We start from the raw sequence: 115,343 nt of genomic DNA, 5'->3' as shown, positions 1-115,343 counted from the left end.
CAATATGCGAGCGCGGAAATAGCGGAAAAAGTAGATTTTTATGGCGCATTTTTGCAGCCGGAGTATTCTTTTGATCATACCTCTCTTACTTTATATGCCCTAAATAAGCACGTAGAGAAGTTATTGCCTATTGTAAAAAGCGTTCTAACAGAAAGTATTTTCCCCGAAAGTGAGCTAAATACTTATGTTCGTAACAACAAACAAAATCTTTCTGTATCATTAAAGAAAAACGACTTTGTTGCAAGAAGAGTTTTTAACAAAACTATTTTCGACAGCAATCGATATGCATATTCCCCCGAAATAGAAGACTATGATCGATTAGAGCGTTCGGATATTTTGAAGCTCTATCAGCACCAGATAAATGCAGGTAATTGCACGATATTTATATCGGGCAGAGTGACAAACCAAGTCCATCAAACTGTTAGAAAGATTTTCGGAGATCAATGGGATGCCCGCCCGCTTGATCAAACGCAACAGCGCATGGTGGACAAGGGCTCGCAAAAGGGAAATCTCATACTTATTGAACGACCGGATGCCTTACAATCAGCTATTCGAGTAGGCTACCAAACCATCAACCGAAAGCATCCTGACTTTTCTTCACTTCAGCTATTAAACACGATTTTAGGAGGTTATTTCGGGTCACGATTGATGTCCAATATTCGCGAAGAAAAAGGTTTTACGTATGGCATCGGATCAGGCATCGCATCTTTAAAATATGGGGCTTTTTTTACCATAGCAACTGAAGTTGGCGTAGAGGTAACCAATGCAACACTGGTAGAAATCGAAAAAGAAATCGATCGTTTGCGAAATGAGCCAATACCGATAGAAGAGCTAAACTTAGTAAAAAATTACGTGAATGGTGCTTTTCTTGGCTCACTGGAAAACGTTTTCTCTCATGTAGATAAATTTAAAAACGTACACTTCGTTGGATTGGATTTAACATACTATAATCGCCACTTACAGATTGTAAAAAGTAGTACACCCGAAACCATTATGAATACTGCTAACAAATATCTTGATTATAATAATATGATCAAGGTAGTAGTTGGCAAAATGGTTGGTTAATCCGAAATAAACACATTCATAAAGGCAGTCTCCGATAGGGGTCTTCGTCAAGAACCGGAGACTGCTTCTTTTTTAGAATATAAAATTAGTACTCAAGAAATTAGAATCTTGATGATTTACAATTTCATTGATGAGTTCTTTATTCTTGTCATTCATTTTGGTGGCTACCAATGATCGAATAGAGAAGGAACGCAAAGCGTCTACAACAGACAAGGTGCCCTCTGCACTATCTTTCCTACCAGTGAAGGGGAATTTGTCAGGTCCCCTTTGGCACTGGCTATTGATGTTCACTCTGCTAACGAGATTTACGAATGGATCAATCAACGATGCAATCTCCTGCGCATGATTACTAAAAATACTTACCTGCATACCGTGGGGAGAATCAATCTGATATTTAATTGGCTCCTCAATCGAGTCATAGGGAATTACCGGAATAACGGGGCCAAATTGTTCTTCGCGATACAATTTCATTTTTTCATTTACAGGATAAACCACTGCGGGGTAAACAAAAGAAGCTAGACTAGCTCCGCCATTTTCGTTAACGACCTTTGCACCGTGTAGGAGAGCATCATCGATGCACTCTTTTAAATATTCCGGTTTACCTGGCTCCGGTAAGGGGGTTAAGCTAACACCCGGAACCCAAGGCATACCGAATTTCAATTTTGCAATGGCTTCCCCTAACTTAATAAGAAAATCATCCACAATGTCCTTATGAACAAAAACGATCTTAATAGCGGTGCACCGCTGTCCATTAAATGATAAAGCGCCCAATACAGTTTCATTAACAGCAAGCGAAATATCGGCATTTTTAGTAACGATTGCCGCATTTTTGGCATCTAAGCTAAGTACAGCCCGCAAGCGATTAATCTTTGGATGGCGTTTTTTAAGGTCATTTGCTACTTTACTTGAACCTATAAAAGCTAACACATTTATTTTGCCTGTTTGCATCAGGCCCGGTGTAATCGTTGCTCCTCGTCCATAGATCGTATTAACTACACCCTTTGGAAAAGACTCCTGAAAAGCCTTCAATAAAGGATAATGCAATAATGTACCGTGTTTCGGTGGTTTAAAAAGCAATGTATTTCCCATAATAATCGCCGGGATCAGCGTTGTGAATGTTTCATTTAATGGATAGTTAAATGGCCCCATGCATAAAACTACACCAATGGGCGACCGTCTTATCTGTGCTACGACGCCTTCTTCGATCTCAAATCGGGATGACTGACGGTCTATATCTTTTAGTGCATCAATCGTAGCGTTTATATAATCAACTGTCCGGTCAAATTCTTTCGCCGCGTCCGTATGAGATTTCCCAATCTCCCACATAATCAGCTTAACTACCAACGAGCGTTGCTCGTTCATTTTGAAAACAAATTTTTGTAGACATTTAATCCGATTGTCAATACTCATAGTAGGCCATTCGCCACGACCGTTGTCATAGGCGTTTACAGCGGCATCCAGTGCTTCCAAGGCTTCCTTGTCGGTACAAATAGGATAGGTGCCAATAAATTTACGCTGCAAAGTTCCTTGCGCGTCGGGTACACATATGGGCGAGTACACTTCGCTGACGGGACCTGTCCAGCTACGCATCTCCCCATCACAGAGATATTCTCGCTGATGGAGTTCTTCATGAATGGCAAACTCTTCCGGTATTTCGCTTTCCGGTACAAATAGAGATTTCAATTGATCGTTAAAGTTCATTTCTTTTGTTTGAATGATTGTAAAACAGTCGATATTAAGCTGTGGCAACTTATCATCGCCTTCTGTTTGGATTTGGTGAAAATAGATAATTTATTAATATTTTCACAACAAAAACACATATTAATAAACAGTTAAATAATTTTTAAGGCTTTATTTTAACAAACAAAAAAGGACTGAAAATCTAATACTAAATCCTTTTTCGTTTTAGCAGCTGCTTTAACCAACAAATAAGGAAACAGTTCACTACTTCTTTCTCACTAAGCAAACGAGTTAATCGTATGCAGGATAGAACGGAACGAAGTCCATTTTTCAAGGCTTTTTGCCAAACATCTTTGTCAGGAGATCGAAAAGTTCGGGATGGTGATCTCTGAATTTAGTTGGCTTTTCGAAGAAATATTCCGATACAACAGCCAAAAATTCTGCTTCATTTGTTAGCGCATAAGGATCAATATCGGAACGACCCGCTTTAATCCGATGCATTTCAGCATGCATCATTTTTATCCAGGGAATCACGTAGGGGCGTGCCAAAAGAAGCTCAGGGATTCCGTCGACACTTCCATCTCGCTTATCGATCAGATGAACAAACTCGTGAATTGCTGTATTACTCCCATTGCTATTTTCCGAAAATCCGTGATGTAAGGCACTTTTCGATAATATCATTTGGCCATTCATAAAACCTTCGCCTACCATACCCAACGTGTTTCGGCGTGCACCAACAAATTGAAAGTCACTGTTAAACGTATCAGGATATAAGACAATGTTACTAAGGTTTTTATAGCGCCAACCGCGAAAATTAAAAATTGGGATAACAGCGCTCGAGGCAATCAAGACCCGGTCCAGCTCATTCACCTCTGTACCAACACCTTCAATGTGCACGTCTCTTAAAAAAATGGTAATCTCGTTAAGAAAGCGCTCTTGGTCCGCGTCATTAAGGTCCCTATAAAAGGATACGTATTGTTCTAATATCCCGTTATAAGTTTCGGTCAAGCCTTCCTGCGCCCCCTTTCTCCCGGCTCGTTTCCTCTTTGACCAGATAAACAATAACACGATCGAAATCGTTATTCCAAAAAAGAGGTATGATAAGATTTCCATATTATTTTTAAAGTAAACTAAAATACAATTTGCTAAACAAAAGACAATCAATCATCTAATAAAAAAAGACGAAATTTAAGCGTAGATACCCTAATTTAGCGGTTCCAAAAGCAATCTTAATGAAGATCATTATAACAGAAAAGCCGTCTGTAGCACGTGATCTGGCAAAGGTATTTGGAGCTACGACGAAAAGAGACGGATATATAGAAGGCAAAGGATACTCCTTTACCTGGGCCTTTGGTCATTTACTGCAATTAGCCCCACCGCAAGAATATGGATATATAGGATGGAAAGTAAAAAATCTGCCGATGCTTCCGCAAAAACTAAAGCTGAGTGTTCGAAAAATCAGAACGAACGAAGGTATGATTGAGGATCCATCTGTACGCAAGCAGCTCAATACCATAAAAGCTCTTTTTGATATAGCGACGGAGATTATTGTAGCAACGGATGCCGGTAGGGAAGGAGAGCTTATCTTTAGATACATTTATCATTATCTCCATTGTCAAAAGCCGTTTAGGCGACTTTGGATCTCCTCACAGACTGATGCAGCCATTAAAGATGGGTTTAGGAACCTTAAACCCGGCAAGGATTATGATACCTTGTTTTATTCAGCTCATTGCCGCTCTGAATCTGATTGGCTCGTAGGGATGAATGCGACCCAAGCCCTGAGTATATCAGCCGGATCTAAAACCGTGTTATCTTTGGGTCGGGTGCAGACTCCCACCTTGGCAATGATTTGCGCTCGATACCTGGAGAACAAGAACTTTATCCCTCAGACTTATTTTCAGGTCATCATTTCCTTGCAAAAGGACGGGCAGAACTTCAAAGCCGTTTCCAAAAAAAACTATTATAAAAGGGAAGAGGCAGAAGAAGTTCTTAATGCCGTCAAAAGTGTAGCAGATGGATTTGCTACAGGGGGGGATATCAGCAAAGTCGAAACAAAAACAAAAAAGGAGCAACCTCCATTGCTGCACGACCTCAGTAGCTTACAGCAAGAAGCGAACAAAAAGAAAGGATACACCGCTGATGAAACGCTGGCAATTCTACAACGCCTATATGAGGAAAAATTAATAACATACCCTCGTACAGGTAGTCAATATATAGGTGATGATGTTTTTGAAACCATTCCGCAACTCATCGAAAAGCAACAACAGCATCCTTTTTTTTCGAAACAAGCTATAGTTTTGGCCAATAACAAACTCAACAAAAGAAGTGTCAATGCCAAGAAAGTGACAGATCACCATGCTATTTTACCGACGGGAGAACCGGCACGAAACCTGTCACCTGATAAGCAGGTACTATATGACATGATTATCGGAAGGATGTTAGAGGCTTTTCATGAGGTCTGTGTGAAGGACCTCACTAAGATTACCATTGAATCAGGTTCAACATTCATCGCAAATGGTACCGTAATTCGATCTGCGGGCTGGCGCGCCGTATACAATGAACCGGAAGAGAATGATCAAGATCAACCGGAGAACAACACCATACCGAAAGTAAGTGAAGGCGAAAGCTTGGCTATTATAGAAAAAAGCATCGCTGAAAAACAAACCAAGCCTAAACCACTTTATACCGAGGCAAGCTTATTGAAAGCAATGGAAACGGCAGGTAAGGAAATTGAGGACGAAGAACTGCGATATGCAATGAAAGGAAGTGGGCTAGGGACTCCGGCAACGCGCGCATCAATCATCGAAACCTTGATAAAGCGTTCTTATATTACAAGAAAGAAAAAGAACTTACTGCCATCGGAAACCGGGCTTGCTGTATACGACATAGTGAAAGATAAACTAATTGCACAAGCGGAGCTAACAGGTCAATGGGAAAAGCGATTGGAAGAAATACGCTCCGGAGCGTCCGTCAAGGCATTTAAAGAAGAAATTAAGCAGTACACGAGAAAAATCACGGAAGAGCTATTAATAGCAGGAAAAGAACTTGAGCTTTTGTTGGAAGATCAGGGATAAAATGTATTATCAGCGATTGTCAAAAATTGCGCAATCGCTGACAGTCGATCATGATGAACAAGTTATTTATCCTTATCTAATTTATCCTTTAACTTCCATCTTTTTAGTAATACCATTGTCGAATGCTTTTTCAAATGATATTTTTCGGGTTCTCCTATTAGAAAACCAAAAGCTTTCATGGAAGGAATAGCGTCAAATAAAACTTTAATAACCGCCGTTAACGGCAGTGCCAGTATTAAACCCGCTAGTCCGAACAACATTCCCCCAAGCAAAATAGCAATTACCGCCATTAGCGGATTAATACTCACTTTACTACCGACAATATTCGGTGTAATAACGTTGCCTTCCAAGAATTGCACAACTTGAAACCAAGCGACAACGCCAATGGCATACCAATAACTATCCTTCGTGGCAAGTGCAAACACTGCAGGTAGTATAGACCCAATGGCAATACCAATATAAGGCAGTAACATCAGTAGAGATGCTAAGGTGCCAAAGAACCAAGCATATTCCACTCCCATCAACAGTAATCCAACCGTATTCAAAACGGCAACAATAGCCATTACCGTAATCAAACCAAGCAAATAGCTTTGAACAACACTATAAATACGATTAAGGGTTTCGTGAACTTTATCTTGAGATGTACTGCGGAAGGCATGAAAGAAAAATTCGCGAAAAAAATCCCGGTAATAAAGAAGGAAAAAAGAAAAAAGTGGCACAATCACAAGACCTGCTAAAATACCGCCCACAGAGCCAAAAGCAGCTGAAAGATAGGTGCCTGCGTTCGATAAAGCCCGATTAGACAACTCCTTTACCTTTGCGGTCAGCTCCCCCGGCTCAACACCGAATTTAACAGTTATCCATTGTTGGATGGTATTAAATATGGTCAAGAATTTACTTTGAAGATCTGTTCCGTTATGGCCAATCACGATTACCTGATGTACAATAAACCAGATGAGTCCGGCTATAACTAATATCGCTAATATAACAGAAAGAATTGCTGAAAGTGCTCTATGAACATTGAACCTTTCGAGGAACCTGGTTACGGGATAAAGCGAAATAGCAATTAGAATAGAAAACATGAGAGGGACAAGCACGCTTTGTAAAAAGTAGAGAACTGCAATGATGAGTACTAATGACAATAAGCTTGAAGCCAACTCAAAAGAATAAGGTCTTTTTTCCGGAGAAGGGGAATTTAACATGTGAATAAATGAATCTTTAATAAATCCATCACTTAACAATAGCTTAGCATAATTGTTTTCGTTGTGCTGTATTTGGTGAAAATTGAGATTATTTCCCGCTGCAGAAGAAACGATGAATATTTCAAATTTGGCACAAATTAAGCTTAACTTCGCAGCTCTTGTAAAATTAATAGGCAAATAGCTCGTTAAAATGCGTGACATGGCAGAATGGCTAACTATCTTTAAAGAACAGTTAATACAAACACCACTGATACAATGGTTTGGAGTCCTTTTCGGAATAGCGGAGGTGTTACTGGCACGGTACAACAAAGTAGCTCTGTATCCCTGCGGCATTATCAGTATTCTCATTACGATGTTTGTTTTGTACGAAGCGGGCCTATATGCGGAAATTTTACTAAATGCCTACTACCTCGTAATGAGCATATATGGATGGTATTACTGGCTTAGAAAAGGAAGTAGTGAAAAGGTGCCCATTACGACCTGCTCAACAAGTGATTGGCTGGTCGTTGCTGGTTTTCTTTTGCTGGGAACGCCTTTTCTATATAAGATTCTCATCCATTTCACGGATTCTACCGTCCCACTGTGGGATACTTGGGTAAGTGTAACGGCTTGGGCCGGGATGTGGTTATTGGCAAAAAGAAAAATTGAAAATTGGTTGCTACTGAATATAAGCAACGCTTTTGCGATCCCGCTTTATATTCATAAAGATCTTTTGCTTTATGCGATATTAACGTTGATACTTTTCATTGTCGCCATTTTTGGTTATTTCGCATGGAAAAAGAAGATTTACCGACAGCTTAATGTATAAATGATAAATCAATGAAACTTCTTCAAGAATTAAAAAAAATAGCTGCAGAATTGCGTCAAGAAAGCTTAGAAGCCGAATTACAAGGTAGTTTAACAACTAAACAATTAGCAGTTATATACGAAAATAAGCTTTTTAATCTCTTTGTACCCAAAGCTTACGGCGGGCTGGACCTCTCCCTAACAGAAGCCCTTCAAATAGAACGGTTGTTGGCCGAAATAGATGGAAGCCTAGGCTGGACGGTGACGCTCTGCAGCGGAGCCAACATGTTTGTCGGCTTTTTAAATCAGGACATCGCACACCCCTTATTCAGCAACAAAAAAGTGTGTTTCGGTGGCAGCGGACGAGTAGGTGGCCATGCTGAAATAATGGAAGAGGGTTATTTAGTATCCGGTAAATGGCAATATGCCACCGGGGCTGCACATAATACTGTTTTCACGGCAAATTGTGAAATTTACCAAAATGGAGAACCATTACTGGATGCGGCAAAGAAACCGGTAATAAAATCCTTTTTCTTTTTACAGGATGAAGTCACCATTTTGCACGACTGGAATGCCATGGGCTTGAAAGCAACAGCGAGTCATAGTTTTGAGGTAAATAATCTAAAAGTAGAAAAGAGGAGGGCTTTCAAAATAGACCCCCAAGGTGCAATATTAAAGGCTCCGATTTATCGTTATCCGTTTCAACAGTTCGCAGAAGCTACATTATGCGTTAACACCCTCGGTATGACCTGTAGGTTTCTCGATTTATGCCACGAAATCTTTGATGAAAAGTACAGTGACGTACGGGATAATTACCATGGGAAAATGAAGTTACCCGATCAATATTTGTCAAATGCCAAACTGGAAATGAATAACTTACAACGCCAACTTTATGAATTAGTTGAAAAATCCTGGATGCAATTGAATACAACGAATGCTATCGACTTAGCTCTACTCGAACAAATCAGTAAACATACTCGTTTGTTGGTAAAGACCGCGCAGCAATGGGTAGCCAAACTATATCCCTATTGTGGTATGAAAGCAGCTAGCCCCACCGAAGAGATTAATCGTATGTGGAGAGACTTGTTCACTGCCAGTCAACACAGTCTGTTTACATCGCCTATCATCGATGAAATTGACTAGTAATAAATTGGTCGACAGCAATATATAGCAAGGTTAAACATCGCATAAAATAAAAAAAGTTGTACATTTTCCGTAGAATCGGATCCTATACAACTTTTGGTGCCGCCAACTTAAGTTAGCTACCATTCTATTTCTTTATTCTTCTATGGTTGTGGCGTCAGGTGCATTTTTCTTAACGGAACTGATACCATTATCACGACCGGAACTCGTTTCATACATCTCGCTGGTACCAATAATTTGTCCGTTTTTTGCCTTCAAGTTGAAAAAGAATTTTCCATTGCTAGATTCTTTGCTATCGTACCGCTCATCTAACTTTGCGTTTTCTTTCACGGACGATATACCATTATTACAAGCTGATTTGGTTGTATACTGTTCGCTTGATAAAATCACCTGACCATTATCTGCTTTTAAATTAAAATAAAATTGGCCGTTTTTAGCTGTTTTAATAACAAATTTTCCCATAACAATAAGTTTAATACCTAAACAAACATAATAATTAAGTTATTTAATAACAATGGTTTTATCCATTTTATTTCTTTTAAAGTAACAAATGATCGTATGGCATGTACGGATTGGTTTATCCGATCTATTTTCTTTTTAACACAAGGGCTAGCCCCGCTATCACCAACATTACACCTAGGCCGGTATATGCATCAATTGGTTCGTTGGCAAGCAACCAGGCAATAAAAAAACCGGATATTGGGCACAAAAAGAGCCAAAAAGAGGCTTTAACGGCATCTTGCCTAATCAAGTAAAGCCAAATTTGAACAGCACCAATCGAAACAACAAATGCTAACCAGCTCACCGCGCTCCAAAATGTTATATTATAAGTATTTAGGGACCGATCGTAATAGAAGAGCATGAAGGGTACAAGCAGTAAACCGCCTAATATCGTTTGCCAACCATTTATAGTAAGTATATTTAGTTTCTGCCAGTTCTTCTTAGCGAAGTAAATAGACCCCAACGAGTAAGATAACATGCTCAGTAGAAGCAAAAACAAACCGATAGGGGACGCATAGCTCTTCATTAATAAAGGATAGGCGGCAACAACAATACCGATGAGGCACAAGCTTAAGCTGAACAATATTTTGGCGGTGATTCGTTGTTTATAAACCAACGCGGAAATCACACTCACAAAAACTGGACTTGTTGCGGGAAAAAGTGATCCAAGACCTGCGGACACGTGCTGCATAGCAAGGACATACAATCCCAAATAAACGCCAATATTGAGAATACCGTAGGCAAACAGCTGTTTCCATTCATTCCCATGAGGTAAACGATGTTTCAGCATAATATGAGAAATAAAAATCATAATGCCGCCGGCCAGACAAAATCGAGTAATCGCTAGAACAAAAGGTTGTGAAACCTGTAATCCCCATTTCGTAGCTATGGACGCAGACGACCATAAAACTGCGAATACTAGGCCCGCCAGTATATATTGTAATTGCTTTATATACATGTGTTTGTCATCGCTTAGTTAGGTATCCCGCTCGAACAATACGGAAAAGGATCCTATTCATTTTCAATAATTTTTAATAGCTTTGTTCGTAGTTGATCAATAGCGATGGCAATATTAAAGAAAATAAGTGTTATCTATTTCTTTATTTGGATGATAATTCCACAAGATGCTTTGCTATTTGTGACCTCGTTTCCTGCACACTACGCTCATCATTTAGAAGATCATGGAAAAATATCACTTTTAGAATTTCTGAAAGAGCACAGTCAGGGAGTTGAAAAGCATGATGCTTCAGATGATGAAGAAGACACAAATTTCCCCTGTGATCATCACCATAATGAAAGTTGTGGTTATTCCCTACATAACTTTAAAATTCTTCCGGCAACGAATGATTGGTTACCGTATATACCCTTACAAACTTGTCCGGCAATCCCTTTAACAGTTTACTTCTCAAATGAACAGGTATCAAGTATCTGGCAGCCTCCAAAAAGCACATTAGTCTTTAACAGGATGTTGTGTAATACTTAGAAACTATGTGTTTAGTGATGGTAATTCTTCAATAATTACCTTTTTTGCTATTGACGCATAACAGATTACACCTTCCATAAAAATGTCATTCACGGGAAAGTCTTATAATCCGCCCGTGAACAATCGTTAGTCATATTGGAATAATTTGTATAGATACCGTTACGGTATGCTATACATTACGTGTAACTTATGTTGAATAAAATCATTTTTTTTTGTATAAAAAACAAGCTGATTGTAGGTATATTTACCTTTGCACTCATTGTTTGGGGGGTATGGTCTGCAACTAAACTTCCTATTGATGCGTTACCTGACATTACCAATAATCAGGTGCAAATAATTACCAGTGCTCCCAGTCTGGCAGCTCAGGAAATCGAACGATTAGTTACTTTTCCAATTGAGCTATCCGTTGCCACCATTCCGCAGATGATCGAAATAAGAAGTATTAGTCGTTTCGGTCTTTCAGTGATTACGGTAGTATTCAAAGAGAAAGTAGATATTTATTGGGCAAGGCAACAGATTGCCGAGCGTATAAAAGAAGCTCAAAGCCAAATTCCACCAGGTATCGGCGAACCGAAATTGGGACCTATCACTACTGGTTTAGGGGAAATTTACCAATATATCATCCATCCCCGACCAGGTGCTGAAAAACGATATTCACCTACTGATCTTCGAACAATGCAAGATTGGATAGTAGCGCGGCAACTGTATGGAACTCCCGGTGTAGCCGAGGTTAATAGCTTCGGCGGAATATTAAAGCAGTACGAAGTTGCAGTTCGTCCGGATAGATTGCAGGCTTATAACATTACAATTGCCGAAGTATTCACCGCCTTACAAAACAATAATGAGAATACAGGCGGGGCATATATCGATAAAAAGCCCAATGCTTATTATATCCGTTCACTCGGCTTGGCGCGGAGTTTAACCGATATTGGAAACATTGTGATCAAAAAAGATAGTAAGGGTGTTCCAATTTTAATTAAAGATATCTCCAGTCCACAATTTGGTGGCGCCATACGATATGGCGCTTTAACCTATAATGGAGAAAGGGAGGCAGTGGGAGGTGTGGTTATGATGTTAAAGGGCTCTAATAGTGCAGAGGTCGTAAAGCTGGTTAAGGAAAAGATGCGGACGATACAAAAGTCGCTTCCCAAAGATATTGTAATCGAACCTTATCTAGACCGAACAAATCTAGTGAATCGCGCCATTGATACCGTCAAAAGTAACCTAATAGAAGGTGCCTTGATCGTTATTTTGGTTCTTGTCCTGTTTCTCGGTAACCTTCGTGCCGGCCTTATCGTCGCATCTGCTATTCCACTTTCCATGCTTTTTGCATTCTCAATGATGAACATCTTCGGTGTCAGTGCCAATCTGATGAGTTTAGGTGCTATCGATTTTGGCTTGATCGTAGACGGAGCAGTTATTATCGTAGAAGCCACAATGCATCACCTTGGCCTACGAAAATCTGCCTTCAGATTAAACCAAGAAGAAATGGACGATCATGTATTTGATTCAGCTGTAAAAATCCGATCGAGTGCTGCTTTTGGCGAAATCATTATTTTAATGGTATACATCCCTATTCTAGCATTAACGGGTATTGAAGGGAAAATGTTCAAACCAATGGCGCAGACTGTTAGTTTTGCGATCATTGGTGCTCTCATACTTTCCATGACCTATGTCCCGATGATGTGCGCGCTTTTTCTTTCTAAAAAACCAATACAAAAAAAGACTTTTTCCGATCGTTTAATGTATAAATTACAACGGTTTTATACTCCTTTATTAAAAAAAGCATTAAGAGCACCCTATTGGATTCTATCATTTACCTTGTTGCTTTTTGGAGGAAGTGCATACCTATTCTCAAGAATGGGAGCAGAATTCATTCCGCAACTAAAAGAAGGTGACTTTGCTTTTCAGTGTGTACTTCCACAAGGTGCGTCACTTTCACAGAGTATCGAAACGTCGATGAAGGCCGCTAAAATTCTCAAAACTTTCGATGAAGTAAAAATGGTGGTTGGAAAAACGGGTTCTGCTGAAGTTCCAACCGATCCAATGCCACCTGAAGCAACCGATCTCATGGTTATTCTAAAGAATCAATCAGAATGGAAAAGCGACCGTAGTTATGAGCAGCTTGCTACCGATATGGAGGCGGCGTTAAAATTACTACCAGGCGTGTATATCGAAGCCAATCAGCCCATACAAATGCGCTTTAACGAGTTAATGACGGGTATCCGGCAAGATGTGGCAATCAAAATTTTTGGCGAGAACTTAGATTCGCTTGCGACTTATGCTGATAAGGTGACAACTTCAATCGCCACCGTTCGCGGAGCTTCCGGTGTATTACCCGAGCCCATCAGTGGATTACCGCAAATTACAGTAACCTATAATTATGACCAACTTGCAAACTACGGTACAACCATCAAAGCACTAAACACAGCACTAAATACGGCTTTCGCCGGTGCAATTGCCGGTGTAATTTATGAAAATGAAAGGCGGTTTGATTTAGTTTTACGCTTAGATAGTACTGTTAAAAACAATATTGACGATGTTCGTAATTTGCTCGTGCCGATTTCAAATGGTGAACAAGTTGCACTTTCTCAGCTGGCAAATATCGAGTTTAAAGATGGCCCCGCGCAAATTAGTCGCGACGATGCAAAAAGACGTATAGTAGTCGGTTTCAATACTGTAGGTCGTGACGTCCAAAGTGTTGTTGACGACATCAAAAATAAAATTGATGAAGAAGTAAAATTACCGGATGGTTACTTTTATACCTTTGGAGGTCAGTTTGAGAATCTGCAAGAAGCAAAATCGAGACTACTCATCGCAGTACCCCTAGCTTTGTTGCTAATTTTCGTTTTACTGTTCTTTACATTCCGCTCGACGAAAGAATCCGTATTAATATTTACCGCCATCCCGATGTCGGCTATAGGTGGAATAATCGCTCTAAAGCTTCGTGATATGCCATTTAGCATTTCAGCCGGCGTCGGCTTTATTGCTTTGTTCGGCGTAGCCGTATTGAATGGTATCGTATTGATTAGTACATTCAATCAGTTGAAAAAAGCAGGACAGGGAAACATCCTACGCCGTATTCTTGAAGGATCACTCTCCAGGCTGAGACCTGTATTGATGACAGCAACAGCGGCGTCCCTCGGGTTTCTACCTATGGCTATATCCACCGGTTCCGGAGCTGAAGTTCAGAAGCCATTGGCCACCGTTGTCATAGGAGGTTTAGTAACTGCGACACTCCTTACCTTATTTGTTTTGCCGATACTTTATTTTCTTTTCTACTCTTTCAAACTTAGGAGTCCTAAACGCTTGATCCGAATGATTTCCTTAGCGCTAGTACTGCTTACCGGACCTTCCCTTATCGTTTCCGCTCAAAATCAACAAGACATGATCCAAGGCAGAATTAGCTTAGACGAAGCCATAAACATGGCCTTGAAAAACAATCCTGGACTTAAAGAAGCTGATGTAAATCGGCTTAGACAGAAAGCTTTGGAAAAAAGCGCTTTTGATCCGGCCAACATAGATATTTCGGCAGCGCAATCTCCTTTAGAAGGCGCCAGTCCGGACAACAACATAGGTATTGGTCAAACATTCAGCTTCCCAACGGTATACGGTGCTAAAAGACAACTGTTAGAAGAACAAACCACATTAGCGGCAACAAGTCTAACAGTAAGTAAGAACGACCTTATACGTGACGTGCGTATCGCTTTTGCTAATCTCGTTTATGCCAATCAATCACTCAAGCTCCGGACAAAACAGGATAGCATCTTGAATGAATTTCTCAAAATCGCCGAACTGCGTTATAATACAGGAGAAACTTCGAAGACCGAGTTACTGATTGCATCCAATCGTTATCGACAGCTTCAATTACAACAGCAACAGGCAGGCGCTGCTAAAATAGCTGCTTTGCAGGAGTTGATGCGTTTACTTAATGTATCCGAACCATACGATATAAAAGAGCAAGAAGATTATAAATTAAGTATTTTATCAACAACAGATAGTGTCGCACTTAAAAACAACCCGCTGCTATCTTTTGCTAATCAACAAATCCGCGTAGCGGAAGAATCGGTCAAGGTACAGAAATCGGCTTTTTTACCGGATATCACTGTTGGCTATCAACAGCAACTCATTCTTCAGGGATGGAATCCGGAAGGAATAAACAAATCATACGGACAAAGAACTAAAATAGCTGGTGTTTCTCTAGGGGTCGCAGTACCTCTATTTAATTTAGCCGCACAAAAAGCGAAAGTAAAAGCTTCTCTACTGGCAACCAAAGCTGCTGAATACGCATATGAGCAGACCTTCAATAATTTAAAAACGACTTTTATGCAACAATTAAGTTATTACCGACCGTTACAGGCTGCCCTTATATTTTATGAAGATAGTGGACTGCAAGAAGCGGACGAATTGATCGCCTCTTCGAGATTAGGATATAGAAAAGGTGAGATTGACTACGTAGCTTATACACAAAGTATAGAACAAGCTTTTAATACCCACCTCCAATACCTTGAAACACTTAATCGGTATAATCAGGTGGTAGCCACTATAAATTATCTAACAGGGAAATAACCATACCAGCATAGCTCAAAAAAACAAAAAATGAAAAGAATAAAATTATGGGGATGCGTTTGTGCCATCCTGTTGAATTTATCCTGTCAGTCAAATCGCTCAAATAAAGCATCAACCAATTCTTTCCGCACCGAAACGGCAGAAAACACCGCAAAAGAGGCTAAAACGTTCGGCCTGCTCAGTATTCGCGAAGATCAACTCAAGGCCATCGATGCTACCTTAGGTTATATTGAAAAAAAGGATCTAAAAAACGGCTTGCAAGCTGTGGGTTTTGTTCGGGTACACAATCAAGATAAAGCCTCCATATCGTCGTTATATGGAGGAAAAATACAATCCTTATATATTTCTCCCGGCTCTGTTGTAAAGAAAGGACAACTAATCGCTACGCTGCTTAATCCGGAAATTATCGTATTGCAAGAGGAGTATCTGACATTAAAAAACAGCATCGAGCTTACAAAGATCGAATTAAATAGACAAGAGGAACTCATGAGAGGAAATGCCGGTGCATTAAAGAATTACCAAAACATAAAAGCGCAGCTTGCCCAACAACAAATCCGACTCGCATCTATCCGGAAACAGCTAAGTTTGGCCGGCATAGATGCCCCGAAACTAAGCGTAGAAAACATAAGAGAAAGCCTATCGGTAACAGCTCCAATGGCCGGCACTGTTGCCAGTGTTGAAATGGGGCTTGGTGCCAGTGCTGATGCAGGGATGATTATTGCACGCATTGTTAATAATGAGGAAGTAGATCTCGATCTGTATGTTTATGAGAAAGATTTGGAGAAAGTAAAAATAGGGCAGGAAATCACATTCAGCCTTTCAAATAATCCCAACAAAGAGGGCAAAGCAATTGTCGATAAAGTAGGAAGTTCTTTCGAAGGAGAAAATAAAGCGGTTGCGGTGCATGCACGAATAGTAGGCAATCGGGATGGGTTCATAGACGGAATGGGTGTAAATGCGATACTAAGCATCGGAAATACCACGGTTAACGCGATTGCTAATGACGGAATTGCTCAGAAAGAGGGTAACAGTTATATATTTTACGTTAACGAAGAAAAGATCAACACAGACAAAGAAAAAGAATATCTCTTCAAACGTATTCGAATAAAAAAGGGTGCAAGCTCGCTCGGCTACACCGAAATTATCCCAATCGATGTATTACCTGACAGTGTTAAAGTCGCCACATCCGGCGCGGTATTCATTCAAGCCAAAATGGACGGCGGCAATCAGCATGGTCATTAACAATGATTATGAACAAGGGCATCTAATTTTTTTATTTATTAATTTTATTATTATGAAAGAACAGCATAAAGAGCAGCACAATACCGGTTTTTTTTCCAATATGGAGCTCGTATTTGCGCTGCTTTCGGGGCTCGCTTTGGGCATCGGCTATTTACTATCAATAAACAACGAAACATTCATGGCATTGGCAGCCTCTATTTTGGCCTATTTTTTCGGCGGGTTTTTCACATTAAAAGAAGCAATCAAAACCATAGCGAAAGGAGCTTTCGAGATTGATTTTCTCATGTTTGCCGCAGCAGTTGGAGCAGCTATATTAGGAAAATGGTCAGAAGGCGGCCTGTTACTTTTTCTATTCAGTCTTGGTCATGCTTTAGAACACTATGCACTCGGTAAAGCACGTAAATCGATACAAGCATTGACGGATTTAGCCCCGCCGACCGCCCTGTTACTGCAAGCAGGCAAGGAAGTGGAGATCAAAATAGAAGAATTGCAATTAGGGGATACTATACGTATAAAACCGAATAGCAAAGTTCCGGCAGACGGGGTTGTCGTAAGAGGTGAGGGGACTGTTAACCAGGCACCAATTACAGGTGAAAGTATTCCGGTAGATAAAATGGCCATTGATGACCCTACGAGAGATTATTCCAAAGTTAAGAAGATAGATCAAAAAAACCGGGTGTTTGCGGGCACTATCAACGGAAACCGAGTGCTAGAGGTCCAGGTAATAAAAGAGGCGAAAGATTCGACCATTGCACGATTAATACATATGGTTAATGAAGTAGAAGAACAAAAGTCGCCTACCCAATTATTGACCGATAAATTTCAGCGATATTTTGTTCCGGCCGTTCTTTTATTAGTGATCCTACTATGTTTCGCGTTTTTAATTGTTGATGAAACATTCAACGAAAGTTTTTATCGGGCCATATCAGTTTTGGTAGCGGCGAGCCCATGCGCCTTAGCTATTTCTACACCGAGTGCTGTATTAAGTGGTGTAGCCCGTGCAGCTAAAGGAGGAGTTTTGATCAAAGGAGGTAGGCCACTTGAAGATTTGGGTATATTAGATGCCGTAGCTTTCGATAAAACAGGGACTTTGACAGAAGGCAAGCCAAAGTTAGCTGAACTAATCATATTCGACGGAGTTGATAAGCAAGAATTTTATTCCACAGTTCTAGCTGTCGAACAGCAAAGCGATCACCCTTTAGCTCAGGCAATCGTTAACGGCATTAATGAAATCGTTGAACCTAATAGGATAAGTGAGGCTATCGATATAGAAAGTGTTACGGGTAAAGGCGTGAAAGGTACGATCGACAACAGCTTAGTTTTGATAGGGAATAAGGCTCTTTTCTCAAGTGATGACGGGAATCTTCCACAAGATTATAAAGAACAAGTGGAGACATTAGAAGCAGGAGGAAAAACGGTGATGTTAGTTAAAAAAGGAAAAGATTTTCTCGGAATTATTTCTGTAATGGACAAACCCCGAGTAGGCGCAAAAGAAACACTCACAGCGCTCCGAAAGCTTGGCATTCGACGAATGATCATGTTAACGGGCGATAATCAACAGGTTGCAAATTCTATTGCAAAGGAGATCGGATTAACGGACGCGTTCGGTGATTTAATGCCTGAAGATAAGGTAAGAGCCGTTAAACAACTCACAGACAAAGAAGGCAAGGTAGCCATGGTGGGCGACGGGGTGAACGATGCCCCCGCCATGGTAAAAAGTACGGTTGGAATCGCAATGGGAGCGGCGGGTTCGGACGTTGCACTGGAGACAGCAGATATAGCCTTGATGGCGGACAAGTTAGAAAACCTGCCTTTTGCGATCGGCCTAAGCCGTAAGTCGAAAGCAATTATTCGTCAGAATTTGTGGATAAGCTTAGGAGTAGTCGTGCTTCTCATTCCGCTAACTATGTTCGAGCTTGCCTCCATTGGCCCGGCTATTTTCGCTCATGAAGGCTCTACCTTGGTGGTCGTTCTTAATGCGTTGAGATTATTGGCTTATAAAAATTAAAACAGGGGGAACGTCTATAAGTTGCATTTTCGTCGCGCATTGAATGGAATGATTTGAAACGCTAGAATCGGGATGATAATGAAGCAATACGCCTAGACGTTCCTCTTATCCAAACCAACCGTAATAAAACAAGCCAACCACGACAGCAATACCAAAGCTTAGTAATGTACCTATTAACACATATTCAGTCAGTCTTCTGTCATCACCTTGCTTCAAGTCGCCAAATCTGAAAATTGATTTAGCGGCCAATAAAAAACCAACCGCGTCGAACTTTCCTACGATAATGAAGACAAAAATCAATAATCGCTCCAAATAACCAATCCACTTCCCCGCATTCTGCAATGAACTGTCAACCCTTCCGTCCTCTTGAGGTGTCCATTTAGAAATAGCCGTTTTAATAAGTATTGAACATGGTTTTGTGAGAAATAGCAGGGAAAGGTATAGGACCAGTTTTTCCGCATCGAACAGCTTGTCCAAAGAGGGTATCTCCACACTTTCAGCCATTATAACGGCCGCAGCAATAATTGAAACATGAAAGATCTGGTCAACAATTAGCGCCTCCACCTGCCATTTCTTTTGTTGAAAATATAGTTTCGCCAAATCGATTAAATAATGTGTCAATCCAATGAAAACAGCATAAGGCCAAAATTGGATATCCCAAGCCATTAACCATGCCAAACCGATATGAAGCAAACAATGGTAGTAGAGGTAAGGGGATTTTACTTTCTTATGTTCTTTTGACTTTACGCCTTTATCACTTTGTATAAAGAAGTCGCCTATCAAGTGGGCCAATAACAACCTTAAAAACAGCTCCATTATAAGTTATTAAATTGATTTCAGTCTTTTTTCAAACAATTCAATGAGATCCCTAATTTCCGCAAGATAAGCACGATTAAACCGTTCACTTACCGACGACTGGCTTATTCCCAAAATTTCACCCAATTCCTTTTGTGATAAGGTCGGATGATCAAAAACCGTTTGTACCAACATAGCCGAATTTGGTGTCCAATTGTCGATGAAGGTAAGGGCAAGCCTGAAAAACAAATTGAAATCTTCATTAAAAGTATTGTTCCCGGTTCGAATGGCCAAAGTTTGTTTATTTTTTTTAAGTAATTCAAATTGTTCGCCCGAGAAAAGGTAGGCGTCACCATATGATTCGGTGACACGCTCTCCTGTAAAGCTTTTCGCTCCAACACCTATTGATATTCGAGCGTCTAAGTCCTTTACGGTCTTTAAGCTCGCTTTTAAGTACAAAGCGCTATGCAAGGCATTTACTGGATTTGATAGTTCCAGCTGAAAACTATCGCCTCTAAAGATTTCCCAGTCTGTATCACTTTCAGTCACCTTGGAAAGACTTTCCTTTAACAGATCATTCCATTCTCTCGCAGATTTCGCCTTTCTTGAATTGATTATATCTCCTGTTAGTACCGCTATCATAAGCAGCAATATCGGACAAAAATCCGATATTAAAAAATATCGGCTAAATAATCTATAAAAATCGTTAAAACCTATATTTTTACATGATAAAACTATATAAAATGAAGACTTTCAAAATCTTATTTTTATTTTCTGCAGCACTTATAGTATGCGCCTGTAATAAAATATCGTTAACAAAGGAAGAGGCGTACAAGCTCATTGAGCAGCATAGAAAATATCCGCAGATTCAGAGCTATCAAATTTATACGAAAGATGCCGAAGACGGACGTCGAGTGTTAGATGCCGGTTTGGAAAAAGATGGATTGGTACAGGCAGAACGCAATCATAAAACAGGAGAGAATCAAAAGGCTATTATTCGTTTTACTGACAAAGCAAGTGAGCTCTTATTGCCTCCCGATAAAGGGCAGTTAAGCTCTGTCCAGAAGGTAAAAATCGCAGAGGAGGTACTTGATTCGGTTGTGTCGGTACAAGTCAGCGAACAACAAAAAACCGCCCTTGTTACCTTTACAACCAAGTATATAAATGTTAATCCCTTTTCAAAGTTAGATAAGAAAGACTATAGCCAAATAAAAAAGCATGAAGCTAAACTGAGCCTAACCAAGGATGGTTGGACTGTGCAATGATTACCGGATTAGCTACAATTATTAACTATTAAGATATTGTTAAACAAAAGATCAATAGAATTAAAAAAGAATGGCGACAAAGGGCATATCAGAAGACAACATTTTATAAATATGAAAAAAACAATAGAATTATGAAACACTTCTAGACTTTCTCAGTATATTTGCAATCCTATGTCTAGGCCATCCGGCCGCTTTTTTTAATAATAACAAAGGCCTCCAATCTCCCTGGAGGCCTTTTTACTTATAAAGAAACAAGAAAAAAACTATTTTATTAAATCTCTTATAACAGCTGAGGCAGCCGCCGCTCCAAATGTTGCCGGTATGTAAGACATCGTGCCGTAAGCAGATTTTTTATAGTTACTTCCATCTGTATAGATCAGTGAGTTCTTATCAGGAAGCTCAGAAGAAAAAACGACTTTAACCCCTTTGTAAATTTTGTGTTTCTTAAGTTTTTTACGAATATGTTGCGCCAATGGACAATTGTAAGTCTGTGAAATATCAACCACTTCCAATTTGGTGGGATCTACTTTACCACCGGCTCCCATTGAACTGACAAAACGGATTCGTTTTGCATAGGCTTGCCTAATAAAAGAAAGTTTGGGTGTTATACTATCTATAGCATCTACCGCATAATCCGGATTCATATTAATTAGGGATTCGATGCGTTCAGGGCTCATAAAATCGTTGATGACATGCAATTTCAATTCGGGGTTAATGGCGTACAAGCGTTCAGCCATTAATGTCGCTTTTGATTGCCCATGCGTTGTTGCTAATGCGGGTAGTTGTCTATTTCTATTGCTCGGATCCACCACATCGCCGTCGATTATGGTCATTTCTCCTACACCTCCTCTACATAAAAATTCGGCGGCAAACGAACCGACACCACCTAAGCCCAGTACCATTACATGGCTATTAATTAATTTATTCAAATTTTCCTTACCTATCAGAACTTCCGTTCTCGACAACCAAGCTGTTTCTTGCATGTATTTTATATATTAAATTTTGTCTTTTTAACACGGGCATAGTTCTCGTGAAGTTGTACGGCCAATGCCTCAACCGGCATACCTAGCACTACCGATGCTTTGTTGTAAACCGTTTCTATTTCTAATTCGGCATCATCTGTTTCCAGAAAGAGTTGAGTGAGCGGACATGCTTTTAGCGATTCAAGATGTTGATCTCTAATTAGAGAACGGCCAAATGACAAATAATATCCTTTCTCTATCAAAGTACGAGCAACAGTTATGCCCCTGTTAAAACCATGAAAAATGACAGGCACTTTGCTGTTAACTTTTTGCAGGCACTGAACAACTTCGCCAAAAGCCTTTACGCAATGAATTAGTAGGGGTTTATCAATCCGATTCGCAAGCTTTATTTGTTCAAAGAAAGCCTTTTCCTGAAGAAGCCATTCGGTCTCGCACCGTTTATCCAAACCACATTCACCGATTGCGAAAACCGTTTCATGTGCAGCATAGTTTGCTAGCTCATCCAGTTGACCTTTAAAAGAGGTATCGGTCACAAACCAAGGATGGATACCAATCGAACACGGATTGAAATCAAGACATCGGTTGTAGTTATCTCCAAGATTAATAACACTTACAACCCCTTCTGTTTGTTTATTATGGGTATGAATGTTTATAAACTTTCGCAAAAGATTTACCTAAACAAAATGATTTTTATTTTTACAGCGCTTTTTCCTCACGATCAGTTAGCTCAGTGGAAGACGCTAATGCATCTCCTGCAACTACGTTGAGCGAAGCGAGAACCTCTTGCTCTCTTGCTACGACAGCCTTGAAAGCCGATAGAAATTTAGAGGGAAGGGGCGTGGTTTCTCTAAAGTTTTGCTTTAGTGCATCCACTTGTTTTCCATTCTTCCAAAAACGGTAGCAGACATGTGGACCGGTAGCCAATCCCGTGCTTCCCACGTAGCCGATAACTTGACCTTGTCGAACACGTTGACCGGAACGAACCGCCCGTTTGCTCATGTGTAAATACTGCGTAGTGTAAGTTCCATTATGTTTTATTTTCACATAATTACCATTGAATTTAGAGAAGGCCGACTCGGTAACCACACCATTACCGGTAGCAATGATGGGTGTGCCTCTCGGAGCAGCATAATCGGTTCCCAAATGCGCCTTCCAAATTTTCTGTACAGGGTGCAACCGCCGCTTTGTATACCGCGAGGTTATCCGGCTAAATTTCAGGGGGGCTTTCAAAAAAGCCCTTCTTACGCTATTACCTTCTTCATCATAATACTCTCCTTTAGTTGTACTGTCTGTCTGAAAATAAAATGCCGACAATTCTTTCCCTTTATGTGAAAACACCGCAGACACAATATGACCTGCATCTACAGGCCGATCATCTACATATCGCCTTTCATATTGGATTTTAAACCAATCATTCTCACCAATCGCATAAAAATCGATCGCCCATCCATAAATTTCCGCTAACTTGATAGCTAGTTGTGGATCTGCACCGTTCCGCTGCAGCGCTTCATAAAGCGAATGATTGATATCACTCGCCACGGTTTCCAACCTGACAGCAACATCCTTCTTACCAGCATACACATTTAACGTATCCCGGAGATCATATACAATATAATCTATCGGATTCGGTTGATAAATAAAGTAGGCTGCTTTTTGTGGGTTATTTTTATACGTAAAGATCGTATATGGATTTCCGGCTGAAATTTTACGTACATTGAATATAGCTCTTGATTTATCAGCAAGTTTGCTGATCGTAACAGGGTCAACCTGATAAGCCGATAGAATATTGGACAGGAATTGATTTCTCTCAACCTTATTATTATGAACATCGAAGGAATCGACGGCTAGATTGAATTGCTTTGGAAGTGGAACCGGAATCTTCTCTTGGGCATTTACTGCTTTGGTGGGTGATTCTTCTGATGTTCTATTTATTTCGAATCCAGAAAAGAATACAATACCTGATCCTAAAACAAGTATTAAAACTACCAGGATCTTAATGGTATACTTATTGAATTTCATATAGTCGGGTTTGGGCGATTTACTGTTATGTATCAAAATTTGTGTACTAAAATCTAAATAATGTATTAGAATAACAAAAAAAGAACAATTTTATTGTGTAATACGCTGAAATATTATGGATAGACTGATTTACTCTTCTTCAGGTACGGAAAAGTGGTATACATATTGGTAACTATTACGTGATTAAAACCATCTCGGGAAAATTTAAAATGCAATATTTCATTAACCATTAACCCATATCACCATGGAGATTACAACTACTACCATACATCAGCTTAAATGGGATTTTCCGGATACCAACGAATTCCATGCCGTTATTAGCAATGGAAAAATTACGACACTTCACTTTCAAGACATTGGAGATCTCACCGATAGTGATCTCTGTTCTACGAATGAAAAATATTTAAGAAACATTTGCAAAGCACTGAAAGAGCTTTTTCAACATTTAGATTCCGTACGAGCCGTAGGAAATGTAGAAACCAAAGAAGAGGAGAAACAAGAAGGTACTCATTTGAACCCCATTAAACCTCAAATAAAATCATTTGCATTAGAAAAAGACCAGGCAGACGATCGTGATTATGAAGGAAAATACGTTTAGTTAAACAATAATATATTTAGCAATTCGTTTTTAATATTAACACGGGGGAGAAGTAAGAGACTTTTCGCCCGTGAGCGAGCCATCTCGAGGATAAAGAAAAACGTGAGTTTTGCAAGGGTTTTGTAAAACTCACGGATGCTCTATGTAAAAAATCTTAGTTTTATAATTGATTAGTTGAACAAATGTAACGTTTAAAACGTAAAACCAAAAAAATATTTGAAAATTAAGTAAGTAAACACTCACCTTCGGTAAAACAATTGTTTCACTCCAAGCCATACTTCATCTTTATCAGTCTCGCAATTTCATCTATGTTCTCCATATCCCCGGTAGCTTCTTTTTTCCACAGTGTATCAATCAACAATAAAAGAAATTGCGTTTCAAGTGCGGGATTCTCCATTCCCAACTCGGTAAACGCTTTATTAACAACCGTATCAACAGGTTTCATAAATAATATATGCTGTTGCTTCGAAAATTCATGATGAGAAAGCCTTTCTTGCAATTTCCAGAAAAGTGGCTCTTCACTTACTAATTTTTTGGGAAGGTCAATCATATAACGCAAAAAAGATTTGGGATCATGATAGGTTAACATTCCCTTATTCTGGACTAGTACCCTGCGATAACCCGATTTAATAAGGTGGAATAACAATTTATCTTTATTCTCAAAATGTTTAAATATAAGCGCCTCTGAAACATTGGCTTCTTTGGCAATCAATTTAGTCGATGTGTCTGCATAGCCTTTAACTGAAAACAGCAGAAGTGCAGCTTCCATTATTTTTTCTCTTCTATTGGCTCCCTGTTTCTTCATAGAGCAATTCTAATGCTTGCATGTTCAGATTATTTGCAAAGATATTATTCTTTGCAAATATTTATCCGATCGCATCGATTTCAACAAGTGTTTAAAAAGGGAAGGTGATCTAAGTCATTAAAATATTGAAAAATTAGCGGTAACTTTAACGTAAAGTTGCTTTAGTTAACTTAAAAAATAAAGATTATGAAAATTTTAGTGCCAACTGATTTTTCCATTAATTCCCTTGCCGGTATTCATTTTGCCATACATTTGGCAAATCAAACGGACGCTGAAATTCATTTACAGTTTATATATGTGAATCATTTAGCCAAAGTATTCGCTGTCAAGGAAGATCCTGTTGTTCAAACTTCTCTCACTGAGGATAAGGAACAGTCAGCATATCAGGTAAAACTAGAGGAGTTCGTTTTAGGTATATATAACGAAATGGGAATCCAGCCAAAGCGCTTTTCTGTAGAAGTAATCAGAGGCGTTAGAGCAGACAGTGCCTTGTTAAATTACTGCGCAAAAACTTCGGGTATCGATTATATATGCATGAGCACGAAGGGAGCGGACAAGATAGACCGGCTTTTCGGAACAAATACCGGCAATTTGGTAACGAAATCTGATGTCCCCGTAATTGTTGTACCGCTAGACTATGCAATTCAACCTTTTACCAAGATCGTATATGCATCAGATCTGCAAGATTTTGATGCGGAGATTGAAAGGGTTGTTAATTTTTCTTCCGCACTTAAAACCCCTATTGAAGTACTACATTTTGTTCCGGATCTGGCTCTTATACCGGACAAGTATAATCAACAGGAAGTTGAAAAAAAATACAACTATGGCATTACGTTCCATTTTGAGAAAACGAATCCGGTTCATACGCTGTTAAAAAACCTAAGAGATCAGCTGGTGCGCATGAAACCTTCCATTTTAGTCTTATTTACAAAAAGACACAGGTCCTTCTTTCACAAGTTGTTTCTGTCCGACTTAGCAGAAGATTTAGCCTTTCATGCGGTTGTACCGATGCTTGTTATAAATAAAACGTAGCCTTGTATAGAGCTGGCAAATATTAAGGCAGTGTAATTCAAATAATAACAAAGGATAAGCCTTCTGAATATTTTATTGTCATTTTTTTGCCTATTGCGATAAAAAGATGTTAATTTGGAAACCACTAAGCACCGCTTATTGGTTCCAATAAAATTCAGCTTAAAAAAATGGCATTTAGCTACAAGAGGATTATTGTCAAGATAGGGTCGAATGTGCTAACAAAAGAAAATGGGTTACCGGATTATTCCCGTATTCAGCATCTCGTCGAACAATTAGTCTATTTAAAGAAAAAGGGTATTGAATTGATCGTCGTGTCGTCCGGTGCTGTTGCATCAGGCAGAAGCTTACTTCCCTCGGTAAAAGAAGCTAAACATGCCGTTGCTATAAGACAGGTATTATCTTCCATCGGACAGGTAAAACTTATCAACACCTACTCGCAACTGTTTAACGAACACGAGATGCTATGCGCGCAAGTTTTGGTTACAAAGGAAGATTTTCGTGATCGGGTACATTACTTAAACATGAAAAACTGTTTCCATTCTCTATTACAGAATGATGTAATTCCCATCGTTAATGAAAACGATGTGATTTCGGTAACGGAGCTGATGTTTACGGATAATGATGAATTAGCAGGCCTAATCGCATCTATGTTAAACGCAAATGCGCTGATTATACTATCTAATATAGATGGGATATATAATGGTGACCCCAAACTTCCCGATACGCATATTATAGAAAAGGTTAAACAAAATGAATATAATTTTTCCGCTATTATCAAAGCCGAGAAGTCTACTTTTGGGAGAGGTGGCATGATTACAAAAGCCTCTATTGCGGGTAAAGTTGCAAAACTGGGAATTGCGGTACATATTGCAAACGGCAAACGCGACAATGTGTTAAAAGATCTATTATTTGAAGATTTGGTGCATACACATTTTTTACCGGAAAAACACAAATCCGAACGGAAGAAATGGATTGCACATGCGGAAGGCGCCGCATCGGGTACGGTTCAACTGAACACCGGCGCCAAAGAGGTACTGACTTCCGGTAAAGTTAGCAGCCTTTTGCCTATTGGCATAACTGCTGTATCCGGTGAATTCAAGAAAGGTGATGTTATCAAGATACTCGACGAACACCAGCAAACTATTGGCTGGGGAATTGCTCAATATGGTGCCGACAAAGCGCGTGAACGGATGGGTGTAAAAAATCAAAAACCACTTGTTCATTACGATTACCTGTACTCTGTTTATTAGTTTAATTTTTATCAGTTACCCATTTTAGCGGTAACCTACAAAGGCAAGACAAAATACTATAAACGATGAATTACTTGCAATACTTTCAGCATGCGAAAGACGCACAACAAGAAATGCTGCGTCTATCAAATGAAACGATCGACGTAATACTGACTGATCTTGCGAATGAGATTAGAAATAAGACTTCTTTTTTATTGGAAGAAAACCAGAAGGACCTTAATAGGATGCCGACTGATGATCCGAAATATGACCGATTGCTGTTAAGTGAACACCGAATATCAACAATCGCATCCGATATAGAGCATGTTGCTCATCTTAAAAATCCAATTGGGGGCATCCTTGAAAGTCGCACGCTTCCTAATAAGCTTCATATTGAAAAAGTAAGGGTTCCACTGGGTGTTATAAGCGTCATTTACGAAGCTCGTCCAAATGTAACGCTTGATGTATTCGCTCTCTGCTTTAAAACAGGCAATGTGACGCTATTAAAAGGGGGCAGCGACGCAGCATTTTCTAATACGGCTATTGTTAAAATCATACAAACTGTGCTTGAGAGGCACAATATATCGCCAAAGGTAGTAACTTTATTGCCTGCCGAACGCGAAGCAACAGAGGCTTTACTACAAGCTGTGGGTTATGTAGACGTACTTATTCCTCGTGGTAGCCAGCAGTTAATAAACTATGTGCGTACCGCGAGTAAGATCCCCGTTATTGAGACAGGCGCAGGCATTGTCCACACTTATTTTGATGTATCTGCGGACGTGGAAAAAGGAAAAGCTATTATTCATAATGCCAAAACTCGCCGTGTCAGTGTTTGTAATTCGCTTGACTGCCTGCTTGTACATAAAGAACGATTAGCTGATTTAGCTTTACTAACGGAGCCTTTATCACATAAAGAAGTTGAGCTCTTCGCCGACGAAGAAAGTTACAGACAGCTTGAAAGTCATTACCCTCAACATTTACTTCGTCAAGCGGAAGAAAGCCATTTCGGAACCGAATTCCTTTCGCTTAAACTGGCCATAAAAGTGGTAAAAGACATTGACGATGCACTTACACATATAGCGCAATACAGCTCTAAACATAGCGAAGCCATTATCGCTGAAAACCCTGAAACAATCGCTCGATTTTTACATACCGTGGATGCTGCCGCGGTATATGCAAATGTTTCTACCGCATTTACAGACGGTGCTCAGTTCGGTCTAGGTGCTGAAATAGGTATCAGCACCCAAAAGTTGCACGCGAGAGGCCCCATGGGCTTGGAGGAACTGACCTCTTACAAGTGGATAGTTAGGGGCGATGGGCAAATAAGAGAATAGCTTAAGATTAGCTATCAAAATACTGATTAGTCGTCGTAGCTATTCGCAATGTCGTGCATTTTATCTAAGTTTGTCCTGTTATTTGGTTTTCAATCTAGATTAGATTGAAATGAAAAAGGGAATTTGGTGCAAATCCAAAACTGTCCCGCAGCTGTAAGTTCATTAAACTATGTTTCATTGGCCACTGTACAGGATGTATGGGAAGGCGAAACAATTGAGAACAAGTCAGAATACCTGCCGAATAATAAAAAATCTAGGCTTTCGTGGATTGAAGCATCAGATTAAACTTTACCCTGTATTATACTTATAAACAAGGAGTTATTCTGCCGCTTCTTTTACTACCTTAACGGATCAAGCTATGTTAAAACGAATCGTTATACGTAAAAGAACTCTTTTTTTCGGCCTTTGTACCGCATGCTTAACACAGGCCTGCTCAAAGAGCGATACCGAACCAACTGATACCGGGCCGATCAAATATGTAACAGAACTCTTTGACTACCAACCGGCACCCGGACAATTTATCAGTCAATCATTAGATAATGAAAACGGCGCGCGAAGCATTCTGAGAGGCAATCAAGGAATCGTTTCTTTGGGCGCTTTTGGGGGATACATTGTTCTGGGGTTCGACCACCCGGTGATTAACGTACCTGATAAAGCAGATATCGCCGTTTATGGTAATTCCATGGACAACTTTGCAGAACCGGGAGTTGTCTGGCTCATGAGAGACGAAAACGGTAATGGGATTCCGGATGATACTTGGTATGAAATCCAAGGAAGTGAATTTGGGAAACCTGGATACGTGCGTGATTATATGGTTACTTATTTTAAGCCTGCTACAGATACTTCCGATATTCTGTGGAAAGATAGCTCAGGAAATGAAGGAAAAATAAAAAGGAATAATACACATCGCCAACTCTATTTCCCGAGTTGGATTGATCAGGACTCCTATTCATTGCAGGGCTCTTTACTCCCTAGCACTAATATTGATCAAACAAACCCCGACTTTATTACGAGCGCGCCATTTGTTTATGGCTATGCAGACAATAGGTATAATGGAGATGAGATAGACATCGCCGATGCAATAGACGAAAAAGGGGTAAAGGTAAATCTTCCTTCTATTAATTTTATCAAGATACAAACCGGTATTTTGGCAGATCTTGGAAGGCTAGGGGAGCTATCCACTGAAATAACGGCTGTAGAAGATCTTAATATCCCTTGATAACACTTGAATAATTATTCACTATACCCTTCTTTTTGGCTTGTCCTTTTTACGCTTTTTCTTACGCGAAATGTAAGTGCGCAAACAAACAAAATGGACACCGTTTCCATTTATGGCACAAAAAACAACCTCACCATTCAATCGGCGGTTCCTGTCCAGATTTTAACTTCTAACGAACTGAAAGGATTAAATAGTTTATCGGTAGCAGATGCCACACGCTTCCTTTCCGGAGTCCAGCTAAAGGACTATGGAGGAGTGGGGGGACTAAAAACTATCAATGTCAGAAGCATGGGGTCCAGTCATACACAAGTACTCTTAGATGGTATTGCTGTAGGCAATATGCAAAACGGACAAGTTGACCTCGGAAAATATTCGCTTGAAAACATAGAACAAATTAGCCTTTACAATGGCGACCGCCAAGCTTTACTACAACCGGCCAAAAGTTTTGCCTCGGCTTCTTATATGTATTTACAAAGTAAAACACCTCAATTTAAAGAAGGCAAAGATTATAATCTAACCGCAGGTTTAAAGCATGGCTCTTTTGACCTAATCAATCCTTCTTTATTAGTTGAAAGAAAAATCAACGAAAATTTAAATGCTACTATCAGCACCGAATATACTCAGGCGAGCGGAAAATATAAATTCCGATTGCAAGACCCAAACTATGATACCGTGGCTTACCGAGAAAACGCCGATATCAAAGCTTTTAGAGCAGAATCAATCATCAATGGAAAATGGTTATCCGGTGATTGGCGTAATCATGTATACATCTATTCATCTGATAGGGGACTTCCCGACGCAATTATTGCCAATCGATTAAAACCCACAAGTCCGGAGAAAGGACAGCGTCAAAAAGATCGCAATATTTTTTTTCAAAGTTCCTATCGAAAAGAACTCAACCGGTATTCGTTTTTGGTAAATGCTAAATACGCAAATGATTATACGTATTATTTAAACCCCAATATCATTAAGATCGAAGGACCGCTGGAGAATAATTTCAGGCAACAGGAAATCTTTTTATCGTTCGCTAATCAATATAAAGTGACCCGACAATGGGGCCTGTCATTAAGTGCGGACTGGCAATGGAATAAATTAAACGCGAACTTAGACGATTTTGCCTATCCTACGCGATATACTACGCTCTTAGCATTAGCGTCGCAATATAAAGTAGATCGGGTTACCTTTCAATCGAGTTTGTTGGCAACCTTGGTACAAGATCATGCAAAACATGATGCGGGCGCAGGAGTTAAACGCAGGCTGAGCCCCACTTTTTCTATATCCTGGCAGCCCTTTACTTATCAGGATTTCCGAATAAGGGCGTTTTATAAGAACATTTTCCGAATGCCTACCTTCAATGACCTATATTATACTGATATTGGAAACACTTCATTGAGGCCCGAAAATGCCAACCAATTCAATGTAGGTGCAACTTATGGGAAGTCTTTGGCAAAGGCACTGAAATATTTCAGTATACAGGCAGATGTATACTATAACACGATTAACGACAAAATAATTGCCTCCCCGGCCAATAATCAATTCCGTTGGATAATGTATAACTTAGATCGCGTAGAAACAAAGGGTGTCGATGTCCTGGCAAAAGTGGTTTATCAGCCCTTTAAAAAGGCCAATATTACCATGGGATTGAATTATACGTTCGAAGAGGCATTGGATATGACAGAAAATCAGGAAAATCACCAAGCCTTTAATCGCGGACAGCAGATTCCGTATATCCCGAAGCATAGCGGTTCATTAATAGTACAAATGGACTATCGAAGCTTTCGTTTAAATTATAGCTTTCTTTATACCGGTGAGCGGTACAGTCAGGCAGCTAATCGTACAGACAATTACTTGCAACCTTGGTACACACATGACATTTCAATCGGAAAAGAGGATCTTACCTTTACAGGAAAGGTAAAGCTGAATTTGATGCTGGAAATGAATAACTTTCTCAATCAACCCTACGAGGTTGTTAAAAATTTCCCTATGCCGGGAAGAAATTTCCGTATAAGAATATCATTTAAATATTAAGCATGCGCAATACAGTTACAATATTTTATATTTTCATTGCGATACTCGGTTTTGGGCTTTTGAGTACTTGCAGAAAGGATACAATCCCTTCAGCAGAGGAAACCTTTCGTTTTAGTAGGGGCCTATATTTACTGAACGAGGGTAATATGTCGATGAACAAAGCGTCTCTCGACTTTTATGATTTCACTACCGGAACCTATGAGAGAAATGTATATCAGCGAGCTAATCCATCCGTTGTCTTGGGTTTGGGCGATGTCGGTAATGATATACAACTGTACGGAGGCAAACTATACATAGCTGTAAACGCATCCAATAAAATAGAAGTGCTAGATGCGTTTACTGCCAAACGTATTAAGTCGATTGATCTTATTAACTGCCGCTATATAACAGCCGCACAGGGGAAAGTCTATGTCAGCTCGTATAACGCATCCATATCCTTAAGCCCTAATTCTCCGAACGGAACGGTAGTTGAAATCGATACCATGTCGCTAAACATTTTGAGAGAAGTTTCAGTAGGTCGGCAACCGGAAGGGCTTGCTGTTTCTAACAACAAGCTTTATGTCGCCAATTCAGGCGGATACAATCCGAATACCTATGAGCGAACGTTGTCCGTTATTGATCTGCCAACCTTCAAAGAGCTAAAGAGAATTGATGTTGCCATAAACCTACAACAAGTAAAAGTAGATCAACACGGCAAAATCTACGTAACGTCCAGGGGAGATTATAAAGGCAAGCACTCTAATCTTTTTTTCATCGATCCTTACACGGATCGTATAATAGAACAATTGGATAAACCCGTAAGTAATTTTTGGATTGACGACGAAAAAATATATACCTATGCTACCGAATGGGATAGCGACGCACAAAAGAACACGATTCTTTTTAATTCATTTTTGATTAACGACTTGAATAACGGTTTTCCTTATATAGATACTGACATAGCCGGCCGCATCACCATCCCGTATGGCATCGCCGTTGATGCTAATACTAAAAACGTTTATCTAACGGACGCAAAAAACTATGTTAGTCCAGGAACATTGTATGAGTTCAACGCAACAGGTAGATTATTAAGGTCTTTTGAAACAGGTGATATCCCCGCCCATATGGCTTTTTTGGGGAATTAATCGATCGTATCACTGCGATAGCAAGTACTTTGGGGTGAAAAATCAGAGGTGGATTAATCCTTTGTGTTTAAATATTGTCAAAATTAGCAGAAACACAAAATTATTGCTCGTAAGTAAAAGTTTATTAATAAACATCTATCTTAATTTAATAGCTTTGCTTACATTAAATTTTCTTTGTTATGAACAAGAAGGGTATATTTCAGCTACTTTGCATGACATTCTTGTCATTTGCAGTAGCAAACGCTCAGGAAATAGAATCGGCAGATCAAAACCCAAACTTCAATAGAAGTCTTCAACGCTATGCGAGGCTAAGTGATTCGTTACTTCATTACCAGGGAGCGACCATTCAACAAACTTACAAGGCGTATGATTGGTACCAGGCAAGAGAAGAGCGAAGAGCCTTACGACGAGAAAGAAGGCATTTAGAGCGAATGGCCAATCCCTACTATAATGATTGGTATTATCCTTCCATTGGATTTGGTTATTACGGCTATAACAATTGGGGTTGGTCGCCATATGTGGGTTTAGGATTCAACACCAGAGGCTTTTGGTATTAACACTTTTAACTTAAAAAATAAAAAATTAAAATGAAACTTAAGCACTTTTTATTTTCCGCCGCTATAACGGCTGCTTCTTTCACTATATTTTCCTGTGCACGCCAAGTCACTCGTGTAAGTCCCGAAGAAACCATAGATATCAGCGGAAATTGGAATAATACGGATTCGAGGATGGTAGCTGACGAAATGACAAAAACGATTCTTGGAGCGGATTGGTTAGCTGATCATCTAGAAAAGCATGCCGGGAAAAAACCAGTAGTAATTGTAGGTATGATGCAAAATAAAAGCCATGAGCATATTGATGCTGAAACCTTTGTAAAAGATGTAGAAAGAGCTTTTATACAAACACAACGGGTACGCTTAGTTCAGGGAGGGAAGAAGCGCGAAGAGCTAAGAGCAGAAAAGGCCGATCAGCAGGAAAACGCTTCGCTTTCTACCATGAAGAAGTTTGGATTGGAAAATGGTGCTGACTATATACTTCAAGGCTCGATCAACTCTATAGTCGATTCACATAAAAGGCAAAAAGTTGTTTATTATCAGGTAGATTTGGAATTGACCGATATCCAAACAAATGAAGTTGTCTGGATTGGAGATAAAAAAATTGCTAAATACGTTAAAAACTAGTAGTTGAATCATCGTTGCAGTATGAAGAAATATTCTAAACAAATACCAATATCATTAATGGGTTTATTTTTGATGGTATTTGTTTATGGCTGTGCAAGTTATAACGAGCGAGTCGCATCATACTACAAAAAAATCGCAGAAGGTGATTACCTGGCAGCAGAAAAAGATCTCGAAAGGAACTCTTTATTAAAGAAACCCCGTAACAAATTGCTGTACTTAATGGAACTTGGCCGTGTTAGTCAATTAAATGGCAATTACGAGGCTAGTAACCGTTATTTTAACGAAGCAGACAGGTTGCTGGAAATCGGTTTAGGGAACACCCGAGATGCGATAGTTGGAACACTGGTAAATCCAATGACGCAAAACTATAAGGGCGAAGACTTTGAAAAGTTTATGATTCATTATTACAAGGCACTCAATTATATATACCTGAATAATACTGAGGAAGCCATTGTAGAGGCCAGACGCATTAGTTTACAAACGCAGGCGCAAGCAGATAAATACAACGATAAGGCCAATAGATATTCTCAGGACGCTTTCTCCCTTATGTTACAAGGGCTTATTTATGAACGTGACCGGGATGTTAATAATGCCTTTATCGCTTATCGAAATGCGGTAGAAGTGTATCTTAAACAAAAGGACACGATCTATTACGATACCCCCATCCCAACCGGTTTAAAATATGATGTAATGCGAATGGCCTACCTTAATGGTTTCGAATCGGAGCTTCAACGTTTTGAGAAAATTTTCAATATGCCTTACAAACATTACCAAGCAGGTGCGGGAGGAGAACTCGTCTTATTCTGGGAAAACGGCTTGGCACCCATTAAGCAACAAGAGGATTTAGTGTTTTCTTTGGTTAAAGGAAGTAATGGTGATTTTGTATTTACCAATGCAGCGGGAACGATTCTTATTCCAATTGATCATGATGTGTACCGTAATAACAGTACCAGTTTGAACGATGTACATAGTGTGCGGGTGGCCTTTCCTAAATATGTCTCAAAACCAGCTTATTTTACGGACGCTTCGATTAACGTTGACAGTAACCATTTTTATTTTGAAAAAGCGGAAGATATCAACGCATTAGCTGTAGAAACATTAAAACAACGTTTTGGCAAAGAAATGGGAAAAACACTTACCCGTTTAGCCGTAAAAAAAGGTGCCGAGTACGCATTAAAGGAAAGCGCAAAAGGTTCCGGAAAAAACGGAAAAGACAATGCATTACTGGAAGGATTAGGTTTCGGCGTTCAATTATACAGTCTACTTTCTGAAAAAGCTGACACACGAAATTGGCAATCCCTCCCGAACCAAATACTTTACACCAGGGTTCCACTAAAATTAGGAGAAAACAAAATCGCCCTCCAACTGAAGAGCAAAGACGGCAATTCCCATACCGATACCCTTACTGTAAAGGGCAACGGCAACTTGCAGTTTTTAAGCTATCCAACGCTACGTTAATTAGCTGAATCAAGCTTAACTTACCACTCACTGGTTTCATGAAACACAACATCGGGATACTCACGCATTGTTGAATCAATATCCCACTTGGAGTTTGAAAGGTACACGGGTCTATTTTCCTTATCAAAAGCAATACGATTGGCCTGAGACCGCATGAGCTTTTCCATCTGATTTTGATCATTGGATGTTATCCAACTTGCTTTTGTGAAACTGATTGCCCTAAAATTACATGACGCACCATACTCATGAAGTAAGCGAAATTTAATCACTTCAAACTGAAGCTCACCCACCGTACCAACAAACTTTCTGCTTCCCAGATTTTGCGTAAAAAGCTGCGCCACACCCTCATCCACAAGCTGCGTAATTCCTTTTTCCAATTGCTTCGTTTTCATCGGGTCCATGTTTTCCAGCTCTTTAAAAATTTCCGGAGAAAAGCTTGGAATACCCAAATACTTTAACGTTTCGCCCTCAGTCAATGTATCGCCAATTTTAAAGTTACCGGCATCATATAATCCGATTACGTCACCGGGCCAAGCTTCTTCAACCAAACTCTTGGCATCGGCCATAAAGCTTGTAGGGGACGCAAATTTTAATTTTTTATTGGATCGGATATGTTGATAAAATTTATTACGTTCGAATTTTCCGGAGCATACGCGACAAAAAGCAATACGATCCCGATGGTTTGGGTCTAAATTGGCATGTATTTTAAACACAAAGCCTGTAAATTTTTCTTCGTTGGGCTGCACGGTCCTTTTATCTGTCTCTCGCGCTTGCGGCTCCGGTGCTATTTCTACAAACGTGTCCAATAACTCTTCAATACCGAAGTTATTGATTGCACTTCCGAAAAAGACAGGAGCCAAATAACCTGATCGATAAAGCGTCAAATCAAAAGGTTCATACACGCCTTCTACTAACTCAACCTCATCGCGTAATTTTCTCGCGGCTTTATCCCCCAGTTGTCGCTCAAGTTCAATACTCGACAGATCTTCAACTTCGATAAAGTCGTCAGCGATATTCATTTTATTTTCAGCGCTGAACAATTTTAGCTGTTTTTTGTAAAGATGATAAACACCCGCAAAGGTACTACCAATTCCAATGGGCCAACTAAGTGGGCGGGTAGAAATGTTTAGCTCCTTTTCGATTTCTTCCAATAGGTCGAAAGGGTCCTTGCCTTCACGATCCATTTTATTGATAAAAACCATTACAGGGATATGCCGCATTCTACAAACACTCATTAGCTTCCGTGTTTGTTCTTCAACTCCTTTAACACAATCAATCACCAAAATGACCGAATCAACCGCAGTGAGCGTTCGGTAGGTATCTTCTGCAAAGTCTTTATGACCGGGCGTGTCCAGTATATTTATTTTTCGGTCTTTGTAATTAAACCCCATCACTGAGGTGGCAACCGAGATACCCCGTTGTTTTTCAATTTCCATAAAGTCAGAGGTTGCTGTTTTCTCCGCTTTATTTCTTTTGACCGTGCCAGCTTTCTGTATAGCTCCTCCAAACAACAATAGTTTTTCAGTCAACGTCGTTTTACCAGCATCCGGGTGACTAATGATCCCAAAGATTCTTCGTTTATTTATCTCTATTTGCAAGTTGCTCATCGTTAACAGCGAAATTTAAAGGGGGCAAAGGTAAGGAATATATCGGTAAATATAGCGTTGGATTTTAGCAATACGCAATAGTAATGGATCTCCGAAACTTCCAGTTCAGCACAAAATTACTTTGTATTTACAAAAAGACCGACATTATACGTATAGATTTGAAAAAAAATCGTACTTTTGCCTGGCAAATAGTAACCCCTATACATATTTGCCATGCAATTAGATCCAGAAAAATTTGTAGCTGAAGGTCTCACCTACGACGATGTATTATTAATTCCTGCTTACTCCGAAGTATTGCCCCGTGATGTGGATACAAGTACGCAGCTAACGAAAAAGATCAGACTAAATATTCCTTTGATTTCTGCGGCCATGGATACGGTTACTGAGGCAGAACTAGCAATCGCTCTTGCCCAAGCAGGCGGTATCGGTATATTACATAAGAATATGACCAAGGAGGCACAAGCTCATGAGGTGCGTAAAGTAAAGCGATCGGAAAGCGGAATGATCCAAGATCCGGTAACTTTGAATGAAGCAGCGCTTGTTAAAGATGCTTTTACCATCATGAAAGATAATAAAATAGGAGGGATACCGGTCGTTGATGGCGAGAAAAAATTGGTCGGGATTGTTACAAATCGCGATCTACGTTTCCAAAAAGATATGGAAAGACCCATTAGCGAGTTAATGACCAAAGACAATCTAGTAGTAGCCCCCATAGGTACTAACCTTGTTAAAGCGGAAGAGATACTCCAAAACTATAAAATAGAAAAATTACCGGTGGTGGATGGCGAAGGGAAGCTTGTCGGCCTGATTACCTTCAAGGATATTCAGAAATTTAAACATTATCCAAACGCCGCGAAGGATGAGCATGGCCGCCTACTTGTCGGCGCAGCCGTTGGTGTTGCGGCAGATAATTTGGAACGCGTAGCCGAACTTGTTAAAGCCGGTGTAGATGTGATTACCGTAGACACCGCCCATGGTCACTCCAAAGGAGTGATAGATATGGTAAAAAGTGTCAAAAAATTATATCCCGATCTACAAGTAATAGCAGGCAACATAGCCACGGCTGAAGCAGCGATCGCTTTAGCTGATGCAGGCGCCGATGCCGTCAAAGTTGGCATTGGCCCGGGGTCTATCTGTACCACGCGTATTGTTGCGGGCGTTGGTGTACCTCAACTATATGCAGTTTTTGAATGTGCCAAAGCACTTAGAGGACGGAACATCCCGGTAATAGCAGACGGCGGAATCAAGCAAACGGGCGACATCGTAAAGGCAATTGCTGCAGGAGCAAGCACCATCATGGCCGGATCCTTATTTGCCGGGGTAGAAGAGTCTCCGGGAGAAACCATTATCTATGAAGGCCGAAAATTTAAGTCGTATAGAGGAATGGGATCAGTCGATGCGATGGCAAAAGGCTCAAAGGATAGATATTTTCAAGACGAAACAGATGTGGTCACTAAACTGGTTCCCGAAGGAATTGTCGGTCGGGTTCCTTATAAAGGCACCCTTGCAGAGATTGTTTATCAATATATCGGTGGGTTACGAGCCGGCATGCACTACTGCGGCGCTGCAACCATCGAACAGCTACAAGGTGCAAAATTTGTAAAAATAAGTGCTGCCAGTATGCGCGAAAGTCATCCACATGATATAACGATCACAAAGGAGGCTCCGAATTACAATAGCAGACAATAATAAAAAACGATTTAGCAATAAATAATGACCTGAGGCGTCTACCTGCCTCAGGTTTTTTATTGCCAGCCACTTTATATAACCAAATTGTTAATAAAAAATCCGCAGTGTAGAAACACCCCCTTAGTGTATTTTGTACAAGCTGATTATCAACAAGTTCTGCTAAAACCTTCATTATTAACAATAAATCCAACGCTTTTGTCGTTTCAATAAAGTTCAAATAAATTTTACAAGCATTTTGGTTTTTTTAAAAATTCGACTACATTTAGTAAATTTTAGCTGAAACATTTCTACCATAAAGTAGGGAAGGTGTTAAATAAAATAACCAGTAAAGCTAACAGAGACTGTTTAAAACCAACAATTTAAATGATAAGAATTAAATATTTTATTAACGCAACCAGAATCTTATACTAACCCACCTTATGAACACTATTACTCGTGCAAAATTGTCATTCATGATGTTTCTGGAATTTTTTATCTGGGGAGCATGGTTCGTGACCTTAGGAACATTTCTAAATATTAACTTAAATGCATCTGGACTGGAAAGCGCCAATGTCTTTTCCACACAATCTTTTGGTGCCATCATTGCACCTTTTATTATTGGTTTAATTGCCGACCGCTACTTTAATGCTGAACGGATTCTCGGTGTACTTCATTTAATCGGTGCCTTTTTGATGTACCAAATGTATAGTGCCCCTGATGTCAGTGTATTTTATCCCTACGTACTGGCGTATATGATCGGCTATATGCCTACCTTGGCGTTGGTAAACTCCGTTTCGTTCCGCCAAATGCAAAATCCTGAAAAAGAATTCTCTTCTATTCGTGTTTGGGGTACAATTGGTTGGATCATTGCAGGCCTAGTTATCAGCTATGTATTCCATTGGGACTCGGGTGATAATTTAAAAGCAGGCGCCTTGAAAAACACCTTTTTAATGGCCGGAATAGCGTCTTTAGTTTTGGGGCTATATAGTTTTATCCTTCCTAAAACTCCTCCGGTTGCACGCGAAGCAGGTGAAAAAAGCAGTATCTCGGAGATTTTAGGTTTAGACGCACTAAAACTCCTCAACAAAAAAGACTTTCTGATATTTTTTATTTCGGCTATTCTTATTTGTATTCCCCTGGCCTTCTATTACCAGAATGCGAATCCATTCCTATCAGATATTGGTTTACCAAATCCAACCGGTAAAATGGCTATTGGCCAGATATCGGAAGCATTCTTCCTACTGCTTCTTCCAGTTTTTTTTAGCCGTTTTGGATTTAAAAAAACCATTTTGTTCGGAATGCTGGCGTGGGCGATAAGGTATGCTTTATTTGCATATGGCAACGCTAATGAACTTTCGTTCATGCTTATTATCGGTATTGCACTTCATGGAATATGTTACGACTTTTTCTTTGTTTCCGGTCAAATTTATACCGATGCTCGCGCAGGCGAAAAGTATAAATCATCCGCTCAAGGACTGGTTACATTAGCAACCTATGGAGTGGGAATGCTTATCGGTTTTTGGGTGGCAGGCTTTGTCACAGAACATTATAAAGCAGCAGCGGTGGATAATTTATGGCAACATGTCTGGATCGTACCGGCATCGATAGCCGCTATAATATTTGTATTATTTGCACTTTTCTTTAAAGAAAAGAAAGAGATCCATGCAATCAGTGAATAACTTATTAAAATAAACATGGACTTACCAGGCAAAGAAATAGCACATTACTAACGAATACTAAAACGACAAATAAACTAAATCAATTATGGCAGATAATGTATATGATGCGATAGTAATCGGATCAGGTATCAGCGGAGGCTGGGCAGCCAAAGAATTAACAGAGAAAGGGCTCAAAACAATTATGTTGGAGCGCGGCAGGAACATCGAACACATAAAGGATTACGAAAGCCCCAATAAGAACCCTTGGGATTTCCCTCACCGCGGTGGCAGAACGCAAAAAATGATTGAAGATTATCCGGTATTGAAGAGGGATTATCCCCTCAACGAAACGAATTTAAATTATTGGGTAAACGAAAAAGAAAGCCCGTACGTTGAGATAAAACGATTCGACTGGTATAGGGGTTATCACGTAGGTGGACGCTCATTAATGTGGGGCCGCCAAAGCTATCGTTGGAGCGATCTTGATTTCGAAGCGAATTTGAAAGATGGAATAGCGGTCGACTGGCCAATAAGATATAAGGATATTGCGCCGTGGTATAGCTATGCCGAAAAATTTGCGGGTATCAGTGGAAATCGGGATGGATTGGCCGTATTGCCTGATGGTGACTTTATGCCGCCGATGGAAATGAACGTGGTAGAAAAGGATGTTGCCGCACGGATTAAACAGCATTTTGGTGGAAAAAGACATTTTATTATTGGTCGTACAGCGAATATCACGGTTCCGCACAATGGACGCGTAAATTGCCAATACCAGAATAAATGTTGGTTAGGATGTAATTTTGGCGCTTATTTCAGCACGCAGTCCGCAACGTTACCAGCCGCTGTAAAAACAGGTAATTTAACGGTTAGACCTTGGTCAATTGTAACTAAAATCATCTATGATAAAGATACTAAAAAGGCCAAAGGTGTAGAGGTGCTGGATGCGCAGAACAATCAGACATACGAATATTTTGCTAAGATCATCTTTGTAAATGCGTCCGCACTAAATTCTGCTTGGGTATTAATGAACTCAGCAACAGATGTTTGGGAAGGCGGGCTTGGAAGCAGCAGCGGTGAATTGGGACATAATGTGATGGACCACCATTTAGGTGTTGGAGCTAGTGGAAGAGTCGAAGGCTTCGAAGATAAATATTATTTTGGGCGCAGAGCAAATGGTTTATACATCCCTCGCTTCCAAAACGTCGATGGTGATAAGAGAGATTACTTACGAGGATTTGGCTATCAAGGTGGTGCCAGTAGACAAGGGTGGAGTAGGAATGTCGCTGAAATGAATATTGGTGCTGACTTCAAAGATGAATTATGTGAACCTGGATCATGGACAATTGGTTTCGGTGGATTCGGTGAAATATTACCTTATCATGAAAACAAAATCACGTTGGATAAGGAGAAAAAAGATAAGTGGGGTCTTCCTGTACTGGCGTTCGACGTAGAAATTAAAGAGAATGAACTAAAAATGCGTAAGGACATGGCCGAAGAGGCAAAAGCAATGCTGGAAGCCGTTGGTGTAAAGGATGTCTTTACCTACGATCGCGAGTATGGTTTCGGTCAGGGAATCCATGAAATGGGAACAGCACGCATGGGTAGAGATCCTAAAACTTCCGTATTGAACGGAAATAATCAAGTATGGGATGCTCCTAACGTTTTTGTAACAGATGGTGCTTGTATGACCTCTGCGGCTTGCGTGAATCCTTCGCTTACGTATATGGCTTTAACTGCACGTGCCGCTGACTTTGCTGTGAAGGAGTTGAAAAAGGGAAATATTTAACAACCAATTTATTTAATCATGTCTGATACTAATAAAAATAACAAATCACAAACAAATGAATCCAGAAGGAGCTTTATAAAAGCCGGTGCTTTAGCAGCGGCTGGATTTATGATTGTTCCTAGACACGTTTTAGGAGGATCCGGTTTTATTGCGCCAAGCGATAAACTACAGGTTGCAGGTATTGGTGTAGGTGGTAAAGGATCAAGTGATATCAATGCTTTTTTTGAGAGCGGAAAAGCGGATATCGCCTTTTTATGTGACGTAGATGATAGAAGAGCTGCAGGGTCTGTAAAAAAATTCCCGAAGGCAAAATACTACAAAGATTATAGGGAAATGCTTGACAAAGAGCATAAGCATATAGACGCTGTTTCTGTATCAACTCCCGATCATAATCATGCTATTCAGGCACTCGCAGCCATGCAGTTGGGAAAACACGTATATGTTCAAAAACCGTTAACTCATGATGTTTGGGAAGCGCGCGTATTAACCGATGCTGCAAAGAAATATAAGGTAGTAACTCAAATGGGTAATCAAGGAGCCTCAAATGACGGCCCAAGGCAAGCCCGCGAATGGTATGAGGCCGGAATTATCGGTGATGTGCATACGGTATACTGCTGGACAGACAGACCGGTATGGCCTTCTGGAATTCAGTGGCCTACACAAAAGGCTGAAATTCCTAAAGAATTAAATTGGGATCTTTGGTTAGGCACCGCACCTCAAAAGGATTATGTGGATAAATTGGTTCCATTTAACTGGCGTGGATGGTGGGATTACGGAACCGGTGCATTGGGAGACATGGGCTGTCACTTACTAGAGCTACCATTCAGCGTATTGGGTCTTAGTTATGTACAAGATGTTCAGGCAAGTGTAGGTACCGTATATGTAGATGAATTTAAACGAGGGTATTTCCCTGAGAGTTGTCCTCCTTCAAGTCATGCTACGCTTACCTTCCCGAAAGGCACTAGAACCAACGGGCCCGTAACATTACATTGGATGGACGGGGGTATTCAACCGGAAAGACCCGAGGAGCTGGAACCTAATGAGATTTATGGCGATGGTGGAAACGGAATTCTATTGATCGGTACCAAAGGAAAAATTCTAGCCGACACTTACGGAAAAAATGCACGTCTTCTTCCAACGTCAAAAACAGCAACTGTCAATGTACCAAAGAAGTACGATCGTGTTGTCGGTCAAGAGGGAGGACATTATGCGCAATGGGTGGAGTCTTGTATCGCCGGGTACGGAAAGAAACCGGTGAGCTCACCCTTTGAAATTGCCGGACCACTTACCGAGGCTTTGCTAATGGCTAATTTAGCAATTAGAGGTGCCGACTTGCGCATCAATAATCAATATCCGGGCCGCAACATTAAATTGGTTTGGGATAACAATGCGATGAAGGTGACGAACTTTGACGAAGTGAATCAATTCGTTAAACGAAACTACCGTTCAGGCTGGGATGTAAAATACACAATATAAAAACCGTTAAATAAACTAAAGATATGAATAGAAGAGAAGCCTTGACCCGAGTAGCTTGGATAATGGGAGGCACTGTAATCGGTGCTAATCTCTTTCTTGAGGGCTGTACTCGCCCTGCATCGAAAGATGTAGAAAGCTTATTCAAAGAGGATCAAATAGACTATTTAGGTGATATTGCCGAAACCATTTTACCTAAAACATCCAGCCCGGGTGCAAAAGAGGCGGGCGTGGGTGCATTTATACCAGTAATGGTGCGCGACTGCTACACCAAAGAAGATCAAAAAGTATTTCTAGAAGGATTGGGAAAACTGGAAGATGCTTCAAAAGCTAAATACAGTAAGAAATTCCAGGAATTATCTAAAGAAGAACGCACCAGCTTGCTGACCGAAATTGATAAGGAAGCAAAAGAATACGGGAAGAACAAAAAAGAGGGGGATGCTAACCACTACTTTAGCATGATTAAGCAACTTACCTTACTGGGTTTCTTTACCTCTGAATTAGGAGCTACCAAAGCCCTAAGATATGTTAAAATACCAGGTCGTTACGATGGTAATTTACCTTATAAAAAGGGAGATAAGGCCTGGGCAACCTAGAATTAGTAAGCGCGAAAATAGAGAGCAACCCTCAACAGGTTGCTCTTTTTTATGTCGTACCGTTGGAGAATACTTTTTACTGGAGTAAATAATAATGCCTTATGGATACCAAATCACCCGTCCTATTTAGATTCAAGCAATTTCATGTAGAACAAACCAATGCTACCATGAAAATAAATACGGATGGCGTATTGTTAGGAGCCTTGGCTGACCATCCGTCACCCAACCGGATATTGGATATCGGATCAGGTACGGGAGTGATAGCAATGATGATGGCACAGCGGTTTCCACATGCTATAATTGACGCCGTTGAAAAAGATGAATTAGCAGCACAGTTATCGGATAAAAACTTTAAGAATTCTATTTTTTTCAATCGAATTCGAGCGCATTGTACGCTTTTTCAAGAGTTTGCCCCACCAGCGTTATACGACTTGATTGTTAGTAATCCACCCTTTTTTTTGAACGCACTTCAAAATCCTGATAAGCGAAAGTCCATTGCTAGACACACAGATGCATCCTTTTATCGCGAATTGATACAAAAAGCTTGGAGTTGGCTCAATGATGGCGGACAGTTACAACTTGTCCTCCCACCAGTCATCAGCACTAGTGTCCGGGAATATGCGGATAAGTTAACAGATTTTCATCCTGCTAAAGCAATCCATATAAAGTCATTTGAAAGCGAAGACGCCTTCAGACAAATTATATGTCTAAGAAAGGGGGAGCGAATGCAACCCAATGAAGATACGATCTTTACAATATATAAAGAAAGGGGTATATACTCCAACGCTTATAAAGAACTTTTGAAACCTTTTTTTGTTAATTTTTAATGCGTTAAACTTAGATACAGGGCCAATGAAAGAAGTTATATTAGTTAATGAGCAGGATGAAGCAGTCGGTAAAATGGAAAAGCTGGAAGCGCATCAAAAGGGTTTATTACATCGAGCCTTTAGCATTTTTGTTTTTAATACCGCAGGCGAACTGCTTTTACAAAGAAGGGCTTTGAATAAATATCATAGCGGGGGCTTATGGACAAATACTTGCTGTAGCCATCCTTTACCAAATGAAGATACACTTATCGCCGCTCAAAACAGATTACAAGAGGAGATGGGATTTCAAACGACACTGAGACCCCTCTTTTCCTTTTTATATAAAACGTCTTTTCACAATGGCTTAGTTGAACACGAATTCGATCATGTTTATGTAGGTGAGTTTAGTGGAGAAATTATACCAAATAGGGAAGAAGTTATGGATTACCAATGGATCGCTTATCAAAATCTTGAACAAATGATTAAGTCAAGCCCGGACGCTTTCACTTTTTGGTTTTTGGAAGTATACGAACGTGTTTTTAAGGAGTATAACAAAAAAAGCTAACTTCTCAACCAGCCCCATGTAGCATAGCACGCGGTGCCTAAGTCTTTACGTTAAAAAGGCACGCTCAAGTTAACTCGGCGCGCCTTCTTAATGTAAAGCCCTTGCGAAAGCAAGCGTACTATAAGAGCTGTGCGGAAGAGCAGATTCGAACTGCCACGCCCTTAGGGCGCCACCCCCTCAAGATGGTGCGTCTACCAATTTCGCCACTTCCGCATAATCAAACTACGATCATTTGTGCCCAGGGAGGGACTCGAACCCTCAAGAGCCGAGCTCAACGGCTTCTGAGACCGCAACGTTTACCAATTTCGCCACCTGGGCGTGGCTGCAAATATAGTACTTGTATTTGGTTCAAAAAATTTTTCTTATCATCAAATTCACTAAATTTCGTAAGAAACTCTTTCACAAAGTATTATTTTTTTAAGGATGGAAAACAAATAGGAGACTATACAGTTAATCCGTAAAGAGATGATTACTATGCATGCATAATTTATGTAGAATATTACTATATTTATCCTAGACTAAAATGCTAAATCATGAAAAATCTAACATTATTTGCGGTATTCATGCTACTGGTAAGTAGTGTCTTTGCCCAAAATCACAATGGAATATTAGGAAAGTGGCAAAACCCAAGCGGTGAAGGAAGGATCGAGATAACAAAAAAGGGAGAAAAATACTACGGAACCCTATATTGGCTAAAGCAACCCAATGATGAAAACGGCCAGCCTAAAAAAGATAAAAAGAATCCGGACGAGACAAAAAGATCGAGAACCATACAAGGAAGCCAAATATTGGAAGGCTTTACCGCTAAAGAGAACGGTTTATACGATGGGGGGACGATATATGATCCAAAATCGGGCAAAACATATAGTTGTAAAATGACCTTAAAAGGTGACAAGCTCGATATTCGCGGTTTTGTTGGTTTAAGCCTATTAGGTCGAACAGAAACATGGACGCGCGTAAAGTAGATGCAACTATTAAAAAAGAAAAGGGCCTCATGTAAAAATGAGGCCCTTTTCTTTAGGAGACCGATTTTTAATCTTCGGAGTGAAGCATGTCTTTGTGATCGTCTGGGTTATAGTTAGCTTGTAATTCGGCCAACTTCTTTTTTCCGTAAGCCAAACGCGTAATCAAAACAAACAATACCGGCACAAAGAAGATGGCTAATAGCGTGGCTGCCAACATTCCGCCAAATACGGTCCAACCGATAGTTTGGCGTGATACGGCACCTGCGCCGCTCGATAACATCAATGGTATATTACCTAATATAAAAGCCATAGACGTCATCACAATCGGGCGTAACCTTAACTTGACAGCATCAATGGTTGCGGCAATTAGTTCCATTCCCATATCGACCCTTTCTTTGGCAAATTCCACAATTAAGATAGCGTTCTTCGCCGCTAAACCAATCAAGGTGACCAAACCAATTTGAGCATAGATATTATTATCCAGCTTGGGGAGGAAGGTAAGCGCAAGAATCGCTCCGAACACTCCAACAGGCACCGACATCAAGATAGAAAACGGAACCGACCAGCTTTCATAAAGTGCCGCCAGTAACAGGAAAACGAAAATAATACAAAGCGCAAATATCATGACTGTCTTATTTCCCGACTCAAGTTCCTGCAAACTTAAACCTGCAAAGCTGTAGGTGTAACCCGTAGGGAGCGTTTGAGCAGCAACTTCTTTTAATGCATTCAAAGCGTCACCACTACTGTAGCCAGGTGCTGCATTACCACTGACCTCTATAGCACGAAAGATGTTAAAGTGATTGATAATTGACGGATTCTCAACAACTTTATAATCTACCAAGGTCCCGAGCGGAACCGACGTCCCTTTCGTGTTTTTCACATACAGATTATTGATATCTTCGATATGTTTTCTGAAGTTCGTATCGGCTTGGGTTACAACACGGAACGTACGTCCATACAATACAAAGTCGTTAATATAGCTACTACCGAAATAAGCCGATATAGTTCCGTAAACTGAATTAATCGGAACCCCCATCTTCTTTGCTTGCTCTCTATTTACTTCTACACGATAGTTGGGTGTTTTGGTATTAAATAGCGAATAGGCCATGGCTATTTCGGGGCGTTGGTTAGCCGCCATCAAGAATTTACCGACAACACCCTCAAAGGCTTTGATATCGCCTGCTTGCTGTTCTTCAATCTCCATAGTAAAACCGCCCGTAGTACCCAAACCTGGGATAGGAGGGGGAGCAACGGCTATTAAGCTACCTTTGGTATTGGCCATATATTTTCCCATCAACTGTCCTGTTATTTCGGTAACAGAACGATGGCGTTCCTCCCATGGCTTCAACTGTACAAAACAAGTCGCCGCACTCGATTTAAAAGCCCGGTTAAGGATATTGATACCGGAGATCGCAGTGATATTTTGTACCTCAGGAACCTCCTTTTGTATATACTTGGTAATTTCGTCCAAGTATTCGTTTGTTCGAGCTGCAGAAGCGCCTTCGGGTAGGGAAATCCCCATAAAGAAAACACCGGCATCCTCTTGCGGTATAAAACCGCTCGGCTTGGCTGTAAATAAGCCGTAGGTCCCCACAAAGATACAAATAAGTAAAATCATCACTAACGGCGTCTTCTTGATGCACCATTGCACGCCCCTTGAGTACTTTTGTGTAACACGATGGAACCAAGAGTTGAACAAATAGAATATGCGATCCAATCCTTTCGAATCCTTATCCAATTTCATTGGCTTTAACATTAATGAGCATAAGGCAGGTGTAAGGGAAAGGGCGATAAAAGCAGACAATAAAACCGAAACGGCAATAGTGATCGCAAACTGTTGATACAATTTACCCACCATGCCCGGTATAAAGCCCACCGGCACAAACACCGCTGCCAATATCAAAGCGATCGCAATAACAGGTGCAGTAATATCCTTCATCGCTTTCTGGGTAGCCTCTTTAGCCGAAAGGTGTTCATTGTCGATATAATGTTGCACAGCCTCCACCACCACAATCGCGTCATCCACCACAATACCGATCGCCAATACAAACGCCAACATTGTTAACGTGTTCACCGAAAAACCTAAAAGAATGAAGAAAATAAATGTACCAACAATAGATACCGGAATTGCTAACACCGGAATCAGAGTAGCTCGCCAGCTTTGAAGGAAAACAAATACCACGATGGTTACGAGCACCAATGCTTCTACCAGTGTATGAATCACGGAGCTAATGGATGCTTTTACCATTGAGATCGTTTCATAAGAAATCACATAATCCACGTCATCGGGGAATGATTTCTTAAGAGTTTCCAATGCCTGTTGAATACCCTCTGCAGTTTCTACTGCATTACCACCAGGCATTTGATTAATCATCATCATGGATGCAACCTGCCCATTCACCTTCGAGGATGTACTATAAGCAAACTCGCCCAATTCAATACGGGCCACGTCTCGTAGATAAACTAAAGACCCATCCGCATTGGTTTTAACGATGATATTTTCGAACTGCTCCGGTGTAATCAAATCGCCGTCAAGAATCACGTTAAATTCGAAAGCTTGAGAAGACGATTGCGGTTTCGCTCCGACACTACCACCCGGTATCCGTAGATTCTGCTCTTGGATAGCGGCGCTGACGTCTGCGGGTGTTAAGCTTAATCGCGACAATTTATCGGCGTCCAACCAAACGCGCATACTGAACGGTTGACCAAACGCTTGCACATCACCAACACCAGCTACACGTAAAAGTGCGTCTTTTACATAGATTTGAATGTAGTTTGACAGGAATTTTTCATCATGTGTTCCTTTTGGAGACACCAAACCTGCAACCATCAATATATCGTTATTAGCTTTCCGGGTAATAATTCCCAGACGCCTAACAGCTTCGGGGAGAGCCGGCTCGGCAATACCAACCCGGTTTTGGACATCCAGTGTCGCTATATCTATATCGGTACCTACGTCAAATGTTACAGTGATAGATGAACGACCGTCTGACGTACTATTTGATTGCAAATAGGTCATGCCCGGCGTACCGTTAATTTGACTCTCAATTGGTGTCGTTACAGTTTGCTCTACCGTGGCCGCATCAGCCCCTGTATAAGTACCTGTAACGGTAACGGTAGGAGGCGCCACATCCGGATACTGGCTAATAGGAAGCGTAGTAATCGCAATTGCTCCTATAAGAACTATTAATACAGAGATGACAATTGCGGTTACCGGCCTTTTTATAAATACTTCAGATATCATGTTTCGCTTATTATAAACTATTTCTTACTTGAACCTTGTCCCTGACCTTGCGGAGCTTGTGCTTCCATTTTGCTTTGGTCTACTACTTTCGCTCCAGGTTGAAGATTTTGTGTTCCTTCCACAACGATTTGCTGACCCGCCTGCAGCCCCTCATTGATCACTACCTTGTCAGCGATTTTTTGTCCCAATTTCACAGGTTGTTGTATAACGGTACTGCTATCCGTTACTACATAAACTTTAAACTCGCCGAGTTGCTCAATCACAGCCTGATACGGAATAATTGGCATCTTTGTAGTTGAATTTGCTGCTACCAACACATTAGCATTCATTCCTGCTCTCAAAACATTACTTGGATTGTCAAAAGTTGCCCTTACTGTAATAGTTCCTGTCGACGGATCAACAGCCCGATCAATAGCGGTCACTCTTCCCGGTTTTTCATAAGTGTTATTTCCTGATAACTGGAGCGTAATAACCGAATCTTTCAGGGATGCAGCGCTATTGCTCTGTAAGTCCACAAACTGTTTGATATCCCTTTCATTAACAGCGAAATCTACAGCAATTGGGTTGGTGGACGAAATGGTGTTAATAAGTGTTGTACCTGCGGATACCAAGGCTCCAGTACGTACCTGAGAAATACCAATCGTTCCATTGAAAGGGGCCCGAATAACGGAACGCTCTAAATCTGTGCTTGCTGAAGTTAATGCTGCTCTAGCAGACATAACCTGTGCTTGTGCATTATTTAAATCGGTCATTGCATAATCCAATGTCTGCTTGGCAATCGCATCTTGTTCAGCCAATCGCTTATAACGCTCCACGTCTCTATTTACCTTATTTAAATTAGCTTCTGCAATCGCTAAGTTTGCTTTTGCTTGTTCCTGGGCCGCTTGATAACGTGTACGATCAATCTCATATAATTTTTGTCCCTTCGTTACAGTTGCACCATCCGGTACCAATATCGCTGTAATATAACCATTCACTTCCGCTCGCAATTCGGTTTGGTTAAGTGCTACTACAGTTCCCGGGAAATTATTGATTCCTTTCACAATTTCCTCAGGAACGGAGGCTATAGCCACTGGAACAGGTCCACCGGCACCAGGTCGTTGTTGGCCTTGCTGATTCTTATTGCCACAGGAAGATAATACCAAACTTCCAGATAAAACGGCTAAAAAATGTATTAAATTTCTATTCATGTTATTTCGATTTATTGCTATTTATAAGAGATATTACCAAGGGCCTGTTGTACATCTAATTTACCCGATAGAACGGCGTATAAGGCATTTAAATAATTTATTTGTGTTGTACGTAGGTCTGTTTCAGCGGTCATTAAATCTAAGTAAGTTTTAATTCCCTCATCATATTGCAGTTTGATGGTATTATAAACTTCCTTTGAAAGTTCCACGTTTTCCTTGGCTGTCTTCCAGTCATTTAAATTTGCCTTATAAGTAGCCAATGCTTGCTGATGCTGTGTATTGATTTGATTTCTCAAATTAGTAATATCCCAATCGATACGCTTTTCCTGTAACTTTGATTTCCTGATTTCCTGTATACGTTTTGTCCCTTGAAAAATAGGAAAAGAAAGTGTTACACCAAGTACCGAACGCGGATAATCAACATCATAAAGGCTAGATAACCCGTTGTTGGTGCGCCAGTCCCAAGCATAATTGTAAAAAGCTGATAAATTAGGCAAAAAAGTCCATTTATTATATTGGGTATTGATTTGTTGCAAACGCTGCTGAGTTAGCAATTGTTGAAATTCAATGCGTCTTTCAAATTGCAGAAGTTGGGTGGTGTCAACCAACATTTCGTTTTCCATCGTCTTTCCATCGTACGATAAATCCAAAGGTTGGTTAACGTCAACGCCAATCAGCTCTTTTAAATAGGCATATTTATACTTAAGCATTTCCACCGTACGCTTTCTTTCTGCTTCGGTATTGCTCAAAGTAATTTGTGCTCTCTTATAGTCCGTTTTATCAACAAGCCCGGTCTCATAACGAGCATTCGCATCCGCTAACTGCTTTTTCGTTCTCGCTATATTCTCATCAATAATTTTTATCTGTTCTTCACTGGTCAATACATCATAAAAAGCCTTACTAACAGCCACTGTAATGTTAATCCGACTGTTTTCGGTATTTTGTGCATTCTGTAACTTCACATACCGAGCAGCTTTGGATGCCTGTAACAACGATGGATCCAGAATCTTCTGATCTGCCTGAAGTACTACCGCGGAAGTATGTTTCTGGCCAAATTGAATTACCTGATCTCCGATTACGTTTGTCGGAATTTTAACATTATAATTATAAGAAGCGTTAGCGCTTATTTGTGGAAACCAGCCGGATAATGCAGATGCTATATCTCTCTTGCCAATTTCTTCGTCGATCAAGGCCTGCTGAACGCTTGCCTGATTCTTCAAAGCAAAATCAATACACTCCTGCAAAGTGGCATTTTGCGAAATGCTATTATTAACTTGCGCGGTATCTTGTGCCTTGGCGCTAAAACCCGTAAGCAACAAAACCAATAAACTTAAATAGGTATACTTCATATGTTATTTATAAACTATCTATAGGTAATTAACTATATTTTAAGACCGTCCCACATGATGGAAGCCATGGCCTTTAATTCACTCTCTGTAAAATTGTGGTAACCGTTATTCTGCTTCTTAGCGGCGATTATTAATCCTCCCATAAATACCGAACTCACAATATGAATTCCATATTTTTTTAAGAAGCCGGCTTCCATTCCGCTCGTAAAAAAACTAGAGAAATTATCCTCATAGAACTGACTTTCCGTCGACTGCACAATGCGTTGAAAAGGACTGGAATAAAATTGCTCCATAAACGACAGCACCTTTGGATATTTCACAAAATATTGAAACAAATTGATCCATATACTTTTAAATCGTTCACTGTAATTATCCATTGAGCGATCTTTTATCCTAAAAATTTCATGCGAGATGCTATCTCTTACATAATCAAATAATTCCAGAATAATCGCATCCTTCGAGTCAAAGTAATGATAAATCGTACCTGCCGCAACTCCCGCTTTTTTTGACAACATACTCATCGGAACCCCGAGCAAGCCGTGCTCTTCAATCAATTCAAGCATGTTATCTAATATAACCTGCTTCTTCTCTGACGTATTTTCCAATTCAATCGAACGTTTATTCGGGAGCAAAAGTACTAATTATTTGTTACCTCGATATTACACTAAAAATAAGTACCGAAATATGATATTGATTTTACAATTGGTAATAAGCCCTACAACAACGCATTTAGCGGGCTTTATTGTCAAACTTAATTTTATTTATGGCTTCTTTTGTTTGTGTGTCTACAATTAGTTTGCCGCTTATTTCGGCTTGAGATAGCAACAATGAATCCCAATGTTTGGTTTCATTCCAAAGGTATTTTTTTATTTCGCAAAGCGCTATGAATGAATAATCAGCTAATTGCTTGCAAAAATTTTCCACTGTGCTATCTAATGCTTCTATATCGTCTAATACGGATTGGTACAATCCTCGTTCAGCGGCCCAGTACGCGCTCTTAAAGCTTAATGGATTAAAAGCTAATTCGGTAAATGCACTTAGTCCGACCTTCCGCTGTACTGCAGGCGCTATAACAAAGGGGCCTATCCCGATCGATAGCTCACTCAGTTTTACAGAAGCATCTTTCGTAGCAAAACAATAATCGCATGCAGCGGCTAAACCAACGGCTCCTCCTATCGCTTTTCCTTGAATCCGACCAATAACCGGTTGTCGAGCTAAACGGATAGCATTAATTACCTTGGCAAAACCGGAAAAGAAAAGCTTTCCTTCTTCTTCGCTTTTAATGGTCAATAGCTCATCGAAATTGGCGCCGGCACAAAATGTCTTTTCTCCTTCGCTTTTTAACACGATGACATGAATGGACTCGTTTTTTCCGAACTTATCAATCGATTGGGCCAACTGGTTAAGAAGGGAAGAGGGGAGTGCGTTATGATTAGGATGGTAAAAGCTTATGGTAGCGATCTTGCCATTTATAACGCTTGTAATCGTTCCCGACTCGCTTTTTAATTTGCTCATATCTTTAGATTTACGATGATATGGATTTTATTAATTTATTAACAGTAAACGTGTTTACTGTTTCCAACAGCCGAATAACAAAGTAAAGAAATAGGTCGGTAGAAACCAAAAGTAGTTATGGGCTCCCATAGCAATTCCGTCCTTATTTCTTGGAAATCAGGTTATAATATCGACTGATGTCGGACACTACTAGAAATTAAACGAATATTTGAAAACTGCCATTCTCCCCCTTAAGTCGTAACGACTGTACCAGATATTATTGGCATTTATATGATAGCTTTCATAACCCCTCACATTAGCCAGATTTGTCAGATTTAATTCAAGATCCGACTTCAGTTTAACAAGCTTTAAACGAAAATTGGCATCCATGAAAAAATAGGTTAGCCTATTATTTTGCTTGATGGATTGATAACGGCCTGCTATATTAACAAACAGATTTTTACCAATATAGAACACGAATTGCACGTGCTGATCATCGTATTGCATATATTGTTCGGGCAAAACAGACGTGATTCCATTCGTTATTACTTTGCTGCTCAACCACGTTCTTGTCGCCCGATAATTAAAAGAGACCCAGCTCCATAAACGAGCTTCAAAATTCGGACTTAAGGAAAAAGTTCGGTTATTATAGGGAAATAGCTCATTGTTTATTATTTGATTATAGCGTGTAGTGCTCCAAGAAGCCCGAATTTTCGCCGCAGACCCTAAAGCAAAGATAAACTTACTAATTTCTATATGCGTATTCAGTGTACTTACATTGTTTTCAAGCGGCAGTAGTACGGTTTGGGATATATTTTGATTTACCACATTAGACGCAATCGTATTGGCTATTGATTTGTTCCAATTTAAGCCTGCATTCATAAAGAGCATCGCAATACTCCTTTGGAAATTATATTGCAATCCCACGTTGTGGCTACTCCGCTCCTGCAGACCGGCATTATTGACCTGTATAGTTCGGTAATTGGTTAGAATCGCTCCACGGTAGATACCGCCTATGTTACCCATGTGATTCGAATAAGTGTAATTGGTAGAAAGGTAATCTTCCTGGTTGACCATCCACTTTAATCGCAAAGCAGGGTTAAACAATAATTGATATTGATTACGCACAAGCATAAAGTAGGGGTCTTTGTATCCAATCCGTTGACCGGCAAGTGGAAGAACGAGCGAAGTTTCCCATCTTCGTGCTTTATATTCGTAGTTCGCTTCCGCATAGAGCCTATGTCGGCTCCATTGCAAGTCATTGTCTTTACTCCCGGCAAAAGCGAGTGTTCGACCGTCATCCTGATTCAGCCGCAATACCGATTCCAAATGCTGTAACTCATTCAAAACACCTAGCCTATAATGCTGCTTGACTTTATTTTTTACTAAACCATAACTTAATGATAGACGGTTAAACCAGGTTGGTGTTTGTACAGATTGAGTGGTCGACTGATAAGCAACACTATCGTTTAATATCGGCGCATTTACACCCGGTTGTAAGAACAACTGTTGAGGTAGATTGGAGTAATTGACGTACCAAGTAAGCTGAAATACGTTTCTATTATGCAATTCAGGAATATATTCCAAACGATTCGAAAGATCTCGGACTTTGCTTGTTAAACGTAGGTTTAAGGCAGCACCATTATTGAACATATTCGCGTCGGCGCGATCGCCCGAATAAGAAAAACGTAGTTCATTCTTAAAATAATGGCTTTTTTTATTGGCTTCTGCACTTAAAGTAAAGTCGGCCAGAAAAGGATGTCGAAACAAAGCTTGTCGCTCACTGTAATGAATAGTATCTTCACCTAAATAAGTATCGCTCAAACCATTATAATTCAGTTGATTCCGATCCACCAATATATTAATAGTTGACTTAAGCTGTAATCCATTTCTAAGATTCAGCAGGTTATTGGCATTAACGGCCACTGACTCATTTAAATAGTAACGCGGCTTTGGTAAATTCGGAGTTCCGACTGTACCTGTGGATAATAGGGCATCCGGACGCTCATTTCCTATCGTGGATAGTATAACAGATCGATTAAAAGCCGTAAAATCCAATGATAGATCCTCTCCGATATTATTTCCTTTCATCACATTAAGCATCTTATATTTCTTATTAAATAAGATGCCGTTTATTTCACTATCGTATTGGTGCGGTAAACCAAGACCAAGCTTGGCCTGTCCCGTCATTTTGAGCTTAACGTCCTCTTTAATTACCAAATTCAGTGCTACCTGATCACTCGATACTTTATTCTGGAGTATTTTAATGGGTTGATGATTCTGCATAACTTCAACATTCTTCACCATACCATGGGGGATCGTTTTTGATCCGATAACGTAACGGTCGGCAAGAAGGTCATCTCCGTCGATGTACAGACTGGAAATACTTTTTCCGTTGTACTTGATTTCGCCGTTGTCCGCGACTTCTATACCAGGTAGGCGCTTTAAGACTTCTCCGATAGAACGATCCTCGCCTTTCGCAAAATTGCTCACCTGATAGCTCAGGGTATCGCCTCGACGCCGAATCGAGGGTTTGCTTTTTACTTCTACCTGAGAAAGATCGATTGTTTGCTCTTCTAATATAATCTTATAAAAATCTTGCCCATTTAACGATAAACGAACCTGCTTATAACCAAGATGGCGTATTTCTAAGACCAAATGATTGTTATTTGCGGTATCAGGCAAGGCAATCATGAAATTCCCTTGAGCATCACTTATTTTAAACCTGACAACACGGTTATCCCTGTTTTTAATAACAACATTGGCGTAAGCGACATCCTTCCCATCTTTTGTTTGCAACCGGCCCTGAACCGCTTGTTTCTGGGCAAATAACAAAAAAGGAAAAATCAATAAAAGAAAGGTAGTTAAGCTTACTTCCCATGGATATATCTTCGAAACCATGAAAAAGAACTGGACAGCCCGAGTCACTCATTTATTTTGTTAATTCGATCGGATTATTGTCAGTGTTAGAAACTCCTCCGGCATTTTTGTTCACATTGATGGATTTAATTTTACCGGGATCTATTGAACTAAATGCATCCTCTTTTTTAGGTAATCCGCTGATTACATTCGCTGCATTGGAGCGCCCTCCTTGTCCCTGCACATCCATAAACGTCTGCCTGTTTTCTTTAAATGCTTTTAATAAACGATCTAACGCCTCTTGATTTATTTCAATATAATCGGTTGTTGTTCCTATCTGTAAATTTACATGGTCCAATTTCTCAAACCCAACAAAATGGAATACCACTTCCTTTTTGCTATCAGCCACATCAAGAATTAATCCAGGTAAACCATGCAACTTCCAAGGACCAAAAGAAAAAGGCAATTCCGGCGAAAACCAAGCGGTATAGGTTCGACCTTTAAATGATACGGTAGCTTTCTGACAATTATATCCTCCAATTGTTAGGGTATCGTCATTAATTTTCCAATCTAATTGGGGATAAGGTTCATCTAAAATATACTGGTTTTGCATCAGCCGATATATTCTTTTCAGTGCCCGGGTATTGGACACAAAATAGAACGACTCATTGGTAGAACTCCCTTTGCTCACCAAGGTGATATTACCGTCAAAAGAGGGGTTGGCAACCTGTTCTTCCATTTGTCTGTTGATTTCCTCTTCTGCGTTTGACGTAAAGAAAGACCGGTTAATGCCGGCATAAAGTACCATCTCTTCTTCTTTCGGATGATCCCTATTAGCAGTATCGTTCACATGAATAAACTGATAACGTGCCCGTGCCAACACTGGTTCTGTTTCCTGTGCGTTCACTTTCACTATGAAGAAAAAACATACGACTCCTACATACCATAATTTGAGGTGCTTCATAATTTCATATTTATATTTTGCTAGTAACCTTAATTCAGGAAATCACCAAGGTCAACAGACGGCCTTTAACATATTTTCTTCGTGTAATCGCATCCAATATAGCTTACTTGTATTTCGTTGTGATCAATATAACTCCATTTTTGCCCATGCTACCATACATAGCTGTCGCCGCGCGATCTTTTAGGACGTTAATACTTGCTATGTCATTTGGATTGATTGCATTAATATCTTCGTCTTCTTTCAAGACGACACCATCAAGCACCAACAAAGGTTGCACTTGATTTTTTGATCTGATAGTCAGCATTTTTGCTTTTTTCCTTCCATTTTGGAATGCTACTTTGGGAAGCTCCTTGGGGCGATCTTTTTCTTGAATTGCCGTACCTAACGTTTCTTCTTTTTCATGTTTATTGCTCGCGTTCGGTGTGACATGTGATAAACCGGCATTAATCAACTTACCATCTTCTTGATAAGCTTTGCTGATCGTAAACACCATCGCTGAAATAGTAATTGCAGGTACAATAAACACATACTTGCTGAGATGCAGTTGTGAAGATTTCTTTTTGTTCATCATCGCAATTCTTCGTTTTAAGGCATTAAAATTGAAATGATTGCTAAGCTCCGGAGAAATAGTTCGACTGTTAAGATTAACAAGACTATATTGGTATTTTTTCTTGTCTACGCCGCTTTGGAGAACTTTATGGTCTGTTAAAAATTCTAAATTTTCTTTTATGGCCGAACGGGTCAACCAAATAATTGGGTTAAACCAGCAGCATAGGCTAGCGATCTCTACAAGTAGCACATCAATGGTATGCAACTGTTTTACATGCTCTATTTCATGCTTCAGGATTTCTCTTAAATCACGTTCTGTGTGAAGCGATTTATTTAGATAAATGGATTTCCAAAAAGAAAAGGGAGGGATGTCTAGCCATACTTGACGATACCGACAGCTTTCAAAAATGGCGACCGTTGATTTTTGATGAATCTTCGATAAACTAAACAATCGGAGAAGGAACCTCAAGGTTAGCAAAGCAACTACAGACGAAAATAACAAGGTAATAATATTCCATAAATCTACTTTGGGCGGTATGATAGACAGGAGATCGTCCCAAGTCATTATTTGCATTTCACTCCTTCCTGCAGAATTTTCTTTAGCAAAAAACATAGAAAGATCAACGAGCGGATACAAGGCAGAAAACAGGAGTCCCATGATAAAATAACATCTATTCAGAAGATAAAAAGTTAGCTTCCGTAAGAACAGGTAGTAACCTCCGTAAAATAAGGCAATTGATAAATTAACCTTTAATAAATAATCGATCCATTCAGGCATAGCTAATCCTTATCTTGTTCATCAATCATTTTAATAATCTCTTTCAATTCCCGCGCACTGATTTTCTCTTCTTTCGCGAAAAAGGATACAAGTTCTTTATAAGAATTTCGAAAATACTCGCTTACAAATCCGTTCATAAACCCACGCTTGTATTCCTCTTCCGTAACAGTCGGTTCATATCGATAGGCATTGGCATATTTTACCGATCTAACAAAGCTTTTTCGTTCAAGGTTCTTCAGTGTAGATGCCAATGTTGTATAGGGAATTTTAGGATCGGGCATACTATCCAATAATTCTTTTACAAAGCCGCCTCCGTTTTTCCAAATCAACAGCATGGCTTCCTCTTCTTGTGCACTTAGTTTCTGCATAACTCTATGTTTATTTCGTAAATCTACGAAAATTTCGTAAAAAACAAAACATTATTTGAAATAACGGATCTACGAGTCGGGTACAAAATGTTTATATTTGACTTTTTCATTGGTACAAATTGTTTTTAGTGAAACCGAAACTTGCCTATTATGTTAACAGCATAAGAAAGTTTCGACTTTAAATTGATCATATGAAACGAAGAAAAGGAATAAGTTCGTTGTTTTATACGGCATTGGCCATATTGTTTATTAGTTGTCATAGCGGCCCTAACAATAAGAGGCAGGATGCCGATACAACACGCGTGAGTGAACAAGGTATCGTGATAGAAAACGACACCTTGTCGCAAGTCTTTGCCGCTTATATAAAGGTAAAGGATGCACTGGTTGCCTCAGACCCTAAATTGGCAGGCGAAGCGTCCAACAGACTTTCAGAAAGCCTTAAAGGAATTCACGGTTGTGAAAATACAGCCATCTTGGCACAGGAGCTTGCCAATTCAACAGATTTAGCCTTACAGCGTTCGGCATTTTCGGCAATAAGCAAAGATCTGATCGACATGTATCAACGTCCTTCTTTAAGTGCGGGCAAAATTTATGTAATTCATTGCCCGATGTACAACAATAAAGCGGGCGGAGATTGGCTTTCTACCAGTCCGGAGATAAAAAACCCTTACTTTGGTGAAGAAATGTTAACCTGTGGAACTGTCACACAGGAAATTAAGTAGAATCGGGAGTAAAATCGTGTCATCGCAAATTAATTTATCGTAAATAAATTGAAATATTTATAGGTTTCCCTATGTTTTAAGCCATTTTTTTTTAGTTTTGTTACAAACCATAGAATCATTATGTCAGAAAAAGTTTCTTTAAATATTGGAGATAAGCAGGTAGAGTTACCAATCATTACAGGTACAGAAAACGAGAAAGCAATAGATATTTCGAAAATTAGAGCAGAGACAGGATTTATAACGCTTGATCCGGGTTTTAAAAACACCGGTGCAACAACAAGTGCTATCACATATTTAGATGGCGAAGAAGGTATACTTCGTTATAGAGGCTATCCCATAGAGGAATTAGCTGAAAAATCAACCTTTCTGGAAGTGGCGTACCTGTTGATATATGGAGAATTGCCAACCCAAGCTGAGTTTACTGATTTTCAGAATAAAGTAAGCCGACACACGCTTATCCATGAAGATATGAAGAAATTTTTCGAAGGTTTTCCTACCAAATCCCATCCGATGGGACAGCTGTCGGCCTTGGTAGGAGCTCTTTCAGCATTTTATCCGGAATCGCTAAACCCAGACGCCTCCGAGGAGGAAGACAATCTTACCATCATTAAACTACTTGCTAAGTTTCCAACCATTGTTTCATGGATTTATAAAAAGTCCTTGGGACACCCGGTCATATACCCAAAAAATAAGTTAGACTATGTAAGCAATTACCTGAACATGACTTTTGGTCAATTGACGGAAGAAGTCGAAATTGATCCAATTGTTACCTCAGCGATGAATAAACTACTCATTCTACACGCTGATCATGAACAAAATTGTTCAACATCAACCGTTAGAATCGTTGGATCTTCAAATGCCAACCTTTTCACTTCCATCTCTGCCGGTATTTCCGCGCTTTGGGGGCCGCTTCATGGTGGGGCTAATCAGGCCGTAATAGAAATGCTGGAGCGAATAAAAGAAGATGGCGGTGATTCGGAAAAATGGCTGGCTAAAGCAAAAGATAAAAACGATCCGTTCCGCCTAATGGGATTTGGCCATCGTGTATATAAGAACTTTGACCCGCGCGCTAAAATAATAAAAAAGGCATGTGACGATATTCTGGACAGTTTAGGAGTACAGGATCCCGTATTAAATATTGCGAAAAAACTGGAAGAAACCGCGCTAAGTGACCCCTATTTTGTGGATCGTAAGTTATATCCGAATGTAGATTTTTATTCCGGTATTATTTACCGGGCACTTGGCTTCCCTACGGATATGTTTACGGTGTTATTTGCCCTTGGCCGCTTGCCCGGTTGGATAGCGCAATGGAAAGAAATGCGTACAAACAAAGAACCAATTGGGCGCCCACGTCAAGTATATACTGGACATCCAAAACGTAATTTCGTTGCGATGAAAGACAGATAACCAGGGTTTAATAAATCATTTAACAAGAGAGGGGCTAACTAGGGTGCTCCTTTCTTATTTTGTACCCTTGTTCGCTTGACTAACTAACGCAATAATTCCCCCACCAATTAGAATGGCACCTAAGTAAGGTGGCCAGTTAACTTGCTTTTCCTTATCAGCATTGATTTCTACGGGACCTGCATCTACTACTTTTTCCTTTTTTGTATAACTGAAACCTGTCCAGATCAACATCACAGCTCCCACAATTATAAGTATAATACCTAGTACCTTCATCCGTCTTCGTTTTGATGTAGTTAAACAACAAAGCAATCGACATATAGTTTATACGAAGGGTAGGCGGTCGCAAATCTTTTTCGTTTTTTGCATAAAAAAATTATCTTTAGCTTTATGTTTCCTACCTTATCTCATCTGATCGCATATCTTTTCGGGATATATATTCCATTGCCAATTCAGACATTTGGCTTATTTGTTGGCTTTGCCTTTCTGTCTGCATACTACATTTTTAAGGTTGAGCTTATACGTAAAGAACAACAGGGATTAATTATGCCTGTTAAGCAGGAGGTAAGGGTAGGAGAACCCGCACATCCGGTTGAGATACTGATGAACGCATTGGTAGGGTTCATCATTGGTTATAAGCTAATACATGCTATTTTCAACTATGCCGATTTAGTTGATAACCCTCAAGCTTTCTTACTATCCACTAAAGGTTCCTTAACAGGTGGTGTGCTGCTGAGTATTCTATTTGGTTATTGGCTCTATAAAGATAAGAAGAAGCAAGAGCTTGCAGAAGATAAAATAGAAATACAACAGATACATCCCTATGAACTGATGAGCAAAATTTTAGTTTGGGCAGCCATTTGGGGCCTACTGGGGGCGAAGCTTTTCCATAACTTAGAGTATTGGGACGATTTTATACATAATCCGGTAGAAAGTCTCTTATCTTTTAGCGGACTTACTTTTTATGGTGGTATCCTGTTCGGTGGTGCAGCAGTTATTTATTACACCAAAAAACAGGGCATACATCCATTACATATGCTTGATGTGGGTGCTCCCGGCATGATGTTAGGTTACGCCGTTGGTCGTTTAGGTTGTCAGTTATCAGGGGATGGCGATTGGGGCATTGAGAATTTAGCTACTAAACCGTCGAGCCTTCAATGGATTCCCGATTGGGCTTGGGCATTTAAATTTCCTCATAACGTGATTAACGAAGGTGTGCCTATTGTAGGCTGTGAAGGTAAATTTTGCCATGAGCTACCGGTTGCCGTGTTTCCCACATCTTTTTACGAATTTTTGATGTGTCTTATCCTTTTTGCCTTACTTTGGTTTTTAAGGCAAAAAATACATACTGCCGGAATGCTCTTTTCTATTTATCTTATGTTAAATGGTGTCGAACGTTTTTCGATAGAACTAATCAGGGTAAATGCAAAATATCACCTTTTAGGAATATCATTTACGCAAGCTGAATTGATTTCCCTCGCCATGGTCCTGGTCGGACTTATCGGCGTTTTTTACACCCGGTCAAGAGCACAAAAAACTGCTTATTCCATTACGCAAAAATATGCTTAATTTATCTCAACTCACGCAACAAGTACGATCCATAGCGATCGAAGCGGCTAACTTTATCAGGCAGGAACGGTTAAGCTTTGATAAAAGTAAAATAGAGCAAAAGGGCCTTCACGACTTGGTTTCATATGTAGATAAAGGCGCTGAATTTATTATTGTAGAACGGCTCAAAGACTTATTACCGGAAGCAGGCTTTATCACTGAAGAAAAAACGATCGTGAAGAAGGGCGACGTCTATAATTGGATCATAGACCCACTTGACGGAACTACCAATTTCATTCATGATATTCCCGCCTATTGTGTTAGCATTGCGCTTGCTCGTAATCGTCAACCTATTATAGGGGTTGTTTATGAAGTGACCAGCAAAGAATGTTATTATGCCTTTGAACAAGGAGGCGCATTTTTGAACGATCGCCGGATAAAAGTCTCTGCATCGACGACTTTATCCGACTCATTGCTCGCTACCGGTTTTCCTTTTTATAAATTTGAGTATCAAAATCAATACATCAATCTACTTAAACATTTAATGCAGCAATGCCGTGGCATTAGGAGAATCGGTTCAGCCGCCCTGGACTTGGCTTACGCTGCCGCAGGAAGATTCGATTGCTTCTTTGAATATAATCTGAATGACTACGATATGGCTGCCGGCGTATTGTTGGTTAAAGAAGCGGGTGGTATCGCTTATGATTTTGAGGGAAGTCAAGAGATGCTGGATAAAAGATCTGTTATTGCAGGCAATTTTGATATTACTAACCTCGTACTATCCGCAGTAAAAATGCACTTTAAATAAGAAGAGCCCGGTTTCTACCGGGCTCTTCTCTTGAATTTCTATTTATTATTATATTACATAGCTTCCGCCACAACCTCTTGAACCTCAGGAACCATTCGCTTTAACAACCCTTCTATACCTGCTTTTAGCGTAATTGTTGAAGACGGGCACCCGCTACATGAACCGCGTAATTCAACTGTTACCACGCCTTCATCAAAAGATTTATAAGCAATAGCACCACCATCTTGTTCAACAGCAGGACGGACATAATCGTGTAATACTTGCTGAATTTTCTTTTCAGTTTCACTGCCTTCGAAAGCCACATTCTCATCACGCTCTACCTCATGTATTAGCAATTCAGATTCTACCGCGCCCTTTACGAAATCTTTCAATATGGGCAGGATGTCTTCCCATTCACTATCTTCGGATTTTGTAATAGTGACAAAATTACTGGCAAAGAAAACACCATTAACAAAATTAAATTTAAAGAGCTCCCGTGCGAAGGGAGAACTTTGGGCTTTCTCCTTATCAGGAAAATCTAAACTCCCATTATACAACAACTTATTTACCAGAAACTTCATAGTTGCCGGATTGGGGGTACTCTCTGTATATACGTTGATCGTGGCCATTTTTATTTATATTAATTACACAAAGCTAACAAAAATATAACGGACAAGAAGTCAACTGCACGTCATAGTTAATATAGCGATGCGATACCTCTCCCTAAACCCCGGTATAGTTCCAGGGTGTAATGGCCTTGAGCTCCTCTTTAAGCGGATCAGCGATATTCAGATTATTGATAAAAGCGGCTATTGATTCCTGATTAATTGCTTCGTTTGTCCGCGTTAAATCCTTCAATGCTTCATAGGGCTTGGGGTATCCTTCTCTTCTCAATATTGTTTGTATAGCCTCCGCTACAACAGCCCAATTTTTTTCCAGATCGGCCCGAAGCGCGTCTTCGTTCAATATGAGTTTTTTGAGTCCTCGCATAATGGACTTGAAGGCAATGAGTGTATGGCCAAAAGGAACACCTATGTTTCTCAACACAGTCGAATCTGTTAAATCGCGCTGCAACCTGGAAATAGGCAGCTTAGCAGCTAAATGCTCAAACAAGGCGTTGGCTAGACCTAAGTTACCTTCTGCATTTTCGAAATCTATAGGATTGACTTTATGTGGCATAGCGGAAGATCCGATCTGTCCGGCAATAATCTGCTGTTTAAAGTAATCCATGGAAATGTAAGTCCAGATATCTCTACACAAATCAATTAAAATATTGTTTACCCGCTTTAAAGCGTCACAATGTGCCGCAAAGTTATCATAATGTTCAATTTGGGTTGTTTTTTGCGACCTATGGAGACCTAAAATATCGTTTACCAGGTGATTACCAAAGGCAACCCAGTCAATGTCTGGATAAGCGATATGATGTGCATTGAAATTTCCGGTAGCCCCCCCAAATTTAGCTGAGAAGGGAATCGCCTTAAGTTGATTTAGCTGTCCCTCTAATCGTTCAACAAATACGGCTAGCTCTTTACCTAAACGAGTCGGTGAAGCGGGCTGCCCATGTGTCTTTGCCAGCATAGGTATGGCTTTCCATTGCTTGGCCATAGCGTCAAGTTCGCTGATAAGTACGTGAATACCCGGATAATATACTTTGTTTAAGGCTTCCTTCCAGGAATAGGGAATGGCTGTGTTGTTAATGTCCTGTGAAGTCAATCCAAAATGAATAAATTCTTTCGAATCTGTTAACCCGATTGCCTCAAACTTTTCTTTGATGAAATACTCAACGGCTTTCACATCATGATTAGTTGTCTTCTCCAGATCCTTAATACGTTGTGCGTCGTTTTCAGAAAAGTCCTCATATATGGCCCGCAGAGCCGCTTTATTCGGTAAAGCACTTAATTGGGATATACCGGTTTCAGCAAGTGCGATAAAATATTCAATTTCTACAAATACACGATATTTTATTAAAGCGGCCTCCGAAAAAAAAGAAGCTAAATCTTTTGTTGCACTGTGATAACGACCATCTATCGGTGAAACTGCTGTAAGTGGAGATAAACTCATGTCAATGAAATATGTCGGGTTAAAAGCGCAAAGTTAAAAAAATATTGCATTTGTCCATTTTCTCCCATCAGAGAATGAGATCAATTTTAGAAACAATGCCACGGAGGGGACCCGTACCATTTTACAAAAAAAAAGCGTTTCCGCTCATGAACGGAAACGCTTTTTACTATTTCAGTTTTAATTACTGAGCTTCTTTAACTGTAGTATCAGCAGTTACAGTAGTATCTGTAGTGATAACAGTTGTATCTGGCTCGCTAGGAGTAACAACAGTAGTAGTATCAGTTGTTTCTTCAGTAGCAGATCCTTCGCCAGAGTTTGAGTTACAAGCAGCAACAGTTAAAGTTAAAGCTAAACCTAAAAAACCGAATTTGAATAAATTTTTCATTGTTAATTTTCTTTTCTGATTAAATAAAAATTGTTTATTTACCTCTTTATACCGCATATGTTGAAAGGTAACCCAACATTTTAAAAAAAATTTTTCGTTCTTTTTTGCGGCTGCAAAGATGGAGATATTTTAGAAAAATACAAATAGAATTTGCTGACTGATCAAACTTCATTTACTGTTTACTTTTATTTCCCTAGTTTCTGTACTTTTGCCTCTTTGCAACTGACACAAACAGGCGATAATAAAATCGTCGGGGGAACAGTTATAAAAAGGACAGACCTTATTTAAGCACCGTTTTTTATTTCAAAACGTGCTAAAAAAAACACGAATGGGTGGGTTACTATTTGCATTTTAACGTATTAACTAGTGAGTAAAGAAAGAAAACATACACCATCTGACGATAACGAAATACTTGCAGGGGTTTTAGAAGGGGACACCAACATTTTGGATAGTTTATATAAGGCTAATTTCCCGATGATTGCTCGATTGATTATCAATAACGGTGGTGATATTGACGACGCAAAGGACATATTCCAAGAAAGCATTATTATTTTATATGATAAACTCTGTGGCGGCGACTTTGCACTTAATAGCAAACTCAAAACGTTTTTGTATTCTGTCTGCAGAAATCTTTGGCTTAAAAAGCTAACAAAAAAAGGGATTTATACCCGCATCGACGATTTTGAAGAAAAGATTCTTGTAGAAGACGACATCGACACACATAAAGAACGAGACCGGCAATTTTCCATGATGGAAGATGCCTTGAAAAAGCTGGGCGAGCCCTGCAAAACAATAATAGAAGATTTTTATATACGAAATTTAACAATGCAAGATATCTGTGAAAAGTTTGGTTACACGAATACGGATAATGCAAAGAATCAAAAATATAAATGTCTGCAACGTTTAAAGAAACTTTATTTTGGTTAACATTTTACAACAATGAAAAGTGAACGAGATTTTCTAGACCAGTCGGAAGCCTACTTAAGAGGTGAAATGAATGCCCTGGAAAAAAAGGTATTCGAAGACCATCTTGTGAATGATCCTGAAGCTCGTAGAAAATTTGACGAGCACGAAATATTTATTGGAAACATGAAGAGTTACGGAGCTAGGACCGATTTACGACATAAGCTCGAGGCCATTCATGAAACAATTAATATAGAAGAAGTGGTTCCAAAAAAGCCACTCATTGTACGCTTATGGGATAAATATAAGATCAATTCCCTTGTGGCCGCGTCGGTTGCACTTCTTGCTGTTTTCACTACCTTATGGCTTACCGGCTTTTATTCAAAAGACAACACATCCCAATATATTGCTTTGCGACGCGATATGAATAGCATTCGACAAAATGTTAAAGCCCAAAATGCACTGATTAAGGATATTAACAAAGGCAAGAACGACGCCGGTACTCCCAGTCATTATGGAGCCACCGGTTTTGCTCTTTCTTCCAATGGCTACGTTATGACAACGTATCACGTAATTAAAGATGCTGATTCTGTTTACTTGCAGAATTATACAGGCAACTCATACAAAGCAAAGGTCATATATACGGATCCCACATACGATATTGCAGTGCTGGAAATTATAGACAAAGACTTTAAAGAAGTAGGGAATTTACCCTATACTTTTAAACAAAACGCAGCTGATATAGGAGAGGACGTTTATACGATTGGTTTTCCGAGAGAAGAAGCAGTATACGGAAGGGGTTATTTAAGCAGTAATACGGGATATAGTGGCGATACCATTGCTTATCAGGTTTCCATTCCCGTTAACCCAGGTAACAGCGGGGGACCTGTATTGGATAATCGGGGCAATATAATCGGCGTTATTAACAGTAAACAAACGGAGACTGATGGAGCCGCTTTTGCCATCAAATCGAACTATGTTTTGGAAGCGTTGGCGTCAATTCCCGAGGATAGTCTGGAGAAAAAGCTAACATTAAATAAAAAGAACACCCTCGCCAATTTGAGCCGCACGGAACAGATCAAAAAGGTACAGGAATATATCTATATGATTAAAGTATATTAATAGACGACACCGAATAAAACAAAAATGGCTTCCCCCCTGTGGTGGGGAAGCCATTTTTGTTTTATTTTCAGTATATTAGGAACCTAGATCAAAATCATATGACTCAAGCGCATCGGAATATTGACCGTTTTAACTTTCGAGCCGATAACTATGATAAATATCGTCCAGGTTATCCGCAAGGTCTTCTGGATTTCATATATAAACATAATTCCCTAAATGAACAAAGTGTTATTGCTGAGTTGGGGGCAGGAACCGGCATCTTAACAGAAGAACTAGTAAAATGGCCTTGTAGCATCATTGCGATTGAACCTAATGATGAAATGCGCGAAAAAGCGATCCAAACTTTACAAAGAGTTAAAAATTGTGTAATAAAGGACGCAACCGCCGAAGAAACCGGTCTGGCAGACCATAGTATTGATCTCATAATCTGTGCGCAATCATTTCATTGGTTCGACGCGATGAAAGCAAAAAGAGAATTTGAGCGAATATTAAAAAATCAGGGAAAAGCAGCAATTATATGGAATATCCGTAGCGCAGAAACGACTTTTGAAAAAGAATATGAAGAATTCATTTTGGAGTTTTCAATAGATTATAAAGAGGTTAAGAATAGAGAAACACGAGGAAATAACCTTAAAAATTTCTTTCTGCCTAATAGCATGGAAGAACATCTATTTATATACGATACTTACCTGACATTCGAACAGTTATTGGGCAGAACACTTTCTTACTCCTATATGCCTAATGAAGGCCATAAAAGAACACCCGAAATGAAGACTCGATTACGGGTCTTGTTCGACAAATATGCTACCAATCAAATTATAAGCCTCTCGTACAAAACTAAATTGTTTATGGGTATGCTTTAATTTTACATCAAAAACGTTACAAAGTTGCGTTTTTCCCGTTCGATGTTTTGACAATTTTCTCTAAGTTTGTGATATTATTAATCAATAAAAAATCACATGAAGAAACGTTTAATCAATCTAAAATTTCTATTAGCCGTATTTTTTTTCCTGAGCTATTCATATCAAAGCCAGGCCCAATCAGAGGCTTTATGGCTCCGGTATCCAGCCATATCACCGGACGGCAAAACTATTGTTTTTGGATATCAAGGTAATTTATACCGTGTAAGCGCCAGTGGGGGAGCAGCCACCGCCCTTACAGTCGGAAGCTCACACAGTATGATGCCCGTATGGAGTCGTGATGGTCAGTTTATAGCTTTCGCAAATGACCGAAATGGTAATTTCGACATCTATGTAATGCCGGCAAGCGGCGGAAAGTCAACACGACTTACCTATAATAGCGCAAATGATTACCCATACGACTTTAGTATCGATAATAAGGAGGTGATATTTGGAAGTGCCAGGCAAGCACCCGCCGAAAGTACGCGTTTTCCAAGCTTGCGACTGTTTCAAAATCTATACCGGGTGGCTATCAATGGGGGCCGACCGCTACTTGTGAGTGCTGCCGGCATCGAAAATGCCCACTTTAATCAAGATGGCAGCTTATTGGTTTTCCAAGACAGAAAGGGTTACGAAGACCCTTGGAGAAAACATCACAATTCTTCCGTAACGCGTGATATATGGCTATATAATTTAAAAACCAATACATACGAGGCCTTAACTAATGAGGAAATCGAACACCGCGAACCGGTTTTCAGCCATGACGGACAATTTGTTTATTATCTAAATGAGAAGGATGGAACCCTAAATCTCTATAAGAAGGGAATTCGATTACGTATTGCGGATCAACAACTAACACATTTCACAAAAAACCCGGTTCGCCATTTGAGTATTTCAAATGACAATACGCTAGCCTTTACACAGGACGGCTCTATCTATACACTAAAGGAAGGGGGTGAACCAAAAAAGCTAACCGTAGTCATCGCAGTTGATAATGGAAATGCTTTAGCGAGCAATGTGCCATTAAACGGGCAAATTAGTCAGTTTGAGTTAAGTCCTGACGGTAAACAAATCGCTTATGTGAGTAGAGGAGAGCTATTTGTTACAAGTGTTGAAGGCGACTTTACAAAACGAATTACTAATACGGCCGATCAAGAACGAATGGTAAAATGGTCGCCGGATGGAAAAACGTTAATCTACGCCGCTGAACGAGGCAGAAATGGTTGGGGTATTTATCAAAGCTCCATTCTCAATCAAGAAGAATCCTATTTCTTTAATGCAACCGTTTTGAAAGAAGAGCCTCTTATTACCGGAAAAACAGACAATTTTGCTCCTAAGTTCTCACCTGACGGTAAGTCTGTGGCTTATATCGAAGAAAGAAACGTATTGAAGGTATATAATATCAATACTAAAAAAACGGTCGAGTTGCTCCCGAAGGGACACAACCACTCTTATGCCGATGGCGACTGGGGCTTCGAATGGAGTCCGGACAGCAAGTGGTTATTGGTCGATGATCAAAGAGGATACTTTTTTAATTCTAATGTAGCCTTGATAAAAGCGGATGGAACTGCTGAAATAAGACATCCGCTTCTTACTGGTTTTGGTGAAGAGGGGGCGCGTTGGCAGATGGAAGGAAAAATGCTCACCTGGCTAAGCAGTCGCTATGGAAGAAAATCCTTAGCCCTACAGGGCAGTCGCGAACTAGACGTTTTTGGTGTTTTCTTTAATCAAGAAGATTACGATCGATTTAAGTTAACTAAAGATGAATTCGACCTGTTGAAAGAAAAGGAAGAAAAGGCAAAAAAAGACGAGGCGACAAAAAACAATGACCAAAATACGTCCAAAAAGAAAAAAAATGAAAAGGGTGAAAAAGAGGAGGAAAAAACGCTAAAGATAAATTTTGATAATTTACGTGATCGAGAAGTTAGGTTAACCATCAACAGCTCATCCATCAGTGATTACGCATTAACCAAAGATGGAAGTAAATTATTCTATCTGGCATCTTTTGAAAAGGGCTACGATTTGTGGTTAACGGAACCGAGGACAAATCAAACAAAAATTTTGGCTAAATTATCAGGTTCCCCCAGCGGCATTGAAATGAGCAAGGATGAAAAAACCTTATTCGTAGTAAATCGCGGCGCACTGGTAAAAGTTGATGCCGCAAGCGGCAAGATTACACCACTCAGCAGTAAAGGGGAGCTTGAACTGAATGCCGCTGCCGAACGTGAGTACATCTTCAATCATGCTTGGCTGCAAGTGAAAAAGAAGTTTTATGACCCTAATTTACATGGAATCGATTGGGATGGCTATTATCAAACCTATGCTAGATTTTTACCGCATATAAATAACAATTTTGATTTCCAGGAGCTCTTGAGCGAATTATTAGGAGAACTTAACGCATCCCACACGGGAGGGCGCTTTTCTCCTCGATATACCAATCCGGATATTACGGCATCTTTAGGTTTACTCTATGATGAAACCTATACCGGTAAAGGGTTGAAAGTGGCAGACGTAATCCCGGGTGGTCCGGTAGCCAACGCCAAGTCGAAAATTGAAAAAGGAACGATTATACTGGAAATAGATGGCAACACCATTGATGATAATGTCGACTGGGCAAAGTTCTTAAATCGTAAAGTTGGCCAATATGTAAGCATTCGCGGTAAGAATGGAGCAGGTGGTGTATTCAACGAAACGATTAAACCAATAAGCACAGCTGATGAAATTCCACTTATGTATAAACGCTGGGTTAACGGACGAAAAGCGTATGTTAACAAAATAAGTAACGGAAAGATTGGTTATGTACATGTTGAAGGTATGAATGACGCAAGCTTCAGGGAGGTTTATGACCGCGTCATGGGAGAAAACTTAGATAAGGATGCACTTATAGTTGATACGCGTTTTAATGGTGGAGGATGGCTACATGACGACCTCAATACGTTTTTAAGCGGCAAAGAATACCTGAAATTTGCCCCACAGGGGAATACCTTAAAAGGTGGCGAACCGAGAAGTCGCTGGAACAAACCGAGTGCTGTTGTAATGAGCGAGGGAAATTATAGCGATGCTTTTATCTTTCCTTATATCTATAAACAAAATGGTTTAGGTAAATTGATCGGCATGCCCGTTCCGGGTACAGGAACAGCCGTCTGGTGGGAAACTCAAATTGATCCAACATTGATATTTGGGATACCTATGATTGCTACGATCGGAAAGGAAAATCGCCCTACCGAAAATCTTCAGGTTGAACCGGACATTCGGGTTCCCTTACCTTACGAGGCTTTTCTAAAAGGCGAGGATCCACAGTTGGAAAGAGCGGTAAAAGAGCTCCTTCATTAGTTTATTTATTCTTTAAAACTACCATAAGCTCCTTTTATGGAGGCTGTATAAGACTTCCGCGCGATAATCGCCGGAAGTCTTATATTTATATACACTTTTTTCAGATTATGAAAACGCTTATCTCTTTGCTATTAACCTTATCTTGCTTATCTCTTTTTATAGGTTGCAAGGAAAAAGAACGGGTTGACCTCATTCTTCACCATGCTACTGTTTATACAGTAGATAGCACCTTTTCGCTCCAGCAAGCTTTTGCAGTAAAAAATGGAAAATTTCTGGATATCGGTTCAAATGAATCCATTTTGGACAAATACGAGAGCGAGCATATGGTCGATGCGAAAAATCATCCTGTTTATCCTGGACTTTACGATGCTCATTGCCATTTCTTTGCTTTGGCTCGCGGACTACATCAGGTCAACCTGGTTGGTGCAAGTTCCATGAAAGAAGTAATTGAAAGGGTAAAGAACTTTCAGGCAAAATTTCCAAATGACGCTTGGATTTTAGGACATGGTTGGGACCAAAATCTATGGAGCGACAAAAGTTTCCCTAATAATAAGGAGTTGAATGCCGCTTTCCCGAAGATCCCGGTTTATTTAAGCAGAATTGACGGTCATGCGGCCTTAGCCAATGACGCAGCTCTCCAATTAGCGCATATTCCGCTTCATGGGCAACCCACAGGCGGTTTAATTGTAAAAGCGGGAAATATCCCAACAGGTATTCTTATTGACAACGCAATGGATTTAGTGCAACAGAAAATACCACCACCTTCTGAATTGCGATTAACGGAATTCTTATTGGAAGCGGAGAGGGCCTGTTTCTCCGTTGGATTAACAAGCCTGGCCGACGCTGGCTTGTCAATTGAAGAAATCGATTTACTAAAAAAACTGTATAAACAAAACAAATTAAAGATAGGGGAGTACGCAATGGCAATGCTCAATACAGGCACCTTTAAAGAGCTAGTAAAAGCAGGTGTGTATGATCGAGGGCAGTTGACGGTTCGTTCCTTTAAAATTGTGGCAGATGGCGCGTTGGGGTCTAGAGGGGCTTGCTTATTGCAACCGTATAACGATGCTTCAACAGAGCAAGGTTTTTTACTTCTAAAACCTACTACGTTGGATACTATAATCCGTGAATTGGCACAAAGTAATTTCCAAGTTAATGTGCACGCTATAGGGGATTCGACCAATCGCTTTATTCTTCACACTTTCAATAGATATTTAAGCGAGAATAATAAAAAGCGTTGGCGCATTGAACACGCGCAAATTGTTCAACCCAATGATTATCGACTGTTTACAACTGCTAATCTTATCCCTTCCGTGCAACCAAGCCATGCTACCTCGGATATGCATTGGGCAAAAGACCGATTAGGAAACGATAGAATACAATACGCTTACGCATATAAACAGTTATTACGAGCCGCAGGTAGTTTAGCTTTGGGAAGTGACTTCCCCGTAGAAGACATCAATCCGCTGTATCAATTCCATGCCGCAGTAGCACGGACCGATAAAAACGGTAAACCCGTCGGTGGATTCCAAATCGAAAATGCCCTGACAAGAGAAGAAGCATTGAAAGGCTTAACGCGATGGGCAGCCTATGCTTGTTTTCAGGATGAGAAAAAAGGAAGTATAGAGAAGGGAAAGCAAGCAGATTTTATCCAGCTAGAGAAAGACATCATGCAGATTCCCTTAAACGAAATAAGAAATACCAAAGTGCAGCAAACCTGGGTAGCGGGGAAAAGGGTTTATTAGAATAGGTGCTTCCTTCGAACCCGCCCAACCCCTCTGTTCGAGCCCCAGCTTAATGACAAAAAGCCCCAACTTTCGTTGAGGCTTGGTGATCCCGCTGGGACTCGAACCCAGGACCCATACATTAAAAGTGTATTGCTCTACCAGCTGAGCTACGGAATCCTATTCATATTTAATTTCTCACTAAAATTAAATATCATTAACTCTTATTTTTCAGAATTTTATTTTATTTCTGAACTGTTAACGGGTGCAAAGGTATGTTTTTTATCCATACACGCCAAATTTTAAAACAAAAAAAATAGCATTTTTCAATTATTCACTAAGTATCAGTTTGTTATTTTTAGGTACAGCGTAAAACACTCATAACCTTCGGCGTTCGAACCTGCCCAACACTTCTGTTCGAGCCCCAGCTTAATGACAAAAGCCCCAACTTTCGTTGAGGCTTGGTGATCCCGCTGGGATTTTTCGCTCACACCTCCCGGACACTTACCCGCTCAAGAGGCCTTCGGCGTTCGAACCCGCCCAACACTTCTGTTCGAGCCCCAGCTTAATGACAAAAGCCCCAACTTTTGTTGAGGCTTTGTGATCCCGCTGGGACTCGAACCCAGGACCCATACATTAAAAGTGTATTGCTCTACCAGCTGAGCTACGGAATCTTCCTTTATTCGAAACCTACCAGGTTTCTTTGAAAGAGCTGCAAAGGTATAATCTTTACCATTATAATGCAAGACAAATTCTATCTTTTAACGATATTTATCTGCAAAATACTGTATTTCAATCAGAAAAAAATCAATCTATTCTCAATACTATTTTCCCTATATGCCTTCCTTCTTCCATTAAATCATGCGCTCTCCAAGCTTCCGCCAATGGAAATACAGCATGAATCAGCGGTCTGAAAAAACCGGAATGCATCAGCGGCCAAACATTGTTTAGTATGTCCGCCGTCAACATAGCCTTAAAATGTTTATCTCTACTACGTAAAGTACTACCGGTAACGCTGATTCTTTTATGCATAATTTCCATGATATCCAGCTCAACCAAGGAACCATTCATGGCATTGATATATACTAAGCGCCCATCATGGTTCAAAATACTGATATTCTTCCTGAAATAGGATCCACCTACCATATCTAATATAACATCTATTTTTTCCTTTGCAAAAACCTTTTCAAATTCGTAAATCCGGTAATTGATACAAACGTCAGCCCCCAGGTCAAGACAGGCTTTACATTTCTCCTCCGAACCAGCGGTGGCGTACACTTTCGCCCCAATGCTTTTTGCAAGTTGAATCGCCGTAATACCGATACCACTCGAACCACCATGCACAAGAAAATGTTCGTTTTTTTTCAGTGCTCCGCGGCGAAAAACATTATCCCACACCGTATAAATGGTTTCCGGAAGGCTCGCAGCTTCAACAAAACTCAAACCTGTAGGGATGGGCAAACAATGACCTGCATTGGCAACCGCTTTCTCCGCATAACCACCTCCGGCAATCAATGCACATACATGATCTCCAATCTGCCATTGAGCTACCTCGGCACCTATTTGTTCAATAACGCCTGCAATTTCTAAGCCCGGTATATCACTTGCAACGCCTTCAGGAGCTGAGTACTTCCCCTTGCGCTGAAATATATCCGGTCGATTTACCCCGGCTGCCGCCACCTTAATAAGTACTTCATCGGGTTTTATTAATGGATCAGGCTTATCATGTAGTTTTAGAACGTTTGGTGCACCATATTCAGTAATCGAAATTGCTTTCATGTTTATTTTTCTTTCTAGCTTAAGTTCAACGTTTGTGCCATCAAATTGTTTATAAATTCACGCTAACGCTCCTTGAATGAAAAAGATTTGTCTGAGGCCCTTTTTTGTATTTCTTCTCATTAAAACAAGATCCTTTTAGCCAAACCATACAAAACAAAACAAAAACAGGAATTAATCACAAAAATTAACAGAAAAATCAATCAAAAACCTAGCAATATCAATATAGACATGAATATATCATAATATTTTATAAAAATTGAAATAAATACACAAAAACAAAGAAGAAAAAGGAAGCATATAATACAGTAAACTTACTATTTATTAAATTTATGACTTAAAATATTTTAAAATGTTATATTTTAAATATTTGTATAAAAAAAACGCCAATAAAAAAATATCAAAACATTAAAAACATCATTAAAAATACATTATAGCAATTTTTAAATAAAAAACATCTAAAAAAAATACGATAAAAATCTATTATGAAAAAAATAAAAGCAAAAAACAAACGAATATTCACAACAAAAAATAAAAAAATTCAAAAAAAATTTTGATAATCGATTTTTTCACTATATTTGCATCAACAAAACGATATAAAATAAAAAAATATCATTTTGTTTGTCATATTGCCCCTCAGTTTAATATAGGTTTATAATTGGTTAGCAGAATAGCCCCTTTCCCAGAGGGGCTATTTCTTTTAGTATAGATTTATGGCATTTATTTTTTTGTTATTTCCACAAAAAGCTTCTCTTTATTAAAAAACCACACCAAAAGACATTGAAAAATAGACCTTGATCTGTGAGATGATCTGGAACAAATTTTGCACATAATATCCCGTATATGGGCACACAAAACCTCGACATACAGATCCTAGCGGCACCTTCTATATTAGGGCTCCGTACAAATGGCGTGCAAGATTTGCCAGCCGCCCTGTTGAAAGCTGGCCTCGGCTGGCAGCTACAGCAAGAACATCCTGTACTACACCTTGCTACCCTCAATGCGCAGTACAGCGACAAAAGAGATCCTGACACTCGTTGTCTTAATCCAGTATCAATTCGCAATTTCTCTATCAAACTCGGAAAAGCCGTTGATTTACTGCTTGACAAAGGCCGCTTCCCGCTGATATTGGGCGGTGATTGCAGCATTCTTCTAGGTATCATGTCTGGCCTCAAAGTCCGCGGTAAATATGGGCTGATCTTTATCGATGCGCATGCAGACTTCTACGAACCCGAAAAGTCGGTGACCGGCGAAGTGGCCGATATGGATCTAGCAATTGTTACCGGTCGGGGACCGGACATACTCACCAACATTAACAACGTAAAACCCTATGTAGAGGATGGCCACGTGATTCATATCGGTCAGCGGGATTGGGAGGAGACAAAAAAATATGGCTCGCAGGATATTCGCGAAACCACCATCACTCGCTATGATCTGGAAAACATAGAAAAAGAGGGGATAGAACAAGTTGCAGCTGCTGTAATAACAAACCTTGACTCCTCCCTAGATGGCTATTGGATGCATTTTGATACGGATGTACTAGCCGATGAGCTAAACCCTGCAGTAGAATATCATTTGCCCGGCGGACTTGATTTTGAGCAGTCAGAATATTTTATTAACCAACTTTTATGCACCGGAAGAATCATAGGTTTTGATATCACCATCTTCAACCCCCGCTTCGACACCAACGGACAGATTGCCCAAAACATCAGTGATACCATCGTCCGCGCCTTTCGTTCCATTAAACGATAAATACGGGGAAAAGCATTTACTTAATACCGTGGCTTTGCAGTCCAAATTAGAAGCATTACAATCTAATCTGCCCTTATAAACAGAAAAAGCCATTTTTTCTAGAAAAATGGCTTCCCCTGTGGTGACCCCGGAGAGATTCGAACTCTCGACCCACTGATTAAGAGTCAGTTGCTCTACCAACTGAGCTACGGAGTCGTTATACTTTTCTTATTGGGAGCCCAAAGTTAGACTTTTTCTCAAAAAAAAGAACATTTTTTTATAATAATCTTTGCTGAAGCGCCTCTTTGATCAACTCTGCCACATTTTTTACTTCGAATTTTTGCAGCAAATTCCGCCTATGTGTTTCCACGGTTAAAGGGCTAAGAAAGAGTGTTTCAGCCATATTAGCCGTTGTCTTTCCTTCAGCGATCATAGACAGAATCTGTTTCTCCCTTTTCGTAAGCTGCGGAGGGCCTTTAAGTTCATTTAGAGTGGGTTTGGCAATAATTTCATTTACTTCCCTGCTAAAAGCGATTTCACCTTTATAGGCCGCCTTAATCGCATGAACGAGGTCGTCAACCGATACATTTTTCAACAAATAACCACTTGCTCCATTTTGCAGCATCTTCATAACAAAACTTCGTTCGGCATGATTACTCAGCGCTAACACAGAGACATTTGGAGCTTTAATCTTGATCTCTTTACACCAATCGATACCACTACCGTCCGGTAACATGACATCTAACAGCACAACATCCACTTCATGACCGGTTAAAAACGCCATAAACTCTGCGCCACTTATAAAGCAGTCGACAACTTCAATCTCGCTATGATTTGTCAAGAGCGTTTTAAGACCCTCGATAACGATCTGGTGGTCATCCACGATGGCTAACCGGATATTGCTATTAAGATATGACATGAATGTTCTATTCGTTTAATGCCTGTTGGATACAACCGCTAAAATGCAAAGAAATTTCCTTAAAGTAAAAGAAAAAGTCTGAACGGAAAGCTTATTTTTATCAGACTACTTATGAAAACTAAATAATATTTACTTTTGCACCATGGCAGAAGAAGTAGAAGCATTCGACATAGAAGATAACGGCGAACAGGATTTATTTGAACATTTACGGATAGTGGTCGATAAGGGCCAAACGCTGTTGCGCATAGACAAGTTCCTTATGCACCGTGTTGAAAATGCTTCTAGAAACAGGGTGCAAAATGCCATTGAAGCAGAGAATGTCTTGGTTAATAATAGACCGGTTAAATCCAGTTACAAAGTAAAACCTGGCGATCTAATAACAGTTGTATTACCTCATCCGCCAAGAGATACTGAAATTTACCCGGAAAATATTCCCTTAGATATTCGATATGAAGATGATGATCTGCTAATCGTAAATAAACCAGCGGGGATGGTGGTTCATCCAGGTTACAATAATTACACAGGGACACTGGTGAATGCGTTGGTTTATCACTTTAATCAATTACCTCAGCTACCAGGTAACGATGGCCGACCGGGGCTGGTGCACCGGATAGACAAAGACACCAGCGGTTTATTGGTCATTGCTAAAAACGAGTGGACGATCACAAATCTCGCCAAGCAATTTTTTGACCATACCATTCAGCGTAAGTATTTAGCATTAGTTTGGGGCGACCTTCAAGAGAACGGTACAGTTTCCGGATATATTGGCCGAAGCCTTAAAGATCGTCGTGTAATGTCGGTTTACGAAAATGAAGATAAAGGTAAGTGGTCCGTCACGCATTATAGGGTTCTTGAGCGTCTAGGCTATGTCACACTCATCGAGTGCCAACTGGAAACCGGCAGAACACATCAGATCCGGGCGCATATGCAGTCCATTGGCCACCCCTTATTTAATGATACACTTTATGGCGGTGATAAAATTTTAAAAGGAACTGTTTTTACTAAGTACAAACAATTTGTAGACAACTGCTTCTCCATCTTACCCCGTCAAGCCCTACATGCAAAAAGCTTAGGGTTTACACATCCTAAAAGTAAAGAACTCATGCACTTTGAAAGTGATTTACCGGATGACTTCGCCATATGCTTAGATAAATGGAAATCCTACGTGCAGTACGAACGAAGCAAGTAATTTTTTACAGAATTTTTTCCCTTTTTTTTCGTTAAATTAAACAATGAACGATAGATATATAAATCATAACGGAAGTTTGATGCTGGAAAATCAGCCCGCTATACAAAGTAGCAATAGAAGTTTAAGATATGGAGACGGAATTTTTGAAACCATGCGTTGGACAGATGGCGATATTCGTTTTCTTCAGTACCATGTTGAGCGACTTCAAGCCAGTATGGAACTTCTCCATTTAGAAGGTTTTGCAAAATTTGACACCTATTTTATCCGTGAAAAGGCGGCAGAGCTGGTTAGAAAAAATAAACTGGGGGCAGATGCTAGAATTCGGTTAAACGTCTACCGGGCAGGAGCAGGTCTCTACAGCCCTGAAACGAACAAAGCAAATTATCTTTTGGAAGCAAATCCGCTTGATCATGATGGATATCGGCTAAATAAAACAGGGGTAATCATCGATGTCTATCGAGAGCATAAAAAGTCGATTAACAGCCTCTCTCATCTGAAGAGCAATAATGCACTTATTTATATATTGGCCGGTATAGAGCGAAAACGCTTAGGTTGTGATGATATTCTTATCCTAAATAATGACGGGTTTCTCTGCGAATCGCTGAGTTCTAACATCTTCGTTTGGTATAACAAAACATTATATACACCGGCTTTAAGCGAAGGTTGTATCGCAGGTGTTATGCGTAAAGTTGTCATCGAAATGGCTAATGAGTACGGCATCGAAGTGGTTGAGGCACAAATAAGCCCTGAGATACTGCATGAGGCCGACGAAATGTTCTTAACGAATGCAATACATGGTATTTATTGGGTGATGGGATACAAAAAGAAAAGGTACTTCAACCATCTATCCAAAAGTTTACAAGAAAAATTGGGGAAATGGCAACTTGCCTCCGATTTAAATGAAGAGTAACGGTCATGAATTTAGAGAGCAGCGTAATTTTAGTCATTACTGCTCTCTATAAAAATTCCGAGATAATCACTCAAATCGCGCGCCTCTTAAAAATTCTTCGACGGACATCTTTTTCTTTCCCTCTAATTGAAGTTGGAGTACATCTAAGTAACCATCTCGTGTGGTAAATCGTAAGTAATGCTTACCGTCGGTCACGATGCTGCCAGGTTCCTTTTCCGGTAGTACGGGTCCCTTCAATGGACGACAAGCGAAAATCTTTAAAGTTTTACCCTGAAATACCGTAAAAGCAGCAGGGTAGGGACTCAGTCCCCTAATAAAATTATACACCTCCTCAACCGGCCTTTCCCATTGTATTTTACAGTCATCTTTAAAAATCTTTGGAGCATGCTTTAATTTCTGTTCATCGGCAATACTTGCTTGTGGTATTTCGTGATGTTTGTCCTCCCTAATAAGTTGCACCGTTTTAACCAATAATTCAGCTCCCACATACATTAATTTATCGTGTATGTCGCCGGCAGTGTCATCCGCTTCAATGGACACGCGTTCACTCAATAAAATATTACCTGTATCTATCTCATGTTGTAAAAGAAAAGTAGTGACGCCTGTTTCTCGCTCTCCGTTCATCACTGCATGATTTATTGGTGCCGCACCCCGATATTGAGGAAGGAGAGAGGCATGCAGGTTTACCGTTCCCTTAGGAGGCATATTCCAGACAACTTCCGGTAACATTCTAAAAGCTACCACCACTTGTAAGTCCGCCTGATAAGCGGCTAAAGCATTGATAAAATCGGGGTCTTTTAGTTTATCGGGCTGTAAAACAGGAATACCTCTTGATAAAGCAAATTTTTTAACTGCTGATTCTTGTACCTTTTGTCCCCTTCCTGCCGGTTTATCCGCTACCGTAACGACAGCTACCACATTTTCTCCTGCCTCCAACAGCGCTGACAAAGAAGCAACTGCAAATTCAGGAGTGCCCATAAATATAATTCGCATTATTTTTCTGTTTACGTTTCTTTAAAAACACTTCAATCTTTACCTTTGCTAAGGTACAAAATATATAGTCAGACTTGAATTTTCCCTTATACTTAGCAAATAGGATTTCCAAAAGCGGTGCACGCAAGTACTCTAGGCTAATCGTGAGAGTAGCAATAGCGGGTATCATGCTGGGACTAGCCGTAATGATACTAGCTATTGCCATTTTAAAGGGCTTCAAAGGAAGTATAATCGAAAAAGAAAGAGGCTTTAATGGCGATATTACTATTTATAAACACAACTTGAACAATTCATACGAAAGCTCACCCTTTAGCATACGAACCGACAGCCTGCTACTAATTAAAAAAATAGCCGGTGTTAAAGAGCTTAATGCGTTTGCTACTAAGCCGGGAATTATTAATGCTGAAGACGAAATAGAAGGCGTTGTGCTGAAAGGGATTGACAGCGCCTATAACCAGGAAAAGTTGCGCAAGATACTGGTTGAAGGAAACGTAATCAATTTTACGGATAGCATACCTGCGCAACAACAAATACTTATTTCGCGTTATACTGCTAATAGGCTTAAACTTAAACTCGGAGATGACTTTCTCATGTACTTTGTTCAAGAACCGTTGCGAAAAAGGAAGTTCACAATCGTGGGTATTTATAACTTAGGTGTTGAGGAAATTGATAAAACCTATGTAATTGGCGACCTATCACTCATAAGACGACTAAATAAATGGTCGGATAACGAAGTGGGCGGTTATGAAATCATGACAAGCCATTTCGGAAAAGTAGAAGAAATAAATCAGCGAATATTGGATGCTTTACCCATTCAGCTACTATCGGTCACTGTAGTCTCTCAATTTCCTGAAATTTTTGATTGGCTTGCGTTACTTGATATTAATTCGCAAATTATCCTTATCCTGATGATTTTAGTGGCCAGTATTAATATGATATCTGCCTTGCTAATTCTCATTCTCGAACGAACAAATATGATCGGGATATTGAAAGCACTAGGACTTACCAACCTATCTATTCGAAAAGTATTTCTCTATAATGCACTTCGTCTTATTGGTCTGGGACTTTTACTTGGAAATATATTGGGTATCGGTCTATGTGTTTTACAGTACTATACGCACTGGTTTAAATTGGATGAAAAGGATTACTATATTTCATATGTCCCCATCGACATTGGTATTCAAGAAATTATGCTACTCAATATCGGCACAACATTATTGTGTTTATTGGCCCTTTTAGTTCCATCCGGTTTAGTAAGCCGAATCACACCTATTAAGGCCATTAGATTTAAATAGACACCTATTGTTGTTTTGCCTCGTTCCAGTAGACATCCATTTCTGCCAAAGACATATCTTTTAAACTTTTTCCATCCTCCTGTGCCCTTTTTTCGAGATGGCTAAAGCGTTGTATAAATTTTTTATTCGTTTTTTCCAATGCATTTTCCGGATTAATACCTAAAAACCGAGCATAATTGATCAACGAAAACAAAAGATCACCAAATTCCTGTTCCGCCTTCTCTAAATCGACCGCTTCACTTTTCGTGATATCCAGTTCACTTTTAAATTCCGCTAATTCTTCCTCCACTTTTTCCCATACCTGACTTTTGTCCTCCCAGTCGAAGCCAACGCCTCTGGCTTTATCTTGAATTCGATAGGCTTTCACCAAAGCCGGCAGACTTTTCGGAACTCCTGCTAAAACCGATCGGTTTCCCTCTTTTAACTTCAGCTGTTCCCAATTACGTTTTACATCTTCTTCATCTGTTACTTCAATATCTCCATAAATATGTGGGTGTCTATTGATAAGTTTGTCGCATACACTGTTAAGGACATCTACAATATCAAAATCATTCGTTTCTTCAGCAATACGGGCATAAAACACCAGGTGCATCATCAGATCGCCCAATTCCTTCTTTATCTCCGGCAGGTCTTTATCCAAAATAGCGTCCGCTAATTCGTAGGTTTCTTCGATCGTTAAGTGCCTTAACGATTCCATGGTCTGTTTTCTGTCCCAAGGGCACTCTAAACGCAATGTATTTAAAACTTCCAGTAAACGTTCAAAGGCTCTGGCGGGCGTATCTTGTTTAACAGGCGCAGTATGTGGCATAATTAAATGATTTGTGTTTTATGGGCTAACCATTGCCGATGTTCTTCATCTAAATGGGGAGATAAGCGTTCATAAACCATGTTATTATATTGGTTTAACCAATCGACGTGCTTTTGATCCAACAGCGTTTTATCAACCAAACCCGTATCAATATAGCACAATGTCAACGTCTCAAAAGCCATAAATTCACCAAATTCAGTTTCCTGATCGCGGATACTTAAGACTAAATTTTCGATTCGTATACCATAACGACCCTCACGGTATAAACCAGGTTCTATGGAAGTAATCATTCCTTCCTCAATGGCAATATCTATATTGGCCGTATTGAACACATGTGGTCCTTCATGAACGTTTAGAAAAAAACCAACGCCATGTCCGGTACCATGGCCATAATTTCTCAGTCTATCCCAAAGGGGCTTTCTAGTAATAGCATCTATTTGATACCCTTTGCTTCCTTTTGGAAAAATGGCAGTACTCCCTTCAATCATTGCTTTCAGCACCAATGTGTAGTCCATACGTTCAGCATCTGTTGTAGCTCCTAACGAGATCACCCGTGTAATATCGGTCGTTCCTGTTGTATATTGTCCGCCCGAGTCAATGAGTAACAGTCCTTCTCCTTTTAAGGAAGCATTACTCTCGTCCGTCGCTTTATAGTGGGGGAGCGCACCGTGTTCTTTGTAACCAGCGATGGTGTCAAAGCTCTCATTTACAAAGCCTTCTTGTTCTTTGCGAAATGTCAGCAATTTCTCAGCAATATTAATCTCAGTAAGTTCTTCTTTCCCAATTCTCCCTTCAAGCCACCTGAAAAATTTGGTAAGGGCAATGCCATCTTTAACCATCGTCTGCCTTGTATGTTCAGCTTCAATATCATTCTTAGATGCCTTTAGTTTTGTGCTGGGATTTAGCGCTTCGATAATACGTTCATATTGCGGAATCTGCGTATATACGGCATAACATGTCCGTTTGGGATCCAATAAAACAGTTTCACCGGCAGGCAATTGACTAAGCGCCTCTTCCAGTGTATCATATTCGGCAACCGCCACACCTTGTTCTTCGAGCCTTGTCTTATCGCTTTGGTCTAACTTGCTACGATCGATAAATAAAGTTGTTTTTATAGGTTCCAAAAGGGCGAAACCTAAAACCACCGGATTACATTTGACATCACTTCCCCGCAAATTAAAAATCCAAGCTATATCATCTAAAGATGAAACCAAGTGGTAACTGGCATTAAACTTTTGCATGGCCGCTCTTACTTTCGATATTTTCTCCGTAATAGTTGCACCAACAAGCTCTTTTTCAAGAATGTATGCTCTTTCTTTAGGCAGCTCGGGTCGGTCTTGCCAAATTTTATCTAACAGGTCAACGGTTCCATTGATCAAAATTTTGCGTGGCTGCAGTCGATTAATAAGTTGTTCAGCGATATAAACCGAGGCAAGCTTTCCATCAAATGCAACGGTATTCCCCGGTTCTAAACGTTCCGCAAGCCACTCAATATATTCGGCAGTACCCTGTGTTTTCAGCTTTACCAACTCAAATCCACTGCTTTTTAACTGTTCGTCGGCTTGTACAAAATAGCGCGAATCGGTCCATAAACCGGCAAAATCCTGGGTGATAACCAATGTCCCTGCCGAACCTGTAAAACCGGAAACAAAAGCGATGCATTTGAAGCGATCCGGAAGATATTCACTAATATGTGGGTCTGATGAAGGAATGATATAAGCATCTATCTGCTGCTCCGACATCTGTTTACGGATAGCGGACAGCTTCTCAAAATATGTCATAATACACGTAGATTTTGCGCAATTTACTAATTGTGGCACCATTACTAAAGCATTTTTTTGAAAAATGACAAGATACACAGAACATGTGTAGCACTTGTTTCTCCAATACGTTATCAAGAAAGGATAAAGCTATTTTTTATCAATTAAATTTTTATCTTTATCCTAAATAAGAAAGCAAATATATTACTCGATTTTATAAATGTGGCTCACCACACATTTTAAAAAAAACAATTAAGTATGTCTCTTAAAATAACATTTTCTTTAACCGCTTCTTTGGCTGTACTATTATCGTGTGCAGCTAAAAAGAATCAACAGGCAGAAGCCGATTGTCCGCCGAAGCCCTGTACGATGGAATTTAGAACCGTCGGCGTAGTTTTTACAGATAGTAAAGGTGATACACTTCAGGTGAAAGACTTTTCCGTTACGCTTAAAGCTACGGGCAAAAAACTTCCAAGTGGCGCTGAACAGTCAACTGATGCTGCAAATCCCTTTTATATGATTGCATCTGATGGTGACAAAAGTGCACTTAGTGTGGAGGGAGATACGGTAGTCGTCAGTGGTACACATCCAAGTAGTGGACAAGTCAAGAAGACCGACTTTGTGATTAGCGGCGGACGCTGTGAATGTCATATAAATAAAGTTTCCGGACCGGAAAAGATCGTCTTTTGATAAAAAAACGGCAAAAGCTTCTCCATGAGAAGGCTTTTGCTGTTTACACTATACCGTCCAGCGTTCACAGCGTTCCAGAAATGCCGCATCTACTTCTGCACCTATTCCCGGACTTTCCTCGAGACTGATATCGTAGGCATCAAAGTGAGGCCCTCCAATAATGGGATCTTCAAGATGACCAATCATACAAGTGTCCATATCATGGTATATAACACCTTCACAGGCATAAGCGAGATGTACATTTGCTCCTAATGCCAGGCGGCTTTCCAACATACCGCCGATCATGCAGGGAACACCGTGTTGCTTTGCAATCCGGTGAATTTTCAGTGCTTCAAAAATACCGCCCGATTTAGCCAATTTGATATTAATAGCATCGCAACTTTTTGTCCCTATCAAACGTTCGGCATCCCAATGGTCGTAACAACTCTCATCTGCCATAATCGGTATACGAACCTTTTCCCTTAAAAAAGGCAATAAATGATCATCATAAGACCGCATGGGCTGCTCACAAAACTCGATATTATAACTAGTTAAAGCCCCAAGCACCCGTAACGCTTCTTCGTAAGTCCAACCCTGGTTGGCATCTAAACGTATCGGAATATCATCTCCAACCGCCTGACGGATCGCTTGGATTCTTAAAATATCTTCCTCAGGGTTCTTCCCAAGCTTTACTTTTAAAATGGATGCGCCGTTTTTTACAAAAGACAACGCTTTCTCTGCCATAATGGCTGGAGCAGCGATGCCCACTGTAATATCGGTTGTTATGGGCCGAACTATGCCCTGTAAGTATTTGTAGAGCGGCTTATTTTCGTACTTAGCGGCTAAATCGTATAGTGCCATATCGAACGCGCTTTTTATTGTAGAATTTTTGGCAATAAAGGCATGAAGCTCGTTCATCCGTTCTTCTAATAAAAGTGCATTTTTACCTTTCCATAGGCGACTAAAGTCCCGCGCAAGCGTTAAACAGGTATCTTGTGTCTCTCCAACAATCATCGGAAACGCTGAACATTCCCCGTATCCGATTAATCCTACATCTGTGTGTATCCTTATCAAGGTGTTTTGAGCATAATCCATCGTGCCTGTCGCGATTGCAAAAGGCTCCATTTTGATACTAAATCTAAAAATTTCGATATGTGAAATCAGCATAGTTAAAAACGTAAAAAATGAAAAAGCCGGTCTTCCGTTGAGACCGAAAAAAGTTAATACATCCGACCATCAATCAATATAATTCGCAAGATAACTGTTTTCACCGAAGTGACCTTATTTTAAGACGAAATCCTTATTCGATCTAAAGAAGGTCAGCAAAAAGAAAAACCATTAATAATCATAAAATAACATTATAATACTACCTTTACATCTATTATGGCAAATCACCTTCAAAACGAAAGCTCTCCATACCTTAAACAACATCAACATAACCCGGTTGACTGGTATCCTTGGGGAGATGAAGCTTTAAGTAAAGCCAAAGCCGAAAACAAATTACTTATTGTTAGCATTGGCTATTCCGCGTGCCATTGGTGCCATGTGATGGAAAGAGAAAGTTTTGAAAACAAAGAGGTTGCCCAAGTAATGAACCGTCACTATATTTCTATCAAAGTGGATAGGGAGGAACGGCCCGACATCGATCAGGTTTATATGACTGCCGTTCAGTTGATGACAAACAGTGGTGGCTGGCCGCTAAATTGCATCTGCCTTCCGGACGGTCGACCGGTTTATGGCGGGACTTATTTTCGGCCGGCCGATTGGGTAAATGTATTGAACCAAGTGCAGGCACTTTGGGCAAACGAACCGGAAACGGCAATCGAATATGCTGAAAAGCTGGCACAGGGAATCACGGAAAGCGAAACTTTCAGAATCAGTAAGATTCCCGAGAAATACAGTGAAGATGATCTAAAAGAGATCGTAAAACCTTGGCAGCAAACTTTCGATCCGATAGATGGAGGCTACAAAAGGGCTCCTAAATTTCCTTTGCCAAACAACTGGTTATTCTTTCTTCGTTACGGCCACCTGGCAAATGACGCGGATATACTGGAGCATACGCATTTTACACTGCAACATATAGCTGCCGGAGGCTTATACGATCAGGTAGGTGGCGGCTTTGCCCGTTATGCGGTTGATGGACAATGGCATATCCCACACTTCGAAAAGATGCTTTACGATAATGCGCAACTCATAAGCTTATATGCCGAGGCTTATCTGCAAAAACCGGAGCCGCTTTATAAACGTGTGGTAGAGGAGACCCTTCAATGGGTCGATCGTGAAATGACGTCAGCAGAAGGCGCCTTTTATAGCGCACTGGACGCAGATAGCGAAGGTGTTGAGGGAAAGTATTATACTTTTCAACAAGAAGAAATCGACAATCTGCTGGGAAAAGATGCCGATTTATTCATCTCGTATTTTTCAATAACAGCAGCAGGTAACTGGCCGGAAGAAAAAACGAATGTACTGAAAACAAGGCTTGATGCAGACAAATTGGCAGAACAAGCCGGCTACAGTAAAGAGGAGTGGGAAACTTATTTAAAAGATATCAAAAAGAAAATACGCCACTACAGAGAGCAGCGTATACGTCCCGGCCTCGATAATAAAATATTGACAAGCTGGAACGCCATGATGTTAAAAGCTTATATAGATGCTTATCGAACATTCAATAAGAAGGAATACCTTACCGTAGCAGAACGAAATGCGCATTTTATTCTTCGTAAGTTGATCACTGAGGAAGGCACACTTTTACATCAACCTCAAACTCCTTTTAAAACGATAACGGCGTTTTTGGATGACTATGCGTTTGTTATTGAGGCCTTCATCGCACTTTATGAGGTAACCTTTAATAAAGCGTGGTTGGATCAAGCTAAATCATTGGCAGATTACACACTTGCACAATTCTATGACCGGCAGGCCGGTGCATTTTACTATACCTCCGACTTAACAGAAGTGCTGATTACACGGAAATTTGAAATAATGGACAACGTGATTCCATCCTCCAATTCAGTGATGGCACATCAACTAAATAAGTTAGGCGTAATTTTTGAGGATTCAACTTATAAGGAAATTGCAGCGCAGTTATTGGCTAATGTTTTTCCACAGATTAGAACTTATGGGTCTGCATACTCCAACTGGGCAATCCGCTTACTTGAAGAAGTGTACGGTTTCCATGAAATAGCGATTACCGGACCGCAATCAAATGATTTACGGATCGCTATCGATCAAAAGATTTATAGTCCCAATAAAGTTATTTTGGGCGGCGTAGAGGAGAACCTGCCACTTTTAAGAAATAGAGTTACTGAACGTAGTCTAATTTATGTTTGTAAAAACAATACATGCAGTTTACCAGTTGATAATTTAAAGGACGTAGAAAATTTAATTCTTAAACAGGAGGCCTAACAAGAAGGTTTCCATAATTTTATAAAAATGACCATTACACCAAACAGCGTAGTAGCGCTTACTTACAAATTGCACACCATCAACAACGGAGAAAAAGAGTTTGTTGAAGAGGCAGACAAATCGAATCCGCTTGTGTTTCTATATGGAGTAGGAATGATGCTTCCAAAATTTGAGGAGAATATCGAAGGTCTTAAGCAAGGAGACACCGTTGATTTTGAATTGTTAGCAGTGGATGCATATGGTGAAAAAGATGACAGTGCCGTTGCACAGCTTCCTGCTGATATGTTTAAAGAATCGGGCATTCCTCCGGTTGGTGAAATTCTTCCCTTGCAAGACAATCAGGGTAATCAGTTCCGTGCACGCGTGGTAGAAGTTAGTCCCGAAGCGGTCGTTGTCGATCTTAATCACCCGATGGCCGGACAAAATTTACATTTCGATATCGAGATTTTAAATGTACGTGAGGCTACCGAAGACGAACTGTCGCATGGACACGCGCACGGAATTGACGGAGATAGTGGACACTAATATTAGAAATTTCTTGTTCTTTTAAACGGGGCGCCATTGCGGCGCTCCTTTTTATTTTTATATCTCTTCTAATTTGAAGCATTAGCGGAGCGATCTTGAACTACAAAATGAGCACTTGTGAAAAAAAGTGAATTTACGTAAGTTCGCAGCAGCGATAGACTTTATTACATATGAATTATTTCCTGGTTAAATCAGAACCCTTTAAATATAGCTGGCAACAATTTTTAAAAGATAAGCAAACCTTTTGGGATGGCGTCCGAAATTACCAAGCGCGCAATAACTTGAAAGCAATGAAAAAGGGCGACTTAGTGTTATTTTATCATAGCAATGAAGGGAAAGAAGTCGTCGGAATTGCGAAAGTTGTGAAAGAAGCTTACCAAGACCCAACTACCAGCGATGAACGTTGGGTTGTTGTAGATCTGGCTCCGCTTCAAACCTTGAAGAAGCCTGTCACGCTGGAGACAATAAAAGCCGATGAGCAGTTGCAGGATATAGCTCTTGTAAGACAGGGACGTTTATCCGTGATGCCCTTAGCACCAGAAGAGTTCGATCGTATCGTAGCGCTTGGAAGCTAATTGTAGAAGGTTGGGAGGATAAAGGTAAATGTGTAAGAGATTTTACCTTTAACCTTATATCCTAAACCATATACCTTATTTAGCGCCTATTTGGTTAAAGAAATTGTATAGTTCACTGGCTTCTTCGGGTTTCATCTTCCCTGCAAGTATCAAACGTAACTGGCGGCGACGTAAAGCACCATCAAATAATTCTTTTTCTTCCTCTGTCTCCGGCACCAATTCGGGAACCGCAATCGTACGTGAATTCTGGTCAATTGCTACGAAAGTGTAAAAAGCCTCGTTTGACTTAATTCTACTTCCAGATGGAATATTCTGGGCATATACCTGAAGCTGCACTTCAACCGATGTATTAAAAGCTCTCGTAACCTTTGCCTCTATACTAATCACATCTCCCAACTTAACAGGATGGCGAAATGATACGTTATCAACGGACGCTGTTACGACAATCCGATTGCAATGCTTCTGAGCGGATATAGCTGCGGCTATATCCATCCAATGCAATAGCCTTCCGCCCATCAAATTATTAAGCGTGTTGGTATCATTTGGTAAAACCAGTTCATTCATAATAGTGAATGATTCCTTTGCAAATTTCTTGTTCATGCCGCAAAGATAGGTAAACCCAACAAGATATTAATCGCGAATCGGCCCCTTACCGGATGTATTTACGGTACCAAATCCGATTAATTCTTCCCAGCGTGTAGCCGGCTTCCGATAATACACAAATACATCGTAGGTATTGCCTGTCTCAAAATGATGTCCATCATACCTATTTAACTGTTCTTTACCATTTATCTTGCTGATATAAGTGTAATGATAAAGCCCTTGTTTAAGAAGCAGCTCTCCTTGCCATTGCTTTTGATCCGGATCATATTTCATTTCGTTAGTCCCATCTGTCGCAAAGTTGTTAAATAATCCGGCAATGTAGATCTTTTCGTTCGCAGCAGGAGGCGATGACGTTTTTAAGGTGAAAGTCACAGCTGCATAATCGCCTTCAAAGTCACTATTCTCAAAATCGCTATTACGCAAAAAAAACTTTCCATCCTCGTCGTAAGAGAAGCTATAAGATTCTTGAGACAGGTCATGATCCAACATAACGGACATTCGCCGTATGCTATCTTTGCTGCTTGCACTGATCTGACCGGATAATAGACGGAAACTTCTTAAATCTAAATTTCTGAACTCATTTCCTCCATCAAAGTCTAAGGTCGCATTATTATTATAGATAAGTTGTCCGTCCCTTACAAACATTGGCTTCGTCAGTACTTCTTGCACATCATCCCTACGATTTTGTTTTACAACCAGTTTGATATCCTGATAAGGGTTATTAAGTTGGATGTTACCCAGATTGATCTCAAGGTTTAGTTTTTGGTTTTCCTTCCTTTTTATCACATTAAAAGAGGGAAGTGTCTTAATACCCACACTTACATCTTGTCTTAAAACGTAAAACCTTCTGGTTAAAATCAATCTTGCCTTATCCGCATCCTCATAAACCTTTAGGAGATAGTTGCCGGGCAGCTTCGGAATCATACTGCCTTCATTAGGAAATCGAAGTTCGTAATGCGTATATGCCTGGAGCGTATTAACGGAACTTTTATAATCATACAAGCGATCTTCCGTGAGGCCATCGATATACTCAATAGTGGAAAGATTGCTACTACGCCAGTCAGAGGTGCAGTGTTCGATTGTGTAATAATAAGTACGATTATCTGCTCGCAAATCATCGAAGGAAAGAAAAAACTGATCTCCTCCACCCAATGTCATCAGGGGAAGCGATTGTTCTTCCTTCGCTTGATAAAATTGAACTGATTTTATCACGGGTAAATAGTTTACATCTTCGTATCGAAGGTCTTGCTCCGGAGAACGTTCCATTCGAACCCGTTTTTTCTCTCTTTTCTGCGCAGACACCTGTGTTGCATTGAATACAACAAGCATAAAGAAGAGGCCTAAAGAAAATCTCATGTATCAATTGGTATTAGTGCCGCCTAATTTACAAGAATTTCGATACAATAGTCCGATTTAAGTCCCTTCTAGTGTCAAAATTTCATCGGCCAGCGTTTCCCATCTCTGCTGAAATTGAGAGAGCTCCGCTTTCTTGCTGTCATAGCGTAAATTAATTTCTTTTAATTGTTGCGGGTTATTGTACAAAGCCTGATCGGTTAATTGCTCTTCAATAGCTGCAACCTCCTTTTCCAATTCTCCCACTTTTTCTTCTAAAACACTCAATTCTTTATTCAACTTCTGCAATTGTTTGTGCTTATCCGGCGTTTCTGCATGATAAGTATTATTTTTTTTATTTTCCTCTTTCTTGGGAGTTGTATTTACCAGCGGCTTTTCTTTTACTATCGGTCTTTTCGACTGCCACTCTTCATACTCCTTATAGGTTCCGGGATATTCTTTTATTTCCTGATTTTCAATGTACCAGATCTTGTTAGCTACACTATCTAAAAAGTAGCGATCGTGCGAAACGGTGATCAATGTACCCTCGTATTGTTGAAGTGCTTGGATGAGGATATTAACTGATTGGATATCCAAATGGTTGGTAGGCTCATCAAGAATCAGAAAATTCGCATCCGCTGTCAATGCCTTTGCTAAAGCCACGCGCGACTTTTCACCGCCGGAAAGTACTTTAATTTTTTTAAAGGCGTCATCACCTGTAAATAGAAAGCATCCCAAAATGGAGCGTAACTCTGTTTCCGTGTGTTTTGGGGCAAATGCCTGTAACTCCTGCAAGATCTCATTTTCCAAATGTAGCGCTTCCAACTGATGCTGAGCGAAAAAGGTGGTCGTTACATTATGACCGGTTTCACTCTTTCCTTCAAAATCTTTATCTGCATTAGCAATAATACGTAATAGGGTGGACTTCCCCTTTCCATTTGCACCGATTAAGGCAATCTTATCGCCCTTCTCAATCACGGCATGTGCGTTCTTCAAAATAGGCACACCGGGATAAGCTTTTGTAATATGCTCCAGTCGGACTACATGACGGCCGGATTGTTTGCTAAATTTGAAGCTAAAATTGACGGTGGGGTTGTCGTCATCCACATCGTCCACACGTTCCATCCGTTCAAGCGCTTTTATACGTGACTGTGCCATTTTTGCCTTGCTCGCTTTAGCCCGGAAACGTTCTATCAACCGTTCTTCTTGTTTAATTTTAGCTTGCTGATTTTTAAATTGGCCAGCCTGAATCTCGTTACGCAAAGCCTTCTCTTCTAGGTAAAAACTATAGTTTCCTGCATATAGCGTAAGCTTTCCTTTTCTAGATTCTACTGTTTTATTAATAACGCGGTCCAAAAAATAACGGTCGTGCGAAACAATGACAATGGCCCCTTCAAATGCCTGCAAATAAGCTTCCAACCATTTAATGGAAGGTAAATCCAAGTGGTTGGTCGGTTCATCCAGCAACAAGATATCAGGTGCCTGTAATAAAATACGAGCCAGCATAACACGCATTCGCCATCCACCTGAAAATTCCGAGAGCTTTCGGCTCTGTTGCTCATCATCAAATCCCAGGCCCGCTAAAATCTCGTGGGCCCGGTATTCAATATTATATCCATCCAATGCTTCAAATTCAATTTGCTTATCGCTAAGCTTATGAATTAATTCCTCGCTATAATCCGTCTCCATCTTTTTCAGCAAGGTTTCTATCTCAGCATGCAGCTGGTTCTGTCTTTCAAATGCTTCCATGGCTACATGGAGAATACTCTTTTCCGATTCGTAAGAAAGCAAATCCTGATTAAGGTAACCGATCTTCAAGTCCTTTGCCATCGAGATGGTTCCGGACGTTGGCGTATATTCGCCTACTATGATGCGCAGCAGCGTTGTTTTTCCTGTTCCATTAGCGCCAATAAGGCCTACTTTATCACCTGGTTTTATATGCCAATTTGCATCGTCATACAATGCTCGGGCTCCTATTTCGAAAGTTAAATTATTAATAGCTATCATTGCGGGTGCAAAAGTACGATTTTTTTACGTTGCCTCAGTCAGTCAATTGTTTCATTGCCTAATTTTCATCATCTTTGCGCCATGTATAAACTAGTTAAACCGCTATTTTTCTTAATGAATCCTGAGTCGGCCCATCATAATGTTACGGGAGGCTTAAAAGCAGCTAATAAAATTTGGGGAGGCAGTAAACTGATCAGAGCCGCTTTTAATTATGAAGACGCTCGTCTACAGAAAACAGTTTTTGGTTTAACTTTTAAAAATCCGATCGGTTTAGCCGCAGGCTTTGACAAAAACGCTGAATATGTGGATGAACTTGTGGATCTAGGCTTCGGCTTTATTGAGATTGGGACGGTTACTCCAAAACCTCAATCCGGTAACGACAAACCGCGCATGTTCCGACTAACGGCAGACGAAGCTTTGATCAACCGAATGGGTTTCAATAATCAAGGCGTCGACGTTGCTGCAACGAGACTAAAGTTTTTGAAAAAAAGGAGCGAAGTCATTATCGGTGGAAACATAGGAAAAAACAAACTAACTCCTAATGAAGAAGCGGTAAATGATTATATTTTGTGTTTTGATGCACTTTTTGATGTGGTCGACTACTTTGTCGTAAACGTCAGCTCGCCTAATACCCCTGGGTTACGGGATCTACAGGAAAAGGCACCGTTAATGCATATCTTAAACACTTTACAGCAACGTAATCTTAAAAATGGCATATCTCGGCCGATTCTTTTAAAAATAGCTCCTGATTTAACAAACAGCCAGCTGGATGATATTATAGAAATTGTTACCACTACAGGAATTGCAGGCGTTATTGCTACGAATACAACCATTGACAGAGAGGGGCTCCGCTCGCCGATCAACTTAACTAGGGAAACAGGTGGGCTAAGCGGAAAGCCTTTAACCAAGCGTTCTACGGAAGTAATACGCTATCTGTCGGAAAAATCAAACAAAGCGTTTCCCATTATCGGAGTAGGGGGTATACACAGTGCAGAAGATGCGCTGGAAAAACTGGAAGCCGGTGCTTCTTTGGTACAGCTGTATACCGGATTTATTTACGAAGGTCCGGGGTTGATTAAGCGAATCTGTAAAAAGTTGAGTAGTCAAATAGGATAATAGGTAAGTAGGTAAGTAGTCGAAGTGAAACCACTCAACGACTCAACGACTTAACTTTTCCCCAGGAAACGGATATTCCTCGTCAACCCCGAAAATTTTGCACGCTTGACGGCAGACTTTTTAAAAACGCGTTGAAAAGTTTCCTCAGTAATTTCTTCCCAATCCTTCTTCGTCATCTCCAATAAGTCTGGATGCGGCTTAAAGGACTCTTCCTTATGAGGTTCAGCAAAACGATTCCAAGGACAAACATCTTGGCATACATCGCATCCAAACATCCAGTTGTCCATTTTACCTACAAACTGATCAGGAATCTCGTTCTTAAGTTCAATGGTCAGGTAGGAGATGCACTTACTTCCATCTACAATTTGCGGCGCAACAATAGCCTCCGTGGGGCACGCATCGATGCATCGCGTACAAGTTCCGCAATAGTCTTTTGTGGGAGCAAGATCGTAATCCAACTCAATATCAACTATCAGTTCACATAAAAAGAAGAAAGATCCTTTTTTTCTATTAATTAAGTTACTGTTTTTGCCAATCCAACCTAAACCCGAACGTTTAGCCCAAGCACGGTCCAGCACCGGAGCCGAATCCACAAATGCCCGTCCTCCTACTTCCCCAATCTCGTCCTGCATAAAGTGCAGTAACGACTTAAGTTTATTTTTAATTACCGTATGATAATCGACGCCATAAGCATATCTGGATATCTTTGGAGAATCTTTATCTATCTGTATATCAGAAGTAAAATAATTAAAACCTAACGATATAATAGACTTAGCACCTTCCACAAGGAGACGAGGATCCAATCGCTTATCAAAATGGTTTTCCATATAGTACATTTCGCCATGCATTTCCTCCTTTAGCCATTTTTCCAAACGCGGTGCCTCTTCCTCCAAAAAATCAGCTTTGGCAATGCCACAGAAAGCAAAACCTAAGCGCTTTGCTTCATCCTTGATTAATTTCGAGTACTTTTCTGCAGCAATTAACATAGTGCAAACTTAGTTAAATCGGGTATTAAATACAATGTAGCAATTACTGCTTGCTTATTGTTGTCGACTCAGCGCTTCGTTATGCTTCAATGATAAGGAGATCCAATGATCAAAAGCAGCTCGATCTTTAAATGCCTCTTCATAGACGAAAACGTAACCTTTCACCAAACGCTTTCCGTGTACCATAGGTTCACAGCCAGGTATTTCTAAGCACTCCTCATAAACAGCTGGTCCGATGCGACACATCAATCGATTGTCTCTCGCGCAGATACACATTTTATCGTTTACTAAAAAACAAATGCCCCCAAACATCGTTTTTTCCTTAATTGTTGGGATATCCATTAAAGCTTCCCTTAGTCTGTTTAATAATTTTTCATTAACTTTCATTGAAATATTACTTTTGATGGCAACAAAACTGATTTTTATCCGACAATACTGAAAATGGACAAGAGATAATATGGATTCGTACTTCTAATATAAAAAATTAAACACAAAATTTAATAACTAATAACTAACAACTAATAACCAACAACGAATAACTAACAACTAATAACTAATAACTAACAACTAATAACTAACAACCAACAACGAATAATCCATGCTTTATTGGCACAAGATAGGTCCGGATTTGCTCCCTGCCGTAAACACAATTAGAAAAGTTAGGATTGGAGGAAAAACGATATGTTTGATCGACTACGAACAGGAACTTTTTGCTACAAGCTACAAATGCCCACATGCCGGTGCAGATCTAAGCGCAGGCTGGTGTGAAAATAAACAGATCATCTGTCCGTATCACCGGCATGCTTTTGATCTATCTAATGGACATGGAGCAGCCGGGCAGGGTAATTATATTAACGTATATGCCTTGGAAAAACGGGGAGAAGACTGGTATGTAGGTATTAAACGGAATTTTTTTCAACGTATATTTCGCGGGTAATTTAATGACACAGCGTTGTTCCTGACTTTGGATAGAGTAGTGGGCTCAAGTAGGCTATATCTAAGTTTGCCCCCCTAAGAATAAACCAGACACCCATTATAAGAAACAAGAATGGAATCAATCCGATAAAATTCAAACGAATTCGTTTTCGAAAATAATGACCGCAAACAAGAGCGATGAGTAGGAGGGGAACTGTTCCTAAACCAAAGAATGCCATAAAAATAAACCCATTAACAGGAGACCCCGTGTTCAAAGCTGCTGCCAAAGCAAGATAAACCATTCCACAAGGAAGCAAGCCATTCAACAGACCTACAACAAAATGTCCCCCGGGACGTTGGATCCAATAGCCCATTTTATTGAACAACGGTTGCCAAAAAGTGCCTCCATATGAAAATGAGCCTTTTCCATACCGCTGTAAAAAATAATACAGGGCAAATAAGAGCAAGATAATGCCGGTAACAAGACTCATATATTGTTGCCAGCCCCGTATTAAAGTGCCAGCTCCAAGTAATCCCAATACAAAGCCCAAAAGACCATAAGTGAGAATCCTTCCTAACTGATATAACAGATGTATACCTACTTGCTTTGCCCACGATACGTTCATTGCCGGTAAAGCGAACATAAGAGGTCCGCACATGCCTACACAATGAACACTTGAAATTACTCCAATAAAGAAAGCAAGAATCATACTTTAATATTTAAAGTTTAGTTCAAATATAATTGCTCTTCCTGGAGGTAAGACCGCTGCTGACTTTCCCAATCGAGCTTAATATGCCATACCCCTTTTTTCAGGTTTTTAATTGGGAGACGGTAGACCGACTTTGATGTAATAAAATGAATACGTTGGTCTAAAGATCTGTTGGATGACCTTATAAAATCGACCATTCCCTTATTATTTTCTTCTGCAAAAGAAAGCACCAAACTATCTCTCACGACGTTCAAGGTAACTTTTCGTTGATACCGAACAAGATTTTCCTTCTTTTTATAGACACGCTCATAGTCCAACCCCTTCTCATAATAGTCTGTCTCTTCAAGCGTGTCTGTGTCTTGGTTGACCATATAGATTCCAACAGCAACGATGGATGACATGGCGATGGCCATTCCTATAACGATTCTCATTCCCCAATTCATACCCTAATTATTAATACAATCTTTATTTACGTGAGGCTGCGGGCGGTGCGACAAAATTGGTCCTCATTTTTTTCAGGATTTTCCCTTCAGAACTAATATTTACTACGACATCGGTTTTATATACGTTGATAGATTTTTTAGGTCTTATCAAGAATAGGGAAAACCGTACCGTTTCACCTGGTACCAATACCTTTTTAGCTTGAAGCACTTGAACTGAAAAATGCTTATCAACGCAGCTAAGATCAAAAGGGATATCCTTGGACGATTTATTTGTAAGCTCCATATTATACAGATTGGTAACAGTACCATCATCTCTGAAAATATAACTTGTACCGCTTGCCCGTAGCAAGGTTCCGTCTACTACATTTCTAGTGATCAGCAAGCTCAAAAATACACCGATAAGTACAACCAGAACCGCACTATAAGCAACCGCACGTTTATTTTTCTTTTGCGCCGATCCAAATTCAATCTCATTCTGTGAATAAAAACCAATTAGATTTTTTGGACGATGAATTTTTTCCATAACTCCATTGCACACATCAATGCATGCGGTGCAATTAACGCACTCCATCTGAATCCCGTTTCTGATATCTATTCCGGTAGGACATACGTGCACACATAAGTGACAATCCACACAATCACCACGCAAGTCGGCTTCTTGCCCTTTTCGAATAGGCCCTCTTGGTTCCCCACGTTTATAGTTATAGACAACGGAAATGCTCTGCTCATCCAGAAGTACCCCCTGCAATCGTCCATAAGGACAAATCGTTGTGCATACAATTTCGCGAACAAAGCTGAATACCGCGTAAAATACGAGCGTAAACAGCATAATGAAAATAAAACCGACGAGATGATTCTGTACGGGTTCGGTTATGATAGAAAAAAGCATATCAATACCGATAATGTAGCTCAAAAGTAAATTAGCAATCACGAAGGAAATAAGAAAAAACATGGTATGTTTACTTATTTTTTTCATCAATTTCTCTTTGGTCCAATCCCCTTCATTTAAGCGCCGCTGCTCGTTGGCATCACCTTCTATCCAATATTCAACGCGCCTGAAAACCAATTCCATAAAAATAGTCTGTGGACAGGCCCAGCCACACCAAACCCTCCCATATACAACCGTAAAAAGCACAATGCAGACCATGGCTATCAGCATGCCAAATACAAAAATGTGTAAATCCTGTGGATAAAATACCGCTCCGAAAACACAAAACTTGCGCTCAATTATATTGAACATTAAAAAAGGTTCACCCTCAATTTTGAGAAAGGGAGCTAGTAACAACAGCGTTAACAGGAAATATCCGACATATTGTCGATAGCTGAAAAGTCTACCGGTAACCTTTTTTGCATAAATCCAGCGCCTCTTATTCTTTTGTGTATTGGTTGCTAAGGCCATTTGTTTCATCTGTTCTTTTGTTCATTAGCATATCGCTCAATTCGCGCTTTGATGCTGTTCATTAAGATTTCCTTGGGGAGCCTTTGCGTTTGGCGGATTGGTACCCTGAAGTGATAAAATATAATTGGCTACTTGTGCTATTTTAGAAGGTGATAACTGCTGCTCCCAAGCGATCATGCCTTTATCGGGCACGCCGCGTTTTATGGTCTTAAATACGTCTTTTATACTAGCCCCATGAAGCCAATAATTGTCCGTGAGATTCGGACCGATTCCCCCTTCTCCAACGGCACCATGACAAGCAATACAGTTTTGATCGAAGATCGCCTTTCCTTCGGCAATTACCTCCGGACTTTTGTCTACTTCAACGGAATTTTCATCCACATTGTCTACTTGGCTCGCTAAATAGGCTTTACGCTCTTGTTCGGCCACGCGCATTTCCTTCTTATATTCATCGTTCTGATTCATCCCCCAACCAAAAACGTGATAAACGGATAAATAAACGACACCAAATACCATGGTAGCGTAAAAAAGCCCCATAAACCAGGCGGGTGTTGGATTATCCAATTCCCTGATATCATCATAAGCATGGTCAATTACTAAGTCTTCTTCCTCCGAAAGCGGACGTAATCCCATTACATTATTCCACCATTGTTTTAAGTGCGCACGCTTTTCCTTTTGTTTAGCCTTGGTAGCCGCTTTCGCAGCAGCCTCAATTTCAGGCATCATCACATGAACAATCGTCTTAAACGCCTTATTTAGTACGATCGCCGCAATTAGCACCGTCAACACCACGATTAACAGGCTTATCAGTAAAACATCCTGATGGATATTTCCGCTTCCCCAGCCCCTTTCGGACGTCGCATTATTTATCTGTAATAATAAGTTATTCATACCTGATCGTTAATCTAAAACCTGTTCGTTTTCCATTTTTTCATTTTCCAGTGGAAGTTGGCTCATGTAATCGCTGTATGGCTTTCTCATGCGAAACAGCCATATGGCCACAAAAACAAAAAACACAAAGAAGATCCATAACGAGAGGATAAGATACCACTCATCTCCTCCTAAATCTATTATTTGCTTAAACATATTTAAATATTTATTTTTCAGTTACTTTTATATCCGTACCTAACCGTTGTAAGTAAGCTATTATGGCAATAATTTCTCGGTCATTTAGCACGTCTACCTCACTTTGTTTCAAATCGTCTACAATAGATTTCGCTTGCTGTAGCAGGTCTTTATTTGCGTAATTTTCATACTCCTTCGGGTAGGGAACGCCCAATTTACGCATGGCTGTAATTTTTGCAGCGGTACTCGCCGTATCTATTTTTTGATTGATCAACCAGGGATAAGGAGGCATAATACTCCCTGGTGAGGTGAGGGTAGCATCTAGCAAATGGTCATAGTGCCATTTATTTGGGTATTTTTTACCAACACGATGCAAATCGGGCCCTGTGCGTTTTGATCCCCAAAGAAAGGGGTGGTCATAGACAAATTCGCCCGCCTTACTGTACTCTCCGTATCGAACGGTTTCTGAGCGAAAGGGACGAACGGTCTGTGAGTGACAATTAACACAACCTTCTCGGATATAAATATCCCGACCTTGCAGTTCTAAAGGCGTGTAGGGCTTCACGCTACTGATGGTAGGAACATTCGATGAAATCATGAAAGTTGGCATCATTTCAACCATACCACCGATCAGTATAACAATAAGGGCAATGACCATAAAAAGTGCCGGTTTACGTTCCAGTCTTCTATGAATTGATTTCTCATTCGTATGGACGGGAGGAAGCGCCATCGCTTCTGCCGGTTCATTGGCAATTAATTTCCCCTTCTGCATGGTACGAATAAGGTTATAGGTCATTAGTAAAGCACCGCTAAGGTATAAAGCACCACCTATTGCCCGCAACATATGCATAGGAAGGATCTGTAGAGTCGTCGACAGAAAAGTGGGATATTTCAACACACCCTCTGGCGTAAATTCCTTCCACATAAGCCCTTGAACGACCGCGGCCCAGTACATTGGTATGGCATAAAAGAGAATACCGAGGGTACCAACCCAAAAATGCACACTAGCCATTTTTTTAGAGTGTAAAGTCGTGCCATATATCTTCGGAATAGCCCAATATAAAATGGCAAAGGTCATGAAACCATTCCAACCCAATGCACCTACGTGCACATGTGCTACAATCCAATCGGTAAAGTGCGCAATTGCATTTACCTGTTTTAAAGAGAGCATCGGTCCTTCAAAAGTTGCCATGCCATAAGCAGTTAGCGCAACCACCATAAATTTTAGAGTAGGTTCCGTACGTACCTTATCCCAAGCACCTCTCAAGGTCAATAAACCATTAATCATACCGCCCCAGCTTGGAGCGATCAGCATGATCGAAAACACAACACCTAACGATTGGGCCCAACTTGGCAAAGAGGTATACAGCAAATGGTGTGGCCCGGCCCATATATAGATAAATATGAGCGACCAAAAGTGGAGTATGCTTAGTTTATACGAGTAAACCGGTCTGTTCGCCATTTTTGGAAGAAAATAGTACATCATACCTAAATAGGGTGTTGTCAGAAAAAAAGCCACGGCGTTATGGCCATACCACCATTGTACCAGTGCATCTTGTACTCCTGCATATAAATAATAACTTTTCCAAGCAGCAATCGGTAATTCAACGGAGTTTACGATATGAAGCACTGCAATCGTTACGAAGGTTGCTATATAAAACCAGATGGCAACATACATATGACGCTCGCGTCTTTTGATAATCGTTCCGAACATATTGATGCCAAATACGACCCAGATAAGCGTTATCGCAATGTCAATTGGCCATTCAAGCTCAGCATATTCGTGTGAAGTGGTGAAACCGAGCGGTAAAGTGATCGCGGCTGCGAGAATAATCAATTGCCAGCCCCAAAAGTGAATACGGCTCAATAAATCGCTATACATACGGGCCTTGAGAAGGCGCTGTAGGGAGTAGTAGACGCCCATGAAAATTCCGTTACCGACAAAGGCGAAAATAACGGCATTGGTATGTAGAGGTCGTATTCTTCCGAAGGTTGTAAAGGGTGTATTAAAATTCATGAAAGGCCAGACTAATTGTACTGCTACGAGAAGTCCGACAGACATGCCTACAATTCCCCAGAAAATAGTGGCTATACCAAAATTTCTTACAATTTTGTTATCGTAATTGAATGTTTCAAGCTGCATAGTTTAGTATTTTTACGGAGGTAAAAGTACGATGGTCCAAATAGCCGACGAGTGATATTGATCGGACTAAAAGGTGATTGTTATCACTTATTTAATTCGCTCTCATCTACCCCTTTTTCGTTTTCTTGCCCATCGAAAATAACATCATCTTCGAAAAGAATACGTATGGCCGGGGTGTAGGTATCATCGTGTTGTCCATTCTTATTCGCCCAAAAAAAAGCGCCTAAAAAGAATAACGCGATGAACACACTACAAGCTATCAAAAAGAATATTGCGCTCATTACAAAGTATATTTACGAGCATAAAGCCTGGTTGTCAAACTGGTGAAACTAATAATGGTGATGGTGCTTAAAGGCATTAAAATCGCAGCTAACAAGGGCGATAGATTGCCTTGTGTCGCGAAATACATACCCACTATATTGTATAGAAGGGAAATAGCAAAACTACAGTAAATAATATGCATTGCTTTTTTTGAAAATCCGAGAAACCGACAGAACTTACTAAAAGATGTTCCGCTCATAATGGCATCACAAGCCGGTGAAAAATTATTAACATCATCACTCACCGCTAGTCCTAAATCAGCACACTTGAGGGCTCCTGCATCATTTAAACCATCACCGATCATCGCAACTTTTTTTCCATTTTGCTGTAAGCCGCTTATGTAATGCAACTTGTCGGCCGGTAGCTGATTAAAATTCAAATAATCTCGCTGAGGAAAAATAGACGATAAGGCGCTTGAATCTCGATCAACATCCCCTGATAACAAATGTAGTTCGTACGAACTGCTGAGTGCTTTGATAAGCGATTCCAGTCCATCTCGCCATTTTTGCTCCATGGAGAAAACACCTCTTACATGTCCACCAATTCGTACATAGGTGCCAGGCCCTTTATAGAACTGCTCATCGGTACCAACAACAAAAGAATAACTTCCGATTAAAACTTCCTTATTTTTTATGATCGCCCGTATTCCCTTTCCCGGTATTTCAGCATAAGAGCTTATCGGCAACATTTCGCAAGTACCCTGTAATGATTGAACTATTTTACGACTGAGTGGATGGTTGGAATTTCGACATACAGAAAACACCATGGATGCTTCCGTAGCTGGCAAGCTACCTTTGAATGGGAGTTCCTCCTGATGAAGCGTACTGATGGTCCCTGTTTTGTCAAACACCAGCGTGTCGATCCCCGCCATTTTTTCAATAGCCAAGGTATCCTTCATAAATAGACCATTCCGATCAAAAACGCTAAGTACCGCTGATAGCGTAAACGGTGAGCTTAAAGCCAGTGCACAGGGACAACCGATAATGAGAACGGCCGTAAAGGCCGACCATGCTCGCCCGGGTTCGCCTATGTAAAACCAAAAAAATAAGCTTATAAAAGCAATCAATAAGAGAATGGGTGTAAAATAACGACTGATTTTATTGCTGAACGATTGAAAGGAAACTTGCCCTTTCTTATTTTTCTGATCATTCCAAAGGCTTGTTAAATAACTTTGTGACACGGGTTTCACCACCTCCAATTCAATTGCTTGTTCGGTTTGTTTGCCACCTGCATAAATAATTTCGCCAAGTATTTTATCAACAGGGTTTGATTCACCAGTGACAAAACTGAAATCAATACAGGCAGCTCCTTTTAACAAAATCGCATCTGCCGGAATAATTTCATTGTTTCTGATCAAAATACGATCACCAACCTGTAACGCGGACAATGCCACTGTTTTTTCTTCGCCTGCATCAATTTTGGTAACCGCTACCGGAAAGTAAGATCGGTAGTCTCTTTCAAATGAAAGATGATGATACGTCTTTTGTTGTACCCATCGCCCAATCAGTAAAAAGAATAGTAAGCCACAAAGTGTATCGGAAAACCCAGCTCCCGAGCCAGTTAAAATCTCCCACACAGAGCGAAGAAAAAGAACGATTATACCTAAAGTGAGCGGAATATCTAAGTTTAGACGCCCTTGCCGGATACTTTTAATACTAGAAACGAAATAATCTTGCCCGCTATAGAGCATAATGGGCAAGGTAAAAAGCAAATTGACAACACCAAATAGCTGGGCATAGTTTCTCTCAAAAGTCCCTAGTCCAAAATACTCCGGAAAACTGATCATCATTGAATTGCCAAAACAAAAACCCGCAACAGCTATTTTTCTCACCAGTCTATTGCTGTCTTTTTTCTTCCTTTTCGACGATGTGTCTTTCAGGGTAATGATCGGTGCATAACCGATTTCTGTGAGTAGTTCAACTAGTTGCTTTAGTTTTATGATGTCGTGGCAAAATGTAATACGTACCTCTTTCCGTAGAAAATCGGCACGTGTGTTGGTTATACCTCGATGAAGCTTATGAAGTTTTTCCAATAACCATATGCAAGAACTACAATGTATAGTAGGGACATAAAAAGTAACGACGGCTATATGATCATCTTTATAGTCCAACAAGCTATTTGCGATGCTTTCATCTGCCAAATAAAAGTACTGGCTCTTATCTTTACGGACGGAGATGCCTGGATGTGTATTGTACTTGTAATAATGCGTAAGTTTATGCTGGTTTAATACCTGATAAACGCTTTTGCAACCTAAGCAACAGAAATCATGGCCGTCAACCTCATAATTCGCTTTTACAACTACGTCACCACAATGGAAACAATGCTGTTCCTTTTGTATGTCCTTAAGCGGGGTCATATCTTATACAGCTTTACTAAATAATGGTTTATTTGCCGTTTCAGCATGATGATATTCGTCAAAAGCCATACAAATAACGCGTAGGAATGACTTACCAAGATCTGTTACAATCAGTTCTTTTGCTCCAAGTAAAACTAAACCATCTGCAATAAGCGGTTTTAGCCTTTTTAGAACTCCCGGTGAACCTTGTACGTCAGACAAAGGAAGCCTACCTTCACACATTAGGCGAAGTATCTGTTTTTTTACGGAAAGATCGTGCTCCGTTTGTAAATGGCCTTTTTGAAGCGGAAACTGTCCTTTTTCGACCATGCCTCGGTATTCTTCTACTGTTTTTACATTTTGGGCGTAGGCTGTTCCTACATCACTGATCGCCGAAACACCCAGTCCCAATAGGAGGGAAGGCCTGATATCGGTATACCCCATAAAGTTGCGATGAAGTTTACCTACTCTAGCTGCAAGTGCTAAACTATCGGTCGGAAAAGCAAAGTGGTCCATGCCAATATCTATGTAGCCCGCATTTACAATCATCTCCTTTCCAACATAATAGAGTTCCAATTTTGCTTCATCCGATGGCAGATCATCTTCCGTATATAGGCGCTGCCCTGGTTTCATCCATGGAACATGCGCATAACTATAAAAAGCGATTCGATCCGGATGCATAGCGATAGTCATTTGAATGGTGTCTTTAATCCGCAACAAAGATTGCTTTGGTAAGCCATAAATAAGATCAAAATTGATCGATGTATAACCGATTCGTCTTGCTTCTTGCGTAACACGAATAACGTCCGCAGGGCTTTGTTTTCTATTGATTATACGTTGCACTTCGGCGTCAAAATCCTGAATTCCTAAACTTAAACGTCGAAACCCCAGCGCAAACAATGCATCCAGGTGTTCACGTGTTGTATTTGCAGGGTGGGCTTCAAAAGAAAAAGCTGCATGTTCATCAACATGCGCATACTGGATAATTTCTTTGATGAGATAGCTTAAGTTCTCCGGACTAAAAAAAGTTGGGGTTCCACCTCCTAAATGAAGATCTACAATTTTTGGTTTTACGCTCATTTGTGCCAAATACAGTTGCCATTCTTGAAGTACCGAATCGATATAAGGTCTCTCAACGCTATGATTTTTTGTAATCCGTGTATTACAACCACAATAGGTACATAATCGCTCACAGTAGGGTAGATGTATATACAAACTGATTTCACCGGCCACATTAGCGGCAACTCGCATAGCTGATACCCACTGGTCAACTGTCCAATCAGTAGTTACCCAATATGGGACAGTCGGATAACTCGTATAACGCGGTGCAGCTATATTATATTTTTTCGCGCAGTTGATCAATTGCTTTTCCATACTACTTTGCTAGATTTCTTCTGTATTATGTTTATTCGTACTAATGCAGTCATGACAGCAACAGGCACGGCCGACACAGCGGCCAGCCTCCCATAAATCTAAATTGTGAATGGTCTGTTTGGCTGTATTTTCAATCGACTGATCGTTGCTGGGATTATTGGCTACTTTAATACCTAGTTCCGCAGCACTTGCTAAGTCGATATGGGCAGTTGATTTCGATCGGGTGATCACATTCTTTACGCCCATTTGTTTGAGAGAAATAAGTAAGGACTTGTCCAAAACATCTGTTCCGGAAATAATAATAACAGTCTTTCCTGCGCAATAAGGTAGAGTGGAAGCATTCAACGCATTCGAAATAAGCGTTAAATCATGCGTTTTGGCATTTGATCGAACAAGGTGTTCTTTTTCATCGACATTTATACTGTAAGCGGTGGCTTTCATAGTGCTGATTCGTTATCGCTATTTTTATAGCGCCTAAACAAAGCTAAATTGAATCGAGCACGAACACGATGAATCCTGTCATACAAAAAAGTAATATTCATTACTTTTTTGTATGACAGGATAAACACACTTCAATAATTATTGTTTAATGGTACTCAGCTTAGAAATGGAATGAATACGAATTGCATTCCCCTCTTTTGAAAGTAATTTTTCCTCTTTAAAATCCGCTAAGGTCCGGCTAATCGTTTCATTAGCTGTTCCCGCGAGGGCTGCCAGATCATCCCTGGAAATACGGATCACACATTCGTCGGCATTTTGGTCTCCTAAAAATTTTTTCGATACAACCACCAAGGCATCGGCAACCCTTTTTCGTACGGTGTGATAGGCCAACCGTAATAATTGCTCCTCCTTTTCCCGTATGTTTTCAGAAAGTAAACCAATAAATTTCTGAGCAATGGCCGGATTTTGGTATAGCAGCTCAAAAAATACATCCTTATTAATCAAACATAGTTCCGTTTCCTCAATCGTTTGGGTATTATCAGAATATTTTTCGTGTGCCAAAAGTGCCTCATAACCAAAGTAATCCCCCGTTGTAAAGATATTAGTAGATAATTCGCGTCCATCATGATAAAAGAGATAGCTCCTAACTTTTCCGGATTTAACCTTGTAGATATAAAGTGGTTTATCCCCTTCCTCATAAATGCTCTGCTTTTTTTTATAATTTTTTGCCCTTCCTTTAAGATGCAAATCGTTGAGGAGATGATTTTGATCTTCTTCACTTGCTATATGCAAGGGCTTCCTTTTATCAGTAATCTCCTTCTTTCTAAGTCTCGTTTCGATCGCATTAAGCAATTCTACATCATCAAAAGGTTTCGTCAGGTAATCATCGGCCCCCATTTCCATTGCTTTTCGCATATCGGCACGCTCTGCCTTTGCTGTAAGGAAAATAAAGGGAATGCTTGCAGTTTCCTGATGCTTTCCTAACAGGAACAAAACACCGTAACCATCCAGGTTAGGCATCATAATATCGCAAAGTATAATATCAGGTTTATTTTTTAGCGCCAGTTCAACACCTGATCTGCCTTCTGTAGCACTAAACACCCGATACCCGGCCAGTTCCAAAATCTCCACTGTGCTTTCTCTAATATCATCGTTATCTTCAATGATCAATACGTTTTTCATGAAAACTATTTTTTATCTGCTTACCAAAGACATGAAACCATTAACTAATTAATTTTTAAAGATCAATGTAAAAGTCGTTCCTTTATTAACTTCGCTCTTACACATTACTTCACCTTTCATTAAATGTACGTATCGCTTTACGATATTCAATCCAAGCCCCGTCCCTGGAATATTTCCTGTGTTATTCGCTCTAAAAAAGGGTTCAAACAGGTTTTTTTGTTCATCAAATGGAATTCCTATCCCATTATCTTTGATCGTAATAATACAGGAATCTCCGTTTATTTCGCTATTAAACTCAATAAACGTGTTTTCACCCGAATATTTAATAGCGTTTGAAATGAGATTAAGAATGCTATTCTTAAGAAGATTTGGGTCGATCCGAAATTTGCCAATCTCGCCGGTATGCTGGTAAACAATATGTTGATTCTGCTTTGCCAAAAGCTGCATTTCTTCAATAATATCTTCTGCTAATCTGATTAAATTGACTTCTTCCTCAACAGCAGTGACTTTTCCTGCTTCCAGACGTTCCAAGGATAGAAAATCGTTGAGAATATTCGTAAGCAATTGAACGGACCCTTTAATTTTGTTCGTATGCTTGGTAATATTATCAAAATCATGTTTGTCCAGATACTTTTCAATTAAAGATGCTGAAAGTTGTACGGAGCTAAGGGGAGTTCTAAATTCATGAGAAGCCATAGAAACAAATCGGGATTTCATTTGGTTAAGATCCTTTTCCTTTTCTAAAGATAGGCTAACATCCGCTTTAGCTTCCTCTAACTCACCAATCAGTTTAATAAGATCCTTGGTTCGTTCTGTAACCTTCATCTCTAGTTCCGCGGTATATTCTTTCAATTTCTCTTCAGCCTCTTTTTGCTTAGAAAGATCATGAATAAAACCCGTAAAGATTTTCCGATCTTTATAATTCACTTCACTTACTGCTAAACGAAACGGAAAGGTCGTCCCATCTCGACGTTTTCCTCTTACTTCACGACCTATTCCTATAATATGTTTTACACCGGTCGTCAGGTAATTGTGGATATATGAATCGTGCCGACTGCGGTCGGGTTCGGGCATTAACATCGAGATATTATTACCAATGATTTCGCTGTTATCGGAGTAACCGAATAAGGCCATAGCAGCCGGATTGATTGACTCTACAATCCCTTTGTTGTCAATTGTAATAATACCATCAATCGCATTGCGAATAATCGCCTCAAGTAATTTCCCTGTTTCCATATAAGCACCTTAAGCACCCAATATAAACACTTTTACCGTAACAAAAAAGGCGCGTTGAAACGCGCCTTCCGATTTCTTTCAAGTGCAAAATTTTATTTTTTATTTTTGCCCGCTTGTTGTTGCTGACGCATATACTCTTCCATTCTTTTTTGGAAGGTTGATTTTTTACTTGCCTCAGGTTTCTTTTTATTGGCTTGTATCATCGCGTGTATCTTCTCATCATTAATTGATTGTCTAATGAAGAACTGTATTACAAACGTTAAACAGGTCGATAAGAAGTAGTAATAATTAAGACCCGCAGGATAACTATTCAATACAAAGAAAAATATTAATGGCATAAAATAACCGATATATTTCATTTGTCCTGTTGCTCCGGACACCATATTGTTATACCAGGTGGATAGTAGCGTGGCACAAGTCATCAATATACACATTAAACTAATGTGATTTATATTGATGATCGGGATCATCGGAAAATTAACTATTGAATCGTAGGTTGACAGATCTTTCATCCATAAAAAACTTTCCCCCCTCAGTTCAAAAAGATTAGGAAAGAAAAAGAAGAAGGCGATCATGAAAGGCATTTGTAAAAGCATCGGAATACAGCCTCCCATCGGATTCACACCGGCTTGTTTGTAGAGTTTAAGATATTCCTGCTGTAATAATGTTTGGTTATCTTCACCTACCTTTGCTTTAATCTCATCCATTTCAGGCTTCAGTACCCGCATTTTAGCCATCGAAACATAGGACTTATAGGTAAGCGGAGAAAGTACAATCTTTAATAATACCGTCAACACCAAAATAATGAGACCATAGTTCCAATTAAAGCCTTCCAATAGGTTAAACACTGGTAGCGTAATAAAGCGGTTGATCCATTTCATTGGTCCCCAACCCATATTGATCTGCTTTTCCAAATCGTGTCCTTGATCCTTTAATATGCTGAACTTATTAGGTCCAAAGTAAAAAGACATTGGATACGTATTAACGTCCTGTCTGTTAAAATCAAGGCTCATATTAGCAGCAAACGATTTTACAATTTCGTCACTATTAACAGTGCTTACCTTAAGCGTACCTCCATTAAAGCTATTCTTTGCGATCAAGACATTAGAAAAGTAATGCTGCTTAAAGGATATCCAATCAGTTTTTCCTACATCCTTTGTTTCATCCTTGGTGGTACTTAATTCATTAACATCGCCGTCAAATTCCTTAAAGTAAGCGGTCGAACGATTCCGCTCATCCTTCATATCTTTTTCTTTCTGCGGAAGATCGGCTTGCCAATTCAGTACTAATTTAGTCTCGGTAGGAGCCACCACATCTTGCATACCTTTGGTTACAATGGTAAATCCTAACTGATGGCTGTTACCTTTCAGGCTATAGACATAGTCGATATATTTATTCTCAGCATAAGACAGTCGCATAACCAAAGAAGCCGAATCCGTATTCTCTACCACAATGGGCTCTTTAGCCTGCGGAATAAAATAAAGGTCATTCGTATTAATGTTGACACCGGCCGTTGAAAACTGTAAACCAAAGCGATTTTTGTCACCTCCAAATAATACCAAAGGTTTTCCAAGGTAATCTTTTTCTCCTTTTACTTCAACAGATTTAACGCGGCCACCCTTTGTACTGATTGTTGCTTTGATAAATTCATTTTCAAGTGAAATAAGTTCTTCGTTTCCTACTTTCGCGCCACCAAAAGGACCCGACATTTGCGTCGAATCTACTGTAGAGGCCTCTAAACCTTGTTGTGCTGCAAAAAGACTATCCGTCGTTTTTTTTGTTTCAGGACTTTTGGCCTGCGCTATGGAATCCTGTAGCTGTTGTTCCTTTTTAATCTCCTCTTCCGAGGGTTTCATAAAAAATACCGAACCTGCCAAGATGATCATAATCAGGAACAGGCCAGTAAAGGTATTTCTATCCATCTTTTAATATTACTGAATCAGTCTAAAATATATTTATTGAAATTGACTATATTTATTTCAAATTGTTACCGTTTCCCCGCTTTTATTAAAGAAGCGGCCACAAAGTTAACAAAAAGTGGGTGAGGATTTGCTACTGTAGACTTTAATTCCGGATGAAATTGTCCACCCACAAAAAATGGATGGTCTTTCAGTTCGATGATTTCCACCAAATTATTATCCGGATTGATACCCGATGCAATCATGCCCGCTTTTTCATACTGTTTTAGATAGTCATTGTTAAATTCATAACGATGTCTATGTCGCTCACTGATACGCTGCTTCCCATAAATGGCAGACGCTTTGGTACCTTTTTTTAGCTCACAGGGATAGGCCCCAAGACGCATAGTTCCTCCCATGTTTTTTATATTTTTTTGATCTTCCATTAAGTTAATAACCGGATGTTTGGTTTTTTTATCCATCTCATAACTATTGGCATCTTTCAATCCTAATACATTTCTTGCAAACTCGATCACCGCTACCTGCATGCCCAAGCAAATACCAAAAAACGGAATATTATTTTCCCGCACATATTTGATAGCAGCAATTTTGCCTTCCAAGCCACGCTCTCCAAAGCCGGGAGCCACCAATACGCCATCTAAGCCCTTTAATTTCTCTTCAACATTGTCGTTATTAACACTCTCTGCAGCTATGCTTCTTACCGTTACCTTACATTCGTTCTGAGCGCCTGCGTGGATAAAGGATTCATTGATTGATTTGTATGCATCCGGAAGCTCCACATATTTACCCACCAAACCTATTTTAACCTCTGCGGTTGGGTTTTTCACTCTTCCCAGAAAGGCCTTCCAGTTCTCTAAATCAGGTTCATTTTTATTGGAAAGCTTAAGTTTCGCCAGTACGGTTTTATCAAGCTGCTCTTTCAACATTAAAAGCGGAACATCATAAATCGATGAGGCGTCAGCCGATTCAATAACAGCATTAATGTTTACATTGCAGAACAAGGCAATTTTTTTCCGGATATCATGACCTATACGATGCTCGGTTCTACACACCAAAATATCAGGCTGTATACCATACTCCAATAGCATCTTAACCGAGTGTTGGGTTGGTTTTGTTTTGAGTTCGCCCGCAGCAGCAAGATAAGGCACAAGAGTCAAATGGATTACCAGCGAGTCATTGTTGCCTAGTTCCCAACGCAATTGCCTTACCGCTTCTATAAATGGCAACGATTCAATATCTCCTACGGTGCCTCCTAATTCGGTGATAACAATATCGTATTCTCCTGTCTCGCCCAGCAGACGCATCCGACGTTTAATTTCATCGGTGATATGAGGTACCACTTGAACCGTTTTACCAAGATAGTCGCCCGCACGCTCCCGTTCAATCACATGCTGGTAAATACGACCGGTTGTCACATTGTTAGCTTGTGATGTCGGTGTATTCAAAAATCGCTCATAGTGCCCTAGGTCAAGGTCGGTCTCCGCACCGTCTTCAGTCACATAACACTCGCCGTGTTCATAGGGATTCAAGGTACCTGGATCAATATTAATGTATGGATCAAATTTTTGAATAGTAACCCGGTATCCTCTCGCTTGAAGTAGTTTTGCTAATGAAGCTGAAATAATACCTTTACCTAAAGATGAAGTAACACCGCCCGTAACAAAGATGTATTTGGTCATGATATAAAAAATGGAAATTATTGCTGTTTATTTATGTAATGCAATTACAGCATGTTCTTGTACGGGGTACAAAAGTAGAATTTTTTTTGGTCTTTTTTGTCATATATTGATTAATTCTTAGCAAATATCGTAAGTAGTTGAGTTGTTGAATGGTTAAGTAAGGGAGTCGTTAATTAGCCGACGGGATGAATAGCCGACGTGATAATTAGCTAATGGGATAATTAGCCGATGTGATAATTAGCCAATGGGACGATGGGCTTGTATACGTTTAAGCTTACTGCTTATAACTTGAGGCTTAATATAAAGCTGGTTGCCGATAGCTAAAAAGTGGCAGTTGCGGTGGCACAAGCTTAAAGCTTATAGCTTATAACCTATGGCCTAATACCTAAAGCCAATAGCTTATCAAAATAATTTACTATTTTTACGGTCATAATCAAAACGATACATTTTGGATTTTAGTGAATTTAATTTTGATGACAGGCTTTTAGAGGGGCTCATGAGTATGGGTTTCAAGATACCCACCCCCATCCAACAGCAAGCAATACCTGTCATCGCGGAGAAACATGATCTTATAGCCTGCGCACAAACCGGCACCGGAAAAACGGCGTCTTATTTATTACCTTTAATGGATGCCATTTGCAAAAATGACGATCGGCCATCAATAAGTGCGCTCATTTTAGCGCCGACGCGTGAGTTGGCTTTACAAATTGATCAGCAGATTCAAGGCCTGGCTTATTTTACGGGAATAACATCAATTGCCGTATACGGTGGAGGAGATGGTGTTGGTTATGAACAGCAACGGCGCTCATTAAAAGAAGGGGTAGATATCGTTATTGCTACCCCCGGGCGACTTATAGCTCATATGTCATCGAGCACTGTTCGGTTGGAAAAAATAGACTTCTTGATTTTGGACGAAGCGGATCGTATGCTGGACATGGGTTTCAAGGACGACATA

97 protein-coding genes, 5 tRNA genes and 1 riboswitch (2 of these 103 running past the window's edge) are annotated in these 115,343 nt (G+C 40.1%); of the genes, 47 read left to right on the top strand and 55 right to left on the bottom strand.

Annotation, left to right across the window (positions count from 1 at the left end; genetic code table 11):
- Window positions 1-1,065, top strand: the 3' portion of a protein-coding gene (locus ACH11B_RS19675) for a M16 family metallopeptidase (protein ID WP_377608926.1). 225 nt of this gene lie to the left of the window's left edge; 1,065 of the gene's 1,290 nt are visible here — the last part of the coding sequence; its start codon lies off the left edge, out of view; it ends in the stop codon at window positions 1,063-1,065.
- Between the two features lie 72 nt (window positions 1,066-1,137).
- Here the strand turns inward: ACH11B_RS19675 and ACH11B_RS19670 are convergent, their stop codons facing one another.
- Both ACH11B_RS19670 and ACH11B_RS19665 read right to left on the bottom strand, forming a co-directional pair.
- On the bottom strand, window positions 1,138-2,766 hold the full coding sequence (locus tag ACH11B_RS19670; protein ID WP_130855992.1) for an NADP-dependent glyceraldehyde-3-phosphate dehydrogenase: 1,629 nt from the start codon (window positions 2,764-2,766) through the stop codon (window positions 1,138-1,140).
- A gap of 309 nt (window positions 2,767-3,075) precedes the next feature.
- A complete protein-coding gene (locus ACH11B_RS19665) occupies window positions 3,076-3,858 on the bottom strand; it encodes a zinc-dependent peptidase (RefSeq protein WP_377608928.1) in 783 nt (260 codons plus the stop codon).
- Between the two features lie 119 nt (window positions 3,859-3,977).
- On the opposite strand from ACH11B_RS19665, the gene ACH11B_RS19660 reads away from it, so the two are divergent.
- Window positions 3,978-5,819 (top strand): DNA topoisomerase 3, encoded by a 1,842-nt coding sequence (locus ACH11B_RS19660; protein ID WP_377608930.1) that lies wholly within the window; start codon window positions 3,978-3,980, stop codon window positions 5,817-5,819.
- Between the two features lie 62 nt (window positions 5,820-5,881).
- Here ACH11B_RS19660 and ACH11B_RS19655 read toward each other — a convergent pair whose 3' ends face one another.
- Window positions 5,882-7,222 (bottom strand): AI-2E family transporter, encoded by a 1,341-nt coding sequence (locus tag ACH11B_RS19655; RefSeq protein ID WP_083812311.1) that lies wholly within the window; start codon window positions 7,220-7,222, stop codon window positions 5,882-5,884.
- Between ACH11B_RS19655 and pnuC the strand changes: the two genes are divergently transcribed.
- On the top strand, window positions 7,221-7,829 hold the full coding sequence (gene pnuC / locus ACH11B_RS19650) for a nicotinamide riboside transporter PnuC (RefSeq protein WP_013666925.1): 609 nt from the start codon (window positions 7,221-7,223) through the stop codon (window positions 7,827-7,829). The genes ACH11B_RS19655 and pnuC overlap by 2 nt on opposite strands.
- An 11-nt stretch (window positions 7,830-7,840) precedes the next feature.
- Window positions 7,841-8,950: an acyl-CoA dehydrogenase gene (locus ACH11B_RS19645; protein ID WP_377608932.1), complete on the top strand. Its 1,110-nt coding sequence runs from the start codon at window positions 7,841-7,843 to the stop codon at window positions 8,948-8,950.
- A 135-nt stretch (window positions 8,951-9,085) separates the two neighbouring features.
- Here the strand turns inward: ACH11B_RS19645 and ACH11B_RS19640 are convergent, their stop codons facing one another.
- Together ACH11B_RS19640 and ACH11B_RS19635 are read right to left on the bottom strand one after the other, a co-directional pair.
- Window positions 9,086-9,412 carry a YegP family protein gene (locus ACH11B_RS19640; protein WP_013666923.1) on the bottom strand — a complete coding sequence of 109 codons (327 nt, stop codon included), beginning with the start codon at window positions 9,410-9,412 and terminating at the stop codon, window positions 9,086-9,088.
- 124 nt (window positions 9,413-9,536) lie between these two features.
- A complete protein-coding gene (locus ACH11B_RS19635; RefSeq protein ID WP_013666922.1) occupies window positions 9,537-10,409 on the bottom strand; it encodes a DMT family transporter in 873 nt (290 codons plus the stop codon).
- A 105-nt stretch (window positions 10,410-10,514) separates the two neighbouring features.
- Between ACH11B_RS19635 and ACH11B_RS19630 the strand changes: the two genes are divergently transcribed.
- From ACH11B_RS19630 to ACH11B_RS19615, 4 genes are all read left to right on the top strand, one after another.
- Window positions 10,515-10,934, top strand: a complete 420-nt coding sequence (locus tag ACH11B_RS19630) for a hypothetical protein (protein ID WP_165446962.1) — start codon at window positions 10,515-10,517, stop codon at window positions 10,932-10,934.
- Between the two features lie 189 nt (window positions 10,935-11,123).
- A complete protein-coding gene (locus ACH11B_RS19625) occupies window positions 11,124-15,503 on the top strand; it encodes a CusA/CzcA family heavy metal efflux RND transporter (RefSeq protein WP_377608934.1) in 4,380 nt (1,459 codons plus the stop codon).
- A gap of 30 nt (window positions 15,504-15,533) precedes the next feature.
- Window positions 15,534-16,745, top strand: a complete 1,212-nt coding sequence (locus tag ACH11B_RS19620) for an efflux RND transporter periplasmic adaptor subunit (RefSeq protein ID WP_377608936.1) — start codon at window positions 15,534-15,536, stop codon at window positions 16,743-16,745.
- Between the two features lie 52 nt (window positions 16,746-16,797).
- Window positions 16,798-18,753: a heavy metal translocating P-type ATPase gene (locus ACH11B_RS19615; RefSeq protein ID WP_377608938.1), complete on the top strand. Its 1,956-nt coding sequence runs from the start codon at window positions 16,798-16,800 to the stop codon at window positions 18,751-18,753.
- 105 nt (window positions 18,754-18,858) lie between these two features.
- Here the strand turns inward: ACH11B_RS19615 and ACH11B_RS19610 are convergent, their stop codons facing one another.
- Together ACH11B_RS19610 and ACH11B_RS19605 are read right to left on the bottom strand one after the other, a co-directional pair.
- Window positions 18,859-19,569, bottom strand: coding sequence for a DUF3307 domain-containing protein (locus tag ACH11B_RS19610; protein ID WP_377608940.1), 711 nt, complete (start codon window positions 19,567-19,569; stop codon window positions 18,859-18,861).
- Window positions 19,570-19,578: 9 nt separating this feature from the next.
- On the bottom strand, window positions 19,579-20,190 hold the full coding sequence (locus ACH11B_RS19605; RefSeq protein ID WP_013666916.1) for a winged helix-turn-helix transcriptional regulator: 612 nt from the start codon (window positions 20,188-20,190) through the stop codon (window positions 19,579-19,581).
- 101 nt (window positions 20,191-20,291) lie between these two features.
- Here ACH11B_RS19605 and ACH11B_RS19600 point away from each other — a divergent pair, with 101 nt between their 5' ends.
- On the top strand, window positions 20,292-20,813 hold the full coding sequence (locus tag ACH11B_RS19600; RefSeq protein ID WP_377608942.1) for a hypothetical protein: 522 nt from the start codon (window positions 20,292-20,294) through the stop codon (window positions 20,811-20,813).
- A 263-nt stretch (window positions 20,814-21,076) separates the two neighbouring features.
- On the opposite strand, the gene ACH11B_RS19595 is transcribed toward ACH11B_RS19600, so the two are convergent.
- The 3 genes from ACH11B_RS19595 to ACH11B_RS19585 are packed head-to-tail and all read right to left on the bottom strand — an operon-like array spanning window position 21,077 to window position 23,815.
- Window positions 21,077-21,796: a ThiF family adenylyltransferase gene (locus tag ACH11B_RS19595; RefSeq protein ID WP_013666914.1), complete on the bottom strand. Its 720-nt coding sequence runs from the start codon at window positions 21,794-21,796 to the stop codon at window positions 21,077-21,079.
- 5 nt (window positions 21,797-21,801) lie between these two features.
- Window positions 21,802-22,461, bottom strand: a complete 660-nt coding sequence (locus tag ACH11B_RS19590) for a TatD family hydrolase (protein WP_130856003.1) — start codon at window positions 22,459-22,461, stop codon at window positions 21,802-21,804.
- Between the two features lie 31 nt (window positions 22,462-22,492).
- On the bottom strand, window positions 22,493-23,815 hold the full coding sequence (locus ACH11B_RS19585; RefSeq protein WP_377608944.1) for a M23 family metallopeptidase: 1,323 nt from the start codon (window positions 23,813-23,815) through the stop codon (window positions 22,493-22,495).
- A 244-nt stretch (window positions 23,816-24,059) separates the two neighbouring features.
- Between ACH11B_RS19585 and ACH11B_RS19580 the strand changes: the two genes are divergently transcribed.
- Window positions 24,060-24,413, top strand: coding sequence for a hypothetical protein (locus ACH11B_RS19580; RefSeq protein ID WP_377608946.1), 354 nt, complete (start codon window positions 24,060-24,062; stop codon window positions 24,411-24,413).
- Between the two features lie 262 nt (window positions 24,414-24,675).
- On the opposite strand, the gene ACH11B_RS19575 is transcribed toward ACH11B_RS19580, so the two are convergent.
- Window positions 24,676-25,218 carry a TetR/AcrR family transcriptional regulator gene (locus ACH11B_RS19575; protein WP_013666910.1) on the bottom strand — a complete coding sequence of 181 codons (543 nt, stop codon included), beginning with the start codon at window positions 25,216-25,218 and terminating at the stop codon, window positions 24,676-24,678.
- A gap of 186 nt (window positions 25,219-25,404) precedes the next feature.
- Between ACH11B_RS19575 and ACH11B_RS19570 the strand changes: the two genes are divergently transcribed.
- The 9 genes from ACH11B_RS19570 to ACH11B_RS19530 all read left to right on the top strand — a co-directional run bounded on the left by ACH11B_RS19570 (window position 25,405) and on the right by ACH11B_RS19530 (window position 35,823).
- Window positions 25,405-26,250: a universal stress protein gene (locus ACH11B_RS19570; RefSeq protein ID WP_130856006.1), complete on the top strand. Its 846-nt coding sequence runs from the start codon at window positions 25,405-25,407 to the stop codon at window positions 26,248-26,250.
- A gap of 167 nt (window positions 26,251-26,417) precedes the next feature.
- Window positions 26,418-27,500: a glutamate 5-kinase gene (gene proB, locus ACH11B_RS19565; protein ID WP_130856007.1), complete on the top strand. Its 1,083-nt coding sequence runs from the start codon at window positions 26,418-26,420 to the stop codon at window positions 27,498-27,500.
- 65 nt (window positions 27,501-27,565) lie between these two features.
- On the top strand, window positions 27,566-28,813 hold the full coding sequence (locus ACH11B_RS19560; protein WP_377608948.1) for a glutamate-5-semialdehyde dehydrogenase: 1,248 nt from the start codon (window positions 27,566-27,568) through the stop codon (window positions 28,811-28,813).
- A gap of 66 nt (window positions 28,814-28,879) precedes the next feature.
- A riboswitch (cobalamin riboswitch) is annotated at window positions 28,880-29,070 on the top strand.
- A 101-nt stretch (window positions 29,071-29,171) separates the two neighbouring features.
- Window positions 29,172-30,032 carry a cell surface protein gene (locus ACH11B_RS19555; RefSeq protein ID WP_130856009.1) on the top strand — a complete coding sequence of 287 codons (861 nt, stop codon included), beginning with the start codon at window positions 29,172-29,174 and terminating at the stop codon, window positions 30,030-30,032.
- 6 nt (window positions 30,033-30,038) lie between these two features.
- On the top strand, window positions 30,039-32,060 hold the full coding sequence (locus tag ACH11B_RS19550; RefSeq protein WP_377608950.1) for a TonB-dependent receptor plug domain-containing protein: 2,022 nt from the start codon (window positions 30,039-30,041) through the stop codon (window positions 32,058-32,060).
- 2 nt (window positions 32,061-32,062) lie between these two features.
- Window positions 32,063-33,184, top strand: a complete 1,122-nt coding sequence (locus ACH11B_RS19545; protein ID WP_130856011.1) for a YncE family protein — start codon at window positions 32,063-32,065, stop codon at window positions 33,182-33,184.
- Window positions 33,185-33,363: 179 nt separating this feature from the next.
- Entirely contained in the window at window positions 33,364-33,741 is a 378-nt protein-coding gene (locus ACH11B_RS19540; protein WP_377608952.1) for a hypothetical protein, read from the top strand.
- A 30-nt stretch (window positions 33,742-33,771) separates the two neighbouring features.
- Window positions 33,772-34,365, top strand: a complete 594-nt coding sequence (locus ACH11B_RS19535) for a penicillin-binding protein activator LpoB (protein WP_013666902.1) — start codon at window positions 33,772-33,774, stop codon at window positions 34,363-34,365.
- Between the two features lie 21 nt (window positions 34,366-34,386).
- Complete coding sequence (locus ACH11B_RS19530; protein ID WP_377608954.1) at window positions 34,387-35,823, top strand: COG3014 family protein; 1,437 nt, start codon at window positions 34,387-34,389, stop codon at window positions 35,821-35,823.
- Window positions 35,824-35,843: 20 nt separating this feature from the next.
- On the opposite strand, the gene ACH11B_RS19525 is transcribed toward ACH11B_RS19530, so the two are convergent.
- Window positions 35,844-37,430, bottom strand: a complete 1,587-nt coding sequence (locus ACH11B_RS19525) for a peptide chain release factor 3 (protein WP_130856013.1) — start codon at window positions 37,428-37,430, stop codon at window positions 35,844-35,846.
- A gap of 213 nt (window positions 37,431-37,643) precedes the next feature.
- On the opposite strand from ACH11B_RS19525, the gene guaB reads away from it, so the two are divergent.
- The 7 genes from guaB (at window position 37,644) to idi (ending at window position 45,982) form a co-directional block, all read left to right on the top strand.
- On the top strand, window positions 37,644-39,119 hold the full coding sequence (gene guaB, locus ACH11B_RS19520) for an IMP dehydrogenase (RefSeq protein ID WP_013666899.1): 1,476 nt from the start codon (window positions 37,644-37,646) through the stop codon (window positions 39,117-39,119).
- Between the two features lie 419 nt (window positions 39,120-39,538).
- Window positions 39,539-40,777, top strand: a complete 1,239-nt coding sequence (locus tag ACH11B_RS19515; RefSeq protein ID WP_013666898.1) for a nucleoside permease — start codon at window positions 39,539-39,541, stop codon at window positions 40,775-40,777.
- 85 nt (window positions 40,778-40,862) lie between these two features.
- Window positions 40,863-42,542, top strand: coding sequence for a GMC oxidoreductase (locus tag ACH11B_RS19510; protein ID WP_013666897.1), 1,680 nt, complete (start codon window positions 40,863-40,865; stop codon window positions 42,540-42,542).
- An 18-nt stretch (window positions 42,543-42,560) separates the two neighbouring features.
- Complete coding sequence (locus ACH11B_RS19505; protein ID WP_013666896.1) at window positions 42,561-44,018, top strand: Gfo/Idh/MocA family protein; 1,458 nt, start codon at window positions 42,561-42,563, stop codon at window positions 44,016-44,018.
- 23 nt (window positions 44,019-44,041) lie between these two features.
- Complete coding sequence (locus ACH11B_RS19500; RefSeq protein WP_130856014.1) at window positions 44,042-44,611, top strand: gluconate 2-dehydrogenase subunit 3 family protein; 570 nt, start codon at window positions 44,042-44,044, stop codon at window positions 44,609-44,611.
- 101 nt (window positions 44,612-44,712) lie between these two features.
- Window positions 44,713-45,438, top strand: coding sequence for a tRNA1(Val) (adenine(37)-N6)-methyltransferase (locus ACH11B_RS19495; RefSeq protein WP_013666894.1), 726 nt, complete (start codon window positions 44,713-44,715; stop codon window positions 45,436-45,438).
- A gap of 25 nt (window positions 45,439-45,463) precedes the next feature.
- Window positions 45,464-45,982, top strand: a complete 519-nt coding sequence (gene idi, locus ACH11B_RS19490; RefSeq protein WP_013666893.1) for an isopentenyl-diphosphate Delta-isomerase — start codon at window positions 45,464-45,466, stop codon at window positions 45,980-45,982.
- Window positions 45,983-46,112: 130 nt separating this feature from the next.
- Here idi and ACH11B_RS19485 read toward each other — a convergent pair.
- Together ACH11B_RS19485 and ACH11B_RS19480 are read right to left on the bottom strand one after the other, a co-directional pair.
- Window positions 46,113-46,195 (bottom strand) — tRNA-Leu (locus ACH11B_RS19485).
- Between the two features lie 22 nt (window positions 46,196-46,217).
- Window positions 46,218-46,300: transfer RNA gene (locus ACH11B_RS19480), tRNA-Leu, on the bottom strand.
- A gap of 215 nt (window positions 46,301-46,515) precedes the next feature.
- Here ACH11B_RS19480 and ACH11B_RS19475 point away from each other — a divergent pair.
- Window positions 46,516-46,947 carry a DUF2147 domain-containing protein gene (locus ACH11B_RS19475; RefSeq protein WP_130856015.1) on the top strand — a complete coding sequence of 144 codons (432 nt, stop codon included), beginning with the start codon at window positions 46,516-46,518 and terminating at the stop codon, window positions 46,945-46,947.
- 67 nt (window positions 46,948-47,014) lie between these two features.
- On the opposite strand, the gene ACH11B_RS19470 is transcribed toward ACH11B_RS19475, so the two are convergent.
- The 9 genes from ACH11B_RS19470 to ACH11B_RS19430 all read right to left on the bottom strand — a co-directional run bounded on the left by ACH11B_RS19470 (window position 47,015) and on the right by ACH11B_RS19430 (window position 59,742).
- Window positions 47,015-50,191, bottom strand: a complete 3,177-nt coding sequence (locus ACH11B_RS19470; protein WP_377608956.1) for an efflux RND transporter permease subunit — start codon at window positions 50,189-50,191, stop codon at window positions 47,015-47,017.
- A gap of 17 nt (window positions 50,192-50,208) precedes the next feature.
- Entirely contained in the window at window positions 50,209-51,381 is a 1,173-nt protein-coding gene (locus tag ACH11B_RS19465) for an efflux RND transporter periplasmic adaptor subunit (protein ID WP_130856016.1), read from the bottom strand.
- 17 nt (window positions 51,382-51,398) lie between these two features.
- A complete protein-coding gene (locus tag ACH11B_RS19460; RefSeq protein ID WP_013666889.1) occupies window positions 51,399-52,730 on the bottom strand; it encodes a TolC family protein in 1,332 nt (443 codons plus the stop codon).
- A gap of 32 nt (window positions 52,731-52,762) precedes the next feature.
- Window positions 52,763-53,335 (bottom strand): TetR/AcrR family transcriptional regulator, encoded by a 573-nt coding sequence (locus tag ACH11B_RS19455; protein ID WP_049795052.1) that lies wholly within the window; start codon window positions 53,333-53,335, stop codon window positions 52,763-52,765.
- A gap of 124 nt (window positions 53,336-53,459) precedes the next feature.
- Window positions 53,460-54,245: an enoyl-CoA hydratase/isomerase family protein gene (locus ACH11B_RS19450; protein ID WP_130856018.1), complete on the bottom strand. Its 786-nt coding sequence runs from the start codon at window positions 54,243-54,245 to the stop codon at window positions 53,460-53,462.
- 189 nt (window positions 54,246-54,434) lie between these two features.
- Window positions 54,435-57,125 carry a hypothetical protein gene (locus ACH11B_RS19445; RefSeq protein WP_377608958.1) on the bottom strand — a complete coding sequence of 897 codons (2,691 nt, stop codon included), beginning with the start codon at window positions 57,123-57,125 and terminating at the stop codon, window positions 54,435-54,437.
- A gap of 31 nt (window positions 57,126-57,156) precedes the next feature.
- On the bottom strand, window positions 57,157-58,047 hold the full coding sequence (locus ACH11B_RS19440; protein WP_377608960.1) for a GLPGLI family protein: 891 nt from the start codon (window positions 58,045-58,047) through the stop codon (window positions 57,157-57,159).
- Window positions 58,048-58,150: 103 nt separating this feature from the next.
- Window positions 58,151-59,374: a M56 family metallopeptidase gene (locus tag ACH11B_RS19435; RefSeq protein ID WP_377608962.1), complete on the bottom strand. Its 1,224-nt coding sequence runs from the start codon at window positions 59,372-59,374 to the stop codon at window positions 58,151-58,153.
- Window positions 59,375-59,376: 2 nt separating this feature from the next.
- Window positions 59,377-59,742: a BlaI/MecI/CopY family transcriptional regulator gene (locus ACH11B_RS19430; protein ID WP_013666883.1), complete on the bottom strand. Its 366-nt coding sequence runs from the start codon at window positions 59,740-59,742 to the stop codon at window positions 59,377-59,379.
- 191 nt (window positions 59,743-59,933) lie between these two features.
- Here ACH11B_RS19430 and ACH11B_RS19425 point away from each other — a divergent pair, with 191 nt between their 5' ends.
- Together ACH11B_RS19425 and ACH11B_RS19420 are read left to right on the top strand one after the other, a co-directional pair.
- Entirely contained in the window at window positions 59,934-60,464 is a 531-nt protein-coding gene (locus ACH11B_RS19425) for a DUF3347 domain-containing protein (protein WP_377608964.1), read from the top strand.
- A 120-nt stretch (window positions 60,465-60,584) separates the two neighbouring features.
- Window positions 60,585-61,871 (top strand): citrate synthase, encoded by a 1,287-nt coding sequence (locus tag ACH11B_RS19420; RefSeq protein ID WP_130856023.1) that lies wholly within the window; start codon window positions 60,585-60,587, stop codon window positions 61,869-61,871.
- Window positions 61,872-61,925: 54 nt separating this feature from the next.
- Here the strand turns inward: ACH11B_RS19420 and ACH11B_RS19415 are convergent, their stop codons facing one another.
- Window positions 61,926-62,144, bottom strand: coding sequence for a hypothetical protein (locus ACH11B_RS19415; protein ID WP_130856024.1), 219 nt, complete (start codon window positions 62,142-62,144; stop codon window positions 61,926-61,928).
- 114 nt (window positions 62,145-62,258) lie between these two features.
- Between ACH11B_RS19415 and ACH11B_RS19410 the strand changes: the two genes are divergently transcribed.
- Both ACH11B_RS19410 and ACH11B_RS19405 read left to right on the top strand, forming a co-directional pair.
- On the top strand, window positions 62,259-63,437 hold the full coding sequence (locus tag ACH11B_RS19410) for a prolipoprotein diacylglyceryl transferase (RefSeq protein WP_377608966.1): 1,179 nt from the start codon (window positions 62,259-62,261) through the stop codon (window positions 63,435-63,437).
- Window positions 63,430-64,224 carry an inositol monophosphatase family protein gene (locus ACH11B_RS19405; RefSeq protein ID WP_013666878.1) on the top strand — a complete coding sequence of 265 codons (795 nt, stop codon included), beginning with the start codon at window positions 63,430-63,432 and terminating at the stop codon, window positions 64,222-64,224. The genes ACH11B_RS19410 and ACH11B_RS19405 overlap by 8 nt, the downstream gene beginning before the upstream one ends.
- 53 nt (window positions 64,225-64,277) lie before the next feature.
- Here ACH11B_RS19405 and ACH11B_RS19400 read toward each other — a convergent pair whose 3' ends face one another.
- The 3 genes from ACH11B_RS19400 to ACH11B_RS19390 form a co-directional block, all read right to left on the bottom strand.
- The gene (locus ACH11B_RS19400) at window positions 64,278-64,832 is read right to left on the bottom strand and encodes a NifU family protein (RefSeq protein WP_013666877.1); all 555 of its coding nucleotides are present in this window, start codon (window positions 64,830-64,832) and stop codon (window positions 64,278-64,280) included.
- A gap of 94 nt (window positions 64,833-64,926) precedes the next feature.
- Complete coding sequence (gene purB / locus ACH11B_RS19395) at window positions 64,927-66,264, bottom strand: adenylosuccinate lyase (RefSeq protein WP_377608968.1); 1,338 nt, start codon at window positions 66,262-66,264, stop codon at window positions 64,927-64,929.
- Between the two features lie 181 nt (window positions 66,265-66,445).
- Window positions 66,446-66,649: a hypothetical protein gene (locus tag ACH11B_RS19390; protein ID WP_013666875.1), complete on the bottom strand. Its 204-nt coding sequence runs from the start codon at window positions 66,647-66,649 to the stop codon at window positions 66,446-66,448.
- A 366-nt stretch (window positions 66,650-67,015) separates the two neighbouring features.
- Here ACH11B_RS19390 and ACH11B_RS19385 point away from each other — a divergent pair, with 366 nt between their 5' ends.
- The 5 genes from ACH11B_RS19385 (at window position 67,016) to ACH11B_RS19365 (ending at window position 74,651) form a co-directional block, all read left to right on the top strand.
- On the top strand, window positions 67,016-67,576 hold the full coding sequence (locus tag ACH11B_RS19385; RefSeq protein WP_130856027.1) for an RNA polymerase sigma factor: 561 nt from the start codon (window positions 67,016-67,018) through the stop codon (window positions 67,574-67,576).
- Between the two features lie 12 nt (window positions 67,577-67,588).
- Window positions 67,589-68,674 carry a serine protease gene (locus ACH11B_RS19380; RefSeq protein ID WP_013666873.1) on the top strand — a complete coding sequence of 362 codons (1,086 nt, stop codon included), beginning with the start codon at window positions 67,589-67,591 and terminating at the stop codon, window positions 68,672-68,674.
- A 98-nt stretch (window positions 68,675-68,772) separates the two neighbouring features.
- Window positions 68,773-69,537 carry a class I SAM-dependent methyltransferase gene (locus ACH11B_RS19375; RefSeq protein ID WP_130856029.1) on the top strand — a complete coding sequence of 255 codons (765 nt, stop codon included), beginning with the start codon at window positions 68,773-68,775 and terminating at the stop codon, window positions 69,535-69,537.
- A gap of 96 nt (window positions 69,538-69,633) precedes the next feature.
- Window positions 69,634-72,906 carry a S41 family peptidase gene (locus tag ACH11B_RS19370; protein ID WP_377608971.1) on the top strand — a complete coding sequence of 1,091 codons (3,273 nt, stop codon included), beginning with the start codon at window positions 69,634-69,636 and terminating at the stop codon, window positions 72,904-72,906.
- A 107-nt stretch (window positions 72,907-73,013) separates the two neighbouring features.
- Complete coding sequence (locus ACH11B_RS19365) at window positions 73,014-74,651, top strand: amidohydrolase (protein WP_377608973.1); 1,638 nt, start codon at window positions 73,014-73,016, stop codon at window positions 74,649-74,651.
- 83 nt (window positions 74,652-74,734) lie between these two features.
- On the opposite strand, the gene ACH11B_RS19360 is transcribed toward ACH11B_RS19365, so the two are convergent.
- The 3 genes from ACH11B_RS19360 to ACH11B_RS19350 form a co-directional block, all read right to left on the bottom strand.
- Window positions 74,735-74,810, bottom strand: a tRNA-Lys gene (locus tag ACH11B_RS19360).
- 421 nt (window positions 74,811-75,231) lie between these two features.
- Window positions 75,232-75,304: transfer RNA gene (locus tag ACH11B_RS19355), tRNA-Lys, on the bottom strand.
- 133 nt (window positions 75,305-75,437) lie between these two features.
- The gene (locus tag ACH11B_RS19350; RefSeq protein ID WP_013666810.1) at window positions 75,438-76,409 is read right to left on the bottom strand and encodes an NAD(P)H-quinone oxidoreductase; all 972 of its coding nucleotides are present in this window, start codon (window positions 76,407-76,409) and stop codon (window positions 75,438-75,440) included.
- Window positions 76,410-77,249: 840 nt separating this feature from the next.
- Between ACH11B_RS19350 and ACH11B_RS19345 the strand changes: the two genes are divergently transcribed.
- Window positions 77,250-78,158: an arginase family protein gene (locus tag ACH11B_RS19345; RefSeq protein ID WP_377608975.1), complete on the top strand. Its 909-nt coding sequence runs from the start codon at window positions 77,250-77,252 to the stop codon at window positions 78,156-78,158.
- A 119-nt stretch (window positions 78,159-78,277) separates the two neighbouring features.
- Here ACH11B_RS19345 and ACH11B_RS19340 read toward each other — a convergent pair.
- Together ACH11B_RS19340 and ACH11B_RS19335 are read right to left on the bottom strand one after the other, a co-directional pair.
- Window positions 78,278-78,353: transfer RNA gene (locus ACH11B_RS19340), tRNA-Lys, on the bottom strand.
- 61 nt (window positions 78,354-78,414) lie between these two features.
- Entirely contained in the window at window positions 78,415-79,056 is a 642-nt protein-coding gene (locus tag ACH11B_RS19335) for a response regulator transcription factor (RefSeq protein WP_013666808.1), read from the bottom strand.
- A gap of 142 nt (window positions 79,057-79,198) precedes the next feature.
- Here ACH11B_RS19335 and ACH11B_RS19330 point away from each other — a divergent pair, with 142 nt between their 5' ends.
- Together ACH11B_RS19330 and ACH11B_RS19325 are read left to right on the top strand one after the other, a co-directional pair.
- Window positions 79,199-80,245, top strand: a complete 1,047-nt coding sequence (locus ACH11B_RS19330; protein ID WP_130857698.1) for an RluA family pseudouridine synthase — start codon at window positions 79,199-79,201, stop codon at window positions 80,243-80,245.
- Window positions 80,246-80,288: 43 nt separating this feature from the next.
- On the top strand, window positions 80,289-81,155 hold the full coding sequence (locus tag ACH11B_RS19325) for an aminotransferase class IV (protein WP_013666806.1): 867 nt from the start codon (window positions 80,289-80,291) through the stop codon (window positions 81,153-81,155).
- Between the two features lie 66 nt (window positions 81,156-81,221).
- Here ACH11B_RS19325 and fmt read toward each other — a convergent pair whose 3' ends face one another.
- Window positions 81,222-82,148, bottom strand: a complete 927-nt coding sequence (fmt, locus tag ACH11B_RS19320) for a methionyl-tRNA formyltransferase (RefSeq protein ID WP_377608977.1) — start codon at window positions 82,146-82,148, stop codon at window positions 81,222-81,224.
- 74 nt (window positions 82,149-82,222) lie between these two features.
- Between fmt and ACH11B_RS19315 the strand changes: the two genes are divergently transcribed.
- The gene (locus tag ACH11B_RS19315; RefSeq protein ID WP_130857700.1) at window positions 82,223-83,443 is read left to right on the top strand and encodes an FtsX-like permease family protein; all 1,221 of its coding nucleotides are present in this window, start codon (window positions 82,223-82,225) and stop codon (window positions 83,441-83,443) included.
- Between the two features lie 4 nt (window positions 83,444-83,447).
- Here ACH11B_RS19315 and mazG read toward each other — a convergent pair whose 3' ends face one another.
- Window positions 83,448-84,251 (bottom strand): nucleoside triphosphate pyrophosphohydrolase, encoded by an 804-nt coding sequence (gene mazG, locus ACH11B_RS19310; RefSeq protein ID WP_013666803.1) that lies wholly within the window; start codon window positions 84,249-84,251, stop codon window positions 83,448-83,450.
- A gap of 2 nt (window positions 84,252-84,253) precedes the next feature.
- Window positions 84,254-86,032 (bottom strand): aminopeptidase P family protein, encoded by a 1,779-nt coding sequence (locus tag ACH11B_RS19305; RefSeq protein WP_130857701.1) that lies wholly within the window; start codon window positions 86,030-86,032, stop codon window positions 84,254-84,256.
- Window positions 86,033-86,269: 237 nt separating this feature from the next.
- On the opposite strand from ACH11B_RS19305, the gene ACH11B_RS19300 reads away from it, so the two are divergent.
- The gene (locus ACH11B_RS19300) at window positions 86,270-86,701 is read left to right on the top strand and encodes a hypothetical protein (RefSeq protein WP_130857702.1); all 432 of its coding nucleotides are present in this window, start codon (window positions 86,270-86,272) and stop codon (window positions 86,699-86,701) included.
- 48 nt (window positions 86,702-86,749) lie between these two features.
- Here the strand turns inward: ACH11B_RS19300 and ACH11B_RS19295 are convergent, their stop codons facing one another.
- Window positions 86,750-87,847 (bottom strand): mandelate racemase/muconate lactonizing enzyme family protein, encoded by a 1,098-nt coding sequence (locus tag ACH11B_RS19295; protein ID WP_377608979.1) that lies wholly within the window; start codon window positions 87,845-87,847, stop codon window positions 86,750-86,752.
- Between the two features lie 216 nt (window positions 87,848-88,063).
- On the opposite strand from ACH11B_RS19295, the gene ACH11B_RS19290 reads away from it, so the two are divergent.
- From ACH11B_RS19290 to ACH11B_RS19280, 3 genes are all read left to right on the top strand, one after another.
- Complete coding sequence (locus tag ACH11B_RS19290; RefSeq protein WP_377608981.1) at window positions 88,064-90,082, top strand: thioredoxin domain-containing protein; 2,019 nt, start codon at window positions 88,064-88,066, stop codon at window positions 90,080-90,082.
- 27 nt (window positions 90,083-90,109) lie between these two features.
- Complete coding sequence (locus ACH11B_RS19285) at window positions 90,110-90,607, top strand: peptidylprolyl isomerase (protein WP_013666798.1); 498 nt, start codon at window positions 90,110-90,112, stop codon at window positions 90,605-90,607.
- Between the two features lie 170 nt (window positions 90,608-90,777).
- Window positions 90,778-91,182 (top strand): EVE domain-containing protein, encoded by a 405-nt coding sequence (locus ACH11B_RS19280; protein ID WP_013666797.1) that lies wholly within the window; start codon window positions 90,778-90,780, stop codon window positions 91,180-91,182.
- A 75-nt stretch (window positions 91,183-91,257) separates the two neighbouring features.
- Here the strand turns inward: ACH11B_RS19280 and ACH11B_RS19275 are convergent, their stop codons facing one another.
- The 3 genes from ACH11B_RS19275 to ACH11B_RS19265 are packed head-to-tail and all read right to left on the bottom strand — an operon-like array spanning window position 91,258 to window position 95,124.
- Window positions 91,258-91,782 carry an acyl-CoA thioesterase gene (locus ACH11B_RS19275; protein WP_013666796.1) on the bottom strand — a complete coding sequence of 175 codons (525 nt, stop codon included), beginning with the start codon at window positions 91,780-91,782 and terminating at the stop codon, window positions 91,258-91,260.
- 30 nt (window positions 91,783-91,812) lie between these two features.
- On the bottom strand, window positions 91,813-93,141 hold the full coding sequence (locus tag ACH11B_RS19270; RefSeq protein ID WP_377608983.1) for a type IX secretion system plug protein domain-containing protein: 1,329 nt from the start codon (window positions 93,139-93,141) through the stop codon (window positions 91,813-91,815).
- Between the two features lie 57 nt (window positions 93,142-93,198).
- Window positions 93,199-95,124, bottom strand: coding sequence for an ABC-F family ATP-binding cassette domain-containing protein (locus ACH11B_RS19265; RefSeq protein ID WP_013666794.1), 1,926 nt, complete (start codon window positions 95,122-95,124; stop codon window positions 93,199-93,201).
- A gap of 81 nt (window positions 95,125-95,205) precedes the next feature.
- Between ACH11B_RS19265 and ACH11B_RS19260 the strand changes: the two genes are divergently transcribed.
- A complete protein-coding gene (locus tag ACH11B_RS19260) occupies window positions 95,206-96,240 on the top strand; it encodes a quinone-dependent dihydroorotate dehydrogenase (RefSeq protein WP_130857707.1) in 1,035 nt (344 codons plus the stop codon).
- A gap of 50 nt (window positions 96,241-96,290) precedes the next feature.
- Here the strand turns inward: ACH11B_RS19260 and queG are convergent, their stop codons facing one another.
- On the bottom strand, window positions 96,291-97,226 hold the full coding sequence (queG, locus tag ACH11B_RS19255) for a tRNA epoxyqueuosine(34) reductase QueG (protein WP_377608985.1): 936 nt from the start codon (window positions 97,224-97,226) through the stop codon (window positions 96,291-96,293).
- A gap of 54 nt (window positions 97,227-97,280) precedes the next feature.
- Window positions 97,281-97,613 (bottom strand): TfoX/Sxy family protein, encoded by a 333-nt coding sequence (locus ACH11B_RS19250; RefSeq protein ID WP_130857709.1) that lies wholly within the window; start codon window positions 97,611-97,613, stop codon window positions 97,281-97,283.
- Window positions 97,614-97,824: 211 nt separating this feature from the next.
- Here ACH11B_RS19250 and ACH11B_RS19245 point away from each other — a divergent pair, with 211 nt between their 5' ends.
- Window positions 97,825-98,163 carry a Rieske (2Fe-2S) protein gene (locus tag ACH11B_RS19245; protein WP_130857710.1) on the top strand — a complete coding sequence of 113 codons (339 nt, stop codon included), beginning with the start codon at window positions 97,825-97,827 and terminating at the stop codon, window positions 98,161-98,163.
- A gap of 1 nt (window position 98,164) precedes the next feature.
- Here ACH11B_RS19245 and ACH11B_RS19240 read toward each other — a convergent pair whose 3' ends face one another.
- The 14 genes from ACH11B_RS19240 to ACH11B_RS19175 form a co-directional block, all read right to left on the bottom strand.
- Window positions 98,165-98,851, bottom strand: a complete 687-nt coding sequence (locus ACH11B_RS19240; protein ID WP_130857711.1) for a sulfite exporter TauE/SafE family protein — start codon at window positions 98,849-98,851, stop codon at window positions 98,165-98,167.
- Window positions 98,852-98,868: 17 nt separating this feature from the next.
- On the bottom strand, window positions 98,869-99,282 hold the full coding sequence (locus ACH11B_RS19235; RefSeq protein WP_165447044.1) for a FixH family protein: 414 nt from the start codon (window positions 99,280-99,282) through the stop codon (window positions 98,869-98,871).
- A gap of 34 nt (window positions 99,283-99,316) precedes the next feature.
- Window positions 99,317-100,702, bottom strand: coding sequence for a cytochrome c oxidase accessory protein CcoG (gene ccoG, locus ACH11B_RS19230; RefSeq protein WP_130857713.1), 1,386 nt, complete (start codon window positions 100,700-100,702; stop codon window positions 99,317-99,319).
- Between the two features lie 27 nt (window positions 100,703-100,729).
- Window positions 100,730-101,584, bottom strand: a complete 855-nt coding sequence (locus ACH11B_RS19225; RefSeq protein ID WP_130857714.1) for a cbb3-type cytochrome c oxidase N-terminal domain-containing protein — start codon at window positions 101,582-101,584, stop codon at window positions 100,730-100,732.
- Between the two features lie 9 nt (window positions 101,585-101,593).
- Window positions 101,594-101,779: a hypothetical protein gene (locus tag ACH11B_RS19220; protein WP_013666785.1), complete on the bottom strand. Its 186-nt coding sequence runs from the start codon at window positions 101,777-101,779 to the stop codon at window positions 101,594-101,596.
- A 10-nt stretch (window positions 101,780-101,789) separates the two neighbouring features.
- The gene (ccoN, locus tag ACH11B_RS19215; RefSeq protein WP_377608987.1) at window positions 101,790-103,901 is read right to left on the bottom strand and encodes a cytochrome-c oxidase, cbb3-type subunit I; all 2,112 of its coding nucleotides are present in this window, start codon (window positions 103,899-103,901) and stop codon (window positions 101,790-101,792) included.
- Window positions 103,902-103,984: 83 nt separating this feature from the next.
- Window positions 103,985-104,182, bottom strand: coding sequence for a cbb3-type cytochrome oxidase assembly protein CcoS (ccoS, locus tag ACH11B_RS19210; protein WP_013666783.1), 198 nt, complete (start codon window positions 104,180-104,182; stop codon window positions 103,985-103,987).
- Entirely contained in the window at window positions 104,182-106,578 is a 2,397-nt protein-coding gene (locus ACH11B_RS19205) for a heavy metal translocating P-type ATPase metal-binding domain-containing protein (RefSeq protein WP_289553061.1), read from the bottom strand. The genes ccoS and ACH11B_RS19205 overlap by 1 nt, the downstream gene beginning before the upstream one ends.
- Window positions 106,579-106,581: 3 nt before the next feature.
- Window positions 106,582-107,931 (bottom strand): oxygen-independent coproporphyrinogen III oxidase, encoded by a 1,350-nt coding sequence (gene hemN, locus ACH11B_RS19200; RefSeq protein ID WP_130857717.1) that lies wholly within the window; start codon window positions 107,929-107,931, stop codon window positions 106,582-106,584.
- A gap of 9 nt (window positions 107,932-107,940) precedes the next feature.
- Window positions 107,941-108,372 carry a lactate dehydrogenase gene (locus tag ACH11B_RS19195; protein ID WP_130857718.1) on the bottom strand — a complete coding sequence of 144 codons (432 nt, stop codon included), beginning with the start codon at window positions 108,370-108,372 and terminating at the stop codon, window positions 107,941-107,943.
- Between the two features lie 138 nt (window positions 108,373-108,510).
- A complete protein-coding gene (locus ACH11B_RS19190) occupies window positions 108,511-109,554 on the bottom strand; it encodes a response regulator (RefSeq protein WP_149105705.1) in 1,044 nt (347 codons plus the stop codon).
- Window positions 109,555-109,602: 48 nt separating this feature from the next.
- Entirely contained in the window at window positions 109,603-110,790 is a 1,188-nt protein-coding gene (locus ACH11B_RS19185; protein WP_130857720.1) for a PAS domain-containing sensor histidine kinase, read from the bottom strand.
- A 92-nt stretch (window positions 110,791-110,882) separates the two neighbouring features.
- Window positions 110,883-112,712: a membrane protein insertase YidC gene (gene yidC, locus ACH11B_RS19180; protein ID WP_130857721.1), complete on the bottom strand. Its 1,830-nt coding sequence runs from the start codon at window positions 112,710-112,712 to the stop codon at window positions 110,883-110,885.
- Between the two features lie 65 nt (window positions 112,713-112,777).
- Window positions 112,778-114,388: a CTP synthase gene (locus ACH11B_RS19175; RefSeq protein WP_013666776.1), complete on the bottom strand. Its 1,611-nt coding sequence runs from the start codon at window positions 114,386-114,388 to the stop codon at window positions 112,778-112,780.
- A 448-nt stretch (window positions 114,389-114,836) separates the two neighbouring features.
- On the opposite strand from ACH11B_RS19175, the gene ACH11B_RS19170 reads away from it, so the two are divergent.
- Window positions 114,837-115,343, top strand: partial view of a DEAD/DEAH box helicase gene (locus ACH11B_RS19170; protein ID WP_013666775.1) — the beginning only. 756 nt of this gene lie beyond the right edge of the window; the window shows 507 of its 1,263 coding nt (coding positions 1-507); the start codon lies at window positions 114,837-114,839; the stop codon falls past the right edge of the window.

The organism is Olivibacter sp. EAT-5, from assembly GCF_044784325.1.
GTDB classification, from domain to species: Bacteria; Bacteroidota; Bacteroidia; order Sphingobacteriales; family Sphingobacteriaceae; genus Olivibacter; species Olivibacter oleidegradans.
This window is presented reverse-complemented; position numbering and strand designations above follow the sequence as displayed.

What these genes read in the sequence shown, in the direction of transcription:
- ACH11B_RS19670 (WP_130855992.1), bottom strand. Translation starts at nt 2,766, where the DNA reads ATGAACTTTAACGATCAATTGAAATCTCTATTTGTACCGGAAAGCGAA.
- ACH11B_RS19665 (WP_377608928.1), bottom strand. Translation starts at nt 3,858, where the DNA reads ATGGAAATCTTATCATACCTCTTTTTTGGAATAACGATTTCGATCGTG.
- ACH11B_RS19660 (WP_377608930.1), top strand. Translation starts at nt 3,978, where the DNA reads ATGAAGATCATTATAACAGAAAAGCCGTCTGTAGCACGTGATCTGGCA.
- pnuC (WP_013666925.1), top strand. Translation starts at nt 7,221, where the DNA reads ATGGCAGAATGGCTAACTATCTTTAAAGAACAGTTAATACAAACACCA.
- ACH11B_RS19655 (WP_083812311.1), bottom strand. Translation starts at nt 7,222, where the DNA reads ATGTCACGCATTTTAACGAGCTATTTGCCTATTAATTTTACAAGAGCT.
- ACH11B_RS19645 (WP_377608932.1), top strand. Translation starts at nt 7,841, where the DNA reads ATGAAACTTCTTCAAGAATTAAAAAAAATAGCTGCAGAATTGCGTCAA.
- ACH11B_RS19640 (WP_013666923.1), bottom strand. Translation starts at nt 9,412, where the DNA reads ATGGGAAAATTTGTTATTAAAACAGCTAAAAACGGCCAATTTTATTTT.
- ACH11B_RS19635 (WP_013666922.1), bottom strand. Translation starts at nt 10,409, where the DNA reads ATGTATATAAAGCAATTACAATATATACTGGCGGGCCTAGTATTCGCA.
- ACH11B_RS19630 (WP_165446962.1), top strand. Translation starts at nt 10,515, where the DNA reads ATGGCAATATTAAAGAAAATAAGTGTTATCTATTTCTTTATTTGGATG.
- ACH11B_RS19625 (WP_377608934.1), top strand. Translation starts at nt 11,124, where the DNA reads ATGTTGAATAAAATCATTTTTTTTTGTATAAAAAACAAGCTGATTGTA.
- ACH11B_RS19620 (WP_377608936.1), top strand. Translation starts at nt 15,534, where the DNA reads ATGAAAAGAATAAAATTATGGGGATGCGTTTGTGCCATCCTGTTGAAT.
- ACH11B_RS19615 (WP_377608938.1), top strand. Translation starts at nt 16,798, where the DNA reads ATGAAAGAACAGCATAAAGAGCAGCACAATACCGGTTTTTTTTCCAAT.
- ACH11B_RS19610 (WP_377608940.1), bottom strand. Translation starts at nt 19,569, where the DNA reads ATGGAGCTGTTTTTAAGGTTGTTATTGGCCCACTTGATAGGCGACTTC.
- ACH11B_RS19605 (WP_013666916.1), bottom strand. Translation starts at nt 20,190, where the DNA reads ATGATAGCGGTACTAACAGGAGATATAATCAATTCAAGAAAGGCGAAA.
- ACH11B_RS19600 (WP_377608942.1), top strand. Translation starts at nt 20,292, where the DNA reads ATGAAGACTTTCAAAATCTTATTTTTATTTTCTGCAGCACTTATAGTA.
- ACH11B_RS19595 (WP_013666914.1), bottom strand. Translation starts at nt 21,796, where the DNA reads ATGCAAGAAACAGCTTGGTTGTCGAGAACGGAAGTTCTGATAGGTAAG.
- ACH11B_RS19585 (WP_377608944.1), bottom strand. Translation starts at nt 23,815, where the DNA reads ATGAAATTCAATAAGTATACCATTAAGATCCTGGTAGTTTTAATACTT.
- ACH11B_RS19580 (WP_377608946.1), top strand. Translation starts at nt 24,060, where the DNA reads ATGGAGATTACAACTACTACCATACATCAGCTTAAATGGGATTTTCCG.
- ACH11B_RS19575 (WP_013666910.1), bottom strand. Translation starts at nt 25,218, where the DNA reads ATGAAGAAACAGGGAGCCAATAGAAGAGAAAAAATAATGGAAGCTGCA.
- ACH11B_RS19570 (WP_130856006.1), top strand. Translation starts at nt 25,405, where the DNA reads ATGAAAATTTTAGTGCCAACTGATTTTTCCATTAATTCCCTTGCCGGT.
- proB (WP_130856007.1), top strand. Translation starts at nt 26,418, where the DNA reads ATGGCATTTAGCTACAAGAGGATTATTGTCAAGATAGGGTCGAATGTG.
- ACH11B_RS19560 (WP_377608948.1), top strand. Translation starts at nt 27,566, where the DNA reads ATGAATTACTTGCAATACTTTCAGCATGCGAAAGACGCACAACAAGAA.
- ACH11B_RS19555 (WP_130856009.1), top strand. Translation starts at nt 29,172, where the DNA reads ATGTTAAAACGAATCGTTATACGTAAAAGAACTCTTTTTTTCGGCCTT.
- ACH11B_RS19545 (WP_130856011.1), top strand. Translation starts at nt 32,063, where the DNA reads ATGCGCAATACAGTTACAATATTTTATATTTTCATTGCGATACTCGGT.
- ACH11B_RS19540 (WP_377608952.1), top strand. Translation starts at nt 33,364, where the DNA reads ATGAACAAGAAGGGTATATTTCAGCTACTTTGCATGACATTCTTGTCA.
- ACH11B_RS19535 (WP_013666902.1), top strand. Translation starts at nt 33,772, where the DNA reads ATGAAACTTAAGCACTTTTTATTTTCCGCCGCTATAACGGCTGCTTCT.
- ACH11B_RS19530 (WP_377608954.1), top strand. Translation starts at nt 34,387, where the DNA reads ATGAAGAAATATTCTAAACAAATACCAATATCATTAATGGGTTTATTT.
- ACH11B_RS19525 (WP_130856013.1), bottom strand. Translation starts at nt 37,430, where the DNA reads ATGAGCAACTTGCAAATAGAGATAAATAAACGAAGAATCTTTGGGATC.
- guaB (WP_013666899.1), top strand. Translation starts at nt 37,644, where the DNA reads ATGCAATTAGATCCAGAAAAATTTGTAGCTGAAGGTCTCACCTACGAC.
- ACH11B_RS19515 (WP_013666898.1), top strand. Translation starts at nt 39,539, where the DNA reads ATGAACACTATTACTCGTGCAAAATTGTCATTCATGATGTTTCTGGAA.
- ACH11B_RS19510 (WP_013666897.1), top strand. Translation starts at nt 40,863, where the DNA reads ATGGCAGATAATGTATATGATGCGATAGTAATCGGATCAGGTATCAGC.
- ACH11B_RS19505 (WP_013666896.1), top strand. Translation starts at nt 42,561, where the DNA reads ATGTCTGATACTAATAAAAATAACAAATCACAAACAAATGAATCCAGA.
- ACH11B_RS19500 (WP_130856014.1), top strand. Translation starts at nt 44,042, where the DNA reads ATGAATAGAAGAGAAGCCTTGACCCGAGTAGCTTGGATAATGGGAGGC.
- ACH11B_RS19495 (WP_013666894.1), top strand. Translation starts at nt 44,713, where the DNA reads ATGGATACCAAATCACCCGTCCTATTTAGATTCAAGCAATTTCATGTA.
- idi (WP_013666893.1), top strand. Translation starts at nt 45,464, where the DNA reads ATGAAAGAAGTTATATTAGTTAATGAGCAGGATGAAGCAGTCGGTAAA.
- ACH11B_RS19475 (WP_130856015.1), top strand. Translation starts at nt 46,516, where the DNA reads ATGAAAAATCTAACATTATTTGCGGTATTCATGCTACTGGTAAGTAGT.
- ACH11B_RS19470 (WP_377608956.1), bottom strand. Translation starts at nt 50,191, where the DNA reads ATGATATCTGAAGTATTTATAAAAAGGCCGGTAACCGCAATTGTCATC.
- ACH11B_RS19465 (WP_130856016.1), bottom strand. Translation starts at nt 51,381, where the DNA reads ATGAATAGAAATTTAATACATTTTTTAGCCGTTTTATCTGGAAGTTTG.
- ACH11B_RS19460 (WP_013666889.1), bottom strand. Translation starts at nt 52,730, where the DNA reads ATGAAGTATACCTATTTAAGTTTATTGGTTTTGTTGCTTACGGGTTTT.
- ACH11B_RS19450 (WP_130856018.1), bottom strand. Translation starts at nt 54,245, where the DNA reads ATGAGCAAATTAAAAAGCGAGTCGGGAACGATTACAAGCGTTATAAAT.
- ACH11B_RS19445 (WP_377608958.1), bottom strand. Translation starts at nt 57,125, where the DNA reads ATGGTTTCGAAGATATATCCATGGGAAGTAAGCTTAACTACCTTTCTT.
- ACH11B_RS19440 (WP_377608960.1), bottom strand. Translation starts at nt 58,047, where the DNA reads ATGAAGCACCTCAAATTATGGTATGTAGGAGTCGTATGTTTTTTCTTC.
- ACH11B_RS19435 (WP_377608962.1), bottom strand. Translation starts at nt 59,374, where the DNA reads ATGCCTGAATGGATCGATTATTTATTAAAGGTTAATTTATCAATTGCC.
- ACH11B_RS19430 (WP_013666883.1), bottom strand. Translation starts at nt 59,742, where the DNA reads ATGCAGAAACTAAGTGCACAAGAAGAGGAAGCCATGCTGTTGATTTGG.
- ACH11B_RS19425 (WP_377608964.1), top strand. Translation starts at nt 59,934, where the DNA reads ATGAAACGAAGAAAAGGAATAAGTTCGTTGTTTTATACGGCATTGGCC.
- ACH11B_RS19420 (WP_130856023.1), top strand. Translation starts at nt 60,585, where the DNA reads ATGTCAGAAAAAGTTTCTTTAAATATTGGAGATAAGCAGGTAGAGTTA.
- ACH11B_RS19415 (WP_130856024.1), bottom strand. Translation starts at nt 62,144, where the DNA reads ATGAAGGTACTAGGTATTATACTTATAATTGTGGGAGCTGTGATGTTG.
- ACH11B_RS19410 (WP_377608966.1), top strand. Translation starts at nt 62,259, where the DNA reads ATGTTTCCTACCTTATCTCATCTGATCGCATATCTTTTCGGGATATAT.
- ACH11B_RS19405 (WP_013666878.1), top strand. Translation starts at nt 63,430, where the DNA reads ATGCTTAATTTATCTCAACTCACGCAACAAGTACGATCCATAGCGATC.
- ACH11B_RS19400 (WP_013666877.1), bottom strand. Translation starts at nt 64,832, where the DNA reads ATGGCCACGATCAACGTATATACAGAGAGTACCCCCAATCCGGCAACT.
- purB (WP_377608968.1), bottom strand. Translation starts at nt 66,264, where the DNA reads ATGAGTTTATCTCCACTTACAGCAGTTTCACCGATAGATGGTCGTTAT.
- ACH11B_RS19390 (WP_013666875.1), bottom strand. Translation starts at nt 66,649, where the DNA reads ATGAAAAATTTATTCAAATTCGGTTTTTTAGGTTTAGCTTTAACTTTA.
- ACH11B_RS19380 (WP_013666873.1), top strand. Translation starts at nt 67,589, where the DNA reads ATGAAAAGTGAACGAGATTTTCTAGACCAGTCGGAAGCCTACTTAAGA.
- ACH11B_RS19375 (WP_130856029.1), top strand. Translation starts at nt 68,773, where the DNA reads ATGACTCAAGCGCATCGGAATATTGACCGTTTTAACTTTCGAGCCGAT.
- ACH11B_RS19370 (WP_377608971.1), top strand. Translation starts at nt 69,634, where the DNA reads ATGAAGAAACGTTTAATCAATCTAAAATTTCTATTAGCCGTATTTTTT.
- ACH11B_RS19365 (WP_377608973.1), top strand. Translation starts at nt 73,014, where the DNA reads ATGAAAACGCTTATCTCTTTGCTATTAACCTTATCTTGCTTATCTCTT.
- ACH11B_RS19350 (WP_013666810.1), bottom strand. Translation starts at nt 76,409, where the DNA reads ATGAAAGCAATTTCGATTACTGAATATGGTGCACCAAACGTTCTAAAA.
- ACH11B_RS19345 (WP_377608975.1), top strand. Translation starts at nt 77,250, where the DNA reads ATGGGCACACAAAACCTCGACATACAGATCCTAGCGGCACCTTCTATA.
- ACH11B_RS19335 (WP_013666808.1), bottom strand. Translation starts at nt 79,056, where the DNA reads ATGTCATATCTTAATAGCAATATCCGGTTAGCCATCGTGGATGACCAC.
- ACH11B_RS19330 (WP_130857698.1), top strand. Translation starts at nt 79,199, where the DNA reads ATGGCAGAAGAAGTAGAAGCATTCGACATAGAAGATAACGGCGAACAG.
- ACH11B_RS19325 (WP_013666806.1), top strand. Translation starts at nt 80,289, where the DNA reads ATGAACGATAGATATATAAATCATAACGGAAGTTTGATGCTGGAAAAT.
- fmt (WP_377608977.1), bottom strand. Translation starts at nt 82,148, where the DNA reads ATGCGAATTATATTTATGGGCACTCCTGAATTTGCAGTTGCTTCTTTG.
- mazG (WP_013666803.1), bottom strand. Translation starts at nt 84,251, where the DNA reads ATGCCACATACTGCGCCTGTTAAACAAGATACGCCCGCCAGAGCCTTT.
- ACH11B_RS19305 (WP_130857701.1), bottom strand. Translation starts at nt 86,032, where the DNA reads ATGACATATTTTGAGAAGCTGTCCGCTATCCGTAAACAGATGTCGGAG.
- ACH11B_RS19300 (WP_130857702.1), top strand. Translation starts at nt 86,270, where the DNA reads ATGTCTCTTAAAATAACATTTTCTTTAACCGCTTCTTTGGCTGTACTA.
- ACH11B_RS19295 (WP_377608979.1), bottom strand. Translation starts at nt 87,847, where the DNA reads ATGCTGATTTCACATATCGAAATTTTTAGATTTAGTATCAAAATGGAG.
- ACH11B_RS19290 (WP_377608981.1), top strand. Translation starts at nt 88,064, where the DNA reads ATGGCAAATCACCTTCAAAACGAAAGCTCTCCATACCTTAAACAACAT.
- ACH11B_RS19285 (WP_013666798.1), top strand. Translation starts at nt 90,110, where the DNA reads ATGACCATTACACCAAACAGCGTAGTAGCGCTTACTTACAAATTGCAC.
- ACH11B_RS19280 (WP_013666797.1), top strand. Translation starts at nt 90,778, where the DNA reads ATGAATTATTTCCTGGTTAAATCAGAACCCTTTAAATATAGCTGGCAA.
- ACH11B_RS19275 (WP_013666796.1), bottom strand. Translation starts at nt 91,782, where the DNA reads ATGAACAAGAAATTTGCAAAGGAATCATTCACTATTATGAATGAACTG.
- ACH11B_RS19270 (WP_377608983.1), bottom strand. Translation starts at nt 93,141, where the DNA reads ATGAGATTTTCTTTAGGCCTCTTCTTTATGCTTGTTGTATTCAATGCA.
- ACH11B_RS19265 (WP_013666794.1), bottom strand. Translation starts at nt 95,124, where the DNA reads ATGATAGCTATTAATAATTTAACTTTCGAAATAGGAGCCCGAGCATTG.
- ACH11B_RS19260 (WP_130857707.1), top strand. Translation starts at nt 95,206, where the DNA reads ATGTATAAACTAGTTAAACCGCTATTTTTCTTAATGAATCCTGAGTCG.
- queG (WP_377608985.1), bottom strand. Translation starts at nt 97,226, where the DNA reads ATGTTAATTGCTGCAGAAAAGTACTCGAAATTAATCAAGGATGAAGCA.
- ACH11B_RS19250 (WP_130857709.1), bottom strand. Translation starts at nt 97,613, where the DNA reads ATGAAAGTTAATGAAAAATTATTAAACAGACTAAGGGAAGCTTTAATG.
- ACH11B_RS19245 (WP_130857710.1), top strand. Translation starts at nt 97,825, where the DNA reads ATGCTTTATTGGCACAAGATAGGTCCGGATTTGCTCCCTGCCGTAAAC.
- ACH11B_RS19240 (WP_130857711.1), bottom strand. Translation starts at nt 98,851, where the DNA reads ATGATTCTTGCTTTCTTTATTGGAGTAATTTCAAGTGTTCATTGTGTA.
- ACH11B_RS19235 (WP_165447044.1), bottom strand. Translation starts at nt 99,282, where the DNA reads ATGAGAATCGTTATAGGAATGGCCATCGCCATGTCATCCATCGTTGCT.
- ccoG (WP_130857713.1), bottom strand. Translation starts at nt 100,702, where the DNA reads ATGAAACAAATGGCCTTAGCAACCAATACACAAAAGAATAAGAGGCGC.
- ACH11B_RS19225 (WP_130857714.1), bottom strand. Translation starts at nt 101,584, where the DNA reads ATGAATAACTTATTATTACAGATAAATAATGCGACGTCCGAAAGGGGC.
- ACH11B_RS19220 (WP_013666785.1), bottom strand. Translation starts at nt 101,779, where the DNA reads ATGTTTAAGCAAATAATAGATTTAGGAGGAGATGAGTGGTATCTTATC.
- ccoN (WP_377608987.1), bottom strand. Translation starts at nt 103,901, where the DNA reads ATGCAGCTTGAAACATTCAATTACGATAACAAAATTGTAAGAAATTTT.
- ccoS (WP_013666783.1), bottom strand. Translation starts at nt 104,182, where the DNA reads ATGAGCGCAATATTCTTTTTGATAGCTTGTAGTGTGTTCATCGCGTTA.
- ACH11B_RS19205 (WP_289553061.1), bottom strand. Translation starts at nt 106,578, where the DNA reads ATGACCCCGCTTAAGGACATACAAAAGGAACAGCATTGTTTCCATTGT.
- hemN (WP_130857717.1), bottom strand. Translation starts at nt 107,931, where the DNA reads ATGGAAAAGCAATTGATCAACTGCGCGAAAAAATATAATATAGCTGCA.
- ACH11B_RS19195 (WP_130857718.1), bottom strand. Translation starts at nt 108,372, where the DNA reads ATGAAAGCCACCGCTTACAGTATAAATGTCGATGAAAAAGAACACCTT.
- ACH11B_RS19190 (WP_149105705.1), bottom strand. Translation starts at nt 109,554, where the DNA reads ATGAAAAACGTATTGATCATTGAAGATAACGATGATATTAGAGAAAGC.
- ACH11B_RS19185 (WP_130857720.1), bottom strand. Translation starts at nt 110,790, where the DNA reads ATGGAAACAGGGAAATTACTTGAGGCGATTATTCGCAATGCGATTGAT.
- yidC (WP_130857721.1), bottom strand. Translation starts at nt 112,712, where the DNA reads ATGGATAGAAATACCTTTACTGGCCTGTTCCTGATTATGATCATCTTG.
- ACH11B_RS19175 (WP_013666776.1), bottom strand. Translation starts at nt 114,388, where the DNA reads ATGACCAAATACATCTTTGTTACGGGCGGTGTTACTTCATCTTTAGGT.